The 96,040-nt window shown below is 56.4% G+C and carries 95 protein-coding genes, 3 tRNA genes, 1 other RNA gene and 1 pseudogene; 61 read left to right on the forward strand and 39 right to left on the reverse strand.

Annotation, left to right across the window (positions count from 1 at the left end; genetic code table 11):
* Positions 1–215: hypothetical protein (locus B5F98_RS13100; RefSeq protein WP_206418096.1), on the reverse strand; the 215-nt coding region annotated here is incomplete at its 3' end.
* 107 nt (positions 216–322) lie between these two features.
* On the opposite strand from B5F98_RS13100, the gene B5F98_RS05980 reads away from it, so the two are divergent.
* The 5 genes from B5F98_RS05980 (at position 323) to srtB (ending at position 7,355) form a co-directional block, all read left to right on the forward strand.
* Positions 323–1,981, forward strand: a complete 1,659-nt coding sequence (locus B5F98_RS05980) for an ABC transporter ATP-binding protein (protein ID WP_087370345.1) — start codon at positions 323–325, stop codon at positions 1,979–1,981.
* Between the two features lie 15 nt (positions 1,982–1,996).
* Complete coding sequence (locus tag B5F98_RS05985; protein ID WP_087370347.1) at positions 1,997–2,566, forward strand: DUF4886 domain-containing protein; 570 nt, start codon at positions 1,997–1,999, stop codon at positions 2,564–2,566.
* Entirely contained in the window at positions 2,563–3,702 is a 1,140-nt protein-coding gene (locus B5F98_RS05990; protein WP_087370349.1) for an exonuclease SbcCD subunit D, read from the forward strand. Before B5F98_RS05985 ends, B5F98_RS05990 begins: the two co-directional genes overlap by 4 nt.
* Positions 3,699–6,476, forward strand: coding sequence for an SMC family ATPase (locus B5F98_RS05995; RefSeq protein WP_087370351.1), 2,778 nt, complete (start codon positions 3,699–3,701; stop codon positions 6,474–6,476). Before B5F98_RS05990 ends, B5F98_RS05995 begins: the two co-directional genes overlap by 4 nt.
* A 75-nt stretch (positions 6,477–6,551) precedes the next feature.
* Entirely contained in the window at positions 6,552–7,355 is an 804-nt protein-coding gene (gene srtB / locus B5F98_RS06000; RefSeq protein WP_087370352.1) for a class B sortase, read from the forward strand.
* Positions 7,356–7,399: 44 nt separating this feature from the next.
* On the opposite strand, the gene B5F98_RS06005 is transcribed toward srtB, so the two are convergent.
* Complete coding sequence (locus tag B5F98_RS06005; RefSeq protein ID WP_087370354.1) at positions 7,400–7,669, reverse strand: hypothetical protein; 270 nt, start codon at positions 7,667–7,669, stop codon at positions 7,400–7,402.
* Between the two features lie 450 nt (positions 7,670–8,119).
* On the opposite strand from B5F98_RS06005, the gene B5F98_RS06010 reads away from it, so the two are divergent.
* The 21 genes from B5F98_RS06010 to B5F98_RS06110 all read left to right on the forward strand — a co-directional run bounded on the left by B5F98_RS06010 (position 8,120) and on the right by B5F98_RS06110 (position 29,154).
* Complete coding sequence (locus tag B5F98_RS06010) at positions 8,120–9,469, forward strand: potassium transporter TrkG (RefSeq protein WP_087229425.1); 1,350 nt, start codon at positions 8,120–8,122, stop codon at positions 9,467–9,469.
* Between the two features lie 13 nt (positions 9,470–9,482).
* Positions 9,483–10,130, forward strand: coding sequence for a TrkA family potassium uptake protein (locus B5F98_RS06015; RefSeq protein WP_087229428.1), 648 nt, complete (start codon positions 9,483–9,485; stop codon positions 10,128–10,130).
* Positions 10,118–10,897, forward strand: a complete 780-nt coding sequence (locus B5F98_RS06020) for an RNA methyltransferase (RefSeq protein WP_242961609.1) — start codon at positions 10,118–10,120, stop codon at positions 10,895–10,897. Before B5F98_RS06015 ends, B5F98_RS06020 begins: the two co-directional genes overlap by 13 nt.
* A 25-nt stretch (positions 10,898–10,922) precedes the next feature.
* The gene (dprA, locus tag B5F98_RS06025) at positions 10,923–12,167 is read left to right on the forward strand and encodes a DNA-processing protein DprA (RefSeq protein WP_087370356.1); all 1,245 of its coding nucleotides are present in this window, start codon (positions 10,923–10,925) and stop codon (positions 12,165–12,167) included.
* Positions 12,168–12,173: 6 nt separating this feature from the next.
* Positions 12,174–14,498, forward strand: coding sequence for a type I DNA topoisomerase (gene topA, locus B5F98_RS06030; RefSeq protein WP_087370358.1), 2,325 nt, complete (start codon positions 12,174–12,176; stop codon positions 14,496–14,498).
* Between the two features lie 15 nt (positions 14,499–14,513).
* On the forward strand, positions 14,514–15,815 hold the full coding sequence (gene trmFO / locus B5F98_RS06035; protein ID WP_087370360.1) for a methylenetetrahydrofolate--tRNA-(uracil(54)-C(5))-methyltransferase (FADH(2)-oxidizing) TrmFO: 1,302 nt from the start codon (positions 14,514–14,516) through the stop codon (positions 15,813–15,815).
* 18 nt (positions 15,816–15,833) lie between these two features.
* Positions 15,834–16,895 carry a phosphate acyltransferase PlsX gene (gene plsX / locus B5F98_RS06040; RefSeq protein WP_087370362.1) on the forward strand — a complete coding sequence of 354 codons (1,062 nt, stop codon included), beginning with the start codon at positions 15,834–15,836 and terminating at the stop codon, positions 16,893–16,895.
* An 86-nt stretch (positions 16,896–16,981) separates the two neighbouring features.
* Complete coding sequence (locus B5F98_RS06045; protein ID WP_087229446.1) at positions 16,982–17,215, forward strand: acyl carrier protein; 234 nt, start codon at positions 16,982–16,984, stop codon at positions 17,213–17,215.
* A 60-nt stretch (positions 17,216–17,275) separates the two neighbouring features.
* Positions 17,276–17,956 carry a ribonuclease III gene (gene rnc / locus B5F98_RS06050; RefSeq protein WP_087229450.1) on the forward strand — a complete coding sequence of 227 codons (681 nt, stop codon included), beginning with the start codon at positions 17,276–17,278 and terminating at the stop codon, positions 17,954–17,956.
* Positions 17,957–18,059: 103 nt separating this feature from the next.
* Entirely contained in the window at positions 18,060–18,851 is a 792-nt protein-coding gene (locus B5F98_RS06055; RefSeq protein WP_087370364.1) for a segregation/condensation protein A, read from the forward strand.
* 2 nt (positions 18,852–18,853) lie between these two features.
* Positions 18,854–19,456: an SMC-Scp complex subunit ScpB gene (gene scpB, locus B5F98_RS06060; protein ID WP_087370366.1), complete on the forward strand. Its 603-nt coding sequence runs from the start codon at positions 18,854–18,856 to the stop codon at positions 19,454–19,456.
* Positions 19,453–20,118, forward strand: coding sequence for a DUF2953 domain-containing protein (locus B5F98_RS06065; RefSeq protein WP_087370367.1), 666 nt, complete (start codon positions 19,453–19,455; stop codon positions 20,116–20,118). Before scpB ends, B5F98_RS06065 begins: the two co-directional genes overlap by 4 nt.
* Entirely contained in the window at positions 20,093–20,494 is a 402-nt protein-coding gene (gene ytfJ, locus B5F98_RS06070) for a GerW family sporulation protein (RefSeq protein WP_087370369.1), read from the forward strand. The genes B5F98_RS06065 and ytfJ overlap by 26 nt, the downstream gene beginning before the upstream one ends.
* 46 nt (positions 20,495–20,540) lie before the next feature.
* Positions 20,541–21,677, forward strand: coding sequence for a D-alanyl-D-alanine carboxypeptidase family protein (locus tag B5F98_RS06075; protein ID WP_087370371.1), 1,137 nt, complete (start codon positions 20,541–20,543; stop codon positions 21,675–21,677).
* A gap of 17 nt (positions 21,678–21,694) precedes the next feature.
* A complete protein-coding gene (locus tag B5F98_RS06080; protein ID WP_087370374.1) occupies positions 21,695–22,399 on the forward strand; it encodes a pseudouridine synthase in 705 nt (234 codons plus the stop codon).
* Positions 22,400–22,536: 137 nt separating this feature from the next.
* Entirely contained in the window at positions 22,537–23,409 is an 873-nt protein-coding gene (locus B5F98_RS06085) for a MurR/RpiR family transcriptional regulator (RefSeq protein ID WP_087229468.1), read from the forward strand.
* A gap of 32 nt (positions 23,410–23,441) precedes the next feature.
* Positions 23,442–24,707 (forward strand): NAD(P)/FAD-dependent oxidoreductase, encoded by a 1,266-nt coding sequence (locus B5F98_RS06090; RefSeq protein WP_275532886.1) that lies wholly within the window; start codon positions 23,442–23,444, stop codon positions 24,705–24,707.
* Positions 24,704–25,396 (forward strand): (d)CMP kinase, encoded by a 693-nt coding sequence (gene cmk / locus B5F98_RS06095; protein ID WP_087370378.1) that lies wholly within the window; start codon positions 24,704–24,706, stop codon positions 25,394–25,396. The genes B5F98_RS06090 and cmk overlap by 4 nt, the downstream gene beginning before the upstream one ends.
* Positions 25,393–25,983, forward strand: a complete 591-nt coding sequence (locus B5F98_RS06100; protein ID WP_087370381.1) for a lysophospholipid acyltransferase family protein — start codon at positions 25,393–25,395, stop codon at positions 25,981–25,983. Before cmk ends, B5F98_RS06100 begins: the two co-directional genes overlap by 4 nt.
* Positions 25,980–27,929, forward strand: coding sequence for a bifunctional 4-hydroxy-3-methylbut-2-enyl diphosphate reductase/30S ribosomal protein S1 (locus tag B5F98_RS06105; protein ID WP_087370385.1), 1,950 nt, complete (start codon positions 25,980–25,982; stop codon positions 27,927–27,929). Before B5F98_RS06100 ends, B5F98_RS06105 begins: the two co-directional genes overlap by 4 nt.
* Before the next feature lie 73 nt (positions 27,930–28,002).
* The gene (locus tag B5F98_RS06110) at positions 28,003–29,154 is read left to right on the forward strand and encodes a DUF362 domain-containing protein (protein ID WP_087370388.1); all 1,152 of its coding nucleotides are present in this window, start codon (positions 28,003–28,005) and stop codon (positions 29,152–29,154) included.
* 36 nt (positions 29,155–29,190) lie between these two features.
* Here the strand turns inward: B5F98_RS06110 and B5F98_RS06115 are convergent, their stop codons facing one another.
* Together B5F98_RS06115 and B5F98_RS06120 are read right to left on the reverse strand one after the other, a co-directional pair.
* On the reverse strand, positions 29,191–30,906 hold the full coding sequence (locus B5F98_RS06115) for an ABC transporter ATP-binding protein (protein WP_087370391.1): 1,716 nt from the start codon (positions 30,904–30,906) through the stop codon (positions 29,191–29,193).
* Entirely contained in the window at positions 30,903–31,802 is a 900-nt protein-coding gene (locus B5F98_RS06120; RefSeq protein WP_087370394.1) for a helix-turn-helix domain-containing protein, read from the reverse strand. Before B5F98_RS06120 ends, B5F98_RS06115 begins: the two co-directional genes overlap by 4 nt.
* A 176-nt stretch (positions 31,803–31,978) precedes the next feature.
* On the opposite strand from B5F98_RS06120, the gene deoC reads away from it, so the two are divergent.
* From deoC to B5F98_RS06135, 3 genes are all read left to right on the forward strand, one after another.
* A complete protein-coding gene (gene deoC, locus B5F98_RS06125) occupies positions 31,979–32,626 on the forward strand; it encodes a deoxyribose-phosphate aldolase (protein ID WP_087370553.1) in 648 nt (215 codons plus the stop codon).
* 99 nt (positions 32,627–32,725) lie between these two features.
* Complete coding sequence (locus tag B5F98_RS06130) at positions 32,726–33,082, forward strand: sporulation initiation factor Spo0A C-terminal domain-containing protein (RefSeq protein ID WP_087229490.1); 357 nt, start codon at positions 32,726–32,728, stop codon at positions 33,080–33,082.
* Positions 33,083–33,107: 25 nt separating this feature from the next.
* The gene (locus B5F98_RS06135) at positions 33,108–33,704 is read left to right on the forward strand and encodes a carbohydrate-binding family 9-like protein (protein WP_158099801.1); all 597 of its coding nucleotides are present in this window, start codon (positions 33,108–33,110) and stop codon (positions 33,702–33,704) included.
* A gap of 51 nt (positions 33,705–33,755) precedes the next feature.
* Here the strand turns inward: B5F98_RS06135 and B5F98_RS06140 are convergent, their stop codons facing one another.
* The 5 genes from B5F98_RS06140 to B5F98_RS06160 form a co-directional block, all read right to left on the reverse strand.
* Complete coding sequence (locus tag B5F98_RS06140; RefSeq protein ID WP_087370400.1) at positions 33,756–34,565, reverse strand: putative ABC transporter permease; 810 nt, start codon at positions 34,563–34,565, stop codon at positions 33,756–33,758.
* Positions 34,562–35,110 carry a DUF4364 family protein gene (locus B5F98_RS06145; RefSeq protein WP_087229499.1) on the reverse strand — a complete coding sequence of 183 codons (549 nt, stop codon included), beginning with the start codon at positions 35,108–35,110 and terminating at the stop codon, positions 34,562–34,564. The genes B5F98_RS06140 and B5F98_RS06145 overlap by 4 nt, the downstream gene beginning before the upstream one ends.
* 96 nt (positions 35,111–35,206) lie before the next feature.
* Complete coding sequence (locus B5F98_RS06150; RefSeq protein WP_087370403.1) at positions 35,207–35,710, reverse strand: peptidoglycan-binding protein; 504 nt, start codon at positions 35,708–35,710, stop codon at positions 35,207–35,209.
* A gap of 15 nt (positions 35,711–35,725) precedes the next feature.
* Positions 35,726–36,907 (reverse strand): peptidoglycan-binding protein, encoded by a 1,182-nt coding sequence (locus tag B5F98_RS06155; protein WP_087229505.1) that lies wholly within the window; start codon positions 36,905–36,907, stop codon positions 35,726–35,728.
* A 10-nt stretch (positions 36,908–36,917) separates the two neighbouring features.
* Positions 36,918–37,307, reverse strand: coding sequence for a carboxypeptidase regulatory-like domain-containing protein (locus B5F98_RS06160; protein WP_087370406.1), 390 nt, complete (start codon positions 37,305–37,307; stop codon positions 36,918–36,920).
* A gap of 143 nt (positions 37,308–37,450) precedes the next feature.
* Here B5F98_RS06160 and B5F98_RS06165 point away from each other — a divergent pair, with 143 nt between their 5' ends.
* Together B5F98_RS06165 and B5F98_RS06170 are read left to right on the forward strand one after the other, a co-directional pair.
* A complete protein-coding gene (locus B5F98_RS06165; RefSeq protein WP_087229511.1) occupies positions 37,451–38,083 on the forward strand; it encodes a redox-sensing transcriptional repressor Rex in 633 nt (210 codons plus the stop codon).
* 100 nt (positions 38,084–38,183) lie between these two features.
* A tRNA-Arg gene (locus tag B5F98_RS06170) sits at positions 38,184–38,260 on the forward strand.
* Between the two features lie 94 nt (positions 38,261–38,354).
* On the opposite strand, the gene B5F98_RS06175 is transcribed toward B5F98_RS06170, so the two are convergent.
* Positions 38,355–39,665 (reverse strand): putative ABC transporter permease, encoded by a 1,311-nt coding sequence (locus B5F98_RS06175; RefSeq protein WP_087370409.1) that lies wholly within the window; start codon positions 39,663–39,665, stop codon positions 38,355–38,357.
* 383 nt (positions 39,666–40,048) lie between these two features.
* Between B5F98_RS06175 and B5F98_RS06180 the strand changes: the two genes are divergently transcribed.
* Positions 40,049–40,122 (forward strand) — tRNA-Gly (locus tag B5F98_RS06180).
* 210 nt (positions 40,123–40,332) lie between these two features.
* Here B5F98_RS06180 and B5F98_RS06185 read toward each other — a convergent pair.
* From B5F98_RS06185 to B5F98_RS06210, 6 genes are all read right to left on the reverse strand, one after another.
* Positions 40,333–41,460 (reverse strand): DUF362 domain-containing protein, encoded by a 1,128-nt coding sequence (locus tag B5F98_RS06185; protein ID WP_087370411.1) that lies wholly within the window; start codon positions 41,458–41,460, stop codon positions 40,333–40,335.
* 102 nt (positions 41,461–41,562) lie between these two features.
* Positions 41,563–42,810 carry an ABC transporter permease gene (locus B5F98_RS06190; protein ID WP_087370414.1) on the reverse strand — a complete coding sequence of 416 codons (1,248 nt, stop codon included), beginning with the start codon at positions 42,808–42,810 and terminating at the stop codon, positions 41,563–41,565.
* A 14-nt stretch (positions 42,811–42,824) separates the two neighbouring features.
* The gene (locus tag B5F98_RS06195; protein ID WP_087370417.1) at positions 42,825–43,715 is read right to left on the reverse strand and encodes an ATP-binding cassette domain-containing protein; all 891 of its coding nucleotides are present in this window, start codon (positions 43,713–43,715) and stop codon (positions 42,825–42,827) included.
* A gap of 11 nt (positions 43,716–43,726) precedes the next feature.
* Entirely contained in the window at positions 43,727–43,945 is a 219-nt protein-coding gene (locus B5F98_RS06200; protein WP_087370420.1) for a hypothetical protein, read from the reverse strand.
* Between the two features lie 37 nt (positions 43,946–43,982).
* Positions 43,983–44,720 carry a DUF3169 family protein gene (locus B5F98_RS06205; protein ID WP_087370423.1) on the reverse strand — a complete coding sequence of 246 codons (738 nt, stop codon included), beginning with the start codon at positions 44,718–44,720 and terminating at the stop codon, positions 43,983–43,985.
* Positions 44,717–44,929 (reverse strand): helix-turn-helix transcriptional regulator, encoded by a 213-nt coding sequence (locus tag B5F98_RS06210; protein ID WP_087370426.1) that lies wholly within the window; start codon positions 44,927–44,929, stop codon positions 44,717–44,719. Before B5F98_RS06210 ends, B5F98_RS06205 begins: the two co-directional genes overlap by 4 nt.
* 272 nt (positions 44,930–45,201) lie before the next feature.
* Here B5F98_RS06210 and B5F98_RS06215 point away from each other — a divergent pair, with 272 nt between their 5' ends.
* Positions 45,202–45,963, forward strand: coding sequence for a glycerophosphodiester phosphodiesterase family protein (locus B5F98_RS06215; RefSeq protein WP_206418097.1), 762 nt, complete (start codon positions 45,202–45,204; stop codon positions 45,961–45,963).
* A 116-nt stretch (positions 45,964–46,079) separates the two neighbouring features.
* Positions 46,080–47,018, forward strand: a complete 939-nt coding sequence (locus B5F98_RS06220) for a helix-turn-helix domain-containing protein (RefSeq protein ID WP_143482746.1) — start codon at positions 46,080–46,082, stop codon at positions 47,016–47,018.
* 7 nt (positions 47,019–47,025) lie between these two features.
* Here B5F98_RS06220 and B5F98_RS06225 read toward each other — a convergent pair whose 3' ends face one another.
* Complete coding sequence (locus B5F98_RS06225; protein WP_087370435.1) at positions 47,026–47,646, reverse strand: uracil-DNA glycosylase family protein; 621 nt, start codon at positions 47,644–47,646, stop codon at positions 47,026–47,028.
* Between the two features lie 173 nt (positions 47,647–47,819).
* Between B5F98_RS06225 and B5F98_RS06230 the strand changes: the two genes are divergently transcribed.
* The 3 genes from B5F98_RS06230 to B5F98_RS06240 are packed head-to-tail and all read left to right on the forward strand — an operon-like array spanning position 47,820 to position 48,819.
* Positions 47,820–48,017 (forward strand): hypothetical protein, encoded by a 198-nt coding sequence (locus tag B5F98_RS06230; protein ID WP_087370438.1) that lies wholly within the window; start codon positions 47,820–47,822, stop codon positions 48,015–48,017.
* A 24-nt stretch (positions 48,018–48,041) separates the two neighbouring features.
* The gene (locus B5F98_RS06235; RefSeq protein ID WP_087370441.1) at positions 48,042–48,350 is read left to right on the forward strand and encodes a hypothetical protein; all 309 of its coding nucleotides are present in this window, start codon (positions 48,042–48,044) and stop codon (positions 48,348–48,350) included.
* A complete protein-coding gene (locus B5F98_RS06240) occupies positions 48,334–48,819 on the forward strand; it encodes a hypothetical protein (protein ID WP_087370444.1) in 486 nt (161 codons plus the stop codon). Before B5F98_RS06235 ends, B5F98_RS06240 begins: the two co-directional genes overlap by 17 nt.
* Before the next feature lie 172 nt (positions 48,820–48,991).
* Here the strand turns inward: B5F98_RS06240 and B5F98_RS06245 are convergent.
* Positions 48,992–49,067 (reverse strand) — tRNA-Ala (locus B5F98_RS06245).
* 160 nt (positions 49,068–49,227) lie between these two features.
* On the opposite strand from B5F98_RS06245, the gene ffs reads away from it, so the two are divergent.
* The 13 genes from ffs (at position 49,228) to B5F98_RS06310 (ending at position 63,599) form a co-directional block, all read left to right on the forward strand.
* An RNA gene (ffs, locus tag B5F98_RS06250) (signal recognition particle sRNA large type) lies at positions 49,228–49,492 on the forward strand.
* 45 nt (positions 49,493–49,537) lie between these two features.
* On the forward strand, positions 49,538–51,304 hold the full coding sequence (gene dnaX / locus B5F98_RS06255; protein WP_087370447.1) for a DNA polymerase III subunit gamma/tau: 1,767 nt from the start codon (positions 49,538–49,540) through the stop codon (positions 51,302–51,304).
* Between the two features lie 32 nt (positions 51,305–51,336).
* A complete protein-coding gene (locus B5F98_RS06260) occupies positions 51,337–51,687 on the forward strand; it encodes a YbaB/EbfC family nucleoid-associated protein (protein ID WP_087229553.1) in 351 nt (116 codons plus the stop codon).
* A gap of 72 nt (positions 51,688–51,759) precedes the next feature.
* Positions 51,760–53,466: a M3 family oligoendopeptidase gene (locus B5F98_RS06265; RefSeq protein ID WP_343219397.1), complete on the forward strand. Its 1,707-nt coding sequence runs from the start codon at positions 51,760–51,762 to the stop codon at positions 53,464–53,466.
* A 150-nt stretch (positions 53,467–53,616) separates the two neighbouring features.
* Positions 53,617–54,024, forward strand: a complete 408-nt coding sequence (locus B5F98_RS06270) for a hypothetical protein (protein ID WP_143482747.1) — start codon at positions 53,617–53,619, stop codon at positions 54,022–54,024.
* Positions 54,025–54,293: 269 nt separating this feature from the next.
* Positions 54,294–56,549, forward strand: a complete 2,256-nt coding sequence (locus B5F98_RS06275) for an ABC transporter substrate-binding protein (RefSeq protein ID WP_087370453.1) — start codon at positions 54,294–54,296, stop codon at positions 56,547–56,549.
* Between the two features lie 219 nt (positions 56,550–56,768).
* Entirely contained in the window at positions 56,769–57,755 is a 987-nt protein-coding gene (locus B5F98_RS06280; RefSeq protein ID WP_087370559.1) for an ABC transporter permease, read from the forward strand.
* A gap of 16 nt (positions 57,756–57,771) precedes the next feature.
* A complete protein-coding gene (locus tag B5F98_RS06285; protein ID WP_087229562.1) occupies positions 57,772–59,322 on the forward strand; it encodes an ABC transporter permease in 1,551 nt (516 codons plus the stop codon).
* Positions 59,323–59,338: 16 nt separating this feature from the next.
* Entirely contained in the window at positions 59,339–60,496 is a 1,158-nt protein-coding gene (locus B5F98_RS06290) for an ABC transporter ATP-binding protein (RefSeq protein WP_087370457.1), read from the forward strand.
* 113 nt (positions 60,497–60,609) lie between these two features.
* Positions 60,610–61,524: an oligopeptide/dipeptide ABC transporter ATP-binding protein gene (locus B5F98_RS06295; RefSeq protein ID WP_343219398.1), complete on the forward strand. Its 915-nt coding sequence runs from the start codon at positions 60,610–60,612 to the stop codon at positions 61,522–61,524.
* A 3-nt stretch (positions 61,525–61,527) separates the two neighbouring features.
* Complete coding sequence (locus tag B5F98_RS06300) at positions 61,528–61,821, forward strand: hypothetical protein (protein ID WP_087370460.1); 294 nt, start codon at positions 61,528–61,530, stop codon at positions 61,819–61,821.
* Between the two features lie 111 nt (positions 61,822–61,932).
* Positions 61,933–62,667: an NAD-dependent protein deacylase gene (locus B5F98_RS06305; RefSeq protein ID WP_087370463.1), complete on the forward strand. Its 735-nt coding sequence runs from the start codon at positions 61,933–61,935 to the stop codon at positions 62,665–62,667.
* A gap of 62 nt (positions 62,668–62,729) precedes the next feature.
* On the forward strand, positions 62,730–63,599 hold the full coding sequence (locus B5F98_RS06310) for a DegV family protein (protein ID WP_087370466.1): 870 nt from the start codon (positions 62,730–62,732) through the stop codon (positions 63,597–63,599).
* Positions 63,600–63,644: 45 nt separating this feature from the next.
* Here the strand turns inward: B5F98_RS06310 and B5F98_RS06315 are convergent, their stop codons facing one another.
* From B5F98_RS06315 to asnB, 4 genes are all read right to left on the reverse strand, one after another.
* Positions 63,645–64,208 carry a GNAT family N-acetyltransferase gene (locus tag B5F98_RS06315; protein WP_087370469.1) on the reverse strand — a complete coding sequence of 188 codons (564 nt, stop codon included), beginning with the start codon at positions 64,206–64,208 and terminating at the stop codon, positions 63,645–63,647.
* A 15-nt stretch (positions 64,209–64,223) separates the two neighbouring features.
* Positions 64,224–65,534, reverse strand: coding sequence for a 2-hydroxyacyl-CoA dehydratase (locus B5F98_RS06320; protein ID WP_087370473.1), 1,311 nt, complete (start codon positions 65,532–65,534; stop codon positions 64,224–64,226).
* Positions 65,535–65,570: 36 nt separating this feature from the next.
* The gene (locus B5F98_RS06325) at positions 65,571–68,510 is read right to left on the reverse strand and encodes an acyl-CoA dehydratase activase (protein ID WP_087370476.1); all 2,940 of its coding nucleotides are present in this window, start codon (positions 68,508–68,510) and stop codon (positions 65,571–65,573) included.
* Positions 68,511–68,681: 171 nt separating this feature from the next.
* Entirely contained in the window at positions 68,682–70,538 is a 1,857-nt protein-coding gene (gene asnB / locus B5F98_RS06330) for an asparagine synthase (glutamine-hydrolyzing) (RefSeq protein WP_087370479.1), read from the reverse strand.
* A 155-nt stretch (positions 70,539–70,693) separates the two neighbouring features.
* Here asnB and B5F98_RS06335 point away from each other — a divergent pair, with 155 nt between their 5' ends.
* The 4 genes from B5F98_RS06335 (at position 70,694) to B5F98_RS06345 (ending at position 73,634) form a co-directional block, all read left to right on the forward strand.
* A complete protein-coding gene (locus B5F98_RS06335) occupies positions 70,694–72,046 on the forward strand; it encodes a conjugal transfer protein TraL (protein ID WP_143482748.1) in 1,353 nt (450 codons plus the stop codon).
* On the forward strand, positions 72,043–72,798 hold the full coding sequence (locus B5F98_RS06340) for an exodeoxyribonuclease III (RefSeq protein ID WP_087370486.1): 756 nt from the start codon (positions 72,043–72,045) through the stop codon (positions 72,796–72,798). The genes B5F98_RS06335 and B5F98_RS06340 overlap by 4 nt, the downstream gene beginning before the upstream one ends.
* A gap of 89 nt (positions 72,799–72,887) precedes the next feature.
* Entirely contained in the window at positions 72,888–73,058 is a 171-nt protein-coding gene (locus B5F98_RS12960; RefSeq protein ID WP_158096569.1) for a hypothetical protein, read from the forward strand.
* Positions 73,059–73,145: 87 nt separating this feature from the next.
* Positions 73,146–73,634 carry a GNAT family N-acetyltransferase gene (locus B5F98_RS06345; RefSeq protein WP_158099803.1) on the forward strand — a complete coding sequence of 163 codons (489 nt, stop codon included), beginning with the start codon at positions 73,146–73,148 and terminating at the stop codon, positions 73,632–73,634.
* Between the two features lie 405 nt (positions 73,635–74,039).
* Here the strand turns inward: B5F98_RS06345 and B5F98_RS06350 are convergent, their stop codons facing one another.
* The 12 genes and pseudogenes from B5F98_RS06350 to B5F98_RS06400 form a co-directional block, all read right to left on the reverse strand.
* On the reverse strand, positions 74,040–75,656 hold the full coding sequence (locus tag B5F98_RS06350) for an ABC transporter ATP-binding protein (protein WP_158099804.1): 1,617 nt from the start codon (positions 75,654–75,656) through the stop codon (positions 74,040–74,042).
* Between the two features lie 158 nt (positions 75,657–75,814).
* Positions 75,815–76,744: a helix-turn-helix transcriptional regulator gene (locus tag B5F98_RS06355; RefSeq protein ID WP_158099805.1), complete on the reverse strand. Its 930-nt coding sequence runs from the start codon at positions 76,742–76,744 to the stop codon at positions 75,815–75,817.
* A gap of 1,014 nt (positions 76,745–77,758) precedes the next feature.
* Positions 77,759–78,700: a hypothetical protein gene (locus B5F98_RS06365; protein WP_087370499.1), complete on the reverse strand. Its 942-nt coding sequence runs from the start codon at positions 78,698–78,700 to the stop codon at positions 77,759–77,761.
* A 359-nt stretch (positions 78,701–79,059) separates the two neighbouring features.
* Positions 79,060–79,272, reverse strand: coding sequence for a hypothetical protein (locus B5F98_RS13260; RefSeq protein ID WP_242961610.1), 213 nt, complete (start codon positions 79,270–79,272; stop codon positions 79,060–79,062).
* Positions 79,244–79,579, reverse strand: coding sequence for a helix-turn-helix transcriptional regulator (locus B5F98_RS13265; RefSeq protein ID WP_242961611.1), 336 nt, complete (start codon positions 79,577–79,579; stop codon positions 79,244–79,246). The genes B5F98_RS13260 and B5F98_RS13265 overlap by 29 nt, the downstream gene beginning before the upstream one ends.
* 104 nt (positions 79,580–79,683) lie before the next feature.
* The gene (locus B5F98_RS06375) at positions 79,684–80,268 is read right to left on the reverse strand and encodes a VanZ family protein (protein WP_242961612.1); all 585 of its coding nucleotides are present in this window, start codon (positions 80,266–80,268) and stop codon (positions 79,684–79,686) included.
* Between the two features lie 134 nt (positions 80,269–80,402).
* Complete coding sequence (locus B5F98_RS06380) at positions 80,403–80,912, reverse strand: hypothetical protein (RefSeq protein WP_087370502.1); 510 nt, start codon at positions 80,910–80,912, stop codon at positions 80,403–80,405.
* A 30-nt stretch (positions 80,913–80,942) separates the two neighbouring features.
* Positions 80,943–81,113: pseudogene (locus B5F98_RS12715) on the reverse strand (IS1595 family transposase); the annotation flags it as partial.
* A 12-nt stretch (positions 81,114–81,125) separates the two neighbouring features.
* Entirely contained in the window at positions 81,126–81,353 is a 228-nt protein-coding gene (locus tag B5F98_RS12965) for a hypothetical protein (RefSeq protein ID WP_087370505.1), read from the reverse strand.
* A 349-nt stretch (positions 81,354–81,702) separates the two neighbouring features.
* The gene (locus B5F98_RS06390) at positions 81,703–82,380 is read right to left on the reverse strand and encodes a DUF4367 domain-containing protein (RefSeq protein ID WP_087370508.1); all 678 of its coding nucleotides are present in this window, start codon (positions 82,378–82,380) and stop codon (positions 81,703–81,705) included.
* Positions 82,377–82,895, reverse strand: a complete 519-nt coding sequence (locus tag B5F98_RS06395) for a sigma-70 family RNA polymerase sigma factor (RefSeq protein ID WP_087370511.1) — start codon at positions 82,893–82,895, stop codon at positions 82,377–82,379. Before B5F98_RS06395 ends, B5F98_RS06390 begins: the two co-directional genes overlap by 4 nt.
* A 249-nt stretch (positions 82,896–83,144) precedes the next feature.
* On the reverse strand, positions 83,145–83,525 hold the full coding sequence (locus B5F98_RS06400; RefSeq protein ID WP_242961613.1) for a hypothetical protein: 381 nt from the start codon (positions 83,523–83,525) through the stop codon (positions 83,145–83,147).
* A 500-nt stretch (positions 83,526–84,025) separates the two neighbouring features.
* Between B5F98_RS06400 and B5F98_RS06405 the strand changes: the two genes are divergently transcribed.
* The 4 genes from B5F98_RS06405 (at position 84,026) to B5F98_RS06420 (ending at position 86,946) form a co-directional block, all read left to right on the forward strand.
* The gene (locus tag B5F98_RS06405; protein ID WP_242961614.1) at positions 84,026–84,439 is read left to right on the forward strand and encodes a hypothetical protein; all 414 of its coding nucleotides are present in this window, start codon (positions 84,026–84,028) and stop codon (positions 84,437–84,439) included.
* Positions 84,440–84,495: 56 nt separating this feature from the next.
* On the forward strand, positions 84,496–84,990 hold the full coding sequence (locus B5F98_RS06410; RefSeq protein ID WP_087370517.1) for a hypothetical protein: 495 nt from the start codon (positions 84,496–84,498) through the stop codon (positions 84,988–84,990).
* A gap of 68 nt (positions 84,991–85,058) precedes the next feature.
* Complete coding sequence (locus B5F98_RS06415) at positions 85,059–85,499, forward strand: hypothetical protein (RefSeq protein ID WP_087370520.1); 441 nt, start codon at positions 85,059–85,061, stop codon at positions 85,497–85,499.
* A 238-nt stretch (positions 85,500–85,737) separates the two neighbouring features.
* Positions 85,738–86,946, forward strand: a complete 1,209-nt coding sequence (locus B5F98_RS06420) for an ATP-binding protein (RefSeq protein WP_087370523.1) — start codon at positions 85,738–85,740, stop codon at positions 86,944–86,946.
* Positions 86,947–87,193: 247 nt separating this feature from the next.
* On the opposite strand, the gene B5F98_RS06425 is transcribed toward B5F98_RS06420, so the two are convergent.
* Positions 87,194–88,558, reverse strand: coding sequence for a S41 family peptidase (locus tag B5F98_RS06425; RefSeq protein ID WP_087370526.1), 1,365 nt, complete (start codon positions 88,556–88,558; stop codon positions 87,194–87,196).
* 236 nt (positions 88,559–88,794) lie between these two features.
* On the opposite strand from B5F98_RS06425, the gene B5F98_RS06430 reads away from it, so the two are divergent.
* The 3 genes from B5F98_RS06430 to B5F98_RS06440 all read left to right on the forward strand — a co-directional run bounded on the left by B5F98_RS06430 (position 88,795) and on the right by B5F98_RS06440 (position 90,981).
* A complete protein-coding gene (locus B5F98_RS06430) occupies positions 88,795–89,730 on the forward strand; it encodes a helix-turn-helix domain-containing protein (RefSeq protein WP_087370529.1) in 936 nt (311 codons plus the stop codon).
* 130 nt (positions 89,731–89,860) lie between these two features.
* The gene (locus B5F98_RS06435; protein ID WP_087370532.1) at positions 89,861–90,499 is read left to right on the forward strand and encodes a hypothetical protein; all 639 of its coding nucleotides are present in this window, start codon (positions 89,861–89,863) and stop codon (positions 90,497–90,499) included.
* Positions 90,500–90,525: 26 nt separating this feature from the next.
* Positions 90,526–90,981, forward strand: a complete 456-nt coding sequence (locus B5F98_RS06440) for a hypothetical protein (RefSeq protein ID WP_087370536.1) — start codon at positions 90,526–90,528, stop codon at positions 90,979–90,981.
* A 365-nt stretch (positions 90,982–91,346) separates the two neighbouring features.
* Here the strand turns inward: B5F98_RS06440 and B5F98_RS06450 are convergent, their stop codons facing one another.
* The 4 genes from B5F98_RS06450 to B5F98_RS06465 all read right to left on the reverse strand — a co-directional run bounded on the left by B5F98_RS06450 (position 91,347) and on the right by B5F98_RS06465 (position 95,729).
* Entirely contained in the window at positions 91,347–92,414 is a 1,068-nt protein-coding gene (locus tag B5F98_RS06450) for a hypothetical protein (protein WP_087370541.1), read from the reverse strand.
* 69 nt (positions 92,415–92,483) lie between these two features.
* Entirely contained in the window at positions 92,484–93,731 is a 1,248-nt protein-coding gene (locus tag B5F98_RS06455; RefSeq protein ID WP_087370544.1) for a hypothetical protein, read from the reverse strand.
* 8 nt (positions 93,732–93,739) lie between these two features.
* Entirely contained in the window at positions 93,740–94,603 is an 864-nt protein-coding gene (locus B5F98_RS06460; protein ID WP_087370547.1) for an ATP-binding cassette domain-containing protein, read from the reverse strand.
* 16 nt (positions 94,604–94,619) lie between these two features.
* A complete protein-coding gene (locus B5F98_RS06465) occupies positions 94,620–95,729 on the reverse strand; it encodes a DUF5050 domain-containing protein (RefSeq protein WP_143482749.1) in 1,110 nt (369 codons plus the stop codon).
* Positions 95,730–96,040: the final 311 nt, after the last annotated feature.

A 96,040-nucleotide genomic window follows, 5' to 3' on the forward strand; every position in this document is an offset into this window, starting at 1 on the left:
ACGGGTGCGTTCTCCGGTAATATTTTTTGTGAGTTCAATGCAAATACCAGTTGACCGTGGCACTCATATACGGTACACTGATCTTGCTTGTTATAATTTGTCTGCATAAACAAATTGTAAAGCAAATGAAACGAGAGGCCAACCCCCAAAAAGGTTAGCCTCTCGTTTTGTTGTTCTGGCCTATTTTGCAACAGGCCCATCTCTTTTTGTCTCATGCGTCCGGTTGAGCCGGGAGGAAACTTACCCTTCATGGATGGGGGCGGGTGTGCTATAATCAAACGGTATCTGTGTGTGGAACCCTTGCGAGAAAGAGAGGAACAAGATGAACGAGAGAAAGCGCCCCCTGTGGCTGTTTTTTACCTATCTCAGACAGGGAAAAGGACACCTGGCCCTGTATCTCCTGTTGGCGCCCCTCAACGCTCTGGTGGAGATCGGCTTGGCGGCGGCTATGGCCTCTGCTGTGGACTATGCCATGTCCGGCCAAGTGCAGGACATGGGGCGGTATGTGGGCCTTTACGCCCTCTATGTGCTGCTGGGCTTCGGGGTGGGCTACGGCGTGAAACGGGCCCGGATTTTGCTGTTGGGCCGGGTGATTGCCGCCTTGAAGCAGGACGTCTATGAGCATGTGATGTATCTGCCCTATCCCAAGTTTCGGGAGAACAATTCCGCGGAGTACCTGGCGGAGCTGACCAGCAACATGGAGATCGTCCGGGAGTCCTATTTCACCGCTCTGTTGCGCCTCTATCCCGAGGTGTTAAAGTTTGTGGTGGCCACCGTGGCCATGATATGGCTGAGCCCCTGGCTGGGGATGTACGTCCTGCTGCTGGCGGGATTGCAGATGGTGGTACCCGTCATTTTCTCCAAGAAGATCACGGAGAAGGGGCGTTATTACGCTCAGTGCAACGAGGGGTATATGGTCACCGCTAAAGAGGACCTGTTGTCCTATGAGACCTCCACCCTGTATCAGATTTTGGGATTTCTCACCGGGCGGCACCGGAAGAAGAGCGTGGAAACCGAGCGGGCCCGCAGCGACTCCAAACTGATCAACGCCATGTCCTATGAGGTGTCCTTTGCCATCGGCAACGTGATGTACCTGGGTATCTATGTCATCGGTGCCGTTCTCACCCTCACCGGACACCTGGGTGTGCCTGCCATCATTGCCGCTGCCCAGCTGATGGTGTACATTGCCTCTCCGCTGACCACCATCAGCGGGGACATTGCCGAGCTGAAATCGGCCCTGAAGGTGGTGGGGCAGTATGTGCAGCTGGTGACAGGGCCTCAGCGTCCCCAAGGGGGTGTCCAACCCGGCCCCTTTGCCCACAGCCTGTCCCTGGACCACGTCACCTTCTCCTATGGGGATCGCACGCTGCTCAGCGGCCAGAGCTACGCCTTTGAAAAGGGGAAAAAGTACATCATCCACGGGGAGTCTGGCTGCGGAAAATCCACCCTGCTGAAACTCTTGCAGCGGCTGCTGCCGCCCCAGGCCGGGGCTGTGACCCTGGACGGGGTGGATGTGGAGCAGGTAGACCGGACAGCCTATGCCGCCAAACTGTGCTGTATTCCCCAAGAGCCATTCCTCTTTGATGACACCATCCTGGAAAACGTGCGGCTCTACCGGGATTACACCCAGGAGCAGGTGATGGAGGCTTTGGACAAAGCGGGGCTTGCCCAAATGGTGGCCCGGCTGCCCCAGGGGGTCCACACCCCCATCGGGGAGAACGCCTCCTTCCTCTCCGGCGGAGAAAAGCAGCGGCTGGCCATTGCCCGGGCCCTGCTCTCGAAACCAGAGATTTTACTGGTGGACGAGGGCACCTCCCACTTGGACCCGGCCACCGCCCAGGAGATTGAGACACTGATTTTCTCCATCCCTCACCTGACGGTGATTGCCGTGTCCCATATCCTCCACCCCTCCACGGTGGAGATGGCCCACAAGATGCTCCATCTCCACGGGGGCATGCTGGAGGAAGAACCCATACCATGAAAGAAGGGAACATCCATGAGAATTCTAATGCTGGGAAACAGCTTTACCTTTTTTAACGATATGCCGGACATGCTGGCTGAGCTCACTGGGGCGGAGGTGGTGGCCCACACCCGGGGTGGGGCGCGCCTGTCCGAGCAGCTCAACCCCAACACCCGGATGGGGGCCGCCACCCAGGCGGCGCTGCGGGAGGAGAAATGGGACTATGTGGTACTCCAGGAGATGAGCAACGGCCCCATCACCAGTCCGGCGTCCTTTTTCAGCAGCGTCACCCGCCTGTGTGAGCAGATTCGGGCCAATGGAGCGGTACCGGTGCTCTACGCCACCTGGGCCTATCAACGGGGCGGGGCGAAGCTCCGGGCCTTTGGCATGGACTACGACCAGATGTACCAGCAGCTCCACCAGGCCTACGCCCAGGCGGCCCAGGACACCGGGGCGTTGATGGCGGATGTGGGTACCCGGTTTTACCAGCTGGCGGACCAACAGAAGCTGTACGCCCAGGACAGCTACCACCCCAGTGAGGCGGGCTCCCGCCTGGCCGCCCAGGTGCTGGCCCAGACCATCCAGCGGGGGACCGAAGACGTATGAAATTCATCCATTTGTCCGACCTGCACCTGGGAAAGCGGGTCAACGAATATTCCATGCTGGAGGACCAACAGTATATTTTAAAAGAAATTATACGCATTGTAGAGGATGAGCAGCCCCAGGGGGTGCTCATCGCCGGGGACGTGTACGACAAGTCGGTGCCCACAGCGGAGGCAGTGGCCCTGCTGGACGACTTCCTGGTCCAGCTGTCCCGGCGGGGGCTCCAGGTCTATCTCATCAGCGGCAACCATGACTCCCCGGAACGCATGGCCTTTGGCGGGCGGCTGATGGAGCAAAGCGGCATCCACATCGCCCCGGTGTACAACGGCACGGCGGCGGTGTATACCCTCGCCGATGAGTATGGCCAAGTGCATATCTATCTGCTCCCCTTTGTCAAGCCCGCCTATGTGCGGCGATACTTCCCGGACCAGGAGATCGCCAGCTACACCGACGCGGTCACCACCGCCATCCAGGCCATGGAGGTGGACCGGGGGCAGCGGAATATCCTGGTGACCCACCAGTTTGTCACCGGGGCCACCCGGTGCGACTCGGAAGAGGTGTCGGTGGGGGGCAGCGACCAGGTGGATGTGTCCGCTTTTGACCCCTTCGACTACGTGGCCCTGGGCCACCTCCACGGGCCCCAGACGGTGGGGCGGGAGACGGTGCGCTACTGTGGTACCCCTCTGAAATACTCCTTTTCCGAGGCGGGACACCACAAGTCTGTGACGGTGGTGGAGCTGGGGGAGAAGGGAAATGTGGCGGTGCGCACCGTGCCCCTCACCCCGCTGCGGGACCTGGTGGAGTTGCGGGGCAGTTATGAGCAGCTCACCCTCCGGGACTTCTACCAGGGCACCCGCTATCCCCAGGACTATGTCCATATCACCCTCACCGACGAGGAGGACATCCCCGACGGAATGGCCAAGCTGCGGATCATATATCCCCACTTGATGAAGCTGGACTATGACAATTGCCGCACCCGGGCAGAGCATTCCATTGAGATGGAGGAAGACCAGGAGAAGAAGTCCCCGCTGGAACTGCTGGACCAGTTTTACGCCCTGCAAAACGGGCAGCCCATGGGGGAGGAGCAGCGGACCTTTGCCCAGAAATTGATGGAATCCATTTGGGAGGGTGAGAGATGAGACCATTACACTTGACCTTGTCCGCCTTCGGCCCTTACGCCGGGCAGGTGGAAATTCCCCTGGAACAGCTGGGAGAGCGGGGGCTGTACCTCATCACCGGAGACACCGGGGCGGGGAAGACCACCCTCTTTGATGCCATCACCTATGCGTTGTATGGGGAGCCCAGCGGGGACAACCGGGACCCATCTATGTTCCGCTCCAAGTACGCCCAGCCGGACACCCCCACCTGGGTGGAGCTGGTGTTCTCCTACAGCGGGAAGACCTACACCGTCCGGCGTTCCCCGGAGTATGAGCGCCCCGCCAAGCGAGGGGGCGGCACCACCCTCCAGCGGGCGGAGGCGGAGCTGCACCTCCCTGACGGCCGCCTGGTCACCAAGACCCGGGAGGTTACCGGGGAGATCGTGAACATCATCGGACTGGACCGCAGCCAGTTTGCCCAGATCGCCATGATTGCCCAGGGCGACTTTCTCAAGCTGCTGCTGGCGGACACCCGCAGCAGACAGGAGATTTTTCGCAAGCTCTTCCCCACCCGAGGGTACATGGTGTTCCAGGAGAAGGTGAAAAGCGAGAGCGGCGCTCTACAGAGGGAGTGTGAGGCGGCCCGGGCCAGCGTCAAGCAGTACATCGACGGGGTGCTCTGCCCCCGGGAGGACCCGATGTACCCTCAGTGGGAGCGGGCCTGGGCGGGAGAGCTGCCCATTCAGGAGACGGTGGAACTTCTGGAGGCCCTCTTGGAGCAGGACCGGGAGCGGGACACCCAGTGCAGTGAGGAGCTGGAACAGCTGGACGGAGAGTGGAAGGCTGTCACCGCCCTGTTGGCTAAGGCGGAGGAGCTGGAAAAGGCCCAAAGCCAGCTGGAAGAGGCCCAAGTCCGGCGGGAGACCTGCGCCGCCCAGTGGGAGGCGGCGCAACAGCAGCTGGAGGCCCAGACGGCACAGGCACCACAGTTGGAAGGCCTGCGGGCCCAGTTGGCGGACCTGGAAGCGGAGTTGCCCCGGTATCAGGAGCTGGAGCAGCTGCGCCAGAATCTTACGGCTCAAACCCAGAGCATCCGACAACAGAGCACCTGGCTGGAGGAGCAGGAGAGCGAGCAGAAGCAGCGGGAGAAGAAGCTGGAGCAGGGACGACAGGAGCGGGCGGGCCTGGAAGAGGCAGGAGCCCAGCGGGAGCGGCTGCTGGGGCAGCAGACCCGGGCCCAGGAACAGAGCCAGCAGCTGGAGGAATTAAGCACCCTGCTGGCAGGATGCCGTCAGGCCCGTGTAAACTTGGAGAATGCCCAGAAACGCTATGGTGTGGCCCGGCAGAAGGCACAAGCGGCTCAAGAGGACTACACCGGGAAAAATCAGGCCTTTTTGGATGAGCAGGCGGGAATTTTAGCCCAGCAGCTGGCAGAGGGCCAGCCCTGTCCCGTGTGCGGGTCTCTGACTCACCCCGCCCCTGCCCAACTCTCCCAGGGGGCACCCACCGAAGAGGAGTTAAACCGGGCCAAGCAGGCCTGGGAGACGGCCCAGCAGACCGCCAGCACCTGGAGTGTGGAGGCGGGAAAGGCCCGTACAGCTCTGGAGGAGCGGGAGCAGCGTCTGCGCAGTCAAATGGCCCACGTGCTGCCAGAGCAGGGGGCAGACCAGCCTTTGGACCAGGTGGCCCAAGCCATTCGGGAGGCCCAGAGGAAAGCCCAGGAGGCATTGGACCAGGTGAGGGGACAGCTGCGCCAGGTGGAGGCTGCCTTGGCGCGCAAGCGACAGCTGGACACTCAAATTCCCCAGCAAGAGCAGCGGCTGGGGGAGCTGGAGCGGGCCATAGCCTCCGCTCGGGAGCAGCTGGCAGGAGCGAACAGCCGACGGGAAGAGCTGCAGGGGCAGATTCACACCCTGGAAGGGCAGCTGCGCTACCCTCAGGCGGAACAGGCCAGACAGGAGCAGAGTGACCTGAAAGGGAAGCTCCAGCGGCTGGAGGAGGCTCAAACTCAGGCTCAGCGGCGGGCCAATGCCGCCCAACTGGCCCTGACCGGGGCAGAGGAGGCGGTGAAGCAGCTGACCCACCTGGTGGAGCAGAGCCAGCCGATGGATGTGGAGACCCAGCGGGCCCGCAGCCAGGAGCTGACCCTGCGGCGTGCCCAGTTGACTGCTATTCAGCGGGAGCTCCACACCCGCATTACTACCAACCGCACTGCCTTGGAACAAATCCAGGGAAAGACCGCCCAGCTCGCCCAGTTGGAGCAGCGGTATACCTGGGTGCGCACGTTGTCCAACACCGTCAACGGCACCTTGCCGGGGAAGGAGAAAATCGCCCTGGAGACCTATGTGCAGATGACCTTCTTTGACCGCATCCTCCGCAGAGCTAACCTGCGGCTGCTGGTGATGACCGGGGGCCAGTACGAGCTAAAGCGCCGCCGGGAGGCGGCGGGCAGCCGGGGCCAGAGCGGCCTGGAGATGGATGTCATCGACCACTACAACGGCACCGAGCGCAGCGTCAAGTCTCTGTCCGGGGGCGAGTCCTTCCAGGCCTCTTTGGCCCTGGCTCTGGGGCTGTCCGATGAAATCCAGTCCTCCGCAGGGGGTATCCGCCTGGACACCATGTTCGTGGACGAGGGCTTCGGCTCCTTGGACGAGGAGTCCCTGGGGAAGGCCATGGGGGCGCTGGGAGATTTGGCCCAGGGCAACCGCCTGGTGGGCATCATCTCCCATGTGTCCGAGCTCAAGGAGAAAATCGACAAGCAGATCGTGGTGCGCAAGGACCGCACCGGAGGCAGCCGGGTGGAGATTATGGTGTGACACAGCATTGAAATTTGCCTACAGTTATGGTATGGTAAATACGTTCAATTTTACCACAGGGAAAGAAGGGTACGCATGAAGTGGTTGTATCGAATTATCTGCGCCATCCTCATTGTTGTGATGGCGGTGTCAGGGTATAAGATTTGGAGCATCATGTCAGAGTACAAGGAGGGCGAGGACGCCTATGGAGAGCTGGAGCAGTTTGTGAGCATCCCCAGCGAGCTGCCTGTGATTCCCTCCGAGTCCGGCGAGGAAGAGAACCCGGATGGCACTCCGGCCCCCCAGGCTACCGAGAATTTGAATCAGTTCCCGGTGGTGGATTTTAATTCCTTGAAGGGGATTAACCCGGACGTGATGGCCTGGATTTACATTCCCGGCACCCATGTCAACTATCCTGTGGTGCAGGGTTCGGACAATGAGTACTACCTCAACCGCCTGTTCACCGGTAAGTGGAACAGTGCGGGCGCCATTTTCATGGACTACCGCAACGAGGCAGACCTCACCGACCCCCATACCATCATCTACGGCCACCAGATGAACAACAAGACCATGTTCAACGACCTGCGCCACTATGCCGACCAGAGCTTCTATGAGGAGCACACGGTGGGCTACCTGATGACCCCCGACCAGACCTATCTGCTGCAATTCTTCTCCGGCTATGTCAGCAGCGTGGACACCAACGCCTGGCAGCTGAACTTCACCGAGGAGGGCAGCTTTACCAGCTGGCTGGAGGATATCCAGGGCCGTTCTGCCTTTACCACCGATGTGCAGCTGCGGGAGGAGGACCGGATTGTCACCCTGTCCACCTGTAGCTCCGCCTTTGAAAATGCTCGTTTTGTCCTGCATGCCCGCTTGGTGCCTGCTGAGGTCAACGGATAACAAATGCCCCGAGAGGCTTCAAGCCTCTCGGGGCATTTTTGTAATTATTGGGCCACCTCGGCCGAGGAGCTGAAGCAGATGCGGCGGATGGGAGGGAGGACCACCTTCTGAACGGGACCCATGACGGTCCCCACGCCCACGGCGCTGACAATGGTGCCCATCTCGATGTTGGTGATGGCGCTGAGTACGGCGGGAATGGAGTTCACCGGCGACATTCCCAGGTTGGAGTTGGCCGCGAAGGTGACCCCAAAGGCCATGACAAACAGGCCCAGCACATAAAACAAAATCCGGCAGCAAAATTTTCGTCCATCCATATAATATGAAGTCTCCTTTTTAGGCAGGAAGGAAACCACGGAAAACCAGATGGTTTTCCGCGGTTTCTCCCAATAAGCCTGTGATTATGATACTTAATTATACGCCTGAGAGGACCTGGAATCAATACATAATTTGCATCATGCAAGATATAGGGTGATTGAAAAATGCGGGGAGATTCCACAAAATGCAGGAGTTGGCGGGGATGGGAACAAAGGGGTTGAAATTTTCCAAGGTTATTTGTACAATGTAGGGGATCGCCTGCGAAGAAGCGAGTGCGGGCGAAAAAGAAAGGGAAACCGTCAGAGTTTCCCAATCAGAAACGGGGAGGGCGAGAACCATGAAGCAACGATGTGAACTCGTCGGCCCGTGTTTGAACAGATCTGCGCAAAGGTATACCGGCAGAGGGCTCTGACGGTATGTCTTTCCTATGGAATGGAGAGGTGTGGAACATGAGTGGCAGAGGGCGGCGGAGACGGGTGGTCAATTCCACCAGAGTCATCGCCTTATCGTTTGCTGGAGTCATTCTGATGGGAGCACTGTTATTGATGCTCCCCATTTCGTCCCGGTCTGGGGTGAGCTGTGGGCCCATCACGGCCCTGTTCACCGCCACGTCCGCCACCTGTGTGACGGGCCTGATCGTGGTGGACACGCTGACGCAATTTACCTTATTTGGACAAGTTGTCATCTTGGCCCTGATTCAGCTGGGCGGCCTGGGCTTTATGAGTGTGATTTTCCTGTTGGCCAGCCTGGTGAAAAAGCGCATGTCTTTGAGTCAGCGGCTGATGATGGTGTCCGCGTTTAACCTCAACGACATGCATGACGTGGCCCGATTGGTGGGCGGAGCGTTCCGTCTGACCTTCCTGGTGGAGGGCATGGGCGCCATTGTGCTCACGGCGTGTTTCTGGCCCCGCTATGGCCTGGGGGCCATTTGGAAGGGCGTATTCACCGCCGTGTCCGCCTTCTGTAATGCGGGCTTTGACCTGCTGGGCCCGGACGGCTTGGGCAGCCTGTCCACCTATTCCGACAATCCAGTGGTGCTGCTCACGGTGGCCTGCCTGATTGTGTGCGGCGGCCTGGGCTTTTTTGTGTGGAAGGAGATCATACACAAGAAGTCCTTCCACCGCCTGTCCCTGTACAGCCAGATGGTGATTGTCATCACGGCATCCCTCATTGTGGGAGGCATGCTGTTTTTCCTGCTGGTGGAGCATGACAACCCTGAGACGCTGGGGGGAATGCCCTGGTGGCAGCAGGGGCTCAACGCCCTGTTCCAGTCCATCACCCTGCGTACCGCTGGCTTTTTGAGCATTTCTCAGGGCGGACTGCGAGAGGTGTCCCAGTTTGTGTGTGTCCTCTTCATGCTGGTGGGCGGCTCGGCCGGGTCCACCGCTGGTGGTATTAAGACCGTAACCTTGGGCGTGCTGGTGCTGGCCATGCGGGCCGGGCTCCACGGCCGCAGCGAGGTGACCATCCGGGGCCGCACCATCCCCCTGACCAAGGTGCTCTCCGCCGTGACCTTGGTGCTGGTGGTGTCTGTGATGTTCCTGTTCTCCTCCATCACCATCTCGGTGGTGGACGAGGTGCCCTATTTGTCTGCCGCCTTTGAGACGGCCTCCGCTCTGGGCACGGTGGGTCTGACCACCGGAATCACCCCAACCCTGTCCACCTTCTCCCACCTGTTGCTGGTGGCGATGATGTACTTGGGCCGTGTGGGTGTGCTCTCTCTGTCCGTGGCATTCTTGACCCAGGGTGGGCGGCAGAGCCGCATTAGCTATCCGGAAAGTGACGTTATGATCGGTTAATGGAGGAATTGACGTGAAGAATTTTGCAGTGTTTGGCCTGGGCCGGTTTGGAACGGCGGTGGCCAGAGAGTTGTTCGAGGTAGGCCATGACGTGTTGGCCGTGGACACGGACCGGGATCGGGTGCAGAGTGTAGCCGACCTGGTGACCCACGCCGTGGTGGGCGATGCCCGAGACCCGGCGGTGCTCAACGCCCTGGGGATTGGCGAGTACGACTGTGCCGTGGTGGCTGTGGGTAACGACGTGGGCAGCAGCGCCCTCATTACCATGCGCCTGAAAGAGGCCGGGGTGCCCCGTGTGGTGTGTAAGGCTATGAGCCACGTCCACCAGCGCCTGCTGGAGAAGGTGGGGGCGGACCATGTGGTGTTCCCCGAGCATGAGATGGGCATCAAGGTGGCTCAGGGTCTGGCCCGCTCCAACATCCTCAACTACATCGAACTGTCCGAGGACTACGGCATCGTGGAGGTGGACCTGCCCGCTGCTTGGCAGGGCAAGACCATCCGGGACCTGGACATCCGGGCCAAGTACGCCCTGAACGTCATCGCCGTGCGCCGGGGCCAGGAGGTCAACGTCTCCCCGGGGGCAGACTATGTGCTTTTCCCCAATGACAAGATGATGGTGCTGGGCCGGGACGAGGACATTGCCAAGATATGCGACAAATGAGACATGAAGTGATATCCAGCCGCTCCAACCCCCTGGTCACCCGGCTGCGCAAGCTGGGCAGCAAGCGCAGCGCCCGCCGGGAGGAGGGCGTATTCGTGGGGGAGGGGCCCAAGCTGCTTCAGGAGGCGGTGCGCTGGCGCATTCCCCTGGAGACGGTGGTGTACGCCTCCGGGGTCACCCTGCCCCAGCTGCCCGACGACGTGCGGGTGGTGGAGGTACCGGACTCTCTGCTGGAGGCGGTGGCCCAGACCCAGACCCCCCAGGGAGTGGTGTTTGTCTGCCGTACCCCCGCTCGGGAACTGCCGGAGCAGCTGACGGGGAACCGCTACCTCATTTTGGACGGGGTGCAGGACCCGGGCAATGTGGGCACCATCTGGCGCACCGCTGACGCCTTTGGGGCGGATGGCCTCATTCTGTGCTCCGGCTGTGCCGACCCCTGGAGCCCCAAGACGGTGCGGTCCACTATGGGGGCGGCGTTCCGCCTGCCCGTGTGGGAGTGCACCCTGGAGCAGGCGGCGGCACGGCTCCGGGCAGCGGACATTCCTCTGTACGCCACAGCCCTGCAGGAGGACACCGTGGACGTGCGGCAGGTCTCTCTGACCCGCAGCGGCGTCATCATCGGCAGCGAGGGCCGGGGCGTGTCCGACCTGAGCTTGCAGCTGTGTGAGAAGACGGTGAAAATTCCCATGGTGGAGCGATGCGAATCCCTCAACGCCGCCGTTGCGGCGTCGGTGGTGCTCTGGGAGATGGCCAGAGACCAATTATAAAGGAGAGAGAAGGGGGCGGGGAACGGTGTCCCACTTGAAATACTGGGTGTGGTTGTCCACCCGGCGAGGCCTGGCGGGGGTCACTATGCAGCGGGTGCTGGACCACTTCGGCGGGCCGGAGCGGGTATACTACGCCCATGCCAAGGACGTGGATGAACTCACCGGGCTCAGCGGTCTGGCCCGATCCTCTCTCAAGGACAAGTCCATGAGAGAGGTGGAGCGGATTTTGGACCGCTGCGACCAGCTGGGCATCCGGGTGATGACCCGTCAGGATGCGGTGTATCCCCAGCGCTTGGAGAACATCCCCCAGCCGCCCTTGGTGCTCTACGCCAAGGGACGCCCCATCTCTCTGGACGACCAGGTGGCCATTGCCATGGTGGGCACCCGCAGCTGTACCCCTTACGGGGAGCGGGTGGCGGGAAAGCTGGCCATGGAGCTGACCCACGGCGGCGCTATGGTGGTGTCCGGTATGGCCCAGGGCATTGACGCGGCCTCCATCCGGGGAGCGCTCATGGCCGGGGGCACGGTGGTGAGCGTACTGGCCGGAGGGCTGGACGTTATTTATCCCCGGTACCACCGATTTCTCTACGAGGATGTGGCGGCCTCCGGGCTCCTTCTCTCGGAATATCCCCCAGGGACCGAGCACAAGGGCAGCCACTTCCCAGTGCGCAACCGCATCATCAGCGGCCTGTCTCTGGGCGTTGTGGTGGTGGAGAGTCCCCGGCGGGGCGGCGCTCTCATCACAGCCAGCCATGCTCTGGACCAGAACCGGGACGTATACGCAGTGCCCGGTGCCATTGACGCCCCAGCCAGTGAGGGTACCAACCGCCTCATCCAGGAGGGAGCCGCCAAACTGGTGACCTGTGGGGAGGATATCTTGTGTGAATGGCGGGATCGCTTCCCGGAAAAATTAGGGGTACAGCCCCCTCTGAACCCCCAGGTGGTGGAGCAGAGATTGCAGCAGTTGGAGCAGGTACAACCGGCTCCCGTTTCCCCCAAAACAGCCCCCGCTGCGGAAAAAGAGGTTGACAATCCCGAAAGCATGGAATATATTGACTGGAAGGAGTGCCGGAAAAACCTGACCGATGACGAGCAGGTGGTGCTCCTGGCTCTGCAAGAGGGAGCCAAGGGAGCGGACGGCCTGGTGGAGCACACCCAGCGCTCTGCCAGACAGGTTCTGGCTGCTCTGACCATGTTGCAGCTGCAAGGGTACGTGACCCAGGGAAAGGACAAGCGATTCCGGGCAGCGGTGAAACTGAAAATGGAGTAAGAATCTATGGGAAATACGAATTTGGTGATTGTAGAGTCACCAGCTAAGGCAAAAACCATTGGAAAATATTTGGGACCGGACTATCAGGTGAAGGCGTCCATGGGCCACGTGCGGGACCTGCCCAAGAGCAAGCTGGGCGTGGACGTGACCACCTTCGAGCCGGACTATCAGGATATTAAGGATAAGGAAGAGACCATTTCTGAGCTGAGAAAGGCCGCCAAGGACAGCCAGCGTGTCTATCTGGCCACCGACCCTGACCGAGAGGGAGAGGCCATCTCCTGGCACTTGCAGTCGGTGCTTGGAGTACCCAAGGAGAAGACCTGCCGGGTGACCTTCAACGAGATCACCCGCAAGGTGGTCACCGAGTCCATCGCGTCCCCCCGGGAGATCGACCAGAACCTGGTGGACGCCCAGCAGGCCCGGCGTATTCTGGACCGCATCGTAGGCTATCAGCTCTCCCCCTTGCTGTGGAAGAAGATCCGCCGTGGCCTGTCTGCGGGCCGTGTGCAGTCCGTGGCCACCCGTCTGGTGGTGGAGCGGGAGGAGGAGATTCGCGCCTTCGTGCCCAAGGAGTACTGGTCCATCACCGCCGACCTGGGCCGCATCGCCCCCAACATCGGGGCCTTCCGGGCGGAGTTCTACGGCCGGGACAAGAAGATGGAACTGGGCAACGCCCAGGAGGTGCAGGAGGTCATGGATGCTGTGAAGGCAGACACCTTCACAGTGCGGGCAGTCAAGCGCCAGGACAAAAAGCGTAACCCCGCCCCGCCCTTTATCACCTCCACCTTGCAGCAGGAGGCCTCTCGAAAGCTGAACATGACCCCTCGGCGCACCATGTCCGTGGCCCAGCAGCTGTATGAGGGCGTGGACATCACCGGAGAGGGCACCGTGGGTCTGATTACCTACATGAGAACCGACTCTCTGCGCCTGTCTGAGGAGGCTCTGGCTTCCGCCAAGACCTTCATCGAGGCTCGGTACGGCAAGGACTATTATCCCGAAAAGACCCGCCGCTTCAAGGCCAAGGACTCTGCCCAGGACGCCCACGAGGCCATCCGTCCCTCGGATGTGAACCTCACCCCGGAGCAGTTGAAGAAGGACCTGACCAGCGAGCAGTATCGGCTGTACAAGCTCATCTGGAGCCGGTTTCTGGCCTGCCAGATGGCCCAGGCCGTCTATGACAGCGTGTCCATTGAGGTGGAGAGCGCCGGGTACCAGTTCCGGGCCAGCCACTCCTCCATCAAGTTCTCCGGCTTCACTGCCGTGTATGAGGAGAGCCGGGACGATGAGGACGAGGCGCCTCAGTCTCCGCTGCCCGACTTGAAGGAGGGGGAGGCTCTGCGTCTGGATGACCTGAGCCCCTCTCAGCACTTCACCCAGCCCCCCGCCCGATTCACCGAGGCCACCCTCATCCGGGCTCTGGAGGAGAAGGGCATTGGCCGACCCTCCACCTATGCCCCCACCATCTCCACCATCACCGACCGGGAGTACGTGGTCAAGGAGGGCAAGCACCTGCGGCCCACCCCTCTGGGAGAAGTGGTCACGGGGCTGATGAAGGACAAATTCTCCGACATTGTGGACCCCGCCTTTACCGCCCAGATGGAGGAGCGGCTGGACAAGGTGGAGACCGGCGAGGTGAACTGGAAGCAGGTGCTGTCCGACTTCTACACCGACTTTGACCAGGAGATGAAGAAGGCGGAGAGCGAGCTGGACGGGGAGCGCATCAAGGTCCCCGACGAGGTTTCCGAGGAGATCTGCCCCGAGTGCGGGCGCAACCTGGTGGTGAAGTCCGGGCGGTTTGGCCGCTTTCTGGCCTGTCCCGGTTGGCCGGAGTGCAACTTCACCATGCCTCTGGTGGTGGAGATGCCGGGCAAGTGCCCCCTGTGCGGCGGCCGCCTGGTCAAGCGCACCGGAACCAGCAAGAAGACCCACAAGCAGTACACCTACTACTGCTGCGAGCACCTCAACAGTAAGGACGAGAGCCGCCGCTGTGAGTTCCGCACCTGGGACGTGCCTGTGAAGGACTGCTGCCCGGAGTGTGGCCACACCATGTTCAAGAAAGCGGGCCGGGGCTACAAGCGCCCCTTCTGCATCAACGAGAAGTGTCCCAACTTCCTACCGGAAGAGAAGCGGGGCGGCTTCCGCAAGAAGACCGAAGAGGGCGAGGCAGCCCAGCAGGTGGAAGGTCAGGAGCAGGCCGAGGGCGAGACCAAGAAGAAGACCACGGCGAAAAAGTCTACCGCCAAGAAGAGCACGGCCAAAAAAACCACCACGAAGAAGACGACCACCAAGAAAACCACGGCCAAAGCCGCCAAAGAAGCGGACGAGGCCTGAGATAAAGGAAGAACTATGAATGCAACCATCATTGGCGCAGGCTTGGCGGGCTGTGAAGCCGCCTGGCAGCTGGCCCAGCGGGGGATTGGGGTGACCCTGCACGAGATGAAGCCCCACAAGATGACCCCTGCCCACCACAGCAACGGCTTTGCGGAGCTGGTGTGCTCCAACTCTCTCCGCTCCGACCAGCTGGAGAATGCGGTGGGGCTGCTGAAAGAGGAGCTGCGCCGCTGTGGCTCCCTCATCCTGCGCTGTGCCGACCAGACCCGTGTGGAGGCGGGCGGCGCTCTGGCCGTGGACCGGGAGGCCTTCTCCCAGGCGGTCACCGACGCCGTGCGCAGTCACCCAAACATCACCGTGGTGGAGGGGGAGGTCACCCACATCCCGGAGGGAGAGGTCATCATTGCCAGCGGACCCCTCACTTCGGAAGGGCTGTCGGAGGAGATTGCCAAGCTCTTTCCCAACAGCGGGTATTTGAATTTCTACGATGCCGCCGCTCCCATTGTCACCTTTGAGAGCATCGACATGGACCACGCCTGGTTTGCCTCCCGGTATGACCGGGGCACGGCGGACTACATCAACTGCGCCATGAGCCAGGAGGAGTACCTGGCCTTCTGGAAGGAGCTGTGCCAGGCCGAAGAGGCCCCCGTCCACGGCTTTGAGGACGGCCGGGTGTTTGAGGGGTGTATGCCCGTGGAGGTCATGGCCCGACGGGGAGAGCAGACCCTGTGCTTTGGCCCTCTCAAGCCCAAGGGCCTGCCCGACCCCAAGACGGGGAAGGAGCCCTATGCCGTGGTGCAGCTGCGCCGGGACAACGCCCAGGGCACCCTGTACAACATCGTGGGCTTCCAGACCCATTTGAAGTGGGGAGAGCAGAAGCGGGTGTTCTCCATGATTCCCGCCCTGGCCCACGCCGAGTATGTGCGCTACGGGGTGATGCACCGCAACACCTACCTGGATTCCCCCCGGCTGCTGGACGCTTACTACCGGGTACGGGGCCAGGAGCGCATCTGCTTTGCCGGACAGATCACCGGCGTAGAGGGGTATGTGGAGTCCACCGCCTCCGGCTTTGTGGCTGGCGTGGAGCTGGCCAACCGCCTGCTGGGCAAGCCAGCCGTGGACTTTCCCCGGGAGACCGCCTTGGGCGCTCTGGCTCAGTACGTGAGCAACGAGAGCGTGGTGGACTTCCAGCCCATGAACATCAATTTTGGAATCATGCCGCCCCTGGACCACAAGGTCAAGGGCAAGCGGAACAAAAACGCAGAGCTGTCCCGCCGCTCTCTGGAGCTGGTGGACGCCCTGCGAGAGAAGCTGTAACGAGAAGGAGGGCCGGAGATGAAGATCATTGTAGACGCCATGGGCGGTGACAACGCCCCTCAGGCACCGGTGCGAGGTGCCTTGGATGCCATTGCCGAGTACGGCGTAGAAGTGGTACTGGTGGGCCGTGGAGAGGAGATCCTGGAGGCTCTGCACAAGGAGGGGGTCACAGAAGTGCCTCAGGGCCTGGAGATCACCCACGCCAACCAGGTGGTGGAGATGTGCGACAACCCCGCCACCGCCTTCAAGGAGAAGAAGGACTCCTCCCTCACCGTGGGCCTGAACCTGCTCAAGGACGGCACCGGAGACGCCTTTGTCTCCGCCGGCTCCACCGGAGCCCTGCTGTCTGCCGCCACCCTGATGACCAAGCGCATCAAAGGCATCCGCCGGGCTGCTCTGGCCCCCGTGGTGCCCACGGGCAACGGCGGTGCGGTGCTCATTGACTGCGGCGCCACCGCCGAGTGCACTCCCGAGTTTCTGCTCCAGTTTGCCTTTATGGGCAGCTACTACGCCGAGCGGGTTCTGGGTCGTCCCGAGCCCAAGGTGGGCCTTTTGAACATCGGAGCGGAGCCCTCCAAGGGCACTGACTTGCAGCGGGAGGCCTATGGCCTGCTGCAAAAGGCCTCGGATGAGGGCCGCATCAACTTCGTGGGCAACGTGGAGGCCCGGGAGGCGGTGTCCGGCTCGGTGGACGTCATCGTCTCCGATGGTTACTCCGGCAACATCTTCCTCAAGACCATGGAGGGCGTGGGCATCTACATGGCCCGGGAGATCAAGAAGATGTTCCTTTCCAGTCTCAAGACCAAGATTGCCGCCCTGCTGGTGAAGGACGGCCTGCGGGAGTTCAAAAAGAAGATGGATTCCGGCGAGGTGGGCGGCACGCCCCTGATGGGTATTTCCCACCCCGTGATCAAGGCCCACGGCTCCTCTGACGGCTATGCCATGAAGAACGCCATCCGTCAGGCCATGGAGTACAGCAAGTCCGGCATCATCGAGGATATCACGGAAAACGTGGAGTACATGCGCCTTCCCGTGAAGGGCTTGGCAAAAAAGCAGGAGACAGACGGGACTGCGGAGTAAAAACTGTCAAAAAGACACTTGACAGGGACGCATCAAGCCCCTATTATGTTGTTACCAAAGCAACATAAAAGGAGCTTGAGAAAAGTATGTTTGAAAAATTGTGTGCCTTGATTGCCGAGCAGTTTGGCGTGGACGCTGACGCCATCACCAAGGATACCGCCTTTGTGGACGAGCTGGGCGCGGATTCTGTGGACCTGGTGGACCTCTCCATGGCTCTGGAGGAGGAGTTCGGCATGGAGGAGATGGAGGAAGAGGAGATCAGCTCCATCGTCACCGTGGGCGACCTGTACAAGTACATGCAGGAGCATCTGGATCTGTAAGAAGTCATTTGATTTGGGGAAAGCCCTGCCACTGGCGGGGCTTTTTCCGTGGAGGGTAGTATGAAAAGTTTGGAAGAGAAGTTGGGGTATCAGTTTAAAAACCTATCGCTGCTGGAGCACGCTATGACCCATAGCTCCTACGCCAACGAGCACCGCTCGGAGGGCGTGACCAGCAATGAGCGGCTGGAGTTTTTGGGGGATTCGGTCCTGGGCCTTGTGGTGGCACAGCATTTGTTTTCCTCGCATCCCAACATGCCGGAGGGGGAGCTGACCCGGACCCGTGCAGCGTTGGTGTGTGAGGAAAGCTTATACGAGGTGGCCAAGGTCCTGGATTTGGGCGCCTATTTGAAGCTGGGTAAGGGCGAGGCCGCCGGAGGCGGGCGCACTCGTCCCTCCATTCTGGCCGATGCCACCGAGGCCACGCTGGCGGCGGTGTATCTGGACGGCGGCATGGCCGCCGCGGAGAGCATCATCCGCACCTTTATCCTGGACAAGGAGCGGGAGAAAGCGGTGGATCGGGACTATAAGACCGCCTTGCAGGAGCTGGTGCAGCGCAAGCCCGGAGTGAGCGTGAGCTATCGCCTGGTGCGGGAGATTGGACCGGACCATGCCCGGATTTTCGTCATGGAGGCCGCCGTGGACGGCGTCCCCGCCGGACAGGGTAAGGGCCACACCAAGAAAGAGGCGGAACAGATGGCGGCCCGAGCCGCCCTGGAGAAGCTGGCCGGAGCGAAAGCCTGATGGACCCCAAGGGCACCGACGGGTTTGACCCGTGGGTGCCCTTGTATTTTTGTGTGAAATTCGATATAATAATCTCGATTTCATCCCAAGAGGGGGGAGAAGTATGGATGTCCCGGTATACCATCTGGACAAGGTGGTAAAAGTAAGACAGGAGGGCATGGAGGACTTCGACGGGCCTCTGGACCTCATTCTCCACCTGCTGAGCAAAAACAAAATCGAAATCCGGGACATCTCCATCACCCTGCTTCTGGACCAGTACCTGGATTGGATGGAACAGAGGGAGCGGCTGAACCTGGAGGTGGCCAGCGAGTTTGTCATCATGGCCGCCCATCTGGTGTACATCAAGACCCGCATGCTCCTCTCCATCGACGACGAAGAGGCCTTGAGCGAGATGGAGCAGCTCATGGCGGCCCTGGAGGAGCACCAGCACAAGGAGAGCTATGAGCGCATCAAGGGGATCACCAGTGTGCTGGCGGGGCGGTACGAGTTCGGGCGGGACTACCTGGTGGGCCAGCCCCAGCCTCTGCCCCAGGAGACGACCTATCGCTATCAGCATGACCCGGCAGACCTCACCGAGGCCTTTCGCCGTCTGTTCCAGCGGGGGGAGGGAAATGTCCCGCCGCCCACCCGGGCCTTTCACGGCATTGTGGGCCGGGAGCCTTACCCGGTGGAGACCAAGGCCCGGTGGATTCTGGACCAGCTGACCACCCTGGGAGTCACCCACTTCCGGGCCCTGTTTCGAGGCAGCAAGAGCCGCTCCGAGATTGTGGCCACCTTTCTGGCGGTGCTGGAGCTGTGTAAATCCAATCAAATTTATCTGGCTGGCACCGGGGAGGACAGCACCTTGACCTGTACCCACCCGGAGCCCCAGGCGGCGGAGGACGGAGGAGCCTGAGCATGGAATTGAAGGAGTTGGAATGCACCATAGAGGGCATCCTATTTGCAGCCGGGGACCCGGTGCCGGTGGAGCGCATGGCCGCCACCCTGGAGCAGGATGTGGAGACGGTGGACAGCGTGTGCCGGAAGCTGGCCGACGAGTACCGCTACCAGCGCCGGGGCATCTGTCTGGTGCGCACCGAGCACAGCTGGCAGATGTGCACTGCCCCGGAGTACGCAGACCCCGTCCGTAAGACCTTGGAGCACCGCAAGCCCCCCAAGCTGTCCCAGACCGCCCTGGAGGTGCTGGCCATTGTGGCCTACTTCCAGCCAGTGACCCGGGCGTACATTGAGCAGATTCGGGGTGTGGACAGCTCCTACACTGTGGGCATCCTGCTGGAGCGGAAGCTCATCGAGGAAGCGGGGCGACTGGCGGTCCCGGGCCGTCCCATGCAGTTTCGCACCACCCACCACTTTTTGCGCACCTTTGGTCTGACCAGCCTGGACGAGCTGCCCGAGCTGCCCTCGGCCAGCCAGGAGGGCACCCAGCTGACCCTGGATTTGGAGTCGGCCATCGCCAAGATGCAGGAGGACGAGGGGGAAGAACCCTCGGGTGAGGCATGATGATTTGGATTGTACTGGGCTGCGTGGTCCTGGCCCTGGCGCTGCTTCTGCTGGTGCCTGTGCGGGCCAAGGCCAGCTACAGCCAGGAGGGAGTTCGGCTGGCCCTGGCGCTGGGGCCCATCACCGTTCCGGTGGTGCCCAGACCCGCCAAACGGCCCAAGAAAAAGAAAAAGCAGCCCAAGGAACCGAAAAAAATACCCCAGTCGGAGAAAGAGAAAACCAAGAATCTGTTGGGGAACCTTTTGAACCCCGGCTCGTGGAAGAAGTTCCAACGCTATCTGCCCCTCATCTGTGAAGCGGCAGGGGAGCTGCGCCGGAAGATCATCGTGCGCAAGCTAAAGATGCACCTGATCTGGGCAGGGAAGGACCCCGCCTCCGCTGCCATTGGCTACGGAATGATCAACGGGGTCATCGGCGGCATCTGGAACCTCATCGACGGCAACTTCCGGGTGAAGGACCACAAATTTGTGGTGGACCTGGACTACGACAAAAAGGAGCCCCAGGTGTCGGCTCAGGCGGAGCTCTCCCTGACCGTGGGCCAGTGCCTCAGCTTTGCCCTGCGATATATCAAAAAACTGGCGGCCATCAAGGCCGAAGAGGGTGGAACCACCCAGCACTCCAAGGAGGTAAATAGTCATGAGCGAACAAAAGCATCCCATTAATGAAGTGTTGCAGACGACCATGAGCCGGATTCGTGAGATGGTGGACACCAACACGGTGGTGGGCCAGCCCATCGTCACCGCCGACGGCGTGACCATCATCCCCGTGTCCAAGCTGTCCTTTGGCTTTGCCACTGGCGGCTCCGACTTTGGCAAGACCCCCAACGTGGAAAAGAACTTCGGCGGCGGGGCCGGGGCCGGGGTCAACGTCACCCCCGTGGCCTTCCTCATTGTCAAGGATGGCAGCGTGCGGCTGCTGCCCGTGGCGCCTCCCGCCGGGGACTCGGTGGGCCGGGTGGTGGACCTGGTGCCTGAGATGTTTGAAAAGGTCACCGGATATATCGACAAAAAGACCGGCACGGATAAGAGCGGAGAATAAAGGTGATACTACTCCCATCTGATACCTTGGATGGGAGTGACCTTTTTTGAGGAAGATTGCGGCCCTGTTGCTGGCCTTGACGCTATTATTTGGTACCTCCGCCCCGGCGGGAGCGGTGTCCACCTCCGCCTCGTCGGCGGTGCTCATGGATGTGGGGTCCGGGCGTGTGCTCTTTGAGGAAGACATGCACACACCCCGCCCCATTGCCAGCATCACCAAACTGATGACCGCCCTGGTGGCAGTGGAGGAGACCTCCGACCTGTCCCAGGTCATCACCGTAGAACCGGAATGGCTGGAGGGGGTGGAGGGCTCTTCTCTCTATCTCAAGGCAGGGGACCAGCTGACTCTGGAGACCCTGCTCTACGGGCTTCTACTCCAGTCGGGCAACGATGCCGCCCAGGTCATCGCCTGCTGGATTGGGGAGGACCTGGAGGGCTTTGCCCAGCTTATGAATGAGAAGGCCCGGGAGCTTGGCATGACCAACACCCATTTTACCAACCCCAGCGGCCTCAACCAGGAGGAGCACTACTCTTCCGCCTATGACATGGCCCTTCTAGCCTGCGCCTGCCTGGAAAACCCCACGGTGGCCAACATCTGTGCCACCCAGAACATTTCCTTGGAAGGGCGCACCTTCGTCAACCACAATAAGCTTCTGTGGCTGGAGGAGGACTGCGTGGGCATGAAGACCGGGTACACCGAGGCCTCCGGCCGCACTCTGGTGTCGGCGGCCACCCGGGGGGCGCAGACCCTGGTGTGCGTCACCCTCAATGACCCGGATGACTGGGACGACCACCAGGCCCTGCTCCACTACGGCTTTGATACCTACCCGGTCACCCAGCTGTGCGGGGAGGGGACAACGGTGGGCCAGGCAGCGGTGGCGGGCAGTGTGCAGCCCACGGTGTCCCTGGTTGCCCAGGGGGACTGCTGGTACCCGCTGGCGGAGGGAGAACAGCTGGACATGCAGCTGGACGTATACTCGCCCTTGACCGCCCCCATCCCCGCCGGGACCCAGGTAGGTACCGCCCGCTGGATTTTGGACGGGGAAGTGGTGGCGGAGATGCCCGTGGAGACGGGGACCGGGGTGGAAGACGGCCGATGGAAACCCAACGCCCTGGTGCGCTGGTGGATGGGCCTGTGGGGAAAGAGCTGGGAGACCACCGTGCCCGGCATGGGACTGATTTAGACAAGGAGCGTGAGCGCGTGGAGGAACGGATACAGAAGATTCTCTCCGGGGCCGGGATCTGTTCCCGGCGCAAGGCGGAGGAGTATTTGAACGCAGGGCGGGTGCAGGTCAACGGACGGGTGGCCGCCCTGGGAGAGAAGGCGGACCCCCAGCGGGACCACATCCAGGTGGACGGGGTGGCATTGACCCAGCCCCGCCGCCATACATATCTCATGCTCCACAAGCCCAGGGGGTACGTCACAACCCTCTCGGACGAGAAGGAGCGCAAGACGGTGGCCCAGCTGGTGGCAGACTGCGGGGTGCGGGTATGGCCAGTGGGACGGCTGGACATGGACTCGGAGGGGCTGCTGCTGCTCACCGACGACGGAGACCTCACCCACAAGCTCACCCATCCCTCCCACGAGGTGCGCAAGGAGTACCACGTCCAGGTCACCGGAGACGTGGCGGCGGCCCTGCCTGTTCTCTCCAAGCCCATGGTGGTGGACGGGGAGAACATGGTGGCCGACGAGGTGGAGCCTCTGGGGCCCCAGAAGCTGAAAATCGTCATTCATCAGGGGAAAAACCGCCAAGTGCGGCGGATGTGCGCCGCCGCCGGGGTCACCGTCACCCGTCTGGTGCGGGTGCGGGAGGGCAATCTCCGGCTGGGAAACCTGAAACGGGGCACCTGGCGGACCCTGACCGCAGGGGAGATGCAGGAATTGTTTCATGAAATTTGCAAGTGACGGTAAACTTCTTGCAAAACCTCTTGCATTTTACCAAAAGAGCGAGTATGATAGGACAGAGAAACAATGATGGAAATCGGCGGCCCTTGGTGGTACGCCGATTTTCTTGGGCAAGGAGCCAGTGAGGGGGAACCGCTGTGAGTCGGGATATTTTGACGCTAATTCAGAGCAATATGGGCACATTTTCCAAGGGCCAAAAATTGATTGGCCGTTTTATTTTGGAGAATTACGACAAGGCGGCGTTTATGACGGCAGCCAAGCTGGGACAGACGGTGCGCATCAGCGAGTCCACGGTGGTGCGCTTTGCCGCCGAGCTGGGCTTTGACGGTTACCCTGCCATGCAGCGGGCCTTGCAGGAGATGATTCGCAGCAAGCTCACCACCGTGCAGCGCATTGAGGTGTCCAACGACCGACTGGGGGACCACGACCTGCTGGAGAAGGTGGTGCAGTCGGACATTGAGAAAATCCGTACATCCCTGGAGGAGCTGAGCCGGGAGGAGTTCTCGGCGATTGTGGAGGCCATTGTCAAGGCCAAACATATCTACATCCTGGGCGTACGCTCGGCGGCCGCCCTGTCCGATTTCCTGGCTTTCTATTTCAACCTGATTTTTGACAACGTGCGCCAGGTGCACACCACCCTGGCCAGCGAGATGTTTGAGCAGATGCTCCGGGTGGGAGAGGGAGATGTGGTCATCGGCATCAGCTTTCCCCGCTACTCCACCCGCACGGTGCGGGCCATGGAGTTTGCCCGGGACCAGGGGGCCACGGTGGTAGCCCTCACCGATAGCGCCATGTCGCCCCTCTATGATACGGCCAACCTCCGCCTGCTGGCCAAGAGCGACATGGCCTCCTTTGTGGACTCCCTGGTGGCTCCGCTGTCCATCCTCAACGCCCTGATTGCGGCGGTGGGACGGAAGAAGGAGGCGGAGGTCACCGCCACCTTTGAGCGGCTGGAGAACATCTGGGACGAGTATCAGGTGTATGAGAAGGTGGAGTATGACGGGAAGTAATCAAACACGCCCGAGAGAGGAATGGAACGACGGTGAGTAGAGAAAACGTAATCGTGGTGGGAGCGGGAGCTGCCGGAATGATGGCGGCCATTTCCGCCGCCAGAGGTGGGGCCCAGGTGGTGCTGGTGGAGCCCAATGAGAAGGTGGGGCGCAAGCTGTACATCACTGGAAAGGGGCGGTGCAACGTCACCAATCACTGTTCCACGGAAGAGATGATGGCCTCCATTCCCCGCAACGGCAAGTTCTTGTACAGTGCCCTGTCCCGGTTTGACGCCCAGGCCACCATGGACTTTTTTGAGGACCTGGGGGTCAAGCTAAAAGTGGAGCGGGGGAACCGGGTCTTTCCCGTCTCGGACAAGGCCGCCGACATCATCGACGCCCTGTTTTTCGAGCTGCGCCGCCTGGGTGTGGAGCTGCGCCGGGACCGGGTCACGGGCTTGAAGCTCCAAGACGGCCAGGTGGTGGGGGTGACCACCCAGCACAGCCCCCAGGGCCTGGAGGCGGGCTGCGTCATCCTGGCCACCGGAGGGGCCTCCTATCCTCGCACTGGCTCCACTGGGGACGGCTATCGGCTGGCCCAGCAGGCGGGGCATGAGATCGTCCCGGTGCGGGGCTCCCTGGTGCCCCTGGAGTCCTCCGACCCCTGCTGTAAGCAGATGCAGGGGCTGTCCCTGCGCAACGTGGAGGTGCGGGCGAAAAATAAAAAGGGAAAAGTGGTCTACCAGGAGATGGGGGAGATGCTCTTCACCCACTTTGGCCTGTCTGGGCCTCTGGTGCTCTCCGCCTCTGCCCATATGAACTTCCAGCGGGACCACTATACCCTGCACATTGACTTAAAGCCCGCTCTGGATGAGGGCAAGTTGGACGCCCGGCTGGTGCGGGACTTCACGGATCGGGCCAACCAGAACATGGGCAACGCCCTGGGCGGGCTGCTGCCCCAGTCCATGATTCCCGTGGTGGCCAGCCGAGCGGGCATTCCCTTGGATACCAAGGCCCATGATTTGCGGCGGGAACAGCGGCGCAGCCTGCTGGAGACGCTGAAGGACTTCTCGGTGGAGGTGTCCGGGCCCCGTCCGGTGGAAGAGGCCATTGTCACCGCCGGAGGCGTGAAGGTGGGGGAGGTAGACCCCAAGACCATGCAGTCCAAGAAGGTGCAGGGGCTCTTCTTTGCCGGGGAGCTGTTGGACGTGGATGCCTATACCGGCGGATTCAACCTGCAAATTGCCTGGGCCACCGGCTGGGTGGCGGGACAGGCAGTCACAGAATATTTAGAGAAAAAGGACGGCGCAGCGCAATGAAGTATTACAGCATAGCCATCGACGGCCCGTCCGGGGCGGGGAAATCCACCCTGGCCCGGGCTTTGGCCCAGGAGATGGGATATCTCTATGTGGACACCGGGGCCATTTATCGCACGGTGGGATTGGCGGTCCAGCGCCGAGGCGTGGACCCCAGCGACCCCCAGGCGGTGGAGCAGGTCCTGGGCCAGGTGGATATCACCATGGGCCATGGGGAGGATGGACAGCAGCGGATGTATCTGGACGGGGAGGACGTCTCCCAGGCCATCCGCCAGCATGTGATCTCCGGCTACGCCTCCAAGGTGGCAGCCCTGGCCCCTGTGCGGGCCTTCTTGCTCAACAAGCAGCGGCACCTGGCAGACAACCACAACGTCATCATGGACGGCCGGGACATCGGCACGGTGGTGCTGCCCCAGGCGGACGTGAAGATTTTCCTCACCGCTGACGCCAAGGACCGGGCCCAGCGCCGCTATCTGGAGCTTCTGGAGCGGGGCCAGCAGGCCGACCTGGAGCAGATTTTAGCCGACGTGGTGGAGCGGGACCGACAGGACATGGAGCGGGCCATTGCCCCCCTGAAACAGGCGGAGGACGCCACCGTGGTGGACACCACCGGCAAGGACCTGGAGGAGAGCCACAAGCTGCTGCTGGAGACCATTGTGGCCAAGCTGGGAAGGGAGGGCGTGCGCCCATGAATCGACTGTATGCTGTGCTGTACCCCCTGATTTGGATTTTCATGCGAATCTTCCACCCCTGGAAAGCCGAGGGCCGGGAGAACGTGCCAGAGGGGGCCGTGGTGATGTGCGGCAACCACACCACCTTGGGAGACCCCATTTATGTGGTGTGCGCCTTAGGCTGGAGGTGCCAAACCCGCATCATTGCAAAAGAAGAGCTGATGAAGATTCCCGTCCTGGGCTTTTTGCTGGGAAAGGCGGGCATCATCGGCATCAAGCGAGGCAAGGCGGATGTGGCCGCCATCAAGGAGGCCATGCGGGTGCTGCACAACGGGGAGAAGCTGCTGCTCTTCCCTGAGGGAACCCGTGTGAAAGAGGGGGAGAACGCCGCGGCCCACACCGGAGCCGCCATGTTTGCCACCCGTACCGGGACCATGCTTCTCCCGGTGTACATCTCCCCCAAGAAGAAGCTGTTCCGCAAGACCCGGGTGGTGTTTGGTAAGCCCTATGCCCCCGTCTACGAGGGGAGAAAAGCGGGACCGGAGGATTATCAGCGCATTGCTGACGACCTCATGGACCGGATTCATCATTTGGGAGGTGGCGTATGAAGGAAGTGCTCCTTGCCAAGTCCGCAGGCTTCTGCTACGGCGTGCGCCGAGCCGTGGAGCAAGCCCAACAGCTGGCCCAGACCCAGAAGATCTATCTGCTGGGAGAGATCACTCACAACGCCCATGTGATTGCCAAACTGGAAGAGCTGGGGGCAGTGACCGTCCACAGCTTGGAGGAGGTCCCCCAGGGGGCCACGGTGCTCATCCGGGCCCACGGAGAGCCGGACCGGGTGTACGCCCAGCTTCAGGAGAAGGGCTGCCAGGTGGTGGACGCAACCTGTCCCAACGTCACTCGCATCCACGACATTGTCCGCAATGCCGCCGCCCAGGGCCGGGTGCCTGTGATTGTGGGCGACCCGGACCACCCGGAGATCGTGGGCATTGCCGGATGTGCAGAGCATTCTGTGGTGGCAGCAAACTGGGAAGAGTTGGAAAAAATCTTCCAAAATCGCCCGGAATTGGTCCATCAACCCCTGACGTTTGTCTCCCAAACCACGGCCATTCGGGCGAATTGGGAAAATTCCGTTGAAAACGCAAAAAAAGTGTGTACAAATGCGGAATACTTTGATACAATATGTGGTGCTACGTCTAAGCGTCAAACTGAGGCGGCTCAATTGGCCGGCAGGTGTGACAGTATGATCGTCATCGGAGACCCCAAAAGCTCCAATACCCGGCGTCTGACCCAGATCTGCCAGGAGTCCTGTGCTCACGTGGTGCAGGTGGAGCAAGCAGACGCTCTGTCCCCGGAGGACTTTTGCTCTGTCCGGACGCTTGGCATCACTGCCGGTGCATCCACACCGGAGTGGATAATAAAGGAGGTCTACAACAAAATGAGCGACGAAATTATGGAGATTGAACAGTCCTTTGCTGAAATGCTGGAGGAATCGTTCAAAACTTTGAATACGGGGGATAAGGTCACTGGTACTGTCGTTGCCATCACACCCACCGAGGTGCAGGTGGAGCTGGGCATCAAGTATCCCGGTTACATCCCCGTGTCCGAGCTGAGCGATGATCCCGACGTGAAGGTGGAGGACATTGCCAAGGTTGGCGAGGAGATCGAGACCTACGTCATGCTGGTCAGCGACCGCGACTGCATGGTGAAGCTGTCCAAGAAGCGTCTGGATGCTGCCAAGAACTGGGAGACCATCGAGAACGCTGTGGAGAGCAAGGAAGTGCTGGAAGGCATCATCACCGAGGAGAACAAGGGCGGCCTGGTGGCCAACGTCAAGGGCATCCGCGTGTTCATCCCTGCCTCTCAGTCCGGCCAGCCCCGTGGTGCTGACCTGTCCGGCATGGTGAAGACCCGCGTGCAGCTGCGCATCACCGAGGTCAACCGTGCTCGCCGCCGCGTGGTGGGCTCCATCCGTGCCGTGGCCGCTGAGGCCCGTGCCGCTGCCGCTGCCGAGATCTGGAACAACATCGAGGTGGGCAAGCACTACACCGGCACCGTGAAGAGCCTGACTTCTTACGGCGCCTTCGTGGACATCGGCGGTGTGGACGGCATGGTCCACGTCTCCGAGCTGTCCTGGTCCCGCATCAAGAACCCCGCTGAGGTTGTCTCCGTGGGCGACGAGGTGGACGTGTACGTCATCGGCTTCGACCCCGAGAAGAAGAAGATCTCTCTGGGCATGAAGGACCGCAGCCAGGAGCCCTGGACTGTGTTCACCAGCAAGTACTCCGTGGGCGACGTGGCCAACGTGCGCATCGTCAAGCTGATGACCTTCGGCGCCTTCGCCGAGATCGTTCCCGGCGTGGACGGCCTGATCCACATCTCCCAGATCGCCGACCACCGTGTGGAGAAGCCCGGCGACGAGCTGACTGAGGGCCAGATGGTGGACGCCAAGATCATCGCCATCGACGAGGAGAACAAGAAGGTGTCCCTGTCCATCCGTGCTCTGCTGGAGGGCAACGACGTGGAGGAGACCGAGGAGACCGAGGAAGCCTAAGTTTCTCAAATCGCTGTACCAACTCCCCCGGCTGGATCGGCCGGGGGAGTTTTTTGTCCAAAGGAGGAATCGTATGAAACCGGATGTGGTGCTCACCCCCTGCAAGGACTATTCCCAGGGGGAGGTGGAGTCCGCCCTGGCACGGGTGCTGGAGCCCCTGGGGGGCCTTTCTTGGGTCAAGCCGGGGATGAGAATTGCCATCAAGGCCAACCTGGTGACCTTTCTCAAGCCGGAACGGGCGGCCACCACCCACCCGTCTCTGCTGTGCGCCCTGGTGCGCATGCTGACAGAGCGTGGAGCGGACGTGGTGGTGGGGGACAGCCCAGGCGGGCTGTACAACGCGGCCTATGTCAAGCGGGTGTATCAGGCCACCGGGATGGAGCAGGTGGAGCAGGCAGGAGGCCGCCTGAACTGGGATTTCAGCCACGCCCAGGGGGAGTACCCCCAGGGCAAGGTGTGCCGCCAGTTCACCTATACCGCCTACCTCTCAAAGGCGGATGCCATCATCAATTTCTGCAAGCTGAAGACCCACGGCATGATGGCTATGACCTGTGGAGCCAAGAACATGTTCGGTTCCATCCCAGGCGCCATGAAGCCGGAGTACCACTTTCGGTTCCCGGACCCCAGGGACTTTGCCCGGATGATCGTGGACCTGGATGAGTATTTCAAGCCACGTCTCACCATTGTGGACGGGGTGACGTGCATGGAGGGCAATGGACCTACCGGAGGTACCCCGCGCCATGTGGGCCTTCTGGCGGCCTCTGAGAGCCCTCACAAGGCGGACCTGGTGTGCGCCCAGCTGTTGGGCCTGCGTCGGGAGGAGGTGCCCACCCTGGAGGCGGCGCTGGAGCGAGGGCTCATTCCCCCCACGGCGGAAGAGCTGACCGTCCAGGGCAACGTAGAGGACTTTGTGGTCCCAGACTTCCAGCGCATTGAGACGGGCAACGGCCACCTCTTTGAGGGGGACGGGAAGCACCTGTCCAAGCGGCTGCGGGGCGCGGTGATGGCCAAGGTGTTCAGCCAGAAGCCCAAGGTGGTGAAACAGCACTGTGTGGGCTGTGGCGTGTGCGCCAACATCTGCCCGGCCAAGACCATCACCATTGAGAAGGGGAAGGCGGTGGTCCATCGGGACAAGTGCATCCGCTGCTTCTGCTGCCAGGAGTTCTGCCCCAAAAGCGCCATGGTGGTCCACCGCACCTGGGTGGCCAGACTGCTGGAACGATGAAAAAACGGCCTGACGGTATCCGTCAGGCCGTTTTCGTTAGGTCGGCTGTGCCAGGGTGAACAGGGAGTAGAAGTATCCCTTTCGGTCCATAAGAGCGGAGAAAGAGCCCTGCTCCTGAATACGCCCATCCCGCAGCACCAGAATTTCGTCGTACTGGGCCATGAGGGCGGCTTCCAGCCGGTGGGTGACCACGATGCGGGTGGTTCCGGTCAGATCCAGAATGGACTGGGTGACCGCGGCAGCGGTGGCGTTGTCCAAGGCGGCGGTGGCCTCGTCCAGCAGCAGCACCGGCGTCTTGCGCAGCAGGCACCGGGCGATGGAGATGCGCTGGCCCTCGCCGCCGGACAGGTTCACCCCATTTTCTCCGCACCGGTAGTCCTGGCCCCGCTCGTCCAGCAGTTGGGACAGCCCGGACCGCTCCACAGCCTTTGCCACCTCCTCCTCAGGGAAGGAGCGGAACATGGTGAGGTTGTTGCGGATGGTGTCGTCAAAGAGAAATACATCCTGCCCCATAAGGCTCATCAGGTCATAGAGACTGTGGGCGTCCACGTCCCGCAGCTCGGTGCCGTCGATGGCGATGGAGCCGGTATAGGCCCCGCTGGCCCCCATGAGCAGGTGGAGCAGGGTGGACTTGCCGGAGCCGGAGCCGCCCACAATGGCATAGGTCTTCCCGGCCTGGAACTGGGCGGTGAGGTCTTGCAGGATGGGCTTGTCCGGCTCGTAGCCGAAGGACACGTGGTCCAGGGTGATGGCCTGGCTCAGCGTGGCGGGGATGGATACGCCGCTCTCCTGCTGGTTCTGAGCGGTGAGCTCTGCCAGCTTGTCCATGAGGGCCAGGGCGGCTTTGCGGGCGGCCCAGTACTGGGGCACCGTCTGGATGGGATTGAGAAGCAGGCCGCACAGGTTGACCATGATGAGCACGGTGCCCGGGGTGATCTCCCCCCGGATGGCCAGATAGGCACCGGAGAGGAAGATGCCGAACTGAACCAGGAAGCCCAGACAGCTGCCTAGAATGGAGATAAAGCTGGCATACCAGCGGCGGCCCTCCTTGGTGTGCTCCAGGCTGGCATTGGTTTGGGTAAAGCGGGAGAGGACCTGTCCCTCTGCCTTGAAGCTTTTGATGACAGGAAAGCCGCTGAGCAGGTCTTTGAGCATGGCCACATAGCCCTCATTTTGCTCACTGACCTGCTTTTCCCGGGCGGCCAGCCTTCCACCGGTGGCCAAGGTGGCGGCGATGGGGACCAGGCTGAGCAGGATGGCGGCCAGGGCCAGCTTCCAGCTGTACCACAGCATCATGAGGAGAGAACCCAGGAACATAAGAACTTGGGACAGGAGCAGAAAAAACTGGTTGAGGTAATTTTCTTCGATGGAGTTGGTGTCGTTGGTGAGGGCGGAGAGGTACCGCCCGGTGTTTTCCTGGGCGAAGGCCCGGATGCTCTTCTGGGACAGCTGAGCAAAGGCTAGGTCCTTGTACTGGGCCAGGGCGCGGTGGATAAATCGTCCCTTAAAGCGATACATGATGAGTTCGCTGATCAGAATCACGGCGGTCAGGCCCAGACAGAACCAGAGGGTATTGAGAAGCTCTTGCAGATCTCCGGTGGTCATAATATCCAGGATGTGGCCCAGGAGATAGGAGACAATCAGATTCCAAAAAGAGCCCAGGCAGATGAGCGCTGTGGCGATGACAAAGCAAAGCCGATTACCCCGGAACATGGCACGGGTGTAGAGGGTGCGGTCAAGTTGTTGTTTCATGATTGGTTCTCCTTTTTCTCAGGGGGTGGTGCGAGAATGGGGCGTTTGCGGATGTCACAGGCAAACACATGGGCGTCTTCCGGTTGCGTCAGCCACCGTGCGAAGAATAGAAAGGGGACAAAGGCATAGTTGTCGTGGAGAGTATAGACCTGGGTGGGGCCATCCTCCAGCTCCAAATCCTTTTTCTTGAGTAACTCACACTCTGCCATTTGAGGAAGAGCGGACAGCACATCGTCCAATGGTAGGCCTGTGTGTTTCGCAATGGCAGAGGGGTGGTAAAAGCCCTCTTCTCGTCTGTAGAGGAAAAGAAGTATTTCCATGGCGCCAGGAAGTGCCAGAGCAGAGAAGAGCTTTCGGCATTCTTCCGGGGAGGGAAGGTTGTTCCGGTATCCGTCAGGCGGTTCTGGCATCAACAAATAGAGGGGAAAGTCTTTGGCCAGCACGCCCAAAAGCAAGCCCTCCTCCGATTTGACATAGGCTCGAAGCCATGTGCGAGAAGTGGCGTTGGGGAGGATGTTGTCAACATAGCAGGTAGAACCCAAAGTCATGGAGGGAAAAATGCCGGAGTTCATCAAGTTGCTGCCCAAACAGGTGGAGGTGGCAGCTAGCAATTCAAATAAGGCGGAAAAACGCTGCTCCAAGGGAATCGACAGCAGCCACTGCTGAAACTGGGTGGTCATATCTGCGGTGGACGGCTCTGCCCGGCCAAAGAGGGCGTCGATGGACACCCCCAGCCGGTCGGCCAGCACGGGAAGCAGCTCCACATCCGGGGCGCCGCCTTTTTCCCACTTGCTCACCGCCTGGGCGGAAACACCCACCAGCTGGCCCAGCTGTTCCTGGGTCAGCCCCCGCTCTTTGCGCAGGCGGGTGATGGTGTCACTCAAAGGTTGGTTCATTAAAATCCCTCCATTCGCTTGATGGTTGTATTATAGGGAAAATAGCGGTTGAGTGCAATGGAGGAAATCTTGAGTAAATTCAACCAATGGTTAAGGAAAAGGGGAAACCCTCTTGCAATGGGCCAGAAGGGAGGGTATGATGGGGAAGAGATAAAATCATGGGGGAGGTGAGAGAATTGGACGAACGGCGCATCTTGGCGTCGGTGGACCACACCCTGCTGCGCCCCACCGCCACCTGGGAGGAGATTCGCCAGATCTGCGACGACGGGGTGGCCTATGGCTGCGCCTCGGTGTGCATCCCGCCCAGCTATGTCAAACAGGCCAGCGAGTATTTGGCGGGAAAACTTCCGGTGTGTACCGTCATCGGGTTTCCCAATGGCTACTCCACCACAGCGGTGAAGGTGTTCGAGGCTCAGGACGCCATGGCTAACGGAGCCAGCGAGATCGACCTGGTGGTCAATCTGGGTTGGGTGAAGGATGGCCGCTGGTCGGACGTGCTGGCGGAGCTGCGGGCGGTGAAGGAGGCCTGTGGGGAGCATATCCTCAAGGTGATCGTGGAGACCTGCCAGCTGACCCAAGAGGAGAAAGTGAAGCTGTGTGAGCTGGTGACCGAGAGTGGGGCGGACTTTATCAAGACCTCCACCGGATTTTCTTCTGGGGGCGCCACGGCGGAAGACGTGGCCCTGTTGCGTGCCCATGTGGGAGCACAGGTGCAGGTGAAAGCCGCCGGAGGGATTACATCCCTGGAAGATGCCCAGACCTTCCTGGACCTGGGGGCTGCCCGGCTGGGTACCTCCCGCATTGTGGCCTTGGTGAAGGGCTAAATTGGGGTGTCGAATCACGTCGAAAAATCAGAATGAAATTTCTTTCGTTTTTCTGGGAGTTATAGTAAAATAGACCTGAGAAAAACGAGGGAAGGCGGGATGACATTGAATCAACAACGGGCGATTCGAGAGGTCCTGCGCTCCATGGGATTGATTGGCGAGTCTTTGTCCCTGCGACAGCTGGTGTGTGCGGTGGAGCTGGCCCACACGGAGCCGGAGTTGCTGCGCCGCATCACCAAGGGACTGTATCCGGCTGTGGCCGCCCACTTTGACCAGGCCACCCCGGCGACGGTGGAACGGAATCTGCGGCTGATTCGGGACCACCAGTGGAACAAGGGAGACCAGGAGCGACTGAGAGAGATGGCGGGATTCCCCATCCGTGTCAAGCCCACCACAGGCGAATTTGTGGATATTATTTGCTATTACATGGAGGCCAACGGGGCCTTTGATGACTGAGAACAAGACTGGAGTTGACAAATCTATGAAAGAGACTTACCGTGTGCCCCGGGGAGACGGGGCCCATTGGGATAACATTCCCCGTGCAGAGCTGAAGGAGACGGGCTGGCTGGAGCCTGCCGGAGTGAAGGCCTGGATGCAGCTGTGCCACGATGGGGAGAACCTGTATGTGCGCCTGGAGGCCCAGGAGAGCCCCATCCGTGCCACCCTCACCGGGACCTTGGACCAGGTGTGCAACGACAGCTGTCTGGAATTTTTCTTTGCCCCCCTGGAGGAGGACGCCCGGTACTTCAACTTTGAGTGGAATCCCCTCAAGTCCCTGAACCTGGGCTTTGGCGGTACTCGTCCCACCCGGGTGCGCCAGATCGTCAAGAAGATGGACGAGCTGTTCTGCCCCCAGAGCTGGCAGGAGGAGAACACCTGGGGCATCACCTTCCGCATCCCCGCGGAGTTTGTGGGCCGCTACTTCCCCGGCTTTACCTATTCCGGCACTTGCTGTGCCAACGTCTACAAGTGCGGCGATGAGACCGAGCATCCCCACTATCTGGCCTGGTCTCCGGTGACCAGTGACAAGCCGGATTTCCACCGCCGAGGCGATTTCGGCACCCTGGTGTTTGAATAAATAGAACAAGCAGGCCGCCTTTTTAGACGGCCTGCTTTTCTGTTGCTGAGATTATTGTTTCTTTTTGCGATTCTCCCGCTTTTTCAGAATCTCCTTGCGGGCGGCGGCAGCCGATGCCCGGAGATCATCGCTGAGGCTGGCATAGCGGCTGGTCAGACGCATGTTGGAGTATTTGCGGCGGAAGGAGCGGGAATACCGTTCCAACCGGGCCACTTGCTGGCTGTAGTTGCTGCGCAGGGCGGCGGACTGGTTTTCCAGCATTTGACCCAGCTCAGCCTTGCCCAGGGAGAACTGGACCTGTGCCTCGTCCCGGGCGGCGGCCAGCTTTACCACCAGCTGAGACACCAACGCCAGGTGCCGGATGGTGAGGGTGGCATCCACCAGCAGAATGACCAGTAAGACCACGCACAGGGTGTTCACCAGCCAGCCGGGGATGGTCTGATAGATGCCGTCCACGGCGGGGTGAATCCAGAAGATTACCACATAGGACAGTGCGCCCCACACCAGGGACACCCACAGACATACCCGGCCCTTGATGTTGAAGCGGAACCGGGAGTAGTCCCAGTAGCGCACGTGGGTGGTGGTCTCCAGAAGCCACGCCACGAAATACTCCCACGAGGTCATTACCACCACGGCGGTGAGATAGAACACAAACAGGTTGTGTTTCAGCGGGGTGAAAAAGAGGACCATTAACAGAACGCCGGCGCCGTAGATGGGGCAGATGGGGCCGTAGAGAAAGCCCCGGTCCACCAGACGGTGCTCCAGAATGGAACAGTAGCAGGTCTCCATCAACCATCCTAGAAATGAGTAAAAGATAAAGTAGAGAAACAGTGCCTGAATGGGATAGCCCAGGATGGTCAATGGGTTTCACCTCTCTTTTCTGGGTCGGACAGTAGGATACCCAGCACACCGTTATAGATGCGGTCGGGGTGTTGGGTGAAGCGCTGGGCGATGTCCTCTCCCTCCTCCCGGGTGGCGGTGAGCAGCGAGAGGGTAAAGAGGTTGTCCCGGTCGTCGTCCAGCATCAGACGCACGGTGTAGAAGGTGCCGTCGGGGGAGGGGTCCACCCGGCTGCGCACCTGGGCCTTCCGCTTCAAAGCGGCGTTGAAGGGGGCCAGGCGCTGGTCACAGCGCTTGCGAATGACGGGGGAGAGGCTGCTCTCGCCGTCGGCGCAGTTGCGGCGGCCCTTGTCAGTGGGGGAGTAGTAGTCCCCCTCCCGCACCAGGTGTCCGCTCTCCAGCAGCTCCGACAGGGCCTCGGCAAATTCAAAGTAGTCCACGCCGTCGTCGCACATCACCAGATCGGTGAGGGTGGCGAAGTCAATGGGGCCCGCCACACGGGTGAGGATATAGAGAATGAGCAATTTGGTGTCCAACTTGCTGTGGATGAATCCAAAACGAGCCATGGTCTTGTTCCTGCCTTTCCTGGGATAAGGTGGCCCCATGGGCCACTCCTATATTATACCGAAAAAGGCCCAGGCTTACAAGGGAAACCTGGAGGCTCACAGGGCGGCCAGGGCGTTTCGAACCACTAAGGCATGGTACAGCCGAACCAGCAAACTCCAAGTGGGGCGGTCCAGAACACCAGTGACAGGCAGCTGTCCCAGCCCCTGCAAGTGACGGATGTGGTCGGTGGGGGTGGAGGTGGAGGGGAAATTGGTGAGAATGGGGGAGAGCGCCGTCACAACGGTGTCCACAAACGCCCATTCCGGTGTGCCAGACGAGGACGGCTCATACTGGGGGGAGATGATTTGCAGGGAAGGGGGAATCCCGTCCCGCTTCTGAATCAGCTCCGACTGCACCCGCAGGGCCAGCCAGGTGTCGTAGTCCACCACCCCGGTCACGGGCAGGCCAAAGTCCCGCTGAAAGATCATCACCCCTTCCAGGGTTCGCTCCCCAAACACCCCATCCTCCACCAGGCGGGGCAGGGCGGGATGGGTGGCGGAGATGACGTTGAGCATGTGCTGAATGTCTCGTACCGGAGCGCCGGTGAGATTGAGTTCCATGGTTGAGATACCTCCTTAATCGTTGCTGCCGTAGGAGAGCGGATAGCCGGGGAATTGCCCGGCTTGGAATTGGTTTTCAATCTCCGAGGGGGAGATGGGCAAATTGGCGTTGGCCAGAGAGGTGGTGGCGATGCCCACATACTCGTCGTAGAGCTTCAGCCACGTGGCATTGTCCACCACGCCGGTGGCGGGCAGATGGTAGGCTTTCTGGAAATCCTGCACCGCCTGTTTGGTCTTGGGGCCAAAAATGCCGTCAATGGCCAGGGTGGGCAGATTGAAGGAGTATTGCCCGATGAGGGAGAGGAAATACTGGAGGGCGGAGACGGCGGGGCCCCGGTCTCCCTGGCGCAGCACCTGGATGCCCGAAGGCCCCTGGACCTGGGTGAAGCTCTGGCCCTCGCTGACCAGCTCGGAGAGCTTGGTGACGGCCACGTAGAGGAACACCAGCTTATACCAGGTACCACGGCCCACGATACCATCCACTGCCAGCCCAAAGACGGACTGGAACACCCGCACTGCTTCCTCCGTGCGTGGCCCAAAGATGCCGTCCACCTGGGCCAGGCGGGGAATGGCAGGGTAATTCTGTCCAATGCGGTTGAGCATGGCCTGGAGCACCACCACGTCCTCCCCGGAGGAGCCCTGGCGCAGGGGATAGCCGGGGTAGGAGTTGGGCACATCCCGGATGGGGGCGTCGTTGACCAGTTCGATGTCGTCCCCGTAGTAGTTGCGCAGAATGGTCATGTAGTCCGCCCCCTCCTGGGCCATGGCCTCACTGCCCCACTGGGACAGGCCGTCACAGGTGGAGGTGGTACCGTTGCAGAACTTGGCCGCCAGGGGCTCCACAAAGCCCACTCGGCGGATGTAGGTGGTGAACATGTCGTCCACCAGGCGGTCGATGTTTTCAAAGGTGCTCCGGCCTTTGATGAATTTCTGATCGTTTTGGGTCTCACTGGTGATGTCAAAGTCATACCCGCGGCTGGGGTAGAACTCGGTGTACACCCGGTTGAGGGCAAAGGAGATTTGGGCCAGAATGTTGGCTTTCAGGGCTTCCTCTGACCAGGTGGGGTATACCTCGCTGGAGGCTACATTTTTGATGTAGTCGGGGAAGGTCACCGTGACGTTCTCCGCCGCCTCCTTGGGCTGGCCCAGGTGGACGGTGATGTACTGGGGAATGTAGGGAATGACGGATACAGACATAGAAGCCTCCTTACAGCGGTTGTGGCGTGACGTTGGTGAACTGAGGGCGAGGGGTGGACGACTCGGGAATGGCCAGGGGAATGAGAGGCACGCTCTGGGTGGTCTCCACCCCAGAGAAGATCTGGAGATTTTCAAACACGGCCACCTGATACCCCGGGTGCTCCACCACCAGAGAGTAGGAGGAGAAGGGAAGGGGAGAGCCGGGGCTCTGGCTGAGGGCGGCGTCGGGAGCGGGCAGGGAGATGGGGCCAGCTACCCCGCTCTCGTCTGTGATGAGCACGGATAGAAGCTGATGCCGACCCTGTCCGTCCGGCTGGGATACCAACACCGTGGCCCCCTGTATGGGGAGCTGAGCCCGGGACGCATAGACGTGGACAATGAGAGAACCGTTTTGTGCCAATGCTAGGACCTCCTTGAGAAATGTTGCAAGAACTTGCACATGGAAATTGACAAACTTATGACAATGAGATAAAATGAATTGCGTATAGTGATCAAAAGAAAGATGAAATGCCGAAAAACTCTGACGGGATGTGAGGGTGTCATATGAAAAAAGATAAGATTTCTTCGGCGGTGATCCGGCGTTTGCCCCGCTATTATCGCCATTTGGATGACTTATATCGTGCCGGTACCATTCGAATCTCTTCCGGAGCCTTGGCCCAGTCCATGGGCCTGACGGCCTCCCAGATTCGCCAGGATCTGTCCTGCTTTGGCGGGTTCGGTCAGCAGGGCTACGGGTACAACGTGGAGCGGCTGCGGGGTGAGGTGGCAGAGATCCTGGGGATGAACCGAGGCCACACCGTGCTCATCTTGGGTGCCGGTAACTTGGGCCGTGCCCTCATTGAGAATTTCCCGTTCCGTGCCAATGGCTTCCGGCTGGTGGCCGCCTTTGACGTCAACCCGGACCTGGTGGACACCAAGCTGGGCGGCGTCCCCGTCTACCATGTGGATGGTCTGGACACCTTTGTGCGGGAGCACCGGGTGAGCGTGGCGGTTCTGACGGTGCCTGGGTCTGTGGCCGTGGCCACCGCTCGCCGCCTGAGCAAGCTGGGGGTGGACGGAATCTGGAATTTCACCAATGTGGAGCTGCCGGAGCAGGAAATGCCCGACGTGAAAGTGGAGAACGTGCACTTTGCAGACAGCCTGCTAACGCTGAGTTATATGATTTCTGAGGAGTAAATAGACCTCTCAAAAATTTTTGAAAAAATCGAAAAAAACACTTGCAATTTCATTTCAGCTGTGCTAGTATATATGAGTCGCCAGAAAACGACAGCGACAAGCGGCTGTAGCTCAGCTGGATAGAGTGTTTGGCTACGAACCAAAAGGTCGGGGGTTCGAATCCCTCCAGCCGTACCAAAAGGCAAGTTCCGAAAGGGACTTGCCTTTTTTTCTTCCGGAGACATAGGAAAACGTCCGATGCAGGAATCAGCATCGGACGTTTTTTTCTCGGTCAGTCCGTGACCTGTTTCATGTTGGGGTAGACCTGATGAATCCGCTCATCGGGGTAGTAGTGGTCCAAAAATTCGGTGAAGCCGTTGGTGGGGGCGTCAGGGGCCGATTGGCGCTGTTGATACCGACCCAGAGCCAGGGCGGAGATGGCCATATTGAACACCATGAACACAACAATCACCCAGGTGAGCACTTTGCCCGCTTTCATGGGGATGCGCTCAATGAGACGGGACAGGCGGGGATAGAGGACCTTCATCCACACGGCGGCGGCAATGCCCCAGAAGAAGCAGTAGAGCAGATTGATGCGTCCGGCCAGGTTGAAGGGGATGTGGCTGTAATCCCAGAACACGGTGCCGAAGACCAGCTCGGTGAAGACACTACACACATATTCGTACACACCGCCCACAATGGTGCCGGCAAGGAAGAGGTAGCCCTCGCTCTTGTCTTTGTACCGATAGAGCAGGGCGGTGAACATCACAGCGCCCAGACCCCACACAATACTAAAGGGACCGTAGATGAGACTGCTGCGGCTCATCCAGATGCCCATGGTGGCCCGGCAGAACAGCGTCTCGATGATATCGCCCAGCAGGGCGGCAATGAAGAAAATCCAAATCAGCTTGGTGGGAGAACAGCCCTGGGCAAACACGGTGGGCTTGGGCTTTTGGGAGGGGGCGGCCTGCTCCAGATTGGGGAAGGCGTGGAGCATACGGGTCTGGACCCGCCGGGTGATGGCGTGGCCGAAGAGAGCGGTGAGCTCCTGGAAGTCTCGGGACAGCTGTTCCAGACGGCGGATACGCACGCCCATCTGTACCGTGATGCCCAGAGAGAGGGCCAGGTCCAGGGCGACCAGTCCCAATCCCACCAGAACCAGGATGCGGGACAGCAGGGGAGGGAGGTCACCCAACACCAAGGCTAGAAGGGGGTTGAGAAAACTCACACACAGCCATGCGCCCACACCCAGCACCAGCAGCAGGGGCAGAGAGATGTACCCGTGGAAGTGGAATTTGTGGTCGGAGAAGTCCCACCATCTGCGGTGGAGCATGCGCTCCAGAGCGACACCGGTGGTAATGACCAGAATGCCGGACAGAACGCAGGAGCCCATAATAAAGAACAGGGGACGGTGGGTCAGTTCCGAGAGGAACACCGTGGAGAGTACCGCTCCAATGCCGTAAATGGGGCTGACAGGAAGGTTGAGAAAGCCTGGGTTGACAAAGGAATGTTTTTTGATGGCACAGAATGCCACGCTGATACACCAGCCCAGAATGGAATAGATGAGAAAGAACCAGGCCAGTTGGGAGAGTGAGTATATCATGAAAAGCTCCTTTCGGGGTTGTTCTGAAAAAGACAAAAACTCACCACAGTATTGCTGATTACTGGGGTGAGTCAAAAAATATGCAGCATTGCGGGCTGATGGGAGATCAGCGCTGGCTGGGCACGGTGCGATCATCACCGAAAATCATATCATCCACATCAGGCTTGCGGGGATATTCTTTCACAAGTTTCACCTCTTTTCTCTTGCGCTGTTGTACATTATAGCAACATGTACCGGAAAAGTAAAGGGTGGAATTGTAAAATACAAATAAAGTTTTGGGCAAAGTGTAGAAAAGTGGAGGGATAACGAGGAAGATAGGGGAGAAAAAATGCTTGCAATTTCCCAGGGGGTGTATTATAATAAGCTTCACCGAGTTGAAATATGCGGGTGTAGTTCAATGGTAGAATGTCAGCTTCCCAAGCTGAACACGGGGGTTCGATTCCCCTCACCCGCTCCAATGAAAAAGACACGCTAAAAAGCGTGTCTTTTTCATTGGGAGCCATAGGCTCATTTCAATGCTCGGCGGAAGTGAATTCCGCCTGCGCCAAGGTTTTCGCCCAGGCGCAAACACTTGTACGGCGCACCAGCGCCGCCCGGCTTTGCGGGACCCTGTACTTATAATTATAAAAATGCCTGGAGAGAAGCCCTCTCCAGGCATTTTTGAGTCTTACTTCAGGAACACCAGTTCATAGCTGCGAGAACCGATGCCGATCTTCTCGGCGTGCTCCAGACAGGTCTTGTACTCCGAGTCGGGGGTGCTGTTTTCAAAATGATCGTGGTGGTCACAGAAATCCGGCTTGGCCATGTTGTCGCTGAGCTGGCTGTTGGGCAGGGGATCACAGGCCAGGCAGGCGTCCACACAGGCCTGGTCCAGGGCCAGGGGATCAAAGGAGGCGAACATGCCGATGTTGGGGAGGATGGGGGCGTCGTTCTCGGCGTGGCAGTCACAGTTGGGGCTGACGTCCACAATGAGAGAGATGTGGAAGTTGGGACGGCCGTCCACCACTGCTTTGGCATACTCCGCCATGCGGCAATTCAGGTCCTTCACAGCGGCCCAACTGGAGAAGTCGATGGCGTCAAAGTTGCAGGCACCGATGCACCGGCCACAGCCCACGCAGTTCTCGGTGACAATGTGCATTTTCCGGGTGGTCTCGTCAAAGGCCAGGCCCTGGTTGGCGCACTCCTTCATGCAAGACTTGCAGCCCACGCACTTGTCCTGGTGTACGGAGGGCTGACCGTTGTGGTGCTGCTCCTTCTTACCGGCCCGGGAGCCGCAGCCCATGCCGATGTTCTTGATGGCGCCGCCAAAGCCCGCCATCTCATGGCCCTTGAAGTGGTTCAGAGAGATGAACACGTCAGCGTCCATAATGGCTCGGCCGATCTTGGCGTTCTGGACGTACTCTCCGTTGACGGGGACCTCCACGTCGTCGGTGCCCTTCAGACCGTCCCCAATGAGGATGGGACAGCCCACAGTCATGGGGGTGAAGCCGTTTTCCCAGGCGCAGTACAGGTGTTCCAGGGCGTTTTTCCGGCTGCCCACATAGAGGGTGTTGCAGTCGGTGAGGAAGGGCTGGCCGCCCAGCTCCTTCACCACATCAGCCACCGCCTTGGCGTAGTTGGGGCGGAGAAAGCCCAGATTGCCCAGCTCGCCGAAGTGCATCTTGATGGCCACGAACTTGTTATCCATGTCGATCTCGCCAATGCCTGCGGCCCGGATGAGCCGCTTGAGCTTGGTGGGAAGGCCCTCGCCCAGCTTGGTGCGGAAATCGGTGTAGTAAACGTTTGCTTTTTCCATACCTCATTGCTCCTTGTCTCGAAATAGGGTGAAAGTCATGTAAGAACAGTATAGCGGAGCCAGGAGAATTTGGCAAGAATCATCCGGGAAGGCTTTGAAAAGTTAGGCCTGCCAAACTGCTTTGAGGATGGCGCCAATTTTGGGCGGAGTGCCGTAGAGGAGCACGCCCACTCGGTAGATCTTGGCGGACAGCACCCCGATACCCACCACAGACACCGCCAGAATACCGATGGACAGGACAATCTGATAGATGGGGACGGTGCTCATAGCGATGCGGGCAAACATGGCGATGGGGGAGGTGAAGGGGACGAACGAGCACACCATCATGGCGATGTTGTCCACCGCACCGCTGCCCATGCTGAACATGACCACGCAGAAGGCAATGACAAAGAGCATGGACAGAGGCATGATGGAGGTGTTGATATCCTCCAGCTTGGTGGCAGTGGAGCCGATGGCGCCGTAGAGGAAGGCATAGAGAAGGAAGCCCAGAACGAAGAACACCAGCAGATATACCAGCAGGGACAGGGGCATGTCAAACAGGGAGGTCATCACGGAATTGCCGCCCCAAGCGTCCAGATTGAGCTGGTAGAAGAGAAGGGCGGAGCCGAAGATGACCGCCAGCTGGACAAACCCGGCGATGCAGGAGGCCAGCACCTTGCCGAACATCATGTTTACCGGGGTAGCGCTGGTGATGAGCAGTTCCATGGCTCGGGAGCTCTTTTCAGTGGCCACGTGGGAGGCTACCATCTGGCCGTAGAGCATGATGACCATGTACAGGGCCAACGTCATAATGTAGGTGTACCAGTAATTTTGGGCCTGGTCCACCCCCAGAAGTTCCTCTTTGGCGTCAATCTGAAGGGAGAGAATCTCCCCGGCCTGGTCCGGGCTCAGTCCCTGTTGGGTCATGGCCTCCACCTGGGCTAGGCTCACCAGAACTTGATTGGCCACCTGGGTAGTCTGGTCGTAGAGGGAACGATTGTACACATAATAGGTGTAGGAAGTCAGGGAGTCAAAGACCAGGGCACAATCGGCCTCCTGGTTGGACACCTGCTCCTTGATTTTAGCGAGGTCGTCTTGCGTCCAAGTCACCCTCTGGTCAGGGAAAGCAGCGGCCAGGGCCTGGGCAATGGTCTCGCCCATCTCTTGAGAGGGGGCGGAGACCAAAATCACCGACTGCTCGGTGGGTTCGTCGGAGGAATCTCCGCCCATGGAGCCGAAGAAACCAATCAGGTTGGGCAGGAACATCACCACGGCCAGAACAGCCACAATGAACAGGGTGGAGCCCACAAACACCTTGTTTTTAAAGTAGTTTTTCAGCTCAAAGCTGAGAATAGTACGAAATTGTCTCATGATCTCTTCTCCCTTCACACGTGGTCCCCGGCGTATTCCACGAAGATGTCGTTGAGGGACGGCTCGTAGACCTGCACCCGGTCAATGTCGTAGCGGGCCACCAGTTGCCCCATCATCTCCTGCTTCTGGCTGGGGCTGTCCAGGCGGAGAAGCACCTCGCCGGGCTGCACCAGCTGGCAGCGATTGCCCAGTTGGGAGAGAATCTCCCGGTATTTGGGGCTGAACACGGTGAGACGGTCCCGGGGATAGCTGCGTTTGATCTGCTCCAGGTTGCCGGAGATGGCGATTTTGCCCTGATTGAGAATGGCGATCTCCTGGCAGAACTCCTCGATGTAGTTCATCTGGTGGGAGGAGAAGAGGACGATTTTTCCCTTTTGAATCTGCTCCTTCACCACATCTTTGAGCAGGGCGGCATTCACCGGGTCCAGGCCGGAGAAGGGTTCATCCAGTACGATGATATCTGGGTCATGGGCCAAGGCGGTGATGAGCTGGATTTTCTGCTGGTTGCCTTTGGACAGGGTGTCCAACCGCTTGGTTTCGTACTCCTCCATACCCAGCCGCTCCAGCCAGTGGCGCACCGAGGCCACCGCCTTGGCACGCTTCATCCCCTTGAGCTGGGCGAAGTATACCAGCTGTTGCCCGATGGGCTTTTTGGGGTACAGACCACGCTCCTCGGGGAGGTAGCCCAGAGACACCTTGCGGTAGTCGATGGGCTTCCCATCCAGGAGAACTTCTCCGCTGTTTTGAGGGAAGACGTCCATGAGAATGCGGATGGTGGTGGTCTTACCGGCGCCGTTTCGGCCCAGCAGGCCGAAGGCCTGGCCTCCCTCAGCGGTGAGGGAGATGCCCTGGAGCACCTGCTTGGCTCCAAAGCTCTTTTCAATGTTGCGTAGTTCCAATTTCATTGTGAGTCACCTCATTCGTTCGTAGTGGGAGTGTCCTGCTGCTTGGTGCGATTGGTGCGCCACCGCACCACAAACGTAACCAGCCAGAGCAGGGCGCAAAGCGTGAACAGAAGTGGAATCAGTAAGGATTCATCTTCGCTGCGCTGGAGGAATTTGGATAGTGCTAGGAGCGTCCAAATCACCGTCCAGGCGCCGTAAATCACCAAGGTGGGGTCTCTGAGTTTTTTCATCGTACGTTCACTTCCTGATAAGTGTAGGATTGAGGAACTATGATCTTGCTTTGTCTAGCTTTAAGGAGGTGTAATTGTACACAAATTGCTGCACCAGCCACAAAAGGCCTACCAACAGGCTGTAGGCGGGGGCAATGAGGTCGATGATGGACAGGATGGCCAGAACTGCCAGGACAATGGGGTAAATCATGGATGTAATTTTAAAAGCTCGGTAGCTGCATTGTCCAATTTGCTGACGCTCTGCCTCGTCACAGCTCTGGTACCAGTCGTGCTGGAATTTAAAATCAAAGATGTTGCCCTGCTTTTCCGGGGAGAGTTGCTTGGTGGCGGAGACGATGCGGGCCTGCATGGCCATGACCCACACAAGCTGTATTAGCAGAAGCAAGATCGACCAGCTAACGCCCCAGGAAGCGGCGTAGCTGAGCGCCATGGCTACAAATATGAAAACCATGGAGAGGTTTGTCAGAAACATGGACTGACCCAAGAGTAGGTTGACACGGGGAAATACTTCGTCATCTACCATGGCTTGGGGGAGCAAGCGTTTGCTCCGAATATAAAGCCAAGTGGAGGCAGCCAGCATCAGCAGGCCGGGGACAAACCACCAGGGGCCGGGAGAGGACAGGATTTGATTGACCCATTGGCCGAGGTTGCGGACGGAAAACTCGTTGGACAGGGTGGCATAGCCCGCAATGCCGCCAATGAACCCGCAGACAATGAGAACCACGGCGAAGGTAACATAGATGCGAGCGGGTGATTTTTTCTTGGCTGCTCTCATGATAACTCCTCCTCTGTGAGATAAAAGACGTCCTCCACCGGGCGGTGGAACACCTGGGCAATGCGAAGGGCCAGGGTGATGGAGGGGTTGTAGTCCCCTCGCTCAATGAGGCTGATGGTCTGCCGGGAGGCTCCCACCAATGTCCCCAGCTCCTGCTGGTTGATGCCCTGGGCTGCCCGAAACTCCTTGAGTCGATTCTGTAGCGGCATGAGCACCCCTCCTTGACAACTATCTTTGTCAAACATAAGATAGCATTGACAAGGATTGTTGTCAATAGGGGAGAATAAAGAAAACGTAAAAATCTGTTTTCACCCGGTGAAGAGGGTGGATTTTTTCAAAAGCTTCGGTATAATGGAGAGGTGGTCCGAGGGGGGGAGGCGAAACCCCACGGAACCTTGTCAGATACATGAGAGGTTGGATGGAAACCATGGTAATATGGATTGTGATAGGAGTTGTTGCGGCACTGCTGCTCTTTTGGGTTATGTCGGTGCGGTGCCGCCATGGACACCCGGCGTGGGAGGTGCTACGCCGATACCGATATGCCCACCGAGGACTGCACGATGAAACACGGGGCATCCCGGAAAATTCCCTGACTGCGTTTCGCCGGGCGGCGGAGCGGGGGTATGGGGCCGAATTGGATGTGCACTTGACCCGGGACGGGAGTCTGGTGGTCATCCACGACGACTCCCTGCTGCGTACCGCTGGGGTGGACGTGGATGTGGCTTCTCTGACGGCGGAGCAGCTGTCTCAGTACCGCCTGGAGGGCACTCAGGAGAAAATCCCATTTTTGGAAGAGGTGCTGCCTCTGTTTGAGGGGCGGGCCCCGCTGATTGTGGAGCTGAAAGCGGAGAAAAATGCGGCCCGGCTGGCCAAGGCGGCCTGTCAGGTGCTGGACCGCTACAAGGTCAACTATTGCATTGAGTCCTTTCACCCCAAGGTGCTGATGTGGCTCAAGCGGCACCGCCCGGAGATCTGCCGGGGACAGCTGAGCCAGAACTTCATCCGTGAGCGCAGCGGGATGCCTCTGGTGGCGGCGGTGGTGATGACCAACGTGCTCACCAACTTGGTGACGTGCCCGGATTTTGTGGCCTATAAATGGAAGGACCGCCGCCAACTCTCTCTGTTTCTGGCCAGACGCCTGTGGCGGGGCCAGGAGGTGAGCTGGACCATCCGGGATTCTGCATCTATGCAGCGGGTGGAGCAGGAGGGCTGCCTGCCTATTTTTGAGGAATTTCAGCCGTGAGAAATTTTAACATGGAGCTGGATGAAAACAGCAGAGGGTCTGCGGGGAAAAGGTCGCAGACCCTCTGCTGTTGCTAAAAAGTGATGATTTGGAACCTGATGGCCCCATGTTAAAACTTGTTGCTTTACAAGTTTGGTGTTCTCTCGTACAATGCGGGCAAGGATGGTGATACAGTCATGCTAGGTGATAACATTAAGAAATACCGCCGGGAGAGGGGATATACCCAGGAAGAACTGTCTGCTAAACTGCATGTGGTCCGCCAGACGTTGTCCAAGTGGGAGAACAATGCATCCGTGCCAGATGCAGAGGTTCTAATCAGAATCTCTCGAGCGTTGGACGTGCCGGTCAACGTGCTGCTGGACCTGACGCCGGAGGAGGAGACAGTGGACCTGACGGATGAGTTGGCAAGGGTCAACGAGGAGCTGGCGGAGCGGAATCAACAGCTTCAGAGAAATACATTGGCCAGCCAGAAGCGGGGGCAAATCGTCTTTCTCTCCTTTGCGGCCCTGATGGTTGTGATCCTAGTGGACAATCCCTTGGCGTCGCTGCTTTTGGTGGGGGCCTGCATTGCATTGTCACTGCTGATCCTGTATCGGAATTTGTCTCTGTTTTCCGAGAGTACGGTTTCCATATCCCAGATGAAAGCGCTGAAAGTTGTGACGATATTCAATGCAGTGTTTCTGATTGTGTTGCTGGCAGTTTGTGGCTTGCTGCAAGCCCAGGTGATTACACTGACGGCGCAGCAGGAACAGTGGTTACTTATGGGCGTGTTTTCCGGTCTGTTCCTTTTCTTTGGTGCGCTTTCTCCACGGCTGCCATATCAGCGGCATACCGGCCTGCGTCTGCCATGGACGGTGCGGGATGAAGATACCTGGAACCTGGCCCATCGAATCATCGGCGTCATCTCGTTGCCCTTGACGCTCCTATACCTTGCCGCAGCTTTTTCGGTTTCAGACATGGAGCTCATTGGAACCATCTCTGTGATTGCCCTGATGCTGTATATCGGCATACCGGGTGTGATCTCTCTGGTGTTTTTCTGGAGAAAATATCATTGAGGAAGGTTCAAATGCTGCCAGTTATAAAGACACGTCGATATTGTTCCAGACGTGCATCGGCGCTGACGCTCCACAGTGCAATGGGGGAGGGCGAGTAGAGTCTGGTCACCCCGTATGGTCTGCCGTTGATCCAGACACTTTCTTCCCATGTGTTGTCCTTTCTCCTGGGATGGGGGCCCTTGTCTGCAAAGAAACGGTGGATGAGCTTTTTGACTTCGGCTCTGCTGGTGTAAATCAGTTCTTCAATATTGGGATACTCCAGCAGTAGCTGATCCAGAGGCTTGGGCTCAATGGAGATTAACGAGGCGTCATCGGATTTGCCGTTTCGATGGATGCAGCTGCCCACAATATCGGTGATACCGATGTGTAACTCCTGCAACAGCTGCTTTCGTTGGTTCACTGCTTCGACGGTGTTTGTAAATGCCAGCGGGGTGTCGGTCACCTCAGAAAGTAGCTTCCAAAAAGAATTATCTCTGGAGCCGTAGTAGAAATCCACATCGTTGTCGTGTAAGGCTCTTCCCCCGGAGGTGCAAAACCGAAAGGGCGGCATAGTTCCAATGATGAGTTTGGTGGCGCCCTCTGGGATGTAGGGCTCGTAGGGGTGAATGGAACGAACCGTTTCTTCCATAGAATTTCCTCCTGAGTGTGAAATGAGAAAATGACGTGGTTTTTATACATAAGCGTGACACCCCAACAGAAAAAAGATTGGCCCCATCTATCGGTTGAAGTGATGGATGACAGTAATAGGAAGATGTGGTATTATAGCAGCGAATCGAAGTGAGAAAAAGGAGAGAGTGGCGTATGAACAAGACATTGGGCAAACATGTCATGAAGATAATTGCAGTTTTTGGTGTGTTGCTCATGGGATTTGGACTTGCCGGTGCTGGTCCTGATACCGGCTTATGGGTGTTCCTTGCGGGGCTCTTTCTAGTGATTGTCTGTGCCGCTTCCAGTCGTGAGCTGCGGAAGCTTGTCCGTTCGCTGCTGGATTTCATTTGATGCCGAAGCAATGGGGGAGCGAACATGGAACTTATTATAGTATTCATTTTGGGGATGGTAGGGGCTGTCTTGGTGCAACTCAGTGCAAACAGGGGCGTTAGCCGCTGGATTCGCTATCCGTTAGTTGCCTTGATATGCATGATGCTTGTGTCTGGAATTGCTATGGTGGTTTATTTTGCGATTGCCCTATACACTGAGGAACTGGTTGCCTCTATGATGCTGTGGTTGCTTGCTCTCTTCTTGCTGGCAGGGGCTGTGGCGTATATTCGGAATCTGTACCACGGAAAACGATCAGTTAACGGGAGTGAGGCAACGAATGACGAAAGAGTATAACTGGAGCACCACTGTGGATGGAGTACCTCACGCAATCCTTTGTCAAGTGATGAATAATAAATATGTCTTGTGGGCAGACGATAAATTCCAAAAAACTGTCTACCGTAGGAGCTTTCAGGCTGCTCGTGGAGGTCTGGATGAAACCCTTGAGCTGTGGGGAAAGACCTGCCACTTTGTGGTTTGGCCTAGCGAAAAAGTGGAGTTTTTTGTAGATGGAAAATCTCTGAATACACAGGAAGACTGCGAGAATGCTCTGGACATCTCCTACGAAGAATCCGTATCTCGCCATGAACGGACTATGCGCCGCAGTTCATGGGCGGTGGTGCTGCTGATAGCTTTGGCCTGTATCTTCTATTTGGTCATGGTGCTGCAAGGGAAAGATATGTCTGGCTGGAATGGAACGATGGTAGTCGCGCTGGTTATTTTGGCGATTAACCTCGTTGGTATTGTCAGGGGAAGAAGACGATGATGGGCACAAAACTTTGGTGGAATATTCTTTGCTAGCAAAAAAGACACGACTTTCCAGCGTGTCTTCCCTTGAGAAGGTGGGGGCAGCGTAGGCGGAATTGACTTCCGCCGAGCATGAAATGAGCCTATGGCGCCCAAAACAAAAGCACCTGCTTAAGCAGGTGCTTTTGTTTTGGTGGACCTGAACGGGATCGAACCGTCGACCTCTCGGATGCGAACCGAACGCTCTCCCAGCTGAGCTACAGGCCCGTACCCAACTATTATAACAGAAAAAAACAGTTTGTAAAGAGAAAAATGGAGAAAATGAAAAAAGAGTCCAAAGGGGAAAAGTTTAAAATTCAGTTGAAAAAGTCGTGACGATGTGATAAAATAATCATCGGCTTTTAACACGCTTGTGTGTGGAGTAAGGCCGCGCTAGTCGGGGAGTTAGCGGTGCCCTGTATCTGCAACCCGCTATAGCAGGGATGAATCCCGGCCCCCGGAGACAAAATGTACTGACTGCCCCATATAAGCAGCGATGATGGATTGGTCCTGCGCAACGTAGCCCCGTGAACCGTGTCAGGCGGGGAACCGAGCAGCACTAAGCGGACCGCTGCGTGTGCCGCGGGGGTGCCGGTCTTGAGCCGGCTGTATGGGTAACGGGTATATTTTGTGCTTCAAAGGCCGGTGCGCGGTCTTATTCTGTACACAAGCGATTTCCTTTTTAGGGGGTGAGGCGTTTGTACCAGGCGTTGTACCGAAAGTGGCGTCCCCGCAGCTTTGACGACGTGGTGGGGCAGGGACATATTACAGAGACCCTCAAGCGTCAGGTGCAGGGGGGGCGGCTGACCCACGCCTATCTGTTTACCGGCACCAGAGGAACGGGTAAGACCACCTGTGCCAAAATTCTGGCCCGGGCCGTGAACTGTCAGCATCCTCAGGACGGCAACCCCTGCAACCAGTGTCCGGCGTGTATGGGCATTGAGAACGGCTCCATCCTGGACGTGGTGGAGCTGGACGCAGCCTCCAACAACCGCGTGGACGACGTGCGTGCCATGCTGGAGGAGGCGGCCTATACCCCGGCCACCGTGGCCAAGCGGGTGTATATCATCGACGAGGTGCACATGCTCTCGCCTCAGGCCTTCAATGCGCTGCTGCAAATTCTGGAGGAGCCGCCCGCCCATTTGATGTTTATCCTGGCCACCACAGAGCTGCACAAGGTGCCGGCCACCATCAAGAGCCGGTGCCAGCAATTCGCCTTTAAGCGCATCCGGGCCGAGGAGATTGCCGGACGTTTGAATTACGTGGCCGCTCAGGAGGGCATTGAGCTGACCCAAGAGGGGGCACAGCTCATCGCCCGTCTGGCCGATGGCGGTATGCGTGACGCCCTATCCCTGCTGGATCAGTGTGTGGGGGCAGGGGGGACCGTAGACCAGGACCGGGTGTTTCAGGTGCTGGGCCTGGCGGGTAATCTCCAGACGGTGGCGCTGTTGGAGGAGATCGCAGCGGGCAACCTGTCTGGCGCATTGGCACGACTGGCCAGCTTGTACACCGGAGGCAAGGAGATGGCAGCCTTGGCCGGGGAACTGTCCGCTTTGCTGCGGGACCTGTTGGTGAGCAAGAGCGCTCCCAAGGGCGGGGCGGGACTGCTCACCGGGGGCTATGACTCGGGCACCCTGGAGCGGTTGGGGCAGCTGTTCGACGTGCCTCGGCTGGTCCAGATGCTCGCTTTAGTGCAGAAGACCGCCGGCGAGCTGGTCCACTCCGCAAACCGACGCACGGACATGGAGCTGTGCTTGGTGATGCTGTGTGACCCCTCTCTGGACGGAAGTGTCCATGCCTTGACTGCCAGAGTGGCAAAGTTGGAGCAGCAATTGGCTTCCGGCGTTGTGGTTCAGCAAACGACAAGCGAAAAACCTTTACAGAGAAGCCCGGCACCAACTCCGGCTCAAAAGAGCACACAGCCTGAGCCAGACCTGTCCACTCCGGTGGCGTCTGACCCTCCACCCTGGGAGGTGGCAGAGAAACCGGTGCCCCAACAACCTGCAAGTAAAAAGCCTTTACAGGAAAAGCCGATGCAGGAGACTCCAGCGCCCCCTGCGGTTGAGCCTCATCCAGCCCCGCCCGAGCCTGTGACACACGTGAGTGGGCAGACGGGATGGCCCGGCTGGAACGTGGTGTGTGGCCAGCTCAAGGGTGTGCTGTCCACCGGAGATTACACCTTCTTCTCCATGCCCGCCATGCTCACCGGACGGTGGGACGGGGATGTGGTGACGATCTGGGCCGCCAATCAGTTTGTGGCGGACCTGGTGGAGAAGCCGGATATCTCTGGAGCGGTCTCCCAGGTGGTTGGGCGATATATGGGACAGCGGGTCCCGGTGAAAGTTCAGGTGGGAGCACCTCCGGCAGAGACGGTGCAGACACCGCCTACGTCTCAGCCCCCAGAAGAAGGGGATGCTCTGGACGCCTTTCTGGCAGCGGGGCACAGCAATGTAATAGTAGAATAATTTGTTAGGATATGACATAGGAGGTAATTCGGATGGCAAAAGGATTTAATACTCGCGGTATGGGCGGTATGGGCGGCATGGGCGGAAACATGAACAACATGATTCGCCAGGCCCAGAAGATGCAGCAGGACATGATGAAGGCTCAGGAGGAGCTGGAGAGCAAGTCCTACGAGGCCAGCGCTGGCGGCGTGGTGACTGCTGTGGTGTCCGGTAAGAAGGAGATCACCTCTGTGACCATCGACCCCGAGGCCGTGGACCCCGATGACGTGGAGATGCTCCAGGACCTCATTGTGGCGGCGGTGAACGAGGCCCTGCGCAAGGCTGCCGACGATGCCGCCAGCCAGATGTCCCGCCTCACCGGAGGCCTGGGACTGCCGTTTTAATACACACGACCCTCAAGGGCTGCTTTCTCACAAGAGAGCAGCCCTGAACCCATTGATAAGGAGGAACCAAATATGGTGAAGTTTTCTGAGATGAAATACCAGCGCCCGGATCTGGATGCGCTGAAACAGGAGATGGGCCAGCTGGTGGAGCAGCTCAAGGCCGCTGACAGCTACCAGGCTGCCCGGGAGGTGTTTTTGCGCAAGGAGGAGCTGGGGCGTCACATTCAGACCATGAGCACCCTGGCCAACATTCGCCACTCCATTGACACCCGAGACGAGTTCTACGACGGGGAAGTGAAGTTCTGGAACGCAGCCGGACCGGAGCTGGAGGAGTACAGCCAGGCATGGAATTTGGCCATGCTCAACTCTCCCTTCCGCGGTGACTTCTCTCAGGAGTACGGCGACCTGATGTTTATCAATGCCGAGATTGCCCTGAAGACTTTCTCTCCTGAGATCATTGACCTGATGCAGAAGGAGAACGACCTCACCCAGGAGTATGAGAAGCTGCTGGCCTCCGCCCAGATTCCCTTTGAGGGCGGCGTGTACACCCTGTCCCAGATGACTCCCTTTAAGAGTGACGCCGACGACCAGCGCCGTCTCAACGCCTGGAAGGCGGAAGGGCAGTGGTACAAGGACAACCAGGAGGCTCTGGACAGCCTGTACGACCAGCTGGTGCACCTGCGAGACGAGATGGGCAAGAAGCTGGGCTATGAGGGCTATACCACTCTGGGCTATTACCGCATGGGCCGCAACTGTTACACCAAGGAGGACGTGGAGAAGTTCCGCCAGGCTGTGGTGAAGTATCTGGTTCCGGTGGCGGACAGCATCTACCGCCAGCAGGCCAAGCGCCTGGGCAAGGAGTACCCCATGAGCTTTGCAGACAATGCTCTGGAGTTCCGTTCCGGGAATCCCCGCCCCTGCGGCACCGCCCAGGACATTCTGGACCACGGTCGTAAGTTCTATGACGCTCTGTCTCCCGAGACCAGCGAATTTTTCCGCACCATGCTGGATGGGGAGCTCATGGACGTGCTCTCCACCGAGGGCAAGGCCGGCGGCGGCTACTGCACCGACATTCTGGACTACAAGGTGCCCTTCATCTTTGCCAACTTCAACGGCACCCAGGGTGACGTGGAGGTGGTGACCCACGAGGCCGGCCACGCCTTTGACGCCTGGCTCAACCGGGACCGCATTCCTTCCGAGTATATCTGGCCCAGCATGGAGGCCTGCGAGGTGCACTCCATGTCCATGGAGTTCTTCGCCTGGCCCTGGGCTCAGGGCTTCTTCGGAGAGGATACCCGGAAGTTCCACTACAGCCACCTGTCAAGTGCTCTCACTTTCATTCCCTACGGCACCATGGTGGACCACTTCCAGCATGAGGTGTACGCCCACCCGGAGATGACCCCTGCCCAGCGCCACCAGGTGTGGAAAGAGCTGCTGGGGACCTATATGCCCTGGATGAAGCTGGACGGGGAAATTCCCTTCTACAGCGAGGGCGAGGGCTGGCAGCGACAGCACCACATCTATTCCAGTCCCTTCTATTATATTGATTACTGCCTGGCTCAGACGGTGGCCCTCCAGTTCTGGGATAAGATTCAGGAGGACCTGGGGGAGGCCTGGGAGCACTACATGGCCTACACCCGCCAGGGCGGCAGCCAGGTGTTCACCACCCTGCTGGAGCGAGCTGGCCTGGACAGCCCCTTTGAGGAGAGCTGCCTGCAGCGGGTGTGCGCCTCCGCCAAGAACTGGCTGGAGCACTTCGATATGAGCGGAATCGAATAAGCCATGTCAGACAAGAAGAACAAGCATAAGCATAAACGGTGGAACCGGGCGGCCAAGGCGTCTCAATTCACCAGGGGAGCAGGGGGGGAGATGATCTATGTCGGTCGTCACTACTCCTTCCAGGGGGATGAGAGGAGCTATCGACAGGGTATGCGCCAGCGCATGGCGTTGGCGACCGTTATGGCGGTGGCTCATTTGGCGGGCGGTATGATGCCCGTTCCTGCCTTGTACAACACCTGGTACGTGATTGCTCCTTATATGCTTACGTTTTTTGCGGTGGTTTCCCTGGTTTGGGCGGTGTGCCGCATGGTGTACTGGGGAAATCCCCTGCGGGAATACGTCTACGATGCCACCGTCAAGCAGATCCCCATCCGTGCAACCCTGGCTATGATTTTGTCAATGTGCACACTCTGTGGACAGATTGCATATGTGGTGACACATTCCCTGCAAGGGGTTGAGTATCTGTACACTTTGGCATTTTTGGGCCTGGAAATTGTGGTTTTTGTCTGTGCTTTCCTGTGGAAGGGCAGAGAAAATCAGGCATTGTGGTCTATTTAACGTGATAAAGCGCAAAAATTTGTGAGATATCACAGGATGTTCTCGTTGACAATTGGAGCAAAACATAATAGAATAGTCTTTGCAAAATCTGCTGAAAAAACATTTGACCGCTTGGCGTGGACACTGAGGCGGCGAAAAATGAAAGATTGAGTAAGTGGAGTTGCAAAAACCGATTCCCCGGTAGAGAGAAGGGGAGTCGGAATCAGTCCTTGTGAGCTCAGAGGATGGATGTTCTCTTTGTTCAATATAATTTAAGGAGGAATCTCTACATGAAAAGCACGAAACGAGTGCTTGCGCTGGGCATGGCTTCGGTCATGACGCTTGGTTTGCTCTCTGCTTGCGGCAACAAGCCTTCCAGCGACAACAACAACCAGGCCAGTACCCTGGTGGTTGGTGACGGCAACTACGACGGCAAGTTCTCTCCCTTCTTCTACACCTCTGCTTATGACGGAAACATCGTGAGCATGGTCAGCCAGGGCCTGATTAGCTCTGACCGTGAGGGCGCTATGATCCTCAACGGCATTGAGGGCGAGACCAAGGAGTACAACGGCACCGACTACACCTACACCGGTATTTCCGATGTGGTGGTCACCGAGAACGAGGACGGCACCGTGTACTATGACATCACCCTGAAGGATGGCGTCAAGTTCTCCGACGGCACCGAGATGGACATCGACGACGTGATCTTCTCCATGTACGTCCTGTCCGACCCCACCTATGACGGCAGCTCCACTCTGTATGGTCAGCCCATCATGGGTATGAACGAGTACCGTTCCGGCATGGATACCAAGTTCAACCTGATCCTGGCCGCTCCCCGCGACAACACCGACTTCTCCCTGTGGACCGAGGAGGAGCAGACTGCTCTGTGGGCTGCTGTGGACAAGGCTGGCCCTGAGTATGCCAAGTATATCTGCGAGTATCTGATCGCCAACGGCCAGAACAAGGCCGAGGACAGCGTGGCTGCCTGCGCTGCCAACTGGAACTACCCCGACCTGGCTGAGGATGCCACTTATGAGGACTTCTATCAGGCTATGCTGGCTGCCTACAACGGCAACCCCGCTGAGATGGCCCGAAACGAGTCTCCCAGCAGCCTGTCTGATTTCACCAACCTCATTGAGGACTATGATGCCTACAACGTGGGTGTTCAGACTGGTGAGTCTGCTCCCAACATCTCCGGCATCCAGAAGACCAGTGACAACTCCGTGCGTGTGACCACCACCGAGGTCTCCGCCACCTGCATCTATCAGCTGTCTCTGGTGGTTGCTCCCATGCACTACTACGGCAACGAGGAGCTGTACAACTACGAGAACAACCAGTTCGGCTTCCCCAAGGGCGATCTGACCATCGTGCGTGAGAAGAACAGCAAGCCCATGGGCGCTGGTCCCTACGAGTTCGTCAGCTATGAGAACGGCACCGTGGCTCTGAAGGCCAACGAGAACTACTGGAAGGGCGAGCCCAAGATCCAGAACATCAACTTCAAGGAGACCAACGAGGCCGATAAGGTCAACGGCGTGAAGTCCGGCACTCTGGACATCACCGATCCTTCCTTCTCCACTGACGCCATCAAGGAGATTGCCGCAGCCAACGGCGGCAGCGAGGACTTCAACGGTTCCGTCATCACCGTCAACACCGTGGACAACCTGGGCTACGGCTATGTGGGCATCAACGCCGACAACGTGAAGGTGGGCGACGACGGTTCCTCCGATGCCTCCAAGAACCTGCGTAAGGGTCTGGCCACCGTGCTGGCCGTGTACCGTGACGTGGCTATCGACTCCTACTACGGCAAGTGGGCCAACGTCATCAACTACCCCATCTCCGATACCTCTTGGGCCGCTCCCAAGGTTACCGATGCCGGCTATCAGGTGGCCTTCTCCACCGACGTCAACGACAACCCCATCTACACCGATGGCATGAGCGACGAGGAGAAGTACGCCGCTGCCAAGCAGGCCGCTCTGGGCTTCTTTGAGGCTGCTGGCTACACCGTCTCCGATGGCAAGATCGTTGCTGCTCCCCAGGGCGCCAAGATGGACTATGAGCTGATCATCGGCGGCGGCGGTCAGGGCGACCACCCCGCCTTCATGATGTGTACTCTGGCTTCCGATGCCCTGAAGGAGATCGGCATGGAGCTGCGCGTGACCGATATTGCCAACGCTTCCGACCTGTTCTCTCAGATGCAGGCTGGCACCGCTGAGCTGTTTGCCGCCGCTTGGCAGGCCACTGTGGACCCCGACATGTACCAGATCTACCACAGCCAGGGCACTTCCAACTACAACTATGACATCAAGGACGCCAAGCTGGATGAGATCATCATGGACGCTCGCTCCATCACCGATCAGGAGGCCCGTACTCTGATGTACAAGGAAGCTCTGGACATCGTCATGGACTGGGCCGTTGAGGTTCCCATCTATCAGCGTGCCAACTGCTTCATCTTCTCCACTGAGCGTATCAAGATCGACACCCTGACTCCTGATATGACCACTTACTGGAACTGGATGAACGATGTTGAGCTGCTGGAGCTGAACTAATTCTGCACAGAAACAAAGGAACGAGTTCCTGAGTTTACCATCACGGTTGCCCTGCGGCCGTAAGGCCGCAGGGCAACCCTGCGCATCCCTGCACATGAGGCGGCTGTTCCGACCAAAGTCGGTCAGAGCCGGAGGGGCTGCCTGATGTGCGGACGGGGCGAACACATCATGCGAGGCCACGAACCCCTGTGCCTCGCCAACAAATACGGAGGGGATTCTATGCGAAATTTTATCATCAAGCGCGTACTATTATCAGTAGTCATTCTATTTTTCGTAGCATTCATTATTTATACACTGCTGCGCTGTCTGCCCAGCTCCTACGTGGAGACCATGGCTCGTCAGCTGGCTATGGCCCCCGGCGCCAAGCCTTATGAGGAGTGGGTGGCACAGCTCAACGCCCAATATGGTTTGGATTTGCCGCTGATCCCTGGTTTCTTCCACCAGCTGGGCAACATCCTGACCGGTAACTTCGGCGACAGCTGGAAGTACACCGTGCCTGTCATGGAGAAATTCACCAGCGTGATTTGGATTTCTTTTGTGATGGGCGGAATTGCCTTTATTTTACAGCTGATTGTTGCCATTCCTCTGGGCGTTATCGCCGCCACCCGTCAGTACTCCAAGGCCGACTACGCCATCAGCGTGTTCGCTCTGGCTGGTATCTCTCTGCCCACCTTCTTCTTTGCCACTCTGCTGAAGCTGGTGTTCTGCGTGAAGCTGGGCTGGTTTGATTTGGGCGGCCTGACGGGACGTGACTTCCTGCAGTTGGATGCCATGGGGCAGTTCTTGGATATTGCCCATCATATGGTGCTTCCCATTGTTACCCTGGTGGTGGTGTCTGTGGGCTCGCTCATGCGTTATACCCGTACCAACATGCTGGAAGTGCTCAACTCCGACTATATCCGCACGGCCCGTGCCAAGGGCCTGAGCGAGAAGAAGGTCATCTATCATCACGCCTTCCGCAACACCCTGATTCCTCTGGTCACCATCGTGGGTGGCTCTCTGCCCGGCCTGTTTGCCGGTGCTCTGATTACCGAGACTCTGTACTCCATCCAGGGCATTGGTTACACCTCTTATACGGCCATGACTGCCGGTGACATTCCCTTCTCTATGTTCTACCTGCTGTTTATGGCTGTGCTGACTCTGGCCGGCAACCTGATTTCCGACATTCTGTACGCTGTGGTTGACCCCCGCGTACGTATCGCTTAAGAAAGGAGGCGCTTTCATGTCTGACGAGAAGAAAATGAACCATCAGCAGGAGGGCGGCTCCCAGGAGCACCTCTCTCTGAACGATGACCGCCGTGTTAAGGTTTTGTCCCCCGGCGCCCTGGTGGCCAAGCGCTTTTTCCGTAACCGCTTGGCTGTGGTGGGTCTGGTGATCCTGGCCGTTATGTTTGTCTTTTCCTTTATTGGCGGCGTGGTCAGCCCCTATAGCCAGGACGAGGTGTTCTACCGCCGTGAGTTCCAGTCCAAGGAGTATGCTGGCGTCACAGAGAACAGCAGCTTCCGCTATACCACAGCCGAGGGCCAGAGCTTTACCGGCATGGTCCAGGCTCAGTTCATGCTGGCAGCCACCAAGGGCCAGACCTCTTTCACCTATGACGGCGTGACCTATTCCCTTGCCGAGGAGGGCGAGGACTTCTATGTGATCTCTCAGGGAACCACCCCTGTGGCTCTGGCATACAAGGATATCGTCAATGCTGAGGACCCCTCCTTGACCGTGGGCTTTGACTTCCAGCGTGCCGCCCTGAAGGCGTACACCAACGGGGAGCAGAGCTTTACCGTGGATGGCACCGAGTACACCGTGGATGAGCACGGCGGCATCAACGAAGCTGGTCAGCCTGTGGCCTATATCAGCCGCTTTGTGGTGCAGTCCAAGGTCAGCGGTGTCACCTTCACCCGTGACTTCAAGGAGCAGCTGGCTGAGACCATCGAAAACGACAGCGATGAGTTCACCTACACCAATGACGAGGGTACCTTCGACTACACCCTGGAGTACGATGCAGACACCAAGAGCTACTCCGTCAGACAGGAGAAGGAGACCCAGGTGTTTGATACCTATTCCGAGCCCAGCAAGGCTCACTGGCTGGGTACCGACCGCAACGGCATGGACATGCTCACCCGTCTGATGTACGGTGGCCGTGTGTCTCTGGTCATCGGCTTCATTGTCGTGATTATCTCCGCCGTTCTGGGTATCATCCTGGGCGGTGTGGCCGGATATTTCGGCGGCTGGGTGGACAACCTGATCATGCGTATTGTGGACGTGTTCTACTGCATCCCCTCCATGCCTCTGATTATTATTATGGGTTCCGCCATGGACGGCATGCGCGTGGACCCCACCATGCGAATGTTGTACCTGATGCTGGTTCTGGGCTTCCTGGGCTGGCCTGGCATTGCCCGTATGGTGCGTGGCCAGATCCTCTCTCTGCGTGAGCAGGAGTTCATGACCGCCACCGAGGCCTGTGGCATCAGCATTCCCCGGCGTATTTTCCGCCACCTGATCCCCAACGTCATTCCTCAGCTCATCGTCATCTGCACCATGAGCTTGGGTTCCACCATCATCACGGAGGCCACCCTGTCCTTCCTGGGCCTGGGCGTCAAGTTCCCCTTCGCTTCCTGGGGTAACATCATCAACGACGTGTCCAACTCCTTCGTGCTGACCAACTACTGGTTCGTTTGGATTCCCGCTGGTATCTGCCTGCTGCTCACCGTGTTGGGCTTCAACTTCGTGGGCGACGGTCTGCGGGACGCCTTCGACCCCAAGATGAAGCGGTAAGAGAGGAGGAGAGACAATGGCTAAGAAAAAAGCAGAAGGCTATCTCTCCGGCCGGGAGGCCCGGCGCATTGCCAAGGAAAACCGCCGGATCACCAACGCCTTTGAGAAACAGCGTAAGCGTAAAAACGTGCCGGAGAGTGAGTACCTCACCCAGATGGCCGATCCCAATAACGCCGTGGAGTTTGATAACCTCCACACCTACTTCTACACCGACGCCGGTGTGGTTAAGAGCGTGGATGGCGTGTCCTTCGAAGTGCCCATCGGTAAGACCGTGGGCGTGGTGGGCGAGTCCGGCTGCGGTAAGTCTGTCACCAGCCTGTCCCTGATGCAGCTGCTCCAGCGGCCCCAGGGCCAGGTGGTGGAAGGCGCGATCCGCCTGAACATGGGCGACAAGGCCTATGACGTGACCAAGATGCCCAACGAGCAGATGCAGAAGATCCGTGGCAACTACGTGTCCATGATCTTCCAGGAGCCTATGACCAGTCTGAACCCCGTGTTCCGCATCGGTGAGCAGGTGGACGAGGTCATCGCCCTGCACCACGGTGAGGGCAAGACCAAGGAGGACATCAAGAACCGCACCATCGAGTTGCTGGAGATGGTGGGCATCGCCAACAGCCAGGGCGTGTATCAGATGTTCCCCCACGAGCTGTCCGGTGGTATGCGCCAGCGTGTGTGTATCGCCATGGCTCTGGCTTGCAGCCCCAAGGTGATCATCGCAGACGAGCCCACCACTGCTCTGGACGTGACCATCCAGGCCCAGGTGCTGGACCTGCTGCGCAACCTGAAGAATAAGATCAACTCCTCCATCATGTTCATCACCCACGACCTGGGTGTCATCGCTGAAATGGCCGACTACGTGGTGGTCATGTACGCCGGTCGCGTGGTGGAGAAGGGTACCGTCCATGAGATCTTCTCCAACCCCGCCCATCCCTACACCATCGGCCTGATGGCCTCCAAGCCTGTGGTGGGCAAGAAGATCGACAAGCTCTATTCCATCCCCGGCAAGGTGCCCAACCCCATTGATATGCCCAACTACTGCTACTTCAAGGACCGCTGTGAGATGTGTGTGCCCGGCTGTGAGGGCGAGTACCCCTGCAAGGTGCAGCTCAGCCCCACTCACTTTGTGTCCTGCTATCGCTACTATGACAACAAGAACCAGGGAGGTGAGGGCTGATGTCTGACAAGAAAAGCGTAATTGCCAAGGGCGACTTCACCCCCGTGGAGTACGATCCCCAGTACATTCTCCAGGTCAACCACCTGAAGAAGTACTTCCCCATCAAGGGCGGCATGGTCAGCAAGACCGTGGGCCACGTCAAGGCCGTGGACGGCGTCACCTTCAACCTCAAGCGTGGTACCACCATGGGTCTGGTGGGCGAGTCCGGCTGTGGTAAGACCACCACCGGCCGCACCATCCTCCGTCTGGCGGGGGAGAAGACCGACGGTCAGGTGCTCTTCAACGGCAAAGAGATCTACGACATGAGCCCCAAGGAGCTGCGGGCTCTGCGTACCAAGATGCAGATCATCTTCCAGGACCCCTTCTCCAGCCTGTCCCCCCGTCTGCCCGTGGGTGAGATCATCGGCGAGGCTGTGCGGGAGCACAAGCTGGTGAGCAAGGCCGAGTACAATGACTACATCGACAAGGTCATGGACAACTGCGGTCTGCAGCCTTTCCACAAGGCCCGCTATCCCCACGAGTTCTCCGGCGGTCAGCGTCAGCGTATCTGCATTGCCCGTGCTCTGGCTCTGAACCCTGAGTTTGTGGTGTGTGACGAGCCTGTGTCTGCTCTGGACGTGTCCATTCAGGCCCAGATCATCAACCTGCTCAAGGACCTGCAGGACCAGTACAACCTGACCTATCTGTTCATCTCCCACGACCTGTCTGTGGTGGAGCACATCTCTGACTCCGTGGGCGTGATGTACCTGGGCAACCTGGTGGAGTACGGCGATACGGAGGATATCTTCCGCAACCCGCTGCACCCCTACACCAAGGCTCTGTTCTCCGCCATCCCCGTGCCCGACCCCAACGCCAAGATGAACCGTATTGTGCTGGAGGGCTCCATTCCCTCTCCCGCCAATCCCCCCAGCGGTTGTAAGTTCCACACCCGCTGCCCCTATGCCACCGAGCGATGCAAGGTGGAGGCTCCCTGCCAGCGTGAGGTGGAGCCCGGCCACTACGTGGTCTGCCACCTCTTCGACAAGTAAGATATGGCACGTAAGCCAAAGAAATACGAGGACGATGACGGCCGCGTGATCGCGGATATGAGCGGCCTGTCCCGTCCGTCCCTGTTCCGGCCAGGTCGGCCGGACAGCAGGGAATCCCGGCCCCCGGAGCCCATGGAACAGGAGCGTGAGGAGCGCCCCTGGGAGGACACCGGAATGAGCCGGGAGGACCGAAGAGCCTACATCTGGGCGGCCATGAAAGCAGCTTTGTCCATGGCGGCGATTTACATCGTTGCCTTCGGGCTGTTGATTGCTCTGATGATATGGCTTTGGAATTAATGAAAATAGAGAGCTCTCCGGTGTTGCCGGAGAGCTCTCTGCTTTTCTTGGAAAATCTGGTTGACCTCAGGGGCAGGAATGGGTATGATGGAGAAAAGGAGGCACAAGGCCATGAATGACATTGAAACTTTGAGACACTGGGTAGAGGAGAGCGAGAACATCGTCTTTTTCGGAGGCGCAGGGGTGTCCACCGAGAGCGGTATTCCCGACTTCCGGTCCCAGGATGGACTATATCATCAGCACTACGACCTGCCGCCGGAGACCATTCTCAGCCACGACTATTTCATGTCCCACACCCAGGAATTTTATCGGTTCTATCGGGACAAAATGCTGTGTCTGGACGTGCAGCCCAACGCCGCCCATTTGGCGCTGGCCAAGCTGGAACGGCTGGGCAAGCTGAAGGCGGTGGTGACTCAGAACATCGACGGACTGCACCAGAAGGCAGGCAGCCAGCGGGTCTATGAGCTCCACGGCTCGGTCTACCGCAACTACTGCATGTCCTGTGGGGCCTCGTACCCGGTGGAGAAGATTGCAGCAGGGGAGGGGATTCCCCGCTGTCCCCACTGCGGCGGTATCATCAAGCCGGATGTGGTGCTCTATCAGGAGGGGCTGGACCAGCGCACCATCCGAGGCGCTGTGGAGGCCATCGCCAATGCCGATTTGCTCATTGTGGGCGGTACCTCTCTGGTGGTGTATCCGGCGGCGGGACTGCTGGAGTATTTCCGGGGCCGTCACCTGGTCCTCATCAACCGGGATGCCACCAGCTATGACCAGCGGGCGGATCTGGTGATTCGCCAGTCCATTGGGGGCGTGCTGGAGGAGGCCTGTGCCCATCTGGAGACTTGAAAGAATAGTAAAAATCAGGTATAATATCCTTTATCTTGACTGCTGGAAAAGGAGACAGGCCAATGAAGCGGACAGTTGCCGTGATGACGGACAGCAATAGCGGAATCAGCGTAGAAGAGGGGAAAAAGATGGGGGTGTACGTCATTCCCATGCCCATTAACATGGATGGAAAGGTCTACTATGAGGGATTGGACCTGAGCCAGGACTACTTCTATCAGCGCATGGCAGCAGGGGCGGAGATGTTTACCTCCCAGCCCTCCCCGGCGGACACTCTGGAGCTGTGGAATCGGATTCTCCGGGGCTATGACCAGCTGGTGTATATCCCCATGTCTGCGGGCCTGAGCAGCACCTATGCCACCGCTCGGATGATGGCCGATGACTATCAGGGCCGGGTGCAGGTGGTGGATAACCGGCGTATCTCTGTGACCCAGTACCATGCGGTGCTGGATGCCCTGGCCATGGCAGAGCAGGGCATGGACGCAGCTTCCATTCGCCGTACCTTGGAGGAGCAGGCAGCAGACGCCAGCATTTTCCTCATGGTGGATACCTTGAAATATCTGCGCCGGGGTGGTCGTGTGTCCGGGGTAGAGGCCTTTGCCGGAGCCATGCTGAACATTAAGCCCGTGCTCACCGTTGCCGGAGACAAGTTGGAGGCGGTGGGCAAGGTGCGTGGGGCCAAGGCCGCCCGTCAGATGATGCTGGAGAAGCTGCGAGCGGACATGGAGGGACGGTTAAAGGCCCTCCACGACAGCGGCCACCTGCAAGTGAAAATTGCCTGTAGCCGGGTGCCTGATCAACTGCGGGAAGAGTGGGTAGACCAGGTGCAGCAGTACTTCTATCTGGACTATCCGGTGGAGTGCGCAGACCTGACTCTCTCAGTGGCCTGTCACACCGGACCCGGTGTGCTGGGCGTGGGAGCGGTACGTGTATAAATCATGTGAAAAAGCGGCGGAGCCATGCTCCGCCGCTTGTGTCGTTTATAGGGTGGTCGTGTACCGTAAATCCACGCACACGGTGTCGTGGGGGAAGGGGATATCCTGATGGGTGCCGTCCCAAGAAAAGCCGTGGCGGGCGTAAAAACGCCGAGCGCCTTGGTTTTCCCGCAGCACAAACACATAGGCCTGCTGGAAGCCGTCCGCTTTCAGCTGCTCCTTGGCCCGGTCCATGAGCAGGCTTCCATACCCTTTGCCAGTTTCCTGGGGATGGGTATAGAAGGAGATGACCTCTCCCCAGCCCTCATAGCCAGAGGCGTCAAAGTGCACCTGCATGCCTCCGCCGTGGTTCTGATTGCCAATGCGGGCAGGCCCGCAGGTGATGCAGCCCACAGGGGTGTCGTCCCGATAGAGGAGAAACCCGTGGTGGCGAGGGGTTCTGGCGTAGTGGGCAAAGGTGTCCACCCAGCGGGTGGGGGTGATGTGCTCTTCCATCCAGTCCAGAGGCACAGCCTCCTGATAGGCGGCCCACCAGCCCAGAGCGTGGATTTCGCTCATGGCGGCGAAGTGAGCCGGGGTGGATGCCTCTACAATGGTGAGCTGTGGCATGGGAATCGGCTCCTTTTAGTGGGCGGCGCCCACCAGGTCCTGCTCCGCCTTCTGCTGGGCCTCCTGCTTGGCAATCTGGCGGGCGTTGGCCAGCATCAGCTTGATGCGGTTCTCCTGGTTGATTTTGGTGGCGCCGGGGTCGTAGTCAATGGCCACGATGTTGGAGTTGGGGTAGTCGTCTTTCAGCTTGCGAATCATGCCCTTGCCCACAATGTGGTTGGGCAGGCAGCCGAAGGGCTGGGTACAGACAATGTTGGGCACCCCGGAGTGGATGAGCTCCAGCATCTCGCCGGTGAGCAGCCAGCCCTCGCCCATCTTGTTGCCGTCGCCCAGGTAGCCGTGAACCAGCTTGTGCATGTTCTCAAAGGTGCCGGGGGCGTGGAAGCGGGTCTTTTTCAGGGCGGCGATCATGTCCTTCTGGCACTCCTCAATGTAGCCCTTGAAGATCTGGCAGACCTTCTTTTTGATCCACTTGCCGCCGTACAGGTCCACGTCGGACTCCCGGTTGAAGATCTTGAAGATCATGAAGTCGGTGAGGCCGGGCACCACGGGCTCAGCGCCCTCGGAGAGCAGGAAATCCTCCAGGTTGTTGTTGCCCAGGGGGGAGAACTTGACGTAGATCTCACCCACCACACCCACACGCACCTTCTGAGGTCCGGCCACGGGGATGTCGGCAAAGTCAGCGCAGATTTGGTCAAAGATCTGGCGCATCTCCTTGCGGTTCATGCCACGGCCTTTCTGGAAGCCCTCAATGAGCTTGTTCTCCCAGGTCTCCACCATCTGGTCGGTGTCCCCCTTCATCACCTCATAGGGGCGCACCTGGTTGGCCACGTTGACGATGAGGTCACCGTACATCATGGCGTAGATCATCTTGCGGATGAGGGGGAGGGTGAGGCTCCAGCCGGGGTTCTTCTCCATGCCGGAGAGGTTCACCGAGATGACCGGAATGTAGGACATGCCAGCCTTCTCCAGAGCCTTGCGCAGCAGGTGGATGTAGTTGGAGGCCCGGCATCCGCCGCCGGTCTGGGTGATGAGCAGAGCCACCTTGTGGGGGTCATAGCCGCCGTGCTTGACGGCGTCAATGAGCTGGCCGATGACCAGCAAGGCAGGGTAACAGGTGTCGTTGTGGACGTACTTCAGGCCCTCGTCCACAATGCCTCTGTGGTTGGTGGTGAGCATATCCACCTTGTAGCCCTCCAGCACCAGCAGCTGGCGGAACATGCCAAAGTGAACGGGAAGCATCTGGGGCATCAGCAGGGTGTACTCCTGCTTCATCTCTTTGGTGAACAGAAGACGCCCATCTTTGGCGTAAACCAATTCAGCCATGTTGTTTTCTCCTTTCGGAACTTGGTCCAGGGGACATCAGACCTGGTTCTGGTCCCGCTCCTCCATGGCGGCCATGAGAGAACGCACACGGATGCGGACAGCGCCCAGGTTGCTGATGTCGTCGATTTTCAGCTGGGTGTACAGCTTGCCGCCCTCTTCCAGGATGGAGCGCACCTCGTCCCCGGTGATGGCATCGGTGCCGCAGCCGAAGCTTACCAGCTGAATCAGCTGCATGTCCGGCTGGGTGCACACGTACCGGGCGGCGTTGTACATCCGGGACTGGAAGGTCCACTGATTGAGCACCTTCCGGGGGGCATAGTCCTCGTGATAGGCCACGGCGTCCTCGCTGACCAGCACAAAGCCAAAGGAGGTGATCAGGTCGTTGATGCCGTGGTTGATCTCCGGGTCAATGTGGTAGGGACGACCAGCCATGACGATGATGGGACGGCCCTCAGCCCGGGCCTTGTCGATGTAGGACTGGCCCACTGCCCGGATTTCCTGCTTGTACAGGTCGTAGGCCTGGTAGGCGGCCCGGATGGCGTGGACCACCTCTCGGCGGGGAATGCCGAAGGTGTCCGAGAACCACTGGGAGCCGATGCGCTCATAGTCCTTCTGGCGGTGTAGTCCGGCATAGGGGTAGAGGAACCGGGTCTTTTTCAGGTCGGGCACGTTGGCGGCCAGCAACTCGGGATAGTAGGCCACCACCGGGCAGTTGTAGTTGTTGTCCGAGGTCTTCTCATCGAAGTTGTAGGACATGCAGGGGTAGAAGATGGCATCCACTCCGGCTTCCACCAGAGCCTGCACGTGGCCGTGGAGAAGCTTGGCGGGATAGCACACGGTGTCCGAGGGGATGGTGCGCTGGCCCTTGATGTACAGCTTGCGGGAGGACTCGGGGGAGAGCACCACCTCGAAGTTGAGGCGGGTGAACAGCTCAAACCAGAAGGGCAGGTTCTCATACATGTTCAGCCCAAAGGGGATGCCGATGCGGCCTCGGGAGCCGTTGCCGAAGCCCTTGCCCTCCATGGAGCGGAGCTTGCGGTACTTGTAGTTGTACAGATCGGGCAGTTCCACCTTCTCCTTGCCCAAGGGGCGGGAACAGCGGTTGCCGGAGATGAATCGGCGGCCGCCGTCAAAGGTGTTGACGGTGAGGGAGCAGTGGTTGGTGCACAGGTTGCAGGTCACCGGCTTGGCGGTGTGGGTGAAGTTCTCCAGCGCCTCAGGGCCCAGCAGGGTGGACTTCTCCAGGTGCAGGTTGCGGGCGGCCAGAGCGGCGCCGAAGGCGCCCATGATGCCCGAGATGGTGGGACGGGTCACGTCCCGCTTTAGCTCCTGCTCAAAGGCCCGGAGCACGGCGTCGTTGTAGAAGGTGCCGCCCTGGACCACGATGTGCTTGCCCAGGTCGTCGGCGCTGGCGGCGCGGATAACCTTATACACGGCGTTTTTCACGATGGAGATGGACAGACCAGCTGAGATCTCCTCCACGCTGGCCCCGTCCTTTTGGGCCTGCTTCACCGAGGAGTTCATAAACACGGTGCATCGGGAGCCCAGGTTCACCGGGCGCTGGGCAAACAGGCCCATCTTGGCAAAGTCCGCAATGGAGTAGCCCAGGGCTTTGGCGAAGGTCTCGATGAAGGAGCCGCAGCCGGAGGAACAGGCCTCGTTGAGCATGATGGAGTCCACGGCCCCGTTGCGGATTTTAAAGCACTTCATGTCCTGGCCGCCGATGTCGATGATAAAGTCCACATCGGGGTTGAAGTGGGCGGCGGCGCGGTAGTGGGCCACCGTCTCTACCAGCCCTAAGTCACAGTTAAAGGCGTTTTTGATGAGGTCCTCACCGTAACCCGTCACCGCAGAGCCCTTGATGGTAATGCGGTCGCCGCACAGCTTGTAGATTTCCTTGAGCTGGGGCAGGACCACAGACACCGGGTTGCCCTGGTTGGAGTGGTAGTAGGTGTACAGCAGGCCGCCATCGGGGGCGATGAGGGCCATTTTGGTGGTGGTGGAACCGGCGTCAATGCCCAGGTAGGCGTCGCCGGTGTAGGTGTGAATGTCCAGCTGGGGGGGCGTGGAGGCGTTGTGGCGGGCCACAAAGGCGTCGTACTCCTCCTGAGACTGGAACAGGGGGGGCATGGTGTCCACCACGGTGGTGGCATCCCGGCTCTCCTCCAGCAGCTTCAACAGCTCCTCAAAGGGGCGGGCGGCGTACTCCTCCGAGCACAGAGCAGCGCCAATGGCGGCAAAGCAGTCGCCGTCCTTGGGGAAGATGGCGTGCTCCTCGTCCAGCTGGAGGGTCTCCACAAAGCGCTCCCGCAGGCCCTTTAAGAAGGTGAGGGGGCCGCCCAAAAAGACGATCTTGCCCTTGAGCTCTCTGCCCTGGGTGAGGCCAGCCACAGTCTGGTCCACCACCGCCTGGAAGATGGAGGCGGCCACGTCCTCTTTCCGTCCACCCTGGTTGAGGATGGGCTGGATGTCGGACTTGGCAAACACGCCGCACCGGGAGGCGATGGGGTAGATCTTTTCGTGTTTCAGGGACAGTTCATCCAGCTCATTGACCGTGACGTTCATCAGCGTGGCCATCTGGTCAATGAAGGCTCCGGTACCGCCGGCGCAGGAGCCGTTCATACGCTCCTCCAAAGCGCCGCCGAAGAAGATGATCTTGGCGTCCTCGCCGCCCAGCTCGATGACGGCGTCCGTGTCGGGAATGTAGGTGTTCACCGCGGCAGCAGTGGCATATACCTCCTGGACAAAGTCCAGTCCAGCGGCCTTGGCCACGCCCAATCCGGCAGAGCCGGTGATGACCAGCTTCACCTCTTTGCCCCGCAGCATATCTTCAATGGAGTGCAGGGTCTCACAGGCCCGTTCCCGGGTCTTGGAATAATGCCGCTCATAAGAGCGGAATAAAACTTGGTTCTCTTCGTCCAGCACCACCACTTTGACGGTGGTGGAGCCGATATCAATGCCCACTCGCAAACTCATAATGGCACCTTCCTGAATCAATAAAATAAGGCAGTACTACTATTATATAAAAGAAGGGGTATGATTTCAATAGCAGGTTCTTGTAACACCGGCGGGATATGGCAAAATTCATCACAACGATAACAGTCCGCAGCGGGGGGACCGCTGCGGACTGTGGGATATGACGATAGATTATTTGGGCTGGTAGGGAGCCACGCCACACACCTCGGGGAAGTACACCTGATACCAGATAAGGAAGGACAGCACGGTGTACAGCTTGCGGTGGGTGCGGGCCTTGCCAGAGTAGTGCTGCTCCAGCAGGTCCAGCAGGTACTTCTGGTCGAAGAACTCGGCCACATAGTCCTGGTTGATCAGGTCCTTGGCCCAGTTGTAGTACTTCTCCTCCTTGAGCCAGGCGATGAAGGGGACAGGGAAGCCCACCTTGGGACGCTTGATCCAATCGTCGGGGAGCATGGGCACGGCGGCCTGACGCAGGGGGAACTTGGTGGTGGACTTGCCCCGCATCTTCTGGTTGCTGGGGATGGAGCGGGCCACCTTCCACACCTCCCGGTCCAGATAGGGCACCCGCAGCTCCAGGGAGTTGGCCATGGTCATCCGGTCGGCCTTGCGCAGAATGTCCAGGGGCTGCCACAGGTGCAAATCCAGATACTGCATCTTGGTCAGGTCGTCGGCGTCCTTCACCTGGGCAAAATAGGGGGCCGTGATGTCCTTCCAGGTGCGGCTGCTGCGGTAGGCGGGGGTGAGAACCTGCTCCACCTCGTCGTTGTCAAAGATGAAGGCCTGACCCACAAAGGTGTCCTCCACAGGCTTGGCGGCCTTGGTCAAGAAGCCCTGGCCGTGGAAGGGGGGCAGCTTGGACACCACACCTGCCACTGCCTTGCGGATGGGGAGGGGCAGCTTGCGGTAGGCCCGGTAGGGCTTGGTGGTGTGGTAGGTGATGTATCCGCCAAACAGCTCGTCGGAGCCCTCACCGGACAGAACCACCTTCACGTCCTGGGCCGCCAGCTTGGACAAAAAGTACAGGGGCACGGTGGACAGGTTGGCGTTGGGCTCATCAGCGTAGTACTGGATGGTGGGCAGAATGTCGAAGAACTCCTCGGCGGTGATGGTCTTGGAGATGTTCTTCAGCCCCAGCTCCTCACACAGGGCCTTGGCCTCGCTGGTCTCGTCAAAGCCCTTGTTGGCAAAGCCCACGGAGTAGGTCTTGTCCGGGTGGGACAGAGCGGTGATGACGCTGGAGTCAATGCCGCCAGAGAGGAAGGCGCCCACTTCCACGTCACTGATCTGGTGGGCCTCCACCGACTCGGTGACCACCTCTCGAATCTCCTGGGCGTGCTCTTCCAGGCTCTTGGAGTCGGGCTCAAAGGAGAAGGTGTAGTAGGCGCTCATGTCCAGCTTGCCGTCCCGGTAGGTGAAGTGATGCCCGGGAAGCAGACGGAACACGCCCTTAAAGAAGGACTCATCTAGAGCGGAATACTGGAAGGTGAGGTAGAACTTCAATGCCTCCCGGTTCAGCTCCTTTTTGAAGTCGGGGTGGGGGAGAAAGCTCTTGAGCTCCGAGCCGAAGAAGAAGGTGTCCCCCATGGGGGCGTAGTAGAAGGGCTTGATGCCGAAGGGGTCACGAGCGCCGTACAGGGTCTTGGTCTGGGTGTCCCAGATGACAAAGGCGAACATGCCACGCAGCTTCCCGGTGACCTCAGCGCCCCACTCCATGTAGCCGTGGAGCACTACCTCGGTGTCGGAGGTGGTCTGGAAGGTATGGCCCAGCTTCTGGAGCTGGGTGCGCAGGGTCTGGAAGTTATAAACTTCTCCGTTATAGGCCAAAATATAACGCCCGTCGGGGCTGGTCATGGGCTGGTGGCCGTGAGCCAGGTCAATGATGGACAGGCGGCGATGGGCGATGGCGCAGTGGTCATCGGTATAGTAGCCCTCCTCGTCGGGGCCACGGTGAATAATGGAATCGCCCATGGCGTGAAGGGCAGTGACATCAGGGGTAGAGCGGGAGAGAAATCCGGTAAAACCGCACATAGAGTCATCCTCCAGAAGTGTTTTGAAAATTCAGACTAAAGCATACATCTTATATAGAAAAAAGTCAACCGTTCCCCGCAAGAATGCGGTTGAAATCCCAGAGGGAGGCATGGTAGAATACAACGAATAGACAAAATGGAAAGCAGGAGATCACCATGAGTTGGTCAAAAGTGAGATGGCAGGAAAAACTGTGTGGGATACTGGCCCTGGCGTGTCTGTTGGGGACGGTGGCGGCGGCGCTCCAACTCCAACAGGGGAGCGTGGCAGATCGCGTGTGGGTGGCAGTGTGCCTGGTGCTCACGGCAGCCCTGGGCGGATTGCTACTGAAAAAAGAGAATGTTCCGATTAACCAGATTCTGGTGCTGCTCCTCCCTCTGGCGGCGGCTATGCTGGTGCGGTGCCTGCTGTTGGACCACGAGAGCGACGATTACCTCACCTTCCTCAGTCAGTGGTACGACGTGATCCGGGAGGGCGGCGGCTTGGGAGCCATTTCTCAGCCCGTAGGCAATTACAACGTGCCGTACCTCTACTTTATTGCCTTGATTTCCTATCTGGATATCCCAGACCTGTACCTGTACAAGCTGTTCTCCATCTTCCTGGATGTGATTCTGGCCTGGGGTGGCCTGCGCCTGGTGCGGGTACTGACCAAAGAGAAGGAAAATACCATACTGCCCCAGATCGCCTTTGGTGTGCTGCTCTTTGTGCCCACGGTGGTGCTCAACGGCAGCTACTGGGCCCAGTGTGACGCCATCTACGGGGCTCTGGTGGTCCATGCGGTGGCCTGCGTGCTGGAGGGCAAGAACAAGTGGTCCCTGGTATGGCTGGCGGTGGCCTTCTCTTTTAAGCTCCAGACGGTGTTTATCATGCCTCTGTGGGGTGTGCTGTGGCTGGCGGGGCGGGTGAAATTCCGGGAGCTGTTTGTGTTCCCCGGGGTGTATGTCCTCACGGCAATTCCTGCCCTGCTGCTGGGCAAGCCCTGGAAGGACATTTTGTCCGTCTACTTGGGGCAGATGGGGGAGTATGACCGGCTGACGCTGAATGCCCCTTCCGTCTATCAGTTCTTGCCCGCCCATGCCACCTATGACCCTGCATTTCTGTCCCAGATGGGCATCATTGCTGCTATGATTCTGGCCTTTGCCATGTTGTTTATTGGAGCGTGGAAGGGGAAAAAGCTGGACAACCAGATGGCCATGGCGGTGGCGATGGTGCTGGTGGTGGGCATTCCGTTTTTGCTGCCCCACATGCACGAGCGGTATTTCTATCTGGCCGATGTGCTGGCAGTGTGCTGGGCGGTGAGCAACTGGCGGCGCATTCCGGCGGCGGTGCTGGTGTGCGGCTCCTCTCTGGCCAGCTACAGCGTCTATTTGCGCCTAAAGTACAACTATATTCTATACATTTCGGGGGATTACCTGGTGATGTTCTGGGAGGCGGCTGCTATGGCTGCGGCTTTGATCTTCTGTATCGTCCACCTGGTCATCCTGTGCGTGAAAAAAGGAGAAACCACATGAAATTTGTCTCATGGAACGTCAACGGCCTGCGGGCCTGTCTGAAAAAAGGATTTGAGGAATCGGTGCTGGGGCTGGATGCGGACTTCATCTGTCTCCAGGAGACCAAGATGGAGCAGGGCCAGGCCCATGTAGACCTGCCCGGCTACGAGGAGTTCTGGAACTCGGCAGAGAAGAAGGGGTATTCCGGTACCGCCATTTTTACCCGCCATAAGCCGCTCTCGGTACGCTACGGCATGGGGGTGGAGCCCCACGACCACGAGGGGCGGCTCATCACCCTGGAGTACCCGGAATTCTACCTGGTCAACTGCTATACCCCCAACGCCCAGAACGAGTTGGCCCGTATCGACTACCGGATGGAGTGGGAGCGGGACCTGCGGGCATATCTCATGGAACTGGATAAGAACAAGCCGGTGATCTACTGTGGAGACCTAAACGTGGCCCACAAGGAGATCGACCTGAAAAATCCCGGCCCCAACCGGGGCAAGGCAGGGTTCTCCGACCAGGAGCGGGAGCAGTTTGGGCTGCTGCTGGACAGTGGGTTTGTGGATACCTTCCGGTATTTGTACCCGGACCTCACCGGGGCGTACTCTTGGTGGAGCTACCGCTTCAATGCCCGGGCCAACAATGCGGGGTGGCGGATTGACTACTTTGTGGTGTCCCAGCGGTTGGCGGAGAAGGTACAGGGGGCATTCATCCACCCCGATATTTACGGCAGCGACCACTGTCCGGTGTCGCTGGATTTGGAAATTTAAAAATTTACCAATTCTGAAGAAACTGGCATAGAGAAATCCTTTGCGTTGGGCACACTATGGTTGGACCAAAGCAAAGGAGGACATGTGCGATGAAGATGAGTATGATGATTCCCGTGGCAGGATTGAGCATGTTGGCCGGCGGCGTGATGGGCATGGCCTTGAGCCCCAAGAAGAAGACCAAGATGCAGAAGACGGTGAGCAAGGCGGCCAAGGTGGCCGGCGACGCCATGGAGAACCTGTCCGGGGCATTGAAGATGTAAGAAAAAGCGGCAGCGCAGGAGAGGGGGGAGGTCCCTTCTCCTGCGCTATACACATATGACAGGTTGAGGATGTGATGTAATATGCCGATGAGCGGGATTGAACAGCCGGAGTTTATCCAAATTGACAAGACACTCCGTCTACATAGGTATACCGATGATTGCCCTTTTGCATTGAACTGGTATCAGGATGAACATACGTTGTGGCTGGTGGACGGGAAGACAACTCCATATACCATGGAAAAAGTATATCAGATGTACCACTATTTGCAGGCACGTGGTGAGGTGTACTTTATTGAATACAATCCCTGTGGCAATGGGTTTGTGCCAATTGGAGATGTTGCCTTTTGGAGGGAGGACATGCCCATTGTGATTGGAGAGCCCGGTTTGCGAGGGCATGGGATTGGAAAGAAGGTGATCTTGGCCCTGGTAGACCGGGCAAAGCGCCTGGGATTTTCGTCCCTGGAGGTAGCGGAAATCTATGAGTATAATGTGGGCTCTCGGAAGATGTTTGAAGCATGCGGCTTTATGCCCATCGACAAAACTCCAAATGGATGGCGGTATCGACGCTTATTGTGATTTGTACGAACCATATTACAGGGGGAGATATGAAAGTATCGATTACCGATCCAGAGGAAAAGCGAGAAGAGCGGAAGTATTCACCTCTGTCCGGCTCACTTGGTGTAGCCCAAGGACAGTATGCGTCAGTAAGATTAACGATTGTCGCTGAGAGGGAAGATATTCCTCAGTGTGGCCAGATGGCAAGAAACGCCCCCGGAATGTCTACACCCCGACGGAAGAGGAGTGCGAGGAGAAGCTGGAAGAGCCAATCCGGGAGATGAATGCAGAGATTGAAGCTCTCAGTGATGAGGTCAGGGCGGAGTTTAGGAAGGCAGGGGTGGTGAGAGAAAACCGGGAAGACTGTGCTACGTCAAAGCACAGTTTTCCCGGTTTACAGAGTGTAGATCTGCTCTACTATTTCCTTCAGAAAATCTTTCGCTCGGGGGACAGCATACCGTTTTCCATGCGCAAAACTTGGTCGTATCGAGCCAATATCTTAGGATCAGATTTGTGAGTCACAGCAATGCAGGTTATGCCTTTTAGGCTCAGAATGCTATCTTCAATTTTAGCTGCATTCTCGGCATCAAGGGCGGATGTGGCTTCATCCACTAAAAGCAAGGATTTTCTGTGTAGCAGAGCCCGAGCTATGGCAATACGCTGCCGTTCGCCACCAGAGAAGCGTGCACCATTTTCTGAGACGTTTGTCTCTAGCCCCTCCGGCAAGTCGGCCACTACTTCATCCAACCCGGCCGCATAGACGGCCTCCTGCACTTGGGCGTCGGTGTAATCGCCGTGCAGGGTGATATTGTTGCGGATGGTGTCATCAAACAAAAACACATTTTGATGAATGACTGCACAGTCGCACTGCATATCCGCTTGGCCGTCCACTAGGATGTTGCCGTCGAAGTCGTTATAGTATCCGGCGAGCAGCTTTAACAAGGTGCTTTTTCCGCTGCCGCTTTTCCCAATGATGGCATACTTTTTACCCTGTTCAAACTGGGCGCTAGCATGGGCCAGCACAGGGGTATCTGAATAAGAAAAGGTCACATTGTCCAAAACGAGACTCCGTTTGACCTCAGACATGGGGGCAGAGGCATCAGAGATGTTTAACAGGGTCAGCATCTGGTTCACAATGGGCTGGGTAGACTTTAGTTGTGTGATCTGCCCCGAAATGTCGAAGGCGGGGGACACCACCATGCTAGTCAAATTTACCACAGCTAAGATATTGCCCAGAGAAATCAGACCGCGCACCGCGAAAATGCCTGCTAGCAGCATAATGAATAGCTGTACCATTACCGAGGAAATATTGGCCACGCTATAAACCATGGCGTTGGCTGCGGTCATTTTCAACTTGCTGCTCTCCATGGCGTCGGCCTGATCTCGGCAGATGGCCTCGTTCTGCGGCTCGGCATGATATGTTTTCAGCACCTCGTAGCCGGTCAGGGAATCCTTCACTTTTCTGGTATAATCGGTAGTCTGCTTCACAACCTCCTCCTGACGACGGGCCATTTTTTGACCGAACAGCTGGGGCAGCAGTGTGGGAATGCACATGGACACGATGGAGATTATGGCTACCATGGGATTGATAGTGAACAGCAACACCACCGCCATCACAATACTCAGGGCTGACTCGAAAATCTTGATGCTGTTTTTCAGATAGTTTTCCTCAAAAGTTCCCACGGACTGGGTCAGTAGAGTCAGGTTTACAGCGCTATTACAGTTTTGATAGGTATCCATAGGTTGGTGTAGCATGCCATGGAACAAAGAATTTTTCAGCTTCAGCATGATCTTTTTTATCCAAAGGCCCTGGAGATACATAGATGAAAATACTACAATCCCCACAAACACGGCAAACACAACACAAAGGATTGCAATGCTGGCGATCGGACTGGTGTCGCCGGTAAAAATAATCTCGTTAATTGTGTCAATGATCCAGCTGATCATCAGGGCTACCATCGCCTGTGCTGCCGTGTGCATGACGGTCACAACCGCCATGGTGGCAGTGAGTAGCTTGTTTTTGCCAAAAATATAGCGTCGCATGGTCATTCCTCCTGGTTTTTCGAATGGATTACTCCGTTTTTATGCCATCTGAAAGCATTTTACCTCAAAACCAGAAAAAGACCATAACAAGCCGTGTTCACAATAATCTTACACGATTTGTTATGGTCATATAATATCATTTGTTAAGCGGTGGTTTTTTACAAGTCAAGGCCCAGTTTGTCGTGGGCAAGGCGTTGAATCGACGAAAGATATGTTTTTTGTTTTGTCAATGCCGTATAGGCTGCTAACGTTTTCAAAATATCGGCGCACTCCTCTTTGCGGTCTATCAGACAGTAAATCTCTGCCCGGGTCAATTCGATCATCACCAATAGACTGTGCTCGTTGTTCTTCAGACTCAAGGCCTCTGCCTCATCGATATATTGCAGCGCATCTTGGTACATCTTCATTTTGGCCAAAATGGCGCCCAGGTTTCGCACCACATTGATTTTGGCTCGTTGATAGCTGACTACATCACTTTCGTGCTTTTTCAGTGATGCATACAGGCGCTCGCCCAGGCGCAAAGCATCCATGTTGCGATCCATGCCGGCCCAAATGGCTACTATGATATGGAGCAGGTCCACCTCGAAGATGGTCAGCACGGAGCTGGGGAAGTTTTCATAGTCGAAGTTGGGGCGGGTTAGGGCCAGCGCCTTTTGGGCCAGAACCATGGTTTCTTGGAGTGGATAGCTCTCAGGGGCTGTGTCGTGGCATTGCAGCCGTAGCGTGGCCTCCACCAACCAGCAAAGTTGTCGGCTGCGAGTATCGTCGGGGCTGTTTTGTTGTAGATGCTCAAGCTCATTCCATGCCTGGTCAATGTTTTCCTCATCTCCCAGGTTGATGATTGCCTGGGCTTTTTCCTCAAAAGCCTGCTGCTGCTCACTGCGGTAGTAGACGTTGCAAATTTGGTAAAGCCCAGTGCCCAGTTTTTCCAGCAGTGCCTCCAATACTGGTTGAGAGGGGATTTGGTTCCCGTTTTCAATGCGTGAGATAGACACCGGTGAACAGATTCCCTCGGCTAGATCCTCCTGGGAAAGTCTCTTTTGCTTGCGTAGTTCTCTCAGGGTATCTCCCAATGAATTTTTTTGCATGGATGTGACCTCTCGTTTCCGGGCAGCTATACCCAATATTCGAGGTATAGTATAACACATTGCCTACGAAAAAAGCAAAGCGGGAAAATGGTGGTGTTTGAGCACATTTTGAAATTTGTAATATTCCTGTTAATGACTCTGGGAGGGTAGATCCTCCACCACCGGTGGGAGGGTCGGAACTGGAATACGAAAGGGCTTTATGAGGCGGTTCGTAGCCGTCTCTCAAAACCCTGCGCCACAGAAAACAAAAGAAGGGCACTCCTCATAAAAAGAAGCACCCTTCCTGTGGTCAAAAATAAAACCTGTCTGTGGTATTTCTGTGGTCAAGCTGAAAAACGGAAAAATTGGCCCGAAATTCAAGAACTTATTAAAGCAAAAATCCGCTGTTTTTGAGAGAAAACAGCGGATTTTTGGTCCGAGTGACAGGATTTGAACCTGCGGCCTCTTGGACCCGAAGGGCGGTGTCAAAATTTTCCTGACGGTTTTGGAGACTTTCTAACCTTTTCCGCTCCAATCCACTTTCTCTTGGGCACTCTTTGAAAGCGAGGTTTCCGTGTGTTCCGAGGGTGTGTGTGGTATGTTCTGTGGTCAGAAACGCTCCCCATCCTATGCCGACGCTTTGCACCGACAGGGAAGGGGAGCGTCTTTCGTGTTATTGTATGTCTGTATTGTAACTCTGGGACAAGGGGTAGGCAAGTGGTTTCTGTATCGAATGCGGCTCAGGAATTGTGGGACTGTAAACAAAAAAGATATTTGACTTCCAGAAATGAATAAAACTCAAAAGTATATTTTCGTGGAGCGAATCTCATTGAATTCGAAAACCATGGGAGCACTTTTCAAAAACAAACATCATTTTTTCGTTCTGGTCTGAAAATACCAATGGTTCATAGTTTTCGCTCACTACTTCGTGGAAAGAAATGATATGTTCACTCTGGCTAATCCAGAGTATATGTAATTCCTGTGCTCTGGTATTTGATTTCTCCATATACTGCTCCTTTTGGTAGCCGCTTTGCTCTACATGGATACGCTTGCGACCAACTGCTCTACTTCCTGAGAGGTGCAGGAAATCTGCGCTTCTGTCTGCTCCATCAAAGTGCGCAGATGATCTAATACACCGTAGATCTGACTTCTGGTCTGATCTACCTGTTCCTGGGACTGTTGGATCTGATCCAGTACGGTCCAGTCGGCAAAAATTCCGTCGAAAAAGTAATCAGCCACCCGCAGAAATCCATCTATGTTGACCTGAATATCTGCATCGATTGTCACATCGGCCAGTTCCGTTTTGAAGCGGCGCAGTTGCGTCTGCAAGGTCTCCACAGAGGCCTGGGCCGCGTCCAGATGGCTGTGTTTTACCAGATCCGTGATGAGACCTCCGCCAACGAGATCCCAGGTTCCCCAGCCTTCCGCACTGTCCAGCTCAGATAGAATCTGATCTGTACAAGACAGTGCAGCGTTGCCGGCATCCAAGGCCTCCTGCAATTCCAGCTTCTGACCCACCAAATAACCTTTTTGTTCTTCCAATTGCAAAATTCTTTCCGCGGTAAGTCCACCGGCCGCTTTTACGGCCAAGGTCTTTTCCTGCAGGACAGAAGTATAGCGATCCTCACACCCCTGGAGCGAGTTCAGCTCTGCCTCATATCGCTTCAAATCTTCTTCGACACCAAATAGCTCTCTGGTGGCCGCATCATATTTCACCCGAGCTGCATAGGCTTCCTGCCGCTCCTGCGTCAATTTCTCGTCCATCTTCCCGATGACATTGTAGAAGAACGCAGACAGGCTCCGCCCCTCCAACCGATCCACATCTGCCTGTTCGTCAGACATAATCTGCTGGAGTTCTTCCGCACGGGCGGCATAGACCTCCCGCTGGGCACGCAGTTCCTCAATAGATGCCTCTAACTTCTTCTTTCGGGCGCACTGGGCTTGCAGCTGGCGCAACTGTTCATCATAACACTTCATGGATTACCATTCCTTCCTCTCTGTTCTGTCGAATGCCAATTCTCTCAGCGTACAGGAAAGGGGCTTCACAGCCTTGTGAAGCCCCCAACATAGCCGGTATGAGTTACCCCATCTTCAACCAACTTTTCGCATGATGATCTCAATTCCCAGCGCTTTTGCGTATGCGGGACTTCTCTGGAGTATGTCCATCAAACGGATTGTCTGAATCCTTCTCATTACATCCATTGTATCACCTCACAAAAACTGTTTCTGTACTCTTAGCTGATGGATTCATTGTATCAGGGAGTGTAACATACCACCACCACAGAATCAGCAAAATAGAGGTGCTTATTTCCACTGGCGCAGCAAAATCGACGATACTACCGCTTTTCCAGCTTCTCCTTGTACGCCTGGTACTGCTGGGCGTCGATAGCGCCGGTAGCCAGCATACGCTCCGCCCAAAGCTGCAAGGTTTCAACGGTAATGGAGATGCGTTCCAGCTCGTGCTGAATGAAAATAAAGTCCGCCAATTCGTCCTCGCTGATGGCGCCATCTGCGGTGATCTCAATCAGTCGTTCCTTTTGCTTGTTCATGGAGTTGAGGGATGCCAGCATTTCCAGGACAATCTGCGAGAGATCTTTGATTTTGACCTCTGGGACACTGCTGCCCAATCGGGCACTGATTGGCGCAGTAATAGTTGCAGAGGCTGGGCTGTTTGTACTTCTCTGCCATGACCAGGACTTCATCCGGATGTGGGAGAGAGCGCTCATTCTCTATTTTTTCAATTCGCTCAGGAGGAAGGGACTCCAGCAGATCGCTGGCTGACTCTCTGGTTAAATGAAGCGCCTCCCGAATGCGTTGGTAAATATTCTTGTTTGCTTTTGTGGAAACTCTGGCCATAGTAAAGCAACCTCACCTTATGTAATCTTGCTGCCATTATACGGTATTTCGCCGCAAATCGCAATTCAGAGTTCAAGAAACATACCTCAGAGTGACGAGACGAGCTAAGAGACCAACTTTTTGAGCAAGTGTGCTGCCGCATATCCAAGCAGTATTCCAATAAAATTGCAAATGAGGTCGTCAATATCAAAACTTCGGCCAACCACTGGTTGAATGATTTCGATTATGGCTGGGACAATAACTGCTGTCAGCCATAATTTCTGTCTGCTCAGTCGGGGAAAGGTGAATGGAAAAAGGAGACCCATGGGAATATACATCAAAATGTTTCCCACAAGCATCGTCTTCACCCAGCTACCAAGAAGCAAATTTCCCTGGAGCCACCTAACAAGGGAGGGCACAAGATTAAGACTTCCATCAAACAGTGTTAATTCGATTCCGCTGTATCCAACAAAGACAAATGCCCAGATATGAGACCAAAAATTCTGTGGGGTGATTGTGAGGTTAAGCAGTCCGGTAAGATAGCACACAAAAAGCAATCGAACAATTTCAATCTTCCAGTTGATTCCTGAATTTTGTTGCTTTATTTTAATTACCCGGTATAATACGTAGATCAAACCCACCAGGCAGGTAATTGGCACAACTTGCAGAAATGACGCTACAACTCCGCCAGACATAAGAAGTCTATACATAGCCATTACCTCCTAACGTGCAGGTTTTGATATACGATCCCAATTTCAGTGTGTCTGCAATGTCATGATTTTTTGGCCCGTTTTCATTCACGTTTTTTGAAATCGGACAGGGTCTGTTTCTGTGAATTAGAATTTTATCCAACTCCAAACCTTACAATAAGCCCGATGGCAATACAGATAACACCGGCGACCCGGGCAAGCTGTCTTCCACGACTTTGATCTATACCTTCGGGGATGACGGGGTTAAAGATCCACATCAGTCCATATATGATCCATGCGATGTTCATAAAAATGCTTTTGTGGAGAGCAAAGGAGAGCGTGCAGCTTGCAATGGCAATCATAATGCCGCAGAGCAACTGGACCCTGAAAGTAAATCTCTTTTTCATATTTAGTTTAGGGACAACTATCTTTAATAGCATTATAATAACAGTCATAAGGAGAAGTTGTATAAGCATAGCATAAATCACAATACCTCGCGATTCATAATAACACAATTCGTCCCACCAAACAACGACTTCAAAAATCGCAGTTAGTAAAATACTAAACCAAACATATCTACGATTGATAAAGAAAAACACAAAAGGTAGGATAAATGTCGGTAAAACTTTTGGCAATAAAAGATATTGAATAATTAATGTTAGCATAATGACACCTCCAAATTCCGATTTGTTTACTTATGCAATCAGTGGAACTGCTGGTCTATTTGATAAATCTCTGCATTTAAAAGTTTTCAATGTTGACAAAACGGAAGATAAGAAGATGTTCCTTTTCTCCAATTTGCTTTCTTTGGCACAATTTACAAAATTATTCCATACAAGATAATTGTTCAGATATTTGGTAGAAACATCGGTGAGCTATTACTTTTTCTTGCGAAAATAAGTTTCGTATAGACAAATGATGAAACCTATTACCCCCATGGCACAAAAAATGATGTAGGGAACCAGCAGTTCATTGCCGAGCAGAGCAGCATAGGTGCCGGTCATTCCGTTGTAATTAAATCGGTTCATAGACAAGTACAGGCTCAGAATCAGGTATCCTATACTTCCCACCAAGAACAGCATAATGCCAAAATGCTTTTTTTCCATTTTTACAAATCACCTCAAGCAATTCACTCAATGTTGCTCATATAATCAGAACTATCAATGATAATTCGTTTGCACTTAGGACAACAATCACTTTCTACATGATGGGGTGAAACTATAGGCCTTCCGAGCTGCAGCGTATATTTCTCGTCATTATCAATCAGTAAACTGATCTTATGCTTTTTTGTACTCCACAATGTCATTCCGCAATTTAGATAGCCGTGTATCATTTCAACACCACAGTACGGGCAATTCATATCAGACCTCCCGCTCAATGTACTTGTACGCACTTAGGCCAGCAATCTCATTTATCCTGTGTAGCAGTCATATACCAAAACCGCCGCAGCTCATTCTATGGAATCGCGGCTATCGATTCCGCAATTTTGACCATCTCATCTCTGGGCAGCGATGCTGAAATGCAGAACAGGATATCCTCGCCTTCATACTGCCACACCAGAACATTCGCGTTCTCGGGATCGGCATCCTGGTAGAAATCGGCCTCCTGCGTTCCCACAGATACTTTCTCCATGGTCATTTGATCTGAAACTACAAAGAGGCTCGTTGCATCCGCACCAGGAGAGTACATGAAATGGATCGCTTGACCATCACTATTGCGGTAAGTCTTGATAGAAGTACCTCCTGCAGAATGTACCTCATATTCCTCATATCCTTCGGGCAACCACGTGGGAGCAAAGTTGGTCGTCATCTCTTCATCTGGCGCCAGTCCCTCGAAACGGTACTCAACGAAGTTTTCGTACTGCTGCCGCACCCAGGCAAAGAAGGCTCCGCGTGCCTCTGCATCCACAGTGAGCCACGAAGCCCCAACCAGAGTTACCGCAACCAGAAGACACGCAGCTCGACGGAGATATTTGTAGGTCACCGGATGGCGCCCCCGCCGGATGACATGCTTCATTTTGCGTTCAAACCGAGGGGAAAACTGACGGTGGCAATCTTCCGGATGCGGCAACGAATCACGGATGGCCTGATCAGCCTCCGCTGCAGCGAATCTCAGCATTTCATCGGTGATCACAACTTGCCCTCCTTTTCATACAGATCCTTCAATCTGTTCTTGGCCCGCTGGTCAAGTTTCGACGCTGCCGAAAGGGACAGACCCAGGATTGCTGCTACTTCTTTCACGCTGTACCCTTGGAAGTATCGGAGCAGAATCACTTCCCGATACCGGGCGGGGAGTTTCAGAACACAGTCGGTCAGGGTATTCTCACCCTCATAAACAGCAGAAACCCCTGGCAGCTCATCGCTCAGCTCAACCATCTGGCGCTTTTGGCGCCGCCGATACAGGTCTATCGCTTTGTTCTCAACTATAGTAACGATATAACTCTGTGTTTTTGGACACTTGGGATCACCTGTTTTTTCAATATTTTCGGCCACCTTCAAAAATGCCTGATGGACCACGTCCTCGGCATCCTGTTCATTATGTAATATTTTGTTGGCCACATAGAACATGAGGCCGCGATACTCCAGATAGAGCTGCTCGAACTTCGAGCGATCCTCTGGAGTATCAATCATTTGAAGATAGATCATCATGGTACATACCCCCGGTTGCTATGCCTTCGATTATACCATGTGATATCTACCTCACACAAGAATCGAAGCAGCCTTGATACCCCCAATAAAATCAAATGGGAAGGTCTCCAGGATATTCTGGAGGCCCTCCCAATTCGCAGTTAAATGCTCTGTACTCGAAAACCGCTTATAAACTTTGGCCAACACTTTCGAATCAGCAAAAACAGGAAGTAACCGCACAAGGTGCCGGAGGTATTCAAAATAATATCGTCAACTGCAGTACCTCAATCGTTTTGCGATTGCCCAAATTCCACAAGCTACCAAACTACCAAGCAGAGGAGCAATGCACCAGAATAGAAAAAGTAGCCAGCCCAAGAGCTCCCATCCGGCAAAACTCAAAAACCAGACTCCGACTGCCAATAAAGATAGCATGGGAATGAGCAGGCGCCATTTCAGTTTTGCATTTTGGCATAAGAGTAACTCAAGAAAAAGCATGGGGAAAAAGTGGAAAGTCAATAGCAACAATTGGTGCCACGGTGGGATATTCATAGGAAGATCCGTAAATGCCGAAGCAAAAATTACAATATAAATTATGAGACATACAATAAAGAGCAGTAGGAGAACTGCATTGGTAGATTGTTTCATTTTCATCAGAAAGAACACCACCTATTAGTATGAATTTCAATCATGATATTTGTATTGAACATATGTTTTAGGAACGGCACACTTAAAGCAAAACAGGCTATCCACTTACTGCAGCACCCCTCTTCCTTCAGAATCCAGCTTATCCAATACTTTTTCCTATTTTGTAGACAGTAGGAGAATTATTGCGATGATTGAGCCTGTGCTCTCATATTCCTTTATGCTGGATATCACACTCTAATCATACAGTCTGCTTGTTCTTTCAATATTATTAACGCTCGAGCCATATGTTTTTGGACACCCTTTAGAGGAAAAAATAAAATTTGTACAAATTGTAGAATTCCTGAAAATGCAAAAATATACTGTCTAAATCCTTCAATAAAAATCGTTATAATGGTTAAACAGTTTATAGATTCCTTGGCGAGAAATGGGATTCCAAAAATACTTACAAATTATATAAAAGGGAGATAAACATGAGTGCTTGTGTTTTTATAGCAGCAGATGTCCCTTTGCCTGAAGTCAGACCATCCCAAGATTATCTTTTACACATCAATTTGGACAACGGCATCATCTCCGATGGCGGAACGGATGACAATTATAGCCTCCTGCCTTTTGACGAGGTAGATCTGTACTGCAACAAGAAGTACGGGGTTTATCTGGAGCTGCCTCAATTTACTGATGGACGAGCCAGAAAAATCATGGAGTACATCCGAGCTGCTCTGCTCCAGGCTGATTGTGTGGAAATTTGGAATGTCTGGCTCATGGGCTGTTGGGAATACGACGATAGGCCATACATCCGGAAAAGCACGATCCACATGGAGGAATTGACCGTAGATGACATGAAAGAAATTATCAATGCGGAAAACTGGGACAACAAGGATAAGAACCGGCCATCGTTTTACTGTTTGGAGTTGATTCGGTAATTGATGACCTAAAGAAAGATCTGTTTTGTTATCATATTTTGAGGGAGGTATTTTCTATGAGGAAGTATTTAATCTTTTCTTTGGCTATTATGCTCATGTTGTTTTCCCTAACTGTATGCGGCTCAAGCAGTACCCAAGACACCGTTTCAGCAGAGCTCGGAATTGATGTATCCGGTGGAGAAGAATTGTCTACTTCGGATACGCATGGCGGATTTCATGGCGATGGTGTTTCGAGCGTTGCGCTTAGTTTTAGCGACTCCAGTGTTTTAGATGAAATAGAAGGAAATGCAGAATGGAAGCCGTTCCCGCTGGATGAAACGGTACAAGCACTGGTGTATGGAGTGAAAGACCAAACAAGCAGCATCGGGCCGTTCATCAACGATGGGAACGGCAATCCGCTTGTGCGAGAAATCCAAAATGGCTACTACATCCTGATAGACCGTCAAGAAGATCAGGAGACAGATATTTTAAATCGTCCGTCTTTCAATGTCACGGTGGGACTGTATGATACTGACACCAATACTTTGTACTGCTGTATGCTTGATACTTGAGACATTTTTATTATAAAATGGCCCTACATAGTGTCCGCAGGGCCAAGAGAAAAAATGTGGGGTGTCTTATGGAGCGGAAGAATTTAGAAAATACTTTGTCAGAATTGGTCCACGTACTCAAGCCGGCGCCCTTTCCCTCAGCGAATGCCACTGAACATTGGTCGGTAGAACTGGATGGTACCGAGGAAACCAACAGCAGGTGGCGAACCTACATGTCCGCAGCCTTAAAAACCGCAAAGACATTTGAGATCCACTGTTGGAAGGAAGAAACGGAGTGTATTGGTCTGGCGCTTCGATACGGAAAACGGAAAGACGCTGATTGGCGACATGGGGAGATCATTGCTGGAGATGTAACGCCGGAGTTTATTTCGCTTTTGCTGGGTCTACCCAAGCCCACCGATACCGAACCCTGCAACAAAATGACGCCGTTCTTCACCATAGCGCTGGATAACTGCTTTTGGTCGGAGCACTATGGCACAGAGCTGAGCGGCACGGCAGGCCCTACCTAACTCTGGTCAACCCATAGCCACTGCATGTGCCATGGTCATGGGGATCATCGGCGGCGCAGACAGTTCCATACATATAGTCGAGCATCTCTAACCCTACATAGAAAAGCCACAATGTGGAGAAAAGGTGAGAGGGAGATAAAAAGTTTTTGGAACATACATCCCAAAAGTGTTGTATATCGAGTGCTATTTGGATATAATATAGACATAGGATGTTGCATTGGGAAGGAGCGTGATTGCCATGCAGAGGCTGGAGCGCACAGAATATTTGGAAAAACTAAAAGCATTTCAAGACAAACGCCTTATTAAGATCATTACAGGTATTCGACGCTGTGGCAAATCCACCCTGATGGAGATTTATCAGGACTATCTACGTGGGAACGGAGTGTCGGAGGAGCAAATTGTGGCGGTGAATTTTGAAGATTACGACTTCCATTCTCTCCGTAACCCCCAGCAACTCCATGCCTATGTAAAGGAGAGACTTATTCCAGGGAAAAAGGTTTATGTGTTTTTGGATGAAATTCAACATGTGGAGGACTGGCCTCAAGTGGTGGATAGCCTGTTTCTCCGGGATGGGCTGGATCTGTATCTCACAGGCTCCAATGCTTATTTGCTTTCCAGTGAGCTGGCCACCATGATTGCGGGTCGGTATGTGGAGATTAAAATGCTACCTCTGTCCTTCCGGGAGTATGTTCAAGCCGTGGGGGAGGCGCAGCCGCTGTCACAGCTCTACCGCTCCTATGTGGAGACCACGTCGTTCCCCTACGGCTTGGAATTGCAAGATCAGCCCCGGGCATTGCGGGACTATTTGGAGGGCATCTACAACACCGTGGTGGTAAAGAATTTGGTGGCCCGGAAACGCATTCCCGATGTCATGATGCTGGAAAGCGTGACCCGGTTCCTTTTTGATGCCATTGGAAGTCCACTCTCCACCAAAAAAATTGCAGATACCATGACATCTATGGGACGCAAAATTGATGTAAAAACAGTGGAGAAATACGTCAGTGCCCTGATGGAGAGCTTCATTATCTATCAGGCCAAACGATATAACGTAAAGGGTAAGCAGTACCTAAAGACCTTGGAAAAATACTATATGGTAGATATGGGCCTGCGTTATATGCTGTTGGGCACACGCTCCACCGATGTGGGACATATGCTGGAGAATGTGGTGTATCTGGAGCTGCTGCGCCGTGGATATGAGGTATATGTAGGAAAGGTGGATGACCTGGAGGTGGATTTTGTGGCCATGGACGGCAGGGAAATCCGCTACTACCAGGTAGCAGCCACAGTGCGGGAGGAAGAGACCTTGCGCAGAGAGCTGGCCTCGCTACAGAAGATCAATGATCACTACCCAAAGCGAATCCTTACCTTGGATGATGACCCCGAGGCGGATTATGACGGTATTCGCCGCATTCACGCCCTGGAATGGCTGATGGGAAAGGTAGACTAACAATTTCAAATTATAAGGAAGCACCCCCTTGCGGCAGGCAGCTGCAAGGGGGTGCGCTATTGGCAGTAGATTTGATTCGTCTCACCGGCAGTTGTCCTCTCGGTGGGTACAGACTTTTACTTTATCGATATTGTAGCTCTGTGGCCAGGGGGAGGCAAGTAATATCTGTATCGAATGCGGCTCAGAGATTGAGGGACTGTAAACAAAAGAACTCGAGTACCCCCCCATTCGTGACAGTACGCACAAATCATTTGTTTGTCTCTTCCGTATGAATGGCAGCCAAACAGGTATCCAGTGCGGACTGACCCTGCTCCGGAGTCAAATCCGGTTGTGTTCCCCGGATCCCGTTGCAGGAACCGTCCGGATTAAAGGTCAGGTATGGCTCATAGTAAATCACCAGGCCGGAGTATGGCAGAGCCATCACATAGGGCTGTGCGCCAATGCCGTTTCCACTTGTCTCTGTGCCCACCAGGGTGGCAAAGCCTGTGCCTTGACAGAAAACAGCGAACTGGTCTGCAGAGGAATAACACACATCGTCAACCAGTACCCACACCTTTCCGTCAAAGGTATGTTTTGTTTCGGACGGTTGGATACGCTGTGTGACCTTAAACAGCAAATCCATGTCCTCCACATACTCAGGTTGAATATAGGGGAAATCTTCCCGCCAGGAATCGTCGGTATAGACCTCACCGATGGAATCTGCAAATTGGGGGTTCAATGCCAAATTCAGCGGACCTGATTTTGCGGCAAAAAACATCTCATTGGCAATGGGTTCATCGATCAAAGCTGCAATCATAGACATCCAGGGCCTGATGTCGCCGCCGGCATTGCCTTGTATATCAATAATCAGGTGATCTTTGTCCTGAACCCCGGCAAGGAACTGACTCATGGCGGCGTATGTGTCATCGGTCCAGCCTGAAAAAGTCGATATTTTCACATATGGAATATCGTCAACAGCTCCAAAGGTCACACCGGGTGCAACTGTTTTCTCATCAACGACACTCATCGTGGCCGAAAGCCCTGATGCAGTATTGTTGATTAATTTCTCCCAATATCGGTAGAACTGCTTTGATCTGGGATTCTGGATCAGATTACCCATCTGCTGCAAAAGGTTATCCTCAATGGTCAACCAGTTGTCCCCATACCTTTGCCAGGTGCTGGGGAATAACACGAACATATGCCCCACGTTGTGAAGGTCATACAGGCAAAAGTTGATGACATCTATAAATGAGGCCTGGCTCACATAGCCCTTTTTATCCAGTTGCTTGCGATAATTGTCCCGAATCTCCCTCCAGTTGATGCCCAGTTCCGCTTCAATGCGGTCAAGATAAGGATAATTTTCCTCCAGCAGGAGCCACATGGTATCATAGTCATACAGCGCCTCGTCGGCGGTGAGGCAGACCTCCCCCGCAGCAACACGTAGTTCCCCATCAAAGGGCACGGGGAAGGAGTCCGTTTGGGTAAAGGGAACTTCCCCAGTGGGGATTGGAGTTGTGTCAAGCTCCCCGGCGGATACCTGCCCAGACGGGTCTATATCAGTCTTCGCAGTGGTTTGACAGGCGCACAGAAGCAGGGAAAGAACCAATATCCAGCACAGCAGTTTCCGTTTCATGGCTGACCTCCTGTATCCATTTGAGCGGTTGTGTTGTCTCCGTGGAATGCTCCTCTGGACTCTGGTCAGCCCGGGGATAGTGGGCACGCAGACATTTCAGTATCAGAATTGTAATATAGGGAAAAGCAGCTGTACATATCGCCTCGTGTTATTTCTCCTGAACGGGAAGAAACCGGTGCGTGGACAGGCCCGGGATAATATGATATGCTTTCTAAAAAATAGCGGGAGAAAAGGATATGCAAGAAGTGTTTTTGGGCGACGTGATCCGACGTCGGCGGTTGGAATTGGAAATGACACAGGAACAGCTATGCGAGGGAATCTGCGAACCTATCACGGTGTCTCGCCTGGAAAATGGGAAGCAAACACCATCCCGAAGCCGGATCAGCGCACTGTTGGAACGACTTGGCCTACCGGGAGATCGGTACTATGCCCTCCTAAGCAAAGGGGAGCAAGAGGAGTCTCTACTGAGAAAAGAGATTCATGATTGCGTTGCCCGCTTCTACCAGAGAGAGGGGAACGAGAAAATATTGATTTGGGAGCAGGCACAAGAAGCTCTGGACAGACTTGTGACAATGTCGGACCCGGAGGATACCCTTACCAAGCAGTTTGTTTTATGTAGTCGAGCTCTTTTGGGGAAAAGGGGAGAGGCATATCCCTATGAAGTGCAGCTGGAAATGCTGTTGGATGCCTTGCGCCTTACAGCGCCTCGGTTCGACCTGGAGGAAATCGGACAGCTGCGATATACCTGGGACGAGATTCAGCTCATTAACCAAATTGCCATGGTCTATGCCATGGCGGGACAAAGGAAAACAGCAATTGCCCTGTACGGACAATTGTTGAGATATTTGCAGAAGAATATGGAAAATAAGAAATATCTTTGCCTGGTATCCTTTAACTATGCCCGGGAATTGGCAGCATCGAAACGGTATGAAGATGCCATTGAAGTGGCGGAAATTGGGAGGAAAACGTGCGTGGAGCGGGGGCACTATCAGTTCCTTCCCGGCCTTCTGGCAATAGAAGCGGAGTGTGCTCATTTCTTAGGAAACCGAGACTGGAGCATTGAGCTATATTGCCAGGCATACTACATATACAAAGCTATCGGCGATGAACATAATCTCAAAAGACTTGAGCGGGATGCCAGAGAACAGTTGGGGCCGGATATTCCATTTTAATATTCCACAGGATTCGGCTAGGTAATTCACTCTTCTGTCAAAACTTATGGAAGCTTAAAAAGATGTTAATATCGGTTTGCAGTTCGCTATGATATAATCTCGGTACATCTACAGCCGAGGAGGGAACCGCATGAAAGAAATCATCACCAATGGGATTACCTATCTGGATGCGCTACCGGGAAGTAAAACATGGTATTGGGGTATGGACTACACCCATGGGGACTTGTACGAGGCGGAGGAGCTTTTCCGTTATGGAAACCCCATTCAGCAGAACCGGCTGATTTTGGTCCGCTACCCAGAGGGAACGGTGTATGAACCCGTTCGTCCAGAGCCAGGACAGTACTTGGGCAGGCCGGTGTACCATAATGGACAGGTGGTATTACTACTGGTTGATTTTCCGAGGAACGAAATCCGCATCATGGGTTTTGATGACCAGGAAGGACAAGCAACGCCCATTGCGGTTCTTCCACTTTCTGTCGCGGAGGATTGCTACAATCTGCTGCTCCACACACCGCCTTTGATGTTGACCCGGACGCCAAACGACAACAAGTTCCAAATCCTCTGGCCAGAGCAACGGGAATTCGTACTGGAAGATCGGGAAAGCTTTGAGATTCTAGATGGAGACAAGATGTATACCACGGTATGGCATGAGGACCCGGACTACCGTGAGGAGACTTTGGTACGGGACTATGCGACAGGGAAACTTCTGGAGCGGATGCCTGGGAGCCTCCTGGTGATGCCAGACGGTCAGCAATGGCTCCTGGTTTGAAGAAATCACGTTGTGGGGGGAGCGTTATGGGCATTTTTGTGATTGACGTGGACGAGTTCACCTGGATCTGCGGGCCGGAGGATGACCCGGAGGATCTGTGCCTGCACGGCCATATTACGGTGCAGATTGGCAAAACGGTGATGGAGTATGATGGAACAGTCAGCGCAACTGCGCTGTACCTACTAAAAACCTTGACTGAGGATAAGGTCATGTCAGAATGCGATATTCAAATGGTGCCATGCTGTGGTCACTTCTATATTGCCAATGAAGACCTGACCGAGGTCACGATTTCGGGATGTGATCAGGGGTTGGACTGGTCTGTTGTCCATGAAAACGGCGGGGTGAGGCTGACCCTCCCATCCGGTGAGCAAGAGTGGGTATCCTTGGGTGACTATCAGAAGGAAGTCATCCGATTTGCAGATAAGGTGGAGGCCTACTATCAGCTCTGCCAACCCAAGAAAAGTCCCGGAAGATGTGTTTGAGAAAAATGGCTACATCGCCTTTTGGAATGAATGGCACCGGCGCCACCGGCAGGCCACAGGCAGAGATACGTTGGAAACAAGACGAAAGGTGGAGCGGTTGCGCTAAACCACATGGTAGATCCCTGTTTTTTCCGGGGTGCCGAGACGTTTTTTGAAATCATCACCCATGAGCGGGAGTGTTTGGTCCAGGTTCTATCACCGGAGTTTGAGAAGAGTTTGCGCAAGCTGGGAACCTGGGTGGATGTATCGGCGGAAAGCCGCTTGCCCTTATTTCTTTTGAACGAGGCAAAGGGATTCAAATGATATGAGGATGGGAATTAGGGAAATGCATAGGGGGAAGCCGGACATCCCGGCTTCCCCCTATGTTATCGGCAGATTTTCAATGCTCGGCGTAGACGATACATGGATAGGCCAAGAAGGATGATATAACCCCCACAAAGAATGCCCAGCAGCCCCAGCGGATGCTTGACCTGCACCAAATCAAGCAGTTGCAGGGGCAGGGCAAAAGACACATACTTCAGTACATGAATCCCCATATAAAAATACAGTAGGGAGGGCAAAACCAAGACTGCTAGAACAACAGCGTAGGATACTACGGTTCTCTGACCTGCTGGGATGGATAGAGCCAGAATAAATATAGCGCCGCTCAAGAGGAGGAAAAGACGCACCAAATACCACGCAACTAAAAAGGTTTGGATGGTACAAGGGATGGTCAGGTGCTCCAAAAAAGGGAGACTTTGTATGGGAGCAGATAGGGTACCCATGGGGATGGAGGACAGCAAAGTGTGAAGCTCCCACCCATACACCACAGCCCAAACGACGGTTGCCCAGAGACCAGCCACTGCAACTTTTCTTCTCAGCAGGGGGCCTCTGCCTCTTGGGGAGGCAATCAGGAGTGGCATCATCCCAGCCCGGCGCTCGTAGGGGAGATTCCCTGCCAGGAGGAACACCAGGGCCAACAAGGCCAGGATGGAGGCGTTCTGTTGGTTTTTGCTGGCGCTCTCACCGTATATGCGTTTATAGGGGGTGGATTCCACGAGCCATGGAGTAATACCCAGCTGATTTGCGTTGCCTACCAAGTTCTCCACACGTTGCCGGACAATGGATACGGCCTCTTGCTTCATCTGTGCCACTTCCGCTTCGTGGGCATAGATGTTCAGCTGAGAGCGTTCCATCTCCCCGTTTTGGTAGGCGATCTTTGCCTCTTCGTAGGTGTTTATGGTACTCTGTAGTTCCTCTTCCATTTGGCCTATTTGGGCGAAGGTGTCCGGGGTAATCTCACCCTCCAACGCTGCGGTATACTGTCTCACCGTGCTATCCACGGCGCTGGACACTGGAATGCTGGAAGAAAAAGAAAGTTGGCTGGTGACATATAGGAGGGAAAGAATGACAACGACCCCCTTTTGTATCCAAAGTGTCTTGAACCATTCCATTCCCCACAGACCGCGGCCACAGAAAACCTTGTCTGTGAGGCGGTTGTATTTTGCGGCAATGGGGGCTACCTAGTCCCTTTGGTGGTAGGGCTTTTGCAAACACTGCGTCATGATACAGGCAACCAAAAAGAGCACGCATAGGGGGAGAAGTGCGAGCTCAGATATCATTCGGATTCCCCATGGATACCCAAATACATTGATGTTCAGATACTCCGTGTAGAGGTCGGATAAGCTGATGTAGGTGAATAGGTTCCAATACTTCAACGGGTTGAGGGGACTTTGCACCGGCAAAAACGTATATAGGGCATACTCCAAGCACATAATCCCGGCTGCCACCAAAAAAGCAAATTTCCCGTGGGGCATCCAACTCAGAAGCAGCCAGAGGAGCAAACTCACCAGATACATGGTTGCAATCCGTAGCAGGACGTAGTGCAACAGAAATTGACCCACGGTAAACAGCGTCGGTAGTTTTCCCAGGACTTCGATGGATTGAACCGCTCGACCTAAGTTGCCGGCTCCTCCATAGACATACATGCTAAGCATCCACGTCTCACCATACAGCAAAAGGACACAAAGGACACAGCCACCCAAGAGAGCCAGGGCTCTGCACAGGGTAAGGAGCAATCGCCCCTGGGGGGTGGCATGGATCAAACTCCATAGACCCTGTTTCCTCTCTTCCAAAAAGGATACCACCAAGAGAAAGGATAGTACTACCATCAGGTAATCGGTTAGGGGAGCATGTATGAAAGCCTCCACGGCGCCATTGGCCTCCATCGTTAAGGTCACATCATTGAGTGCTTCAAAATCCGAGGCGGTCTTGAGAATATTGCGCCCAGAGAAGCTGGCTGTATCATGAAAGATGGAGAAGGATAAGAGATTGTCCTTGCTGGTTTGAATGTCCTCCAGAAAGGTGGGATAGTCCTGGAGATACCTTGCCTGTAACAGCACATTGTGAACGGCAATGTAGTCCAGAGTGAGGTCATACAGATTCATGGACGGGTTTACAGTCAGGGCATCTTCCAGCTGTCCCAGCTCCTGCTCCAAGGTGTCAATCCGTTGAGAAACTGGCTCGCCCTTTGCCTGGTCCAGTCGCTGCAAATAGCGGGTATAGGCGGCATAAGCATCCACTCCTGCCTGGGAAACAGTGTTGGTTTGGCTGACATACTCTGAGGAGACTGAAGTGGAGGGGAGAGACAGGTCAAGACCGTAGCACTGAGAGGCCTGCTCTCGGATAAAACAAACCCCATTGAGGAGGAGTATCAGCAAAAGACCAAGACAGAGACGACGCTGGGTAAAGATTCGTTTCCATTCTCTCATGGTTTATCTCACGCCCCCAGATAGTATAAATACACATCTTCCAAGGTCAAATGCTCGGGTACTTCATGCCCTTTCTCAGGTAGGTGGTCGCCAACTACCCGAATCCATGTCTCGCCGTTGCGCTGGAAGACATTACCCACGGCATATTCTTGCTCCATTTGTTCCAGACAATCCGGAGAACAAGGGAGTTCTTTTACCTTGTTCGAAACGCTCTCTAGCAAATGAGCAGGGGTACCGCTGCCAATGACATGACCCTTTTTCATCATCAGGATTTGATCGGAGATGTACTCAATATCACTGACAATATGGGTGGCCAGTAAGATGATGCGATTGCGGGAGAGGGAGGAGATGAAGTTGCGGATTCGGATGCGCTCCTTGGGATCCAAGCCTGCCGTTGGTTCATCCAAAATCAGTACCTCCGGATTCCCTAAGAGTGCCTGGGCCAACAACACCCGTTGCTTCATCCCACCAGAAAATCCACACAGTTTCCTGTGTCGTACCTGAGATAAATTTGTGACGGTCAGGAGGGTGTCCATCTGCTCTTTGGCCAGTTTCTTGGGAATCCCTTTCAGCTCCGTCATATAGGCCAGGAAAGCCTGGGCTGTCATCTGCTCATAAAGGCCCTGCTGTTGGGGCATATATCCCAACACTTGCCGAAAGCGTTTGCCCAGCTCTAGAATGTCTGTGCCGTTGTACAAAATGGCACCATTTGTCCGGGGAAGGTTGTCGGTGAGCAAGTTCATCAGAGTGCTTTTTCCAGCGCCATTGGCCCCTAAAATCCCGTAGATTCCAGGCTCAAAGGTGAAGGAGAAACCATCTAATGCGGTGTGGGTTCCGTATTTCTTGCTCACGTTTTGTAGCTGTAGTTGCATAGAGTTTCTCCTGTCTTCAGCCAATTTGCATGGGCGGTTCTGATGGGGTAGCTTCATAGATATTGGCGGCCCCAGGCCAGGTGTCCAACTCCGTACAGTCGCCGCTTTCCAAGCTAACACGGTAAAAGCGAGTAGCAATACTAATGTCCATGCCACAATAGGCCAATACGTAGGCGTGCTCCGTGTCGGCAAACACCAGGGCGCAATGAACCACATCGGGGTATTGCTGATAGATGGGCTGTAAGTCCAGTTCTTGGGACAACTCTCCCTGGTAGGTATAGACCCGAATGATCTTGCCTCCATATCGGAAAGGACTTTGGGGTCCGAAGGTGGGGTCAGGCTGATCATCCAAAATAAAAATATTGGTATCATTGAAAATAGCGGTTCCACTTTGTAGTGTATCCGGCAGATCTACCAGCTTGGCGGAAACATTGGTTTGTAAGTCCATGTCCCAGACATCGCTGCCAGAAAAATAGTAGTAAAGGTGACCACCTGTGATGTACCAGGAGGAAAACGATTCGTCCACACCAAGAATGCCGATGTCCGAAGAGCGCCAGATCTCTTTTGTGTCTGTTTCCTTCTCGCCCAGGCGATAGAGGATATCCTCATATTCCCCATTGGAAGTCAATACATGATTCATGGCATACACATTATCCCCATCCGCCCAAAACTTCCAGGTGGATTCCAAGATATCCGAGGAGTTTTCTTGAAACAGCAGGTCGGCCTGGGAGACATCTGCTCCCAGTTTGGCCCGATAGAGCATGGAGTTGGAATCCATAAAGTAAATCCATCCTCCTACCAGCATGGGCTGATAGGAGGTAGACCAATCCGCCCCTTGGAGTTGGATGGTCTGCACTTTTTCATGTTGGGTTCCGTCCTGGTTCATGGAGTATAGGGTGAGCAGATTGTCGGTGTTAAGGCTGCTGGTGGCGTAATAGAGCTTTCCATCGTACCAACTCAAGAAGGGAGAATTTATCCAGGCGTTGCAGGTGTCGTCGGAGTGGTGGCACTCTGGTTTCCCACACACAGGAGTCATCCGCCCCGATGTAGCGTCCATAAAATACACCAGTCCATCGCTTTGCAGATAATATCCTCCGTCTACCAGGCAGGCAGCATTCAAGCGCATTTCATTGGAAATGCTGGTCTCCTTTTGAAATCCGGAATGCCCGGTGGAGGAAGGTTGAGAAACGGTGTGGGCAGAGCACCCCATCAAAGAAGCGATACATACAAGGGCTAGCATTCGCCCTCCAAAATGTTTGATGTTCATGGCTTAATCCCTCCCAGAAATTTTTATCATTTCAGCGTCCGTGCCATCTTCGGTGGCTACATTGACTTCATCTGAAAATTCTGGGCCTACTGCCTCGTAGCCCACCAAGGCTCCTCCATCTTCCGGAGCATCGGATGCAGCAGGGGGGGCACTGGGAGCGGGCGTGGGGG

It is taken from the genome of Pseudoflavonifractor sp. An44 (assembly GCF_002161675.1).
Classification (GTDB): Bacteria; Bacillota; Clostridia; order Oscillospirales; family Oscillospiraceae; genus Enterenecus; species Enterenecus faecium.

Coding starts and splice junctions, on each gene's coding strand:
- B5F98_RS05980 (WP_087370345.1), top strand. CDS start 323: ATGAACGAGAGAAAGCGCCCCCTGTGGCTGTTTTTTACCTATCTCAGA.
- B5F98_RS05985 (WP_087370347.1), top strand. CDS start 1,997: ATGAGAATTCTAATGCTGGGAAACAGCTTTACCTTTTTTAACGATATG.
- B5F98_RS05990 (WP_087370349.1), top strand. CDS start 2,563: ATGAAATTCATCCATTTGTCCGACCTGCACCTGGGAAAGCGGGTCAAC.
- B5F98_RS05995 (WP_087370351.1), top strand. CDS start 3,699: ATGAGACCATTACACTTGACCTTGTCCGCCTTCGGCCCTTACGCCGGG.
- srtB (WP_087370352.1), top strand. CDS start 6,552: ATGAAGTGGTTGTATCGAATTATCTGCGCCATCCTCATTGTTGTGATG.
- B5F98_RS06005 (WP_087370354.1), bottom strand. CDS start 7,669: ATGGATGGACGAAAATTTTGCTGCCGGATTTTGTTTTATGTGCTGGGC.
- B5F98_RS06010 (WP_087229425.1), top strand. CDS start 8,120: ATGAGTGGCAGAGGGCGGCGGAGACGGGTGGTCAATTCCACCAGAGTC.
- B5F98_RS06020 (WP_242961609.1), top strand. CDS start 10,118: ATGCGACAAATGAGACATGAAGTGATATCCAGCCGCTCCAACCCCCTG.
- topA (WP_087370358.1), top strand. CDS start 12,174: ATGGGAAATACGAATTTGGTGATTGTAGAGTCACCAGCTAAGGCAAAA.
- trmFO (WP_087370360.1), top strand. CDS start 14,514: ATGAATGCAACCATCATTGGCGCAGGCTTGGCGGGCTGTGAAGCCGCC.
- plsX (WP_087370362.1), top strand. CDS start 15,834: ATGAAGATCATTGTAGACGCCATGGGCGGTGACAACGCCCCTCAGGCA.
- B5F98_RS06045 (WP_087229446.1), top strand. CDS start 16,982: ATGTTTGAAAAATTGTGTGCCTTGATTGCCGAGCAGTTTGGCGTGGAC.
- rnc (WP_087229450.1), top strand. CDS start 17,276: ATGAAAAGTTTGGAAGAGAAGTTGGGGTATCAGTTTAAAAACCTATCG.
- B5F98_RS06055 (WP_087370364.1), top strand. CDS start 18,060: ATGGATGTCCCGGTATACCATCTGGACAAGGTGGTAAAAGTAAGACAG.
- scpB (WP_087370366.1), top strand. CDS start 18,854: ATGGAATTGAAGGAGTTGGAATGCACCATAGAGGGCATCCTATTTGCA.
- B5F98_RS06065 (WP_087370367.1), top strand. CDS start 19,453: ATGATGATTTGGATTGTACTGGGCTGCGTGGTCCTGGCCCTGGCGCTG.
- ytfJ (WP_087370369.1), top strand. CDS start 20,093: ATGAGCGAACAAAAGCATCCCATTAATGAAGTGTTGCAGACGACCATG.
- cmk (WP_087370378.1), top strand. CDS start 24,704: ATGAAGTATTACAGCATAGCCATCGACGGCCCGTCCGGGGCGGGGAAA.
- B5F98_RS06100 (WP_087370381.1), top strand. CDS start 25,393: ATGAATCGACTGTATGCTGTGCTGTACCCCCTGATTTGGATTTTCATG.
- B5F98_RS06105 (WP_087370385.1), top strand. CDS start 25,980: ATGAAGGAAGTGCTCCTTGCCAAGTCCGCAGGCTTCTGCTACGGCGTG.
- B5F98_RS06110 (WP_087370388.1), top strand. CDS start 28,003: ATGAAACCGGATGTGGTGCTCACCCCCTGCAAGGACTATTCCCAGGGG.
- B5F98_RS06115 (WP_087370391.1), bottom strand. CDS start 30,906: ATGAAACAACAACTTGACCGCACCCTCTACACCCGTGCCATGTTCCGG.
- B5F98_RS06120 (WP_087370394.1), bottom strand. CDS start 31,802: ATGAACCAACCTTTGAGTGACACCATCACCCGCCTGCGCAAAGAGCGG.
- B5F98_RS06130 (WP_087229490.1), top strand. CDS start 32,726: ATGACATTGAATCAACAACGGGCGATTCGAGAGGTCCTGCGCTCCATG.
- B5F98_RS06135 (WP_158099801.1), top strand. CDS start 33,108: ATGAAAGAGACTTACCGTGTGCCCCGGGGAGACGGGGCCCATTGGGAT.
- B5F98_RS06145 (WP_087229499.1), bottom strand. CDS start 35,110: ATGGCTCGTTTTGGATTCATCCACAGCAAGTTGGACACCAAATTGCTC.
- B5F98_RS06150 (WP_087370403.1), bottom strand. CDS start 35,710: ATGGAACTCAATCTCACCGGCGCTCCGGTACGAGACATTCAGCACATG.
- B5F98_RS06155 (WP_087229505.1), bottom strand. CDS start 36,907: ATGTCTGTATCCGTCATTCCCTACATTCCCCAGTACATCACCGTCCAC.
- B5F98_RS06165 (WP_087229511.1), top strand. CDS start 37,451: ATGAAAAAAGATAAGATTTCTTCGGCGGTGATCCGGCGTTTGCCCCGC.
- B5F98_RS06175 (WP_087370409.1), bottom strand. CDS start 39,665: ATGATATACTCACTCTCCCAACTGGCCTGGTTCTTTCTCATCTATTCC.
- B5F98_RS06185 (WP_087370411.1), bottom strand. CDS start 41,460: ATGGAAAAAGCAAACGTTTACTACACCGATTTCCGCACCAAGCTGGGC.
- B5F98_RS06190 (WP_087370414.1), bottom strand. CDS start 42,810: ATGAGACAATTTCGTACTATTCTCAGCTTTGAGCTGAAAAACTACTTT.
- B5F98_RS06195 (WP_087370417.1), bottom strand. CDS start 43,715: ATGAAATTGGAACTACGCAACATTGAAAAGAGCTTTGGAGCCAAGCAG.
- B5F98_RS06200 (WP_087370420.1), bottom strand. CDS start 43,945: ATGAAAAAACTCAGAGACCCCACCTTGGTGATTTACGGCGCCTGGACG.
- B5F98_RS06205 (WP_087370423.1), bottom strand. CDS start 44,720: ATGAGAGCAGCCAAGAAAAAATCACCCGCTCGCATCTATGTTACCTTC.
- B5F98_RS06210 (WP_087370426.1), bottom strand. CDS start 44,929: ATGCCGCTACAGAATCGACTCAAGGAGTTTCGGGCAGCCCAGGGCATC.
- B5F98_RS06215 (WP_206418097.1), top strand. CDS start 45,202: ATGTCGGTGCGGTGCCGCCATGGACACCCGGCGTGGGAGGTGCTACGC.
- B5F98_RS06225 (WP_087370435.1), bottom strand. CDS start 47,646: ATGGAAGAAACGGTTCGTTCCATTCACCCCTACGAGCCCTACATCCCA.
- B5F98_RS06230 (WP_087370438.1), top strand. CDS start 47,820: ATGAACAAGACATTGGGCAAACATGTCATGAAGATAATTGCAGTTTTT.
- B5F98_RS06235 (WP_087370441.1), top strand. CDS start 48,042: ATGGAACTTATTATAGTATTCATTTTGGGGATGGTAGGGGCTGTCTTG.
- B5F98_RS06240 (WP_087370444.1), top strand. CDS start 48,334: ATGACGAAAGAGTATAACTGGAGCACCACTGTGGATGGAGTACCTCAC.
- B5F98_RS06260 (WP_087229553.1), top strand. CDS start 51,337: ATGGCAAAAGGATTTAATACTCGCGGTATGGGCGGTATGGGCGGCATG.
- B5F98_RS06265 (WP_343219397.1), top strand. CDS start 51,760: ATGGTGAAGTTTTCTGAGATGAAATACCAGCGCCCGGATCTGGATGCG.
- B5F98_RS06270 (WP_143482747.1), top strand. CDS start 53,617: ATGCGCCAGCGCATGGCGTTGGCGACCGTTATGGCGGTGGCTCATTTG.
- B5F98_RS06275 (WP_087370453.1), top strand. CDS start 54,294: ATGAAAAGCACGAAACGAGTGCTTGCGCTGGGCATGGCTTCGGTCATG.
- B5F98_RS06280 (WP_087370559.1), top strand. CDS start 56,769: ATGCGAAATTTTATCATCAAGCGCGTACTATTATCAGTAGTCATTCTA.
- B5F98_RS06285 (WP_087229562.1), top strand. CDS start 57,772: ATGTCTGACGAGAAGAAAATGAACCATCAGCAGGAGGGCGGCTCCCAG.
- B5F98_RS06290 (WP_087370457.1), top strand. CDS start 59,339: ATGGCTAAGAAAAAAGCAGAAGGCTATCTCTCCGGCCGGGAGGCCCGG.
- B5F98_RS06295 (WP_343219398.1), top strand. CDS start 60,610: ATGGTCAGCAAGACCGTGGGCCACGTCAAGGCCGTGGACGGCGTCACC.
- B5F98_RS06300 (WP_087370460.1), top strand. CDS start 61,528: ATGGCACGTAAGCCAAAGAAATACGAGGACGATGACGGCCGCGTGATC.
- B5F98_RS06305 (WP_087370463.1), top strand. CDS start 61,933: ATGAATGACATTGAAACTTTGAGACACTGGGTAGAGGAGAGCGAGAAC.
- B5F98_RS06310 (WP_087370466.1), top strand. CDS start 62,730: ATGAAGCGGACAGTTGCCGTGATGACGGACAGCAATAGCGGAATCAGC.
- B5F98_RS06315 (WP_087370469.1), bottom strand. CDS start 64,208: ATGCCACAGCTCACCATTGTAGAGGCATCCACCCCGGCTCACTTCGCC.
- B5F98_RS06320 (WP_087370473.1), bottom strand. CDS start 65,534: ATGGCTGAATTGGTTTACGCCAAAGATGGGCGTCTTCTGTTCACCAAA.
- B5F98_RS06325 (WP_087370476.1), bottom strand. CDS start 68,510: ATGAGTTTGCGAGTGGGCATTGATATCGGCTCCACCACCGTCAAAGTG.
- asnB (WP_087370479.1), bottom strand. CDS start 70,538: ATGTGCGGTTTTACCGGATTTCTCTCCCGCTCTACCCCTGATGTCACT.
- B5F98_RS06335 (WP_143482748.1), top strand. CDS start 70,694: ATGAGTTGGTCAAAAGTGAGATGGCAGGAAAAACTGTGTGGGATACTG.
- B5F98_RS06340 (WP_087370486.1), top strand. CDS start 72,043: ATGAAATTTGTCTCATGGAACGTCAACGGCCTGCGGGCCTGTCTGAAA.
- B5F98_RS12960 (WP_158096569.1), top strand. CDS start 72,888: ATGAAGATGAGTATGATGATTCCCGTGGCAGGATTGAGCATGTTGGCC.
- B5F98_RS06345 (WP_158099803.1), top strand. CDS start 73,146: ATGAGCGGGATTGAACAGCCGGAGTTTATCCAAATTGACAAGACACTC.
- B5F98_RS06350 (WP_158099804.1), bottom strand. CDS start 75,656: ATGCGACGCTATATTTTTGGCAAAAACAAGCTACTCACTGCCACCATG.
- B5F98_RS06355 (WP_158099805.1), bottom strand. CDS start 76,744: ATGCAAAAAAATTCATTGGGAGATACCCTGAGAGAACTACGCAAGCAA.
- B5F98_RS06365 (WP_087370499.1), bottom strand. CDS start 78,700: ATGAAGTGTTATGATGAACAGTTGCGCCAGCTGCAAGCCCAGTGCGCC.
- B5F98_RS13260 (WP_242961610.1), bottom strand. CDS start 79,272: ATGAACAAGCAAAAGGAACGACTGATTGAGATCACCGCAGATGGCGCC.
- B5F98_RS13265 (WP_242961611.1), bottom strand. CDS start 79,579: ATGGCCAGAGTTTCCACAAAAGCAAACAAGAATATTTACCAACGCATT.
- B5F98_RS06375 (WP_242961612.1), bottom strand. CDS start 80,268: ATGTATAGACTTCTTATGTCTGGCGGAGTTGTAGCGTCATTTCTGCAA.
- B5F98_RS06380 (WP_087370502.1), bottom strand. CDS start 80,912: ATGCTAACATTAATTATTCAATATCTTTTATTGCCAAAAGTTTTACCG.
- B5F98_RS12965 (WP_087370505.1), bottom strand. CDS start 81,353: ATGGAAAAAAAGCATTTTGGCATTATGCTGTTCTTGGTGGGAAGTATA.
- B5F98_RS06395 (WP_087370511.1), bottom strand. CDS start 82,895: ATGATGATCTATCTTCAAATGATTGATACTCCAGAGGATCGCTCGAAG.
- B5F98_RS06400 (WP_242961613.1), bottom strand. CDS start 83,525: ATGAAAATGAAACAATCTACCAATGCAGTTCTCCTACTGCTCTTTATT.
- B5F98_RS06410 (WP_087370517.1), top strand. CDS start 84,496: ATGAGGAAGTATTTAATCTTTTCTTTGGCTATTATGCTCATGTTGTTT.
- B5F98_RS06415 (WP_087370520.1), top strand. CDS start 85,059: ATGGAGCGGAAGAATTTAGAAAATACTTTGTCAGAATTGGTCCACGTA.
- B5F98_RS06420 (WP_087370523.1), top strand. CDS start 85,738: ATGCAGAGGCTGGAGCGCACAGAATATTTGGAAAAACTAAAAGCATTT.
- B5F98_RS06425 (WP_087370526.1), bottom strand. CDS start 88,558: ATGAAACGGAAACTGCTGTGCTGGATATTGGTTCTTTCCCTGCTTCTG.
- B5F98_RS06430 (WP_087370529.1), top strand. CDS start 88,795: ATGCAAGAAGTGTTTTTGGGCGACGTGATCCGACGTCGGCGGTTGGAA.
- B5F98_RS06435 (WP_087370532.1), top strand. CDS start 89,861: ATGAAAGAAATCATCACCAATGGGATTACCTATCTGGATGCGCTACCG.
- B5F98_RS06440 (WP_087370536.1), top strand. CDS start 90,526: ATGGGCATTTTTGTGATTGACGTGGACGAGTTCACCTGGATCTGCGGG.
- B5F98_RS06450 (WP_087370541.1), bottom strand. CDS start 92,414: ATGGAATGGTTCAAGACACTTTGGATACAAAAGGGGGTCGTTGTCATT.
- B5F98_RS06455 (WP_087370544.1), bottom strand. CDS start 93,731: ATGAGAGAATGGAAACGAATCTTTACCCAGCGTCGTCTCTGTCTTGGT.
- B5F98_RS06460 (WP_087370547.1), bottom strand. CDS start 94,603: ATGCAACTACAGCTACAAAACGTGAGCAAGAAATACGGAACCCACACC.
- B5F98_RS06465 (WP_143482749.1), bottom strand. CDS start 95,729: ATGCGCTTGAATGCTGCCTGCCTGGTAGACGGAGGATATTATCTGCAA.